This window comes from Azospirillum lipoferum 4B (assembly GCF_000283655.1).
Classification (GTDB): Bacteria; Pseudomonadota; Alphaproteobacteria; order Azospirillales; family Azospirillaceae; genus Azospirillum; species Azospirillum lipoferum_C.
The window spans coordinates 1-114077 of record NC_016623.1 but is presented as its reverse complement, the minus strand read 5'-3'; the positions used below and the strand labels follow the sequence as shown (position 1 = coordinate 114077).

Here is a 114077-nt window from a genome sequence, read left to right as displayed (position 1 = left end):
CATCGCGATGCGCGAGCGAATCCTCATGCGCATCCCACCGCGGTCATCCGCGCGCAGGCTGTCCCGGCAGAGAACCGGGGAAACGAAGAGGTTGACCGGCGGTCCGCCACGAACGCTCCGCACACAGGATCACTGGTGCATTATCAGAGCAACGGGCGGGGGCAAAGGGCTAATGATGAATGGACGGTAGCGGTAACGCGGGCGGGGCGTCATCGCGCCCGCCCGTGGCCCCCCGATCAGCAGGGGTGGTTCTCTCCGCGGCGCACGCAGGTGATCTGCCCCATGATCGAGATGGCGATCTCGGCCGGGGTGACCGCGCCGATGGACAGACCGACGGGGCCGCGGATCCGCTTGACCTCGGCCTCGCTCAGCCCCTCGTCGCGCAGGCGGTCCAGACGCAGCGCGTGGGTGCGCTTGCTGCCCAGCGCGCCGACATAGAAAGCGGGGGAGCGCAGGGCGGTCATCAGCGCCGGGTCGTCCAGCTTGGGGTCGTGGGTCAGGGTCACGACTGCGGTGCGGACATCGGGCTTCAGCTCCGCCAAGGCCTCGTCCGGCCACAGATGGTTCAGCTTGATGCCGGGGAAGCGCGCCTCGGTCGCGAAGGCGCCGCGCGGATCGATCACCGTCACGTCATAGCCGGTCAGCGCCGCCACCGGGGCCAGCGCCTGGGCGATGTGCACGGCGCCGACGATCAGCAGCCGCATGGCCGGGTTGTGGACATGCACGAACAGGCGGAAGCCGTCCTCGTCCTGCGGATCGACCAGCAGGCCGGAACGGTCCTGGCGGATGCGCCGGCGCACCTCGTCCAGCAGGTCGGGCTCCAGCCCGAAGCCGCCATGGATGGTGTCTTCGAAGACAAGGGTTTGCAGACCGCTGTTGAGGTCGGTCACCAGGGCGGCCGGGGTCGCGGCGGCCTTCGCCGCAAGCAACCGGTCGAGAATTTCGCGTTTCATTCCACGGCCTCAATATAGACCTGCACCTGCCCGCCGCAGGCCAGCCCGACTTCCCAGGCCATTTCGTTGGTGATGCCGAAGGACAGCACGCGCGGTTCGCCGTCCTCCATGGTCTTGGCGGCCTCATGTGCCACGGCGCCTTCGATGCAGCCGCCGGACACGGAACCCGCCATCGACCCGCGGTCGTCGACCGCCATCTGGCTGCCGACCGGCCGCGGCGAGGAGCCCCAGGTCGACACGACGGTCGCCAGGGCCACCCTGCGGCCGGCGGCGCGCCAAGCGGCTGCCTGCTCCACGATGTTGTCCGCCATCAGGGTGTCGTTCATCCCGCCGCCTCCTTCAACCAGCGGCGCAAGCCCGGGCTCCGACGCGGACCGTGGGCCGACAGGACACCGGCCAGATCCGCGAGGCTGTTCAGGCTGTGGGCCGCGAGAAAATCGTCCACATGCGGCAGCAGCGCCCGGATGCCCGAGGATTTCGGCGCGAAGCCTTCCCAGCGCAACAAAGGATTCAGCCAGACGAGCCGCCGACAGCTTTTGTGCAGCCGTTCGGCCTCTGCCGCAAGCCCTTCCCCTGCATCCCTGTCCAGCCCGTCGGTAATGAGAAGCACGACGGCGCCCTGGCCCAGCACCCGCCGCGCCCAGGTCCGGTTGAAGGCGTGCAGCGCGGTGCCGATGCGCGTGCCGCCCGACCAATCGGCGACCGCGCCCGACACCGCGTCCAGCGCCACGTCGACATCCTTGTGCCGCAGATGGCGGGTGATGTTGGTCAGCCGCGTGCCGAAGACGAAGCTGTAGACCCGGTCGCGGTCGTTGGTGACGGCATGCATGAAATGCAGCAGCATCCGCGAATAGCGCGTCATCGAGCCGGATATATCGCACAGCACCACCAGCGGCGGCGGCCGGGTGCGGCGGCGCTTGCGGGCCAAATCCGACAGCTCGCCGCCGCTGCGCAGCATCCGCCGCAGGGTGGCCCGCGGATCGACGCGCGGCCCCATTGGATCGGACCGGTAGCGGCGGGTGGTGACCTCCGCCAGCGGCAGGGCGAGACGGGCCAGCAGGCGCTTGGCCTGCGCCATCTCCTCCCCCGTCATCTTCTCGAAATCCTTGTCCTGCAGGCGTTCGGCGGCGGATACGGTGAAGGAGGCGTCGAGTTCGATCTCGGTCTTCTCCGGCTCCTCCTGTTCTGCGCCGCTGCCGTGCAGGGCCTCGGCGAGGCGCTGAGCCATCTCCGGCCGGTCGGGCGGTGCCTCCGTCCGCGCCTTCGGCAGCATCAGCGACATCATCTTCTTCAGGATGTCGGGATTGCGCCAGAAGACATGGAAGGCCTGGTCGAACAGCTCGCTCTGGTCGTGGCGGTTCACGAAGATCGCGTGCAGCGCCCAGTAGAAATCCGTGCGGTTGGACAGGCCGACCGCCTCCACCGCCTCGACGGCCTGCAGCACCTTGCCCGGCCCGACCGGCAGGCCGGCGGCGCGCAGCGCGCGGGCGAAATGCATCAGGTTGAGGGTGAGGCGGCCGGCCGGCGCGTCGTCCGTCATGGCGGCCTCAGCGCGCGGTGGTGGCGGCCAGCTCGGTCTTGACCTGGGTCAGGATGCGCGCCGCCTCGCTGCCCTGGATGCGGGCGATGTCGTCCTGGTATTTCAGCAGCGTGCCCAGCGTGTCGTTGATGACGGAAGGCTCAAGCTCCAGCTGATTCAGTTCCACCAGCGCCTGCGCCCAGTCCAGCGTCTCGGCCACGCCCGGCGCCTTGTAGAGGTCCAGGCCGCGCAGGGTCTGGACGAATCCCACCACCTGGGCGGCCAGCCGCGCATCGGCCTGCGGCGCCTTGACCGCCAGGATCTCCCGCTCCCGCGCGGCACTGGGATAATCGACCCAATGATAGAAGCAGCGCCGCTTCAGCGCGTCGTGGATCTCGCGCGTGCGGTTGGAGGTGAGGATGACGATGGGCGGTTCCGGCGCGTGGATTGTGCCGAATTCCGGGATCGAGACCTGATAGTCGGACAGGATCTCCAGCAGATAGGCCTCGAACGGCTCGTCGGTGCGGTCCAGCTCGTCGATCAGCAGAACCGGCGGCCCGGCAAGGTCCGGCTCCAGCGCCTGCAGCAGCGGCCGCTTGACCAGGAAGCGTTCGGAAAACAGGTCGGAGGCGAGGGATTCGCGGTCCTGCCCGCCCGACGCCTCGGCCAGCCGGATCTCCATCATCTGGCGGGCATAGTTCCACTCATAGACGGCGGACGATGCGTCCAACCCCTCATAGCATTGCAGCCGCAGCAGCTTGCGGCCGAGCGTCGCCGACAGGACCTTGGCGATCTCGGTCTTGCCGACGCCCGCCTCGCCCTCCAGGAACAGCGGACGCTTCAGCTTCAGCGCCAGGAACAGCGCGGTCGCCAAAGAACGATCCGCGACGTAGGAGCCGCGGGTGAGAAGCGCCAGCGTATCGTCGACGGAGGCGGGGAGGGGGGTGGTCATGAAGGGCCCTGATGGATTGAATGAATGCAGGGCGTCAGGCGGCTGCGCGCCGCTGGTCCTGCGCCCGTTGCCACAGCCGGTCGGCAGGGTAGTCGATGTCCGGGTCCTCCGCGTCGCCCCAACCGATGGCCCACCCCCAAGCCACCACCTTCACCTGGGCGAACAGGGTCGGATCGGCAAGCGGGCGCAACATGGTGAAACGGCGGATCGGTTCGGACAGATCGACGACTTCCCGGGTGCCATCGATCCAGGTTACGGCAACCGACAGCGTATCGGAAAGAGCTTCAACGGCGGCGACGCGGGGCTGGTCCATCGAATCACTCCTCGCCATTGATCTCGATCCACCGCAATGCCAGCAACGGCCGGTTCTCTCCCGCCCATTCCAGCACCTTGCGCATGGTATCAGGCGGCACCGTGCCTTTCAGCAAGACCAGATCATTGATTCGGACCAGTGCGTTGAAGTCCGGCCCGACAATATGGAAATGTGGTGGATTATGGTCGTCGGCATAGATGTAAACGCGGGCGTTCCCTATTCGCACGATGATCGGCATGGAGAAAGTCTGACCGTCCTTGTCCCGCAGCGTCAAGCGCTCTCGCCACGATAGAGATGTTCGCGGCGAGAGCGCATCGACCGTCTTACCCCGCCGCTTCGACCGCCCGCTTTGCCATCACGGTGACGAGGTGGGCGCGGTAGTCGGCGCTGGCGTGGATGTCGGCGTTCAGGCCGTCGGCCTCTACCGACAGGCCGTTCAGCGCTTCCGCCCGGAAGTCGGCGGCGAGCGCCGTCTCGAACGCTTCGGCGCGGAAGACCGAGCCGGCGGCACCGGTCACCGCCACCCGAACCTCGGCACCGAACCGGGCGACGAAGACGCCGACGATGGCGTAGCGGCTGGCCGGGTTGCGGAACTTGGCGTAGGCCGCCTTGTCGGGACGGGAGAAGCGCACCGACTTGACGATCTCGCCCGGCTCCAGCGCGGTTTCGAACATGCCGGTGAAGAAGTCGTCGCCGGCGATGCTGCGGCGGTCGGTCGTCACCGTGGCCTTCAGCGCCACCACCGCCGACGGATAGTCGGCCGACGGATCGGCGTTGGCGATGGAGCCGCCCATCGTGCCCATGTTGCGGACCTGCCGGTCGCCGATGCCTTCGGCGAGGCTGGCCAGCGCCGGGATCACCCGCTTGACGAGGTCGGAATGGGCGACCTCCGCATGGCGGGTGAAGGCGCCGATCTCCAGCCCGCCGTCAACTTCACGGATGCCCTTCAGCTCCGGGATGGCGCCGAGGTCGATCAGGTCGGTCGGGCGGGCAAGGCGTTGTTTCAGCGTCGGCAGCAGGGTCTGGCCGCCGCCCAGAAGCTTGGCCTCTTCCGCCTGAATGGCGGCCGCCGCGTCGGCGAGCGTTGTCGGCCGTTGGTACGTGAACGCGTACATTCTCTAGCCTCCTTCTTCTTCGGCCGTCTTATTCCGCCGCCATGGCAGGAGCAGCGTCGCGGATCACCCGCCAGACCTTCTCCGGCGTCGCCGGCATGTCCATGTGGGTGACGCCATAGTCCGACAGCGCATCCACCACCGCATTCATCACCGCGGCGGCGGCGCCGATGGTTCCGGCCTCGCCGCAGCCCTTCACGCCCAGCGGGTTGTGGGTGCAGGGCTGGTCCTCGTGATAGCGCACGGTGAAGGATGGGACATCGTCGGCCCGCGGCATGCAATAGTCCATGTAGGAGCCGGTGACGAGCTGCCCCGATTCCTCGTCATAGACGCAGTTCTCGTACAGTGCCTGCCCGATGCCCTGGACCAGGCCGCCATGCACCTGCCCCTCGACGATCAGCGGGTTGATGACGTTGCCGAAATCATCCACCGCGGCAAAGCTGACGATGGTGGTGACGCCGGTATCGGGATCGATCTCCACCTCGCAGACATGGCAGCCGTTGGGGTAGGTGAAGTTCTTGGGATCGTAGAAGGCCTGCTCGTCCAGCCCCGGCTCCAGCTCGTCCAGCGGGAAGTTGTGCGGGACATAGGCCTGCAGGGCGATCTCGCCGATGCCCAGGCTCTTGTCGGTACCGGTGACGGTGAAACGGCCGTCCTTCACCTCGATGTCGGTCTCGGCGGCCTCCAGCATATGGGCGGCGATTTTCTTCGCCTTGCGCTCCACCTTGTCCATCGCCTTCACCAGGGCGGAGCCGCCGACCGCGAGCGAGCGCGAGCCGTAGGTGCCCATGCCGAAGGGGATCTTGTTGGTGTCGCCGTGGACGATCTCGACATTCTCGATCGGGATGCCGAAGCGGTCCGCCACGATCTGGGCAAAAGTGGTCTCATGGCCCTGGCCGTGGCTGTGAGAACCGGTGAAGACCGTCACCGAACCCGTTGGATGAAAACGGACTTCCGCGCATTCATAAAGTCCTGCGCGAGCACCGAGCGCACCAGCGACATTGCTTGGCGCGATGCCGCAGGCTTCGATGTATGTCGCGAATCCGATGCCGCGCAGCTTGCCACGCGCCTTCGATTCGGCGCGGCGCTGCTGGAAGCCGGGGTAGTCGACCAGCGGCAGGGCGATGTCCAGGTTCTTGGCGAAGTCGCCGGTGTCGTATTGCAGCGCCACCGGCGTCTGGTAGGGCATCGCCTCCTTCGGCACGAAGTTGCGGCGGCGGATCTCGGTCTTGTCCATGCCCATCACGCCGGCGGCGACATCGACCAGCCGTTCGATCAGATAGCAGGCCTCCGGCCGGCCGGCGCCGCGATAGGCGTCGACGGGGGAGGTGTTGGTGAAGACCGCCTTCACCTCGGCATAGATCGCCGGGGTCTTGTACTGGCCGGCCAGCAACGTGGCGTAGAGGTAGGTCGGGATCGACGGCGCGAAGGTCGACAGATAGGCGCCGAGATTGGCGAGCGTGTTGACGCGGAGCGCCAGGAAATTGCCGTCGGCGTCCATCGCCAGCTCGGCATGGCTGACATGGTCGCGGCCATGGGCGTCGGTCAGGAAGCTTTCGGACCGGTCGGCGGTCCATTTCACCGGCCGGCCGACCTTGCGCGCCGCCCAGGTGACGACGGCCTCCTCGCCGTAATGGAAGATCTTCGACCCGAATCCGCCGCCGACATCCGGCGCCACCACCCGCAGCTTGTGCTCCGGAATGCCCAGCACGAAGGCGCCCATCAGCAGGCGGGTGACATGCGGGTTCTGGCTGGTGGTGGTCAGCGTGTATTCGCCGCTGGACTGGTCGTATTCGCCCATCGCCGCCCGCGGTTCCATCGCGTTCGGCACCAGACGCTGGTTGACCAGATCGATCTTGGCGACATGGGCGGCATTGGCGAAGGCGGCATCCACAGCCGCCCGATCACCCAGATGCCAATCGTAGCAGACATTGTCCGGCGCATCGTCATGGACCAGCGGAGCGCCGCCCGCGATGGCGCGGGTAGAGGAGCCCACCGCCGGCAGTTCCTCGTAATCGACCACCACCATCTCGGCGGCGTCGCGCGCCTGCTCGCGGGTTTCGGCGATCACCACCGCCACCGCGTCGCCGACATAGCGCACGCGGTCGCGCGCCAGCGGATAATGCGGCGGCTCCTTCATCGGCGAGCCGTCCTTGGAGTGGATCTGCCAGCCGCAGGGCAGGCTGCCGACCTTGTCGGCCTCCATGTCGGCCCCGGTCAACACGGCAACCACGCCCGGCATCGCCAATGCGTCCGTGAAGTCGATGCCCAGGATGCGGGCATGGGCGTAGGGGGAGCGCACATGGACCGCATGGGTCATGTTCGGGCGCTTGAAATCGTCGGTGTAGTTGCCGCGGCCGGTCAAAAAGCGCTGGTCTTCGCGCCGGCGCACCGAGGCGCCGATGCCATTGGGGTTCGCCATCTCGTGTTTCCTCCCACAGGAACGCGTAAGATGCGGAAATATCTGGTTTTTGGGCTTCTCGCCCTTATTCGGCAGCGACCGGCGCCGGCTGCGCGCCTGCCATCGCCTCGGCCCCCGCCTTCACCGCCTTGACGATGTTGTGGTAGCCGGTGCAGCGGCAGATGTTGCCTTCCAGCCCCTCGCGGATTTCGGCCTCGGTCGGGTTCGGGTTGTCGCGGACCAGATCGACCGCGCTCATCACCATGCCCGGCGTGCAGAAGCCGCATTGCAGCCCGTGATGTTCGCGGAAGGCTGCCTGCATCGGGTGCAGCGTGCCGTCGGCCGCCGCCAGCCCCTCGATCGTCGTGACCTCCGTTCCATTGGCCTGGACGGCCAGCGTGGTGCAGGACTTCACCGACCGTCCGTCCACATGGACGACGCAGGCGCCGCACTGGCTGGTGTCGCAGCCGACATGGGTGCCCGTCAGGCCCAGATGCTCGCGCAGGAAGGCGACGAGCAGCGTACGCTCCTCCACCTCGCGCGAGACCGTCTTGCCATTGACGGTCATCGAAACGGTACAGGACATCGGTTTTCCTCCCGCTGGCTGAAGTCTGGCTTGCAGTCGTTTGGCGTGCAGTTGGGACTTGGTGCTGTCGCGTGACGCGCCTTCGGCCGGAGACATGGTGGCTTGCGCTTCGGCCGGCGGTCTTCCGCCACAAGGATAGGGGGTGTCTGCCCGCCGAGGTCAAGGAGCCTCTGCATGTCTTGGCCGAAAGAATGGCATGCGGACCGTCATTATATCGGATTGTACGTACTGGCGCGCAATTTTATGCCGCGTTACAGTGGGTTGGGGCTGCCCGTGGCATATGGGCATGCAAATGAATCCGCCCGGCAACGATCCGGGTGCAGCAACGATAACGGGGAGAGCCGCTATGAATCGCCCAACCGTGAAGCGTCACCTTCTGGCCCTGTGCACGGCCGCCGGCCTTGGATTCGGCCTTGGCCTCGCCGCCTTGCCGGCCAAGGCGGAGACCTTCATCACCGTTCTGACCGGCGGCACCAGCGGCGTCTATTACCCGCTGGGCGTGGCGCTGTCGAACGTGTACGGCAAGGCGCTGCCGGGGGCCAAGGTGACGGCGCAGGCGACCAAGGCGTCGGTGGAGAACCTGAACCTGCTGCAGGCAGGCCGCGGCGAGATCGGCTTCACCCTGGGCGATTCGCTGAGCGACGCCTGGAAGGGCAACGAGGAGGTCGGCTTCAAGCAGAAGCTGGAGAAGCTGCGCACCATCGCCGCCATCTATCCCAACTACATCCAGGTGGTCGCCAGCAAAGACTCCGGCATCAAGACCCTGGCCGACCTGAAGGGCAAGCGCGTGTCGGTCGGCGCGCCGAAGTCGGGGACGGAGCTGAACGCGCGGGCCATCTTCGGCGCCGCCGGGCTCGCCTACAAGGACTTCGCCAAAACCGAGTATCTGCCCTTCGGCGAATCGGTCGACCTGATCAAGAACCGGCAGCTGGACGCGACGCTGATCTCCGCCGGCCTCGGCGTGGCGGCGATCAAGGATCTGTCGGCCTCGCAGGAAATCACCATCGTCAGCATTCCGGCCGATCTGGTGCAGAAGGTCGGCGACGCCGCCTATATCACCGAGACGATCCCCCCCGGCACCTATCCGGGCCAGAGCGAGCCAGTGCCGACCGCCGCGGTCCGCAACCTGCTGGTCAGCCATTCCGGCGTGTCGGACGACGCCGCCTATGCGATGACCAGGACCCTGTTCGAGAATCTCGACGCGCTGGCCGCCGCCCATGTGGCCGCCAAGCAGATCAAGCTCGACAAGACCGCCACCCAGTCCCCGGTGCCGCTGCATCCCGGCGCCATCAAGTATTTCAAGGAAAAGGGGCTGATGTAACGGAGGGACGGAGGCCGCGGGGAACGCAGACTGATGACTCATGACAACGAGGCGGATGCCCAAACCCGCCAAGCGATAGACCGGGAGAATCCCGCCCATGTCGCCGCCTTCGAAGGTTTCGACGGGCGGGCGGTTTTTGCCATAGCCGTGGCCTTTTCCGCTTTCCAGATTTGGACCGCCGCCTTCAACCCGCTGTCCACGGTCGTGGTGCGGTCGGTTCATGTCGGCTTCCTGGTCCTGATGACCTTCACCCTGTTCGGCGCGAGCAAGGCTGCCGCGCGCCGGCGGGTGCCCTGGTACGACTGGCTGCTGGGCCTCGCCGGCTTCGCCATCGGCCTGTACCATTATTTTTTCGAGGTCGAGCTGATCCAGCGGGCCGGCGACCCGAACGCGACCGACATCGTCGTCGGCGCCATCGCGGTCGCCCTGGTCTTCGAGGCGGCCCGGCGCATCATGGGGCTGGCGCTGCCGATCCTGTGCGGCGTCTTCATCCCCTATGCCCTGTTCGGACGGGAACTGCCCTTCGGGCTGGCCCATCGCGGCTATGGCTTCGATCAGGTGATCGACACGCTGTTCCTGTCGACCGAGGGCATCTACGGCACGCCGACCTTCGTGTCGGCCACCTACATCTTCCTGTTCATCCTGTTCGGCGCCTTCCTGGAACGGGCCGGGATGATCAAGCTGTTCAACGATGTCTCGCTGGGGCTCGTCGGCCATTCCACGGGCGGGCCGGCCAAGGTGGCCGTCTTTTCGTCGGGCTTCATGGGAACGATCAACGGGTCGGGCGTCGCCAACGTGCTGACCACCGGGCAGTTCACCATCCCGCTGATGACCCGCTTCGGCTACCGCCCGGCCTTCGCCGGCGCGGTGGAGGCCACGGCCAGCATGGGCGGCCAGCTGATGCCGCCGGTGATGGGGGCCGCCGCCTTCATCATGGCGGAGACCATCGGCGTGCCCTACAGCGATGTCGCCATCGCCGCCGCCATTCCCGCCATCCTCTATTTCGGCAGCGCCTTCTGGATGGTCCATCTGGAGGCGGGCAAGCGCAATCTGGTCGGCCTGCCGCGGGAGGAGTGCCCCAGCGCGCTGCTGGCCCTGCGGGACGGCTGGTATCTGATCCTGCCGCTGGCGGCCCTGGTCTATCTGCTGTTCTCCGGCTTCACGCCGCTGTTCGCCGGCGTGATCGGCATCGCAGCCACCATTGCCCTGATCCTGGGCATGAGCCTGGTCACCTCCATCGGCCCGACCGTGCTGCGCGCCGGATTCTGGGTGCTGCTGGGTCTGGTCGCCGCCGGTCTGTGGCGGACGGGCCTGCGGACGGAGCATCTGGCCTTCGCCATGGTCGGCCTGCTGGTCGTCCCCTGCCTGATGCTCAAGGGCGGGCGGGAGACGCTGCGGCTGGTGGTCAATGCCACCGCCGACGGAGCGAAGAACGCCATCGGCGTCGGCGTCGCCTGTGCGCTGGTCGGGGTTCTGATCGGCATGATGACGCTGACCGGCCTTGCCTCCAGCTTCGCCACCACCATCGTCAACCTGTCGGGCGGCAGCCTGCTGGCGGCGCTGCTGCTGACGATGGTGACCTGCATCGTGTTGGGAACCGGGCTTCCGACAACGGCCAACTACATCATCACCGCATCGATTGCGGCCCCGGCGCTGCTGACCATGGGAGTGCCGCTGATCGTCAGCCACATGTTCGTCTTCTATTTCGGCATCATGGCCGACCTGACGCCGCCGGTCGCGCTGGCGGCGCTCGCCGCTTCCTCCATCGCGCGGGTCGGACACATGAAGATCGGCTTCATCGCCACCCGCATCGCGATGGCCGGCTATGTGGTGCCCTTCATGGCGGTGTACGATCCGGCGCTGCTCCTGCAGACCGAGAACTGGATCGCCGTGGCCTACATCGTCGTCAAGGCCTGCATCGCCATCGCGTTGTGGGGAGCGGCCACCATCGGCTTCTTCTGGACCACCCTGCCGATGATCGCCCGCATCTATGCCGCGGCGACCGCCTTCCTGTTCGTCGTGGCATTGCCGATCACCGACGAGATCGCCTTCGCCATGGCCGCCCTGTTCCTGCTGTGGCAGTACCGCCGCCGGCGGAGCGTTCCGGCGGCGGCACCAGCCTTGTGACGTGGTGGGTCTCTGCCTGTTCGCCCTCGGCGGCGCGCTTCTCGCGTCGCTGCCGGGGGCGGATTTCACCCTGTCCTGGACCCATTCCATCGAGAAGACCGAATGGCGCGAACGCTGGTCGGTGGACTCCGGCCGGCTGCGGCCGGTGGAGGCCCGCATCCGTGGGACCGGCGCCGGCATGGAACCGGGACCGGACGCCCGGCTGACCGGTGACGGCTGGCTCGCCTGGGTGCCCGGCCTGCCGCCGCAGGAGAGCGTCGCGCTGGCCGCCTCCGGCTTCACCGGCGAGCATAGGCTGTGCGCGGCTGCCGATTGCCGCCCGTTGTCGGGGTGGACCGGGGTTGCGGATCAAGCAGTTGTCATGCGCGCCTGCCGGTGAGGGGCGCCCGCGCCCGCCTACGAAAGTTCGTTCGGTCAACATCCCTTCCGGCTTGGCTTACGCTGCTCCAGTCCGCATACTCCCGTTCCTTTCGTCAGCCTACCATCCGGACCGATGATCAATTTCCCCACACCCCGCCGCAGCCCATCCCTGTTCCCGGCCCTCTTCGCTGCGGCGCTCGCCGTTTGCGGGCTGTTGCTGGGCACGCATGGCGCCCTGGCGGCGGAGGTGGGGGGGGAGGTCGCCCATGGCGGGGTGCCGCATCTGGACGGCCGGCTGCTCAGCGCCGTCTGGGTGGTTCCCTTCGCCGGAATCCTGCTGTCCATCGCGCTGTTCCCGCTGCTGGCGCCGATGGTCTGGCACCATCATTTCGGCAAGATCTCGGCCGTATGGGCGCTCGCCTTCCTGGTGCCCTTCGCCGCGACCTTCGGGCTGGATCTGGCGACCTACGAGCTGCTGCATACGGTCCTGCTGGAGTACATCCCCTTCATCGTGCTGCTGACCGCGCTGTTCACCGTGGCGGGCGGCGTGCGGCTGGCGGGGTCGCTGGTGGGGACGCCGCTGGCCAATACGGTCGGGCTGGCGCTGGGCACCGTCCTGGCCAGCCTGATGGGCACGACCGGCGCCTCGATGCTGCTGATCCGGCCGCTTCTGCGCGCGAACGAGCATCGGCGCCACAAGGTCCACACCGTGGTGTTCTTCATCTTCCTGGTGTCGAATGTCGGCGGATCGCTGACCCCGCTGGGCGACCCGCCGCTGTTCCTGGGCTTCCTGAAGGGCGTCGATTTCTTCTGGCCGACAGTCCACCTATTCGCGCCGATGGCCTTCCTGGCGGCTCTGCTGCTGGCGATCTACTTCGTCCTCGACCTCTATCTCCACACCCGCGACCCCGGCAAGCACCCGCTGATCGAAGGCGTGCACGAGCGGGAGCCGATCCGAATCGAAGGCTCGGTCAACCTGCTTCTGCTGCTTGCCATCGTCGGCGCCGTGCTGCTCAGCGGCGTCTGGCATCCGGGAATCGGCCTCACGCTGTACCATGTGACGGTGCCGCTGGAGACCATCGTGTCGAACCTGCTGCTGCTGGGCATCACCGGCCTGTCGCTGGCCCTGACCAGCAAGCAGAGCCGCCGCCTGAACGGCTTCAGCTGGGGGCCGATCCTGGAGGTGGCGAAGCTGTTCGCCGCGATCTTCCTCACCATCATCCCGGCCATCGCCATCCTGAAGTCCGGCACCGACGGCGCGCTGGGTGCCATCATCTCGGCGGTGAACGAGGGCGGGAAGCCGAACCCGGCCGCCTATTTCTGGGCCACCGGCATCCTGTCCAGCTTCCTCGACAACGCGCCGACCTACCTGATCTTCTTCAACACGGCCGGCGGCGACGCGAAGCTTCTGATGACCGACCTGTCGCTGACGCTGACGGCGATTTCCGCCGGCGCGGTGTTCATGGGCGCCAACAGCTACATCGGCAACGCCCCCAACTTCATGGTCAAGGCCATCGCCGAGGAGCGCGGCGTCGCCATGCCCAGCTTCTTCGGCTATATGGCCTGGTCCTGCGGCATCCTGGTGCCGCTGCTGGGCCTGACGACGCTGGTGTTCTTCCTGTGACGCGGGTGCCGCTCACAGCCCGAAGGGATAGGTGTCGGGCACGTCGGTCCGGGCGTGTTCCGGCCCCAGCGGGGTGACGGCGGTCGTCTCGTCGAACCAGACCCAGGCGTCGAACTGGCCGGGCAGGGTGGCTTCGGAATAGTGGCTCCACAGCTCCGTCTCGGGGCGGTAGATGACGCCGATGAAGCGTTCCAGCCGCGGCGTCAGCAGGGCGCGCCGCACCGCCCCGTTCCGCTCCGCCTGAAGGTCGAGCAGGAAGTGCGGCACTCCCGCGTCGTGGCAGAGCCGTTCATAGCTGTCGCCGCGCGATGGCCGAACCCGCTTCACCTCCATGGCGCCGTCCCAGTCGGTGGCCGCCGCGACCGTACCGCCGTGGGTGCCGAAGCCGATCAGCGCAGCCTCCGCACCGAAGCGTTCGCGGCAAAGCTGGCCGATGTTCAGCTCGTCGCGGGTGATGCCCATGTCGGTCTGGCGGGCATCGCCGATGTGGGAGTTGTGGGCCCAGACCACCGCCTTGGCGTCCGGCCCCTTGGCCTCCAGCAGGTTCGCGAGCGTTTCGAACATATGGGTGTCGCGCAGGTTCCAGCTGTCCGCCCCGCCGTAATACATGATGCGGTAATAGCGCTCGGCCGAAGCGATCAGGCGGGCGTTCTGGGTGGCGTCGAGGAAGCGGTCGCCGTCCTCCCCCGCATAATCCAGCCGCTTTTCCAGCAAGGCCCGGCACTGCTCGATCACCGCCGCCTCGCATTTGCGGAAGCCGCCGGACAGCGCCGCGCGGCCATAGGTGGCGGGATCGCGCTGCCAGGGCGTCAGGCAGCCGTAGCGCTCGCGCGCCGCCGCCGCCGCCTCCGGATCGACGCGATCGAGATAGTCCAGCACCGCGGCGATGGACCCGCCCATGTTGTACATGTCGAGACCGTAGAACCCGGCGCGGCGTTCCGGCGGCTGGCTGCCGTTGCGATCATGCAGCCAATCGAGAAAGGCGGCGACGTCGGTGTTCCGCCACATCCAGCTGGGGAAGCGCTGGAAGGGCGCCTCTTCCGCCCGGCCGCCGGGGCGGTGGCGGACATAGCGGTCGATCACGGCGGCGTCCGGCCAATCGGCCTCCACGGCAACGATGGTGAAGCCGTGCCGCTCGATCAGTCTCTTGGTGATGGCGGCGCGGGCGCGGTAGAACTCCGAGGTTCCGTGGCTCGCCTCGCCCAGCAGCACGACGCGGCGGTCGCCCCAACGGTCGAACAGCCGGCCGAAGTCGGGGCTGTCGAGATCCGGCAGGGGTTCGGCGGCATCGGCGATCATCTCCGGCAGGGTGGTCGGCGGCTCCCCCGGCCGCCGTCCCGGATTGTGGGTGCTGGCCGACCGCGTGCCGTCCTCCGTCCAGCCCTGGGCGCCGATCAGCGGCACGAAGGACACGCGGTCCCGCTCCTCCCGTTCGAACTCCGTCTCACCATGGCGGACGATCTTCACCAGCGTCTGATCGCGGCGGGCGCCGACCGGGATCACCATTCGCCCGCCGATGGCGAGCTGGTCCATCAGGGCCCTCGGCACCTCCGGCCCGCCGGCCGACACCAGGATGACGTCGAAGGGCGCTTCCTCCGGCCACCCCTCCGTCCCGTCGCCGGTGCGCACCGTCACGTCGCCGAACCCCAGATCCTGCAGCCGGCGCCGGGCCGACTGGGCCAGATTGGGGTGCCGTTCGACCGCGAAGACGCGGCCCCCGCCCTGGCGGGCGATGTGGCCCAGCAGCGCCGCGACATAGCCGGAGCCGGCCCCGACCTCCAGCACCCTGTCGTCCGCGCCGACCTCCGCCGCATCGATCATCGCGGCGACGACGCTGGGCTGCGAGATCGTCTGCTCCTCCCCGATGGGCAGGGGCGTGTCCTCATAGGCGAACTCGACCATCTCGGGCGCGACGAAATGGTCGCGCGGGACGGCACGCATGGCGTTGAGGACGGGTTCGGAGCGGATGCCGCGGCGGGCGATCTGGGTGTCGACCATCCGCTGGCGCTGGCGATTGACGTTGGCCACGGTCTTCTCCCCGGGGCAGGAATACGGCGATAGGCTGTTGGCGATCGGCTGCTTGATGGCCCAACAGGTTGCGGGCGGCGGCGTTCCATCCCCGCACCGGTCCGAACCGGAGAAGGTGCAACAAAAAATGCACCCGGAGGCCGATGCCGCCGGGCGCGAAGTCACAGTACGAAAGAGGATCATCACCAGTGATGATGCAATCGGGAGATCGATTGTGCCGGCACCCTCGCATGGGCCACGGGGGTGTCCCTTGACCACGGTCAAGCTTGAGCGAAAGAGTTGGTTATCAATCCCCCAGCGCCGGATTAGGCAGCGCGCCATTCATCCCGTCTTCCTCCACCTCTTCCGCCTCCGGCCGGGGCACGCGGAACCAGGCGGCGTAGAGCGCCGGCAGGAAGAAGATCGTCAGCACGGTGGCGCCGGCCAGACCGCCCATGATGGCGACCGCCATCGGGCCCCAGAAGACGCTGTGCGTCAGCGGGATCATGGCGAGGATCGCGGCGGCGGCGGTGAGCGCGATGGGGCGGGCTCGGCGCACCGTCGCCTCCACGATGCTGTCCCAACGTGACCGGCCGCTGCGGATGTCCTGCTCGATCTGGTCGACCAGGATGACCGAGTTGCGCATGATGATGCCGGCCAGCGCGATGACGCCCAGCATGGCGACGAAGCCGAAGGGCAGGTTGAACAGCAGAAGCGAGGCGGTGACGCCGATCAGCCCCAAGGGCGCCGTCAGCAGGACCATGAACACGCGCGAGAAGCTCTGCAGCTGCAGCATCAGCGTGGTCACCATGATCAGCAGCATCAGCGGCATCATGGCATTGATCGAGTCCTGGCCCTTGGCGCTTTCCTCGATGGCGCCGCCCATGGTGATGGCGTAGCCGTCGGGCAGGGTGGCGCGGAGGGCGTTCAGCTGTCCGTTCAACTGGGTGCTGACCACCGGGGCCTGCAGGCCGCCGGTCACGTCGCCCTTGATGGTCATCGTCGTCTCGCGGCCCCGGCGCCACAGCACCGGCTCCTCCAGCTCGTAGCGGACGCTGGCGACCTGGCTCAGGGGCACGGTGGTGCCGCGGCTGGTGCGGATGTTCAGCTCGCCCAGGCGCGACAGGTCCGCCCGCTCCTCCGGCGTGGTGCGCAGCAGGACGCCGATCAGCTCCGTCCCCTCGCGGTACTGGGTGACCGACATACCGTTCAGCAGCAGCTGCAGGGCGTTGGACAGGTCCTGCTTCGACACGCCCAGCGCGCGGGCCTTGGCGGTGTCCACCTCCAGCCGGACGCGCTTGGACAGCTCGTCCCAGTCCAGATGGACGTTGGCGGTGTTGGGGTGGGCGCGCATGGTGTCGCGCACCTGATAGGCGATCTTGCGGATGGTCGCCGGATCGTCGCCGGTGACGCGGAACTGCACCGGATAGCCGACCGGCGGGCCGTTCTCCAGCCGGCTGATGCGGACGCGGGCGGCGGGGAAGTCGGATTCCAGCGTCGGCTCCAGCCGCTGCATGAAATGCTCGCGCTCCTCCAGCCCCTTGGTCATCACCATGAACTGGGCGAAGTTGGCGGTCTCCAGCTGCTGGTCGAGCGGCAGGTAGAAACGCGGGGAGCCGCCGCCGGTATAGGCGACCCAATAGTCGACGTCCGGGTCCTTGGCCAGCACCGCCTCCATCCGCTTCACCTCCGCGGCGGTCGCCTCGAACGACGAGCCTTCGGCAAGGCGGATGTCGATCAGCAGCTCCGGCCGGCTGGCCGAGGGGAAGAATTGCTGCTGCACATGACCGAAGCCGACCAGCGCGGTGACGAAGGCCGCCACCGTCACGCCGATGGTGACCCAGCGCGCCCGCACGCAGGCCTCGATCATCCGGCGCAGGATGCGGTAAGTCCGGGTGTCGTAGATGTCCAGCTCGTGTCCCTCCGGCACCACATGCTTGGGCTTGGGCAGCAGGAGCCAACCGAGATAGGGGGTGAAGATCACCGCCACCACCCAGGACAGCATCAGCGACAGCGCCACCACCCAGAAGATGGAGTTGGTGTATTCGCCGGCCGCCGACGCCGCGAAGCCGACGGGCACGAAGCCCGCCGCGGTGACGATGGTGCCGCTCAGCATCGGAAAGGCGGTGGAGGTGTAGGCGAAGGCGCCGGCCTTCAGCCGGTCCCATCCCTGTTCCATCTTCACCACCATCATCTCCACCGCGATGATGGCATCGTCCACCAGCAGGCCCAGCGCGATGATGAGGGCGCCCAGCGAGATCCGCTGCAAATCGATGTGCAGGATCTGCATCGCCACCAGCGTCATCGCCAGCACCAGCGGCACGGCCAGCGCCACGACGATGCCGGTGCGCCAGCCCAGGCTGACGAGGCTGACCAGGATGACGATGCCCAGCGCTTCGGCCAGCGACTTCATGAACTCACCGACCGACCGCTCGACCACCGTCGGCTGGTCGGCGATCTGCGCCACCTCCAGCCCGACCGGCAGTTCCGCCTTGATCTTCTCCATCGCGGCGTCGAGCTTCTCGCCCAGCTTCAGCACGTTGCCGCCCTTGGCCATGACGACGCCGAGCCCGATGGCGTCACGCCCCTTGTAGCGCAGGGTGTAGCGGCGCGGTTCTACATAGCCGCGCTTGACCTCCGCCACGTCGCCGACGGTCAGCAGCCGCCCGCCGCTCTCCACCGGAATCGCGCGCACCGCCGCAGCGGTGTCGAGGCCGAGGTCGAGGCGGACATAGACCCGCTGCGATCCGGTATCGACGTCGCCCGACGCGGCGATGGCGTTCTCGCGCTGCAGCGCCTGGATCACCGATTCCACCGGCAGGCCGAAGCTGGCGAGCCGCTGGCTGGAGATCTCGACATAGACGCGCTCCTCCTGCGGGGCGATCAGGTCGATCTTCTCGACGCCCGGCAGCTTCAGCAGACGGGCGCGCGCCTGTTCCGCCACCTTCTTCAGCTGGGCCGGGGTGAAATCCTCGCCCATGAAGCCGTAGATGGCGGAATAGACGTCACCGAACTCGTCGTTGAAGAAGGGACCGACCACGCCGTCGGGCAGCGTATAGGTGATGTCGCCGATCTTCTTGCGGACCTGATACCACAGGTCGGCCACCATCTTAGGCGGCGTGTAGTCCTTCAGCTGGACGAAGACCACCGACTCGCCGGGCTTGGAATAGCTGCGGGAGACGTCGTAATAGGGCACCTCCTCCAGCTTCTTCTCGATGCGGTCGGTGACGAACTGCTCCACCTCGCGCGCAGTGGCGCCCGGCCATTGGGTGCGGACCACCATCACCTTGAAGGTGAAGGACGGATCCTCCGCCCGACCCAGATTCATGTAGGCGAGCGCGCCGGCCAGCACACTGGCGAGCATCATGAACAGCACGAGCGTGCGGTGCGCCAGCGCCCAGGCCGACAGGTTCATGCGGGAGTGGTTCATCGCGCCGGCTCCGTCCAGACGCGGACCTTCTGCCCGGAATCGAGCTTGTGCACGCCGGCGGTGACGACGCGCTCACCGTCCTTCAGCCCCCCGCCGATCAGCGCGAGGTCGCCGGCATAGGCGGCAACGGTGACCGGGCGCAGTTCCAGCCGGTCGTCGGGGGCGGCCAGCACCCAGACCGCCGGCTTCTGCTCGTGCTGGGTCAGCGCGCTGAGCGGCAGGCGGGCAACGGGCGCCCCGTGGTCGGCCGCGGCGGTGACGGTCGCGGTCATGCCGAGCTGGACCGTCGGCGGCGGATCGGTCAGCGCGATCTTCGCCTGGAAGGTGCGGGTGCTGGCATCGGCGCTGGGCGAGACTTCACGCAGACTGCCGGCAATGCTCTGGCCGGGGTGGGACCACAGCTCGACCGACAGCTTCTGGCGGGGCAGGGCGCCCACCTGCTGTTCGGGGATGTTGGCGACCGCCTCCAGCGACCCCAGCCGGGCGACGCGCAGGGCGGTCTGGCCCGATGCCACGACCTGCCCCGGTTCGATCAGCGTCGCGGTGACGATGCCGGCCTCGTCCGCCACCAGCGTCGCATAGTGGGCGGAGTTGGTCAGGACGCGCAGCTGCGCCTCCACCTCCCGCACCTTGGACTCGGCCTTGTCGAGGGTCGTCTTGCGGCGGTCGTATTCCTGCCGCGTCGTCCATTCGCCGTTGCGCAGGCTGGCATAGCGCTGAAAGTCGCTGCGCGCGTTGGCCGCGTCGGCCTCAGCCGAGGCGAGTTGCGCCTGCGCGGCGCGGATCTGCAATTGGAGGTCGGTGGGGTCGAGACGGGCGAGCGGCATGCCGGGTTCGACACGGGTGCCGACCTCCACCAGCCGGGCGGTGACCTTGCCGCCGACGCGGAAGCCGACATCCGCCTCCACCCGCGGGCGGATCACCGCCGGGTAACGCACGCTGTCGACCAGCGGTTCCAGCGCCACCGTGGCGACGCGAACCGGCCTGACGTCCGCTTCCGCCGGGGTGGAGGCGGAGTGCGTCTCGTTGCAGCCGGTCAGCAGCCCTGCCACCGTCAACATGGCGGCGGTCGCCATGAAGGCGGACGCAAACCGTGTTTCGCGGAATTGGGCCATACCACGTCTCCCCACTGGACTGGACTGTATCGTACTGTTACCGTCCTACTCCGGCACCCGATCAACGTCAAGAGTGAACGGTACAGTTCAGTGCAGTCATTGGAGCAAAACGCGTCTCAGCCGCCCGCGTCCCACGATGCGAAGGCGGAACAGATCCTTGCCGCCGCGCGGGAGGTGTTTCTGGAGCTTGGCTATGCCGCGACCTCGATGGATCAGGTGGCCCAGCAGGCGCGCGTATCGAAGACCACGCTCTACACCCGCTTCCCGTCCAAGGAAGAATTGTATACGGCAGTGATCTCCGCCGAATGCGAACGGCGCGGCCTGCGCTTCGCACCGGAGATGTTCGACGGACTGCCGCTGCGCGAGGTCCTGGTCCAGGTCGGCCGCCGCTTCGTCGATCTGATCTGGTCGGAAGCGGCCATCCGCGTCCACCAGTCGGTGGCGGGGGAGGCGACGCGGATGCCGCTGGCGGCGCAGCTCTATTTCCGGGCCGGGCCGGAGCAGGGTATCGCCAACTTCGTCGCATTGTTCACCCGGCTGGCCGAGCGCGGCGTGATCGCGACGGACGACCCGACCTTCGTCGCCCGGCAATTCCTGGCGGCTCTGCAGGGCGGTTCATACTGCCAACTGGTGCTGGGCCTCTGCCCGCAGCCGACAGAGGAGGAGCGCTACGCCTTCGTCGACAAGGCGATCGACCTGTTCCTGCGCGGCGTCGCGCCTTGAGGCCGTCAACGGCGAATGCTCAGGCCAGCTTGAAGTCAGGCCAGCTTGAAGTAGCGCATCACCAGCCCGCGCAGTTCGTCCCGCACACCGTCGTCGCCCAGTTCGGTCAGCCTTTCGTGCAGGCCGGCGGCTATGGCGGTGAAGCGGGCGAGTACTGCCGGATCGAAATGCTTGCCTGACCCGTCGGCGAGGATGTCCATGGCGGTGGCGAAGGACATCGGCTCCTTGTAGGGCCGGCGGGAGGTGAGGGCGTCGAACACGTCGGCGACGGCGAAGATGCGGGCGGCAATCGGGATCGCGTCCCCCTTCAGTCCGCGCGGATAGCCCGATCCGTCGAACTTCTCGTGATGGCCGCCGACCACGTCCGTGGCATCGGCCAGCCAGTCGGACGAGCCGACGATGTCCAGCCCATGGACGACATGGGTCTTCATCACCGCGAACTCCTCGGCATCCAGCTTGCCGGGCTTCAGCAGGATGCTGTCGGGAATGGCGATCTTGCCGACATCGTGCAGGAAGGCGCCCTTCACCAGTTGCCGGATCGCCGCATCCTCCAGCCCCAGCGCCTCGGCCAGCCGGATGGCCAGGACAGTCACCCGGTAATTGTGGGCGTTGGTGTCGCTGTCGCGCTTGGCGATGGCGCTGCCCAACGCCGTCAACATGCCGATGTTGGCATCGAGCAGGCCGCGCGACAGCCGCAGAATGCCCCGGTTGTAGGCGCCGAAGATGGGCAGCAGGACCAGTGCAGTCCCCAGCACCGACAGCGACGACACGGCGGCGACGGTGGCGGTGTCACGCAGGATTTCGTGCAACCTGCGCGCCGAGAGCTGGAAGACGCTTTCGAAATAACCGAGCAGCCGGCCATCGGAATCGAGCAACGGCTCCATCGTCTGGATGAAGATATGGCCGTCCAGCGTGAAGCGGTCGTAGGTCGCATCGCTGTCGGCGGGGAAGCCGTGCCGAGTGGCGGACAGGCGCCGTTCCGCCCATTCCGCGCCGGGTGCGATGTATTCGGCCGTCTTCCGCTGATCCGGGGCATAAAGCTCCGCGACGATGAAGTAACCATCGCCCTGATTCAGGCGCAGCCCGTGGCGGCCGGCCATGAAGATTTGCAGCGACGCATTCAAGTCCGCATCCGCGGCGCCGGCCGCCAGCGACGAACGGGTTTCGGTCAGGAAAGCCGCCGACTCCTGCCGCGCCAGTTCCACCACCCGGTCGTCGGCGATCTTGACCTCGACCAGAAAGGCGATGCCCCCGACCGCCAGCGCCAGGAACAGGGCGGCACCGGTCAGGCGTAACAGGACGGCGCGGGCGGTGGGCAGCCGCATCGCCGCCACATCGGCATGGCGACCGGACAGGGATCTGTAAAGCAGGTTGAGCCGCCGCCGCTCGCCCGTTGCCGTCATCATGCTTCCGATCCGCCTGCTCATCGCCACACCCTGTTTGCGCCGCACCCTGTTCCCAAGGCCGGCCGATCTAGGGTCTGTTGACATTCACCGTGTTGCCAAGACGGTAGCGACGAGGTTGATGGCAGCGGCGTAGCTTGTGTCTGTTTTGTCGTATCGCGTGGCAATACGGCGAAATTCCTTGATTTTGCAGAAGAAGTTCTCGACCAGATGGCGCCATTTGTACATTTCGGCGTCATGGGGAATCGGAGTGGTGCGGCTGGTCTTGGACGGAATGACGGCGACCGCGCCACGCTCGGCGATCAAGGTGCGGATGGCGTTGCTGTCGAAGGCTCTATCAGCCAGCAAGGCGGAGAACTCGATACCGTCCAGCACCGGTTCGACGCCAACGCTGTCATGTCGTTGGCCCGGCAGCAGGATGAAGCGCCCAAGGTTTCCCAACCCATCGACGACGGCCAGGATCTTGGTCGTCAGTCCGCCGCGAGAGCGGCCAATGGCCTGAGCCTGAGTCCCCCCCTTGCGCCGGTGCCGTGCTGATGCACCCGGACAATCGTTCCATCGATGATCGCGTACTCGAAGTCCGCGTCGCTCGATAAGGCGGCGAAGACCTCATCGAAGACACCGGCCTTGGCCCATCGGCGAAAGCGTTGGAACACCGAGTTCCAATTACCGAAGGCTTCGGGCAAGTCCCGCCAGGGTGACCCAACACGGACGATCCACAGGACCGCCTCCAGAAACAGCCGATTGTCCGCCCCCGAGCGGCCGGGATCGCCGACTTTGCCCGGAAGAAGCGCCGCTATCCGCTCCCACTGATCGTCCCGCAGAACCATCCGATCCAAGGATACCTCCTTTTTGGAAGCCTTGAATCAGATTTCAGAGGCCAGCGGAATCCCCTTTCGTTCCTCAAATGTCAACAGGCCCTAGACGATGCCCGCGCCAAGCGTCAATATTGCCGGCTGCCACGCCAGCGGCCGGGTTCCACGGAATTGGACATCGGTCGCCGAATCCGGTTGCCGTCGCAGGATTCCGCGGGAAATGTTGAGACGGCGTTAAGGTTTGGTGGACACGATGCCGCCGGCCATTACACGATGCTTATGGAAGGGATTTTATCGTGATGTCCGCCTGCCCCTGCGGTTCGGGCCTCGTCTTCGACCGTTGCTGTGGACCGATCCTGGCGGGGGAACCCGCCCCCTCGGCAGAAGCGCTGATGCGGTCGCGCTACACCGCCTTCGTCCGCCACGACATCGACCATATCGAGCGCAGCTGCGCCCCGGAAACCCGCGCCGCCTTCAGCCATGACGATGCCGTCCGCGTGGCGGAGGAATGCGAGTGGGGACCGCTGACCGTGATGAAGGCGGAGGAGAACGGCGACGACGGCATGGTCGAGTTCTTCCTCACCTTCCGCCGCGACGGCGAGGAGTGGCCGGTGCATGAACGGTCGCGCTTCCGCCGGGTCGATGGCCGCTGGCTCTATGTCGACAGCGTGCTGAACCCCAAGGACCCGCCGCGCCGCGTGGTGAAGGTGGGCCGCAACGATCCGTGCCCCTGCGGTTCGGGGCGCAAGCACAAGGCCTGCTGCGGGCGGTGAGAGATGTTGAGCCCCTCTCCCCTTGCGGGGCGGGATCGGCCAAACGCCAACGGCGTTTTGCCGACCCGCGGGTTGGGGTGAGGGGTCGCAAATCCAACAGTTCCAATGGCCTGCGGCCGCCGCCCCCCTCATCCCAACCCTTCTCCCGCAAGGGGAGAAGGGCTATCCGCCTCAAGAAGTTGCTGCGTCTTCGTAGATACAGAATGTGTGATTGCGCGTAGCGCCTTCACAGCCCAACCTCAACTCATCCCCAGATACCGCCCCGGCTTGTGGTTGATCGCAAGCGTCAGGTTGACGATGGCCGCCCCCACGACCGACAGCAGCAACCGGTCCGGCGCCAGCACGAAGAAAGCGCCGGCCAGGATCGCCAGATCGACGCCCAGCTGGAAATAGCCGGCGCGGATGCCGTGGCGCTCCTGCAGGTAGATCGCCAGGATGTTGACACCGCCCAGCCCGGTGCGGTGGCGGAACAGCATCAGCAGGCCGGTGCCGCACAGGCCGCTGCCCACCACCGTCGCATAGACCGGGTCCAGATGGGCGAATTCCACCCACTGCTCGGTCAGGCGCGAGAAGATCGTGACCAGACCCACCGCGATGAAGGTGCGCGCGGTGAATTTCCAGCCCAGCCGCTTCCACGCCAGCCAATAGAAGGGCAGGTTGATGACGAAGAAGATGAGGCCGAACTGAACCTTGGTGACATAGCTCAGCAGCAGGGACAGTCCGGCGGTGCTGCCGGTCAGCAGCATCGTCTTGGAATAGATCAGCATGCCCAGCGCGATGAACAGCGTGCCCATCAGCATGGCGAGCGCGTCTTCATACAGCTGGTGGCGCTCCACCGTCGCGGGCGGGGCCTGGAGGGTTGCGGCCATCCTCGTCGTCTCCCGGCTCAGCGAAGGGCGGCGAACTTCGCGACCACATCGTCCACCTCGGCCGTCTTCAGGCCGGCGATGTTGATGCGGCCGGAGGTCGGCATGTAGATGGCGTGGTCGGCGCGCAGGCGCAGCACCTCCGCCTCGGTCAGCGGCAGCAGGGAGAACATGCCTTCCTGCTCCGCCACCGCGGTCAGGGTGGGGAAGGCGCCGGAAAGGCCGGCGGCCAGCTTGCGGCGGATGCCGGCGATGCGGGCGCGCATGCCGTCCAGTTCCGCCGTCCAGTCGGCGGTCAGGGCGGCATCGCTCAGGATGGTGCGGACCACCGCGGCGCCGTGGTCGGGCGGCATGGAATAGCTGGTGCGGGCCAGCGCCATCAGGTTCGACTTGGCGAGATCGGCCGGCGCCTGGGTCGCCGACACGGCGAAGATGGCGCCGGTGCGCTCGCGGTAGAGGCCGAAGGACTTGGACGACGACACGGCGACCAGCGCCTCCGGAATCGCGCCGATCAGGTGGCGCAGCCCCTCCGCATCCTCGTCCAGCCCGCGGCCGAACCCCTGATAGGCGAGGTCGACCAGCGGCAGCACGCCGCGCGTCTCCAGCACCGCCGCCAGCGTCTTCCAGTGGTCGAGAGACAGCGGCGCACCGGTCGGGTTGTGGCAGCTGCCGTGCAGCAGGGCGACATCGCCGGGCTGCGCCGCCTCGAACGCCGCGACCATGCGGTCGAACAGAACGGTCTGGCTTGCGGTGTCGAAGAAGGGATGGCTCACCACCTCCAGGCCGGCGGCGGCGAAGATGCCGACATGGTTCGGCCAGGTCGGCTGGCCGACCAGCACGCGCTTCGACCCGCCGCGCAGGACGAGGTCGGCGGCCAGACGCAGCGCGCCGGAGCCGCCGGGGGTCTGCACGCCGGCTGCGGTGACTTTCGTACCGGCCTCGCCGCCCACCAGCGACCACAGACGCTCCAGATACAGCGCGTCGCCTTCCAGCCCCAGATACGACTTGCTGTCCTGCCCGTCGAGCAGCAGGCGCTCGGCCGCCTTGACCGCGCGGAAGACCGGGGTGCGCCCCTCCTCGTCACGGTAGACCCCGACGCCGAGATCGACCTTGCCCGGCCGCGGATCCTGCTTGTACAGCCCGATCAGGGCGAGCAGGGCGTCGTCGGGCTGGCGGGAAAGCGCGTTGAACATGGCGGTTCGTCCGGTTCTTGCAGATGGAGTAGGGCAGATGGAGTAGGGCAGATGGAAGAGGCGATGACGGCGGGCAGGCACCGATAGCGGAAAGCCGGCCCGGCCGCGACGATCCTCCACTTTTGCGGCCCCGCCGACAATGTCGAAGATCTCACCGGAGCCTTGCCTATCGTGCGACACCACCACGCATGACCGGCAGGCGGCCCCTCACTGCGTAAAGAACATCGCCGCGAACACGGCGGCGGTGGCGGCGATGGCGGTCACCAGCCCGTTGCGCCCCAGCGCCCGCTGGCGATAGAGGGCCACCGCGAACACGATCACGGCAAGGCTGGCCAGCAGCAGGCCCAGCTTGAACTCGGTCATCTTCTATCGTCCTTGAGGTTCGTCAGCGCGGGCCGACCCAGCCAAGCGCCCCGGCGGCGGTGACCAGCAGGATGGCGCCGCAGAGCAGCACCAGCCACGCGGTCATCAACAGCCGCCAGCCCGGACCGGCATGGTCCAGCTCCAGGTAATGCAGAAGGATTTCCCGCCCCTTGGCCACGGCGAGCGCCAGCAGCAGAGCCGCGCCCGCGATGCCGACCCCGCCGCCGGCATCGCCGTGGCGGGCGAACAGCAGGGTCACGGCCGTCAGCCCCATCAGCACCAGCCAGGACAGCGTCAGCCGATCCAATTTCTTGAGCAATCCCATGACCGGCCTCCTCAGCGGATCAGGTAGACGAGCGGGTAGAGGATCACCCAGACCAGATCGACCATGTGCCAGAAGGCGGCCCCGGTCTCCAGATTCTCCACCAGCGTTTCCGGTCCGGAGCGCGCGACCAGCAACAGGATGACGATGCCCAGCACGACATGCAGGGCGTGGAATCCGGTCAGCAGGAAATAGAGGGTGAAGAAGCTGTCGCTGTCGATGGTCAGCCCGGCCCCCAGCGTCGCGGAATACTCCACCGCCTTCACCGCCAGGAATACCGATCCGATCCCAGCGGCGGCCAGAATCTCCCGGCGCGCCTGCGTCGCGGCACCGCTCCGTCCGGCGGCGACGGCATGGGCGGCGAGATAGCCGCTGGTGACCAGCACCATGGTGTTCAGCGCCCCCAGCGTGCCGTTCAGATGGGTCTGCCCGGCGGCGAAGGTGGCGGGATCGAGCACGCGGGCGATTGCGAAGCCTACGAAGGCCACGCCGAACACCGCGAGCTCGCTGAAGATCAGAATCCACATCATCAGGTTGCCGGGCAGGGCATCGAGTCCGCCCGGCCTGTCCGGCGGGCCCGTCATGTCCCGGCCCGTCATGTCCCGGCCCATCATGTCCCGGCCCATCATGTCCCGGCCCATCATGTCCCGGCCCATCATGTCAATGTCGGCCATGTCCTATCCTTGTCATCATCCAAGCGCAGGATAGGCCGACACCGCTCCGGTCGGCTTGACCTCGGTCAAGGAATGCCCTTCCGCCACGGTCAATTATTCGCCCGACCCGTGGCGGTAAGACGCTGCGACGCCCGGCTTCCCGTCCCGGCTTCGCGCACCCAACGCCTTCCGAACCGACCCCACTCGACGAAAATTCGAGATTGCCAGGGATCCCGAGCGATGACCGAACGCTTCACCAAGGCGGCCGCGCGAAACATCTTCTATGGCGGATCGCTGTTCTTCTTCGCGACCTTCGTCGCGTTGACCGCGCTCAGCCACAATTACATCGTCAACACCGGCACGGACGAGAAGACGCTGTCCGATGCCGTCACCCGCGGCAAGCATGTGTGGGAAAAGAACTCCTGCATCAACTGCCACACGCTGCTGGGTGAAGGGGCCTATTTCGCCCCCGAACTGGGCAATGTCTGGCTGCGCTACGGCGGCGACAAGGACCCCGAAAGCGCCGTCCTGGCCCTGAAAGGGTGGATGGCGGCGCAGCCGTCCGGGATCGAAGGGCGGCGCCAGATGCCGCAGTTCAACCTGACCGACGCCGAGGTCGAGGATCTGGCCGCCTTCCTGGAATGGACCAGCCGGATCAACACCCAGAACTGGCCGCCCAAGCTGTCGGGCTGAGGAGAATTCCATCATGAAGTACGAATCGCAAAAAGTCGCCCTCTATTACTTCGCGGCGGCCATGGGGCTGTTCGGTGTGCAGATCCTGGTGGGTCTCCTGGCCGGTACCGTCTATGTCCTGCCCAACACGCTGTCGGAGCTGCTGCCCTTCAGCGTCGTCCGGATGATCCACACCAACGCGCTGATCGTCTGGCTGCTGATCGGCTTCTTCGGCGCCGCCTATTACCTGATCCCGGAAGAGGCGGAAACCGAGCTGCACAGTCCGAAACTGGCACTGATCCAGCTCGGCCTGTTCGTCTTCGGCGCGCTGGCGGCCGTGGTCGGCTATGTCTTCCGCATCCATGAGGGGCGGGAGTTCCTGGAACAGCCGACCTGGATCAAGGGCGCCATCGTCGTCGTCGCCCTGATGTTCCTCTACAACATGACGATGACGGTCATCAAAGGCCGCCGCACGGTCATCACCAACATCCTGCTGGTGGGCATGTGGGGCATCGCCATCTTCTTCCTGTTCTCCTTCTACAACCCGTCGAACCTGTCGCTGGACAAGATGTACTGGTGGTACGTCGTCCATCTGTGGGTCGAGGGCGTGTGGGAACTGGTGATGGCCTCCATCCTCGCCTTCCTGATGATCAAGATGACCGGCGTCGACCGCGAGGTGGTGGAGAAGTGGCTGTACGCCATCGTCGGCCTGGCCCTGTTCAGCGGCATCCTCGGCACCGGCCATCACTATTACTGGATCGGCACGCCCGGCTACTGGCAGTGGATCGGTTCGCTGTTCTCGACGCTGGAAGTCGCCCCCTTCTTCACCATGGTCGTCTTCGCCTTCATGATGGTGTGGAAGAGCGGCCGGCGTCACCCGAACAGGGCGGCGATGCTGTGGTCGCTGGGCTGCGCGGTGTTCGCCTTCTTCGGCGCCGGGCTGTGGGGCTTCCTGCACACGCTGGCCCCGATCAACTACTACACCCACGGCACCCAGGTGACCGCGGCGCACGGGCACCTCGCCTTCTACGGCGCCTATGCGATGATCAACCTCGCCATCATCACCTACGCCATGCCCTACCTGCGCGGCCGGGCGCCCTACAACCAGACCCTCAACATCTGGAGCTTCTGGCTGATGAGCGGCGGCATGGCCTTCATGACCTTCGCGCTCACCGCCGCCGGCATCGTGCAGACCCACCTGCAGCGCGTGATGGGGCTGGGTTACATGGAGGTGCAGGAACAGATCGCCATGTTCTACTGGCTGCGTCTGGGCGGCGGCGTCGCCGTGGTGATCGGCATGCTGGTCTTCCTCTACGCTATCTTCGGCCCGGCCCGCGAAGAGCGCCCGGCGGCCGTCGCCGGCGGCCTGCAGGCGGCCGAGTAAGCGTCCAACCCGGCCCCCGTCGCCATCCGGCGGGGGCCGTCGCTTTTCAGGAGTTTTCCGATGATCCGCAGCGCCGCCACCCTCGCCGCCGTGACCGAGACCGTCGATACCCCCGGCAGCGCCTCGCTGCCCTTCTATCAGCCGACCGGCGATGAGTGCGCGCTGTTCGAGCATGCCTACAATCACCGGCTGCCCCTGCTGCTGAAGGGACCGACCGGCTGCGGCAAGACCCGCTTCGTCGCACATATGGCGGCGAAGCTCGGCCGGCCGCTCTACACCGTGTCGTGCCACGACGACCTGACCGCCGCCGACCTGACCGGGCGCTATCTGCTGAAGGGCGGCGACACCGTATGGGCGGACGGGCCGCTGACCCGCGCCGTGCGCGAAGGCGCCATCTGCTATCTGGACGAGGTGGTGGAGGCGCGCAAGGACGTCACCGTCGTGCTGCACCCGCTGACCGACGACCGCCGCATCCTGCCGTTGGACCGCACCGGCGAGACGCTGGAAGCGCCGCCGGGCTTCATGCTGGTGGTGTCCTACAACCCCGGCTACCAGAATGTCCTGAAGGCGCTGAAGCCTAGCACCCGCCAGCGCTTCCTTGCCGTCGAGTTCGACTTCCCGGCGCCTGAGCGGGAGGTTCCCATCGTGGCGACCGAAAGCGGCCTGGCCGAGAACCGCGTCGTCCCGCTGGTCCGCCTCGCCAACGCCCTGCGCGCGTTGAAGGGGCAGGATTTGGAGGAGGGCGTGTCGACCCGCCTGCTGATCTACTGCGCCACGCTGATCCGCTCCGGCATGAAGCCCGAGCGCGCCATCCGCGCCGCCCTGATCGAACCGCTGACCGACGACCCCGACATCCGCGCCGGCCTGCTGCGCGTGGCCGAGGTCACGCTGGGGTAGGATCGCGGGTTCGAAACCGCTTGCGAAGCCGGATCCCCCCACTGCGGCCGTCATCCCCGCGGAGGCGGGGATCCAGGCGTTTCCGCGGCATGTCTGCCGGGAAAGTGTGGATTCCCGCCTTCGCGGGAATGACGGCCGATACAGATCCGTGCATTGGGCCGATGGGTTGGGAGTGTGCGCATCATGCTTGAGATCTTCGAGCCGGAAGAGACCGTCGGCCGTTTGTGGCACCGCCTGATCGGCGGGCGGTCGAGCTATCCGCACCATCCGGACGCCGCGGTGACGCTGGAAACGATGCGCCCGCGGCTGGCGGTGTTCTTCCGCGCGCTCGGTGGCGACCGCGGGGTGAGGCTGGCCGCCGGAACCGCGGCGGTCTCCGGGCACCGGTTGCCGCTGCTCGACCGCATCGGGCTGGGGGCGGAGCGGGTGGAACGGGCGTCGCTGGACGGCGATGTCCTTCAACTCCCGGCGGCCATCGACCTGTTCCCCGATCCGGCACTGAACGAGCGGCTATACGAATGGCTGGCCGCCTTCTTCGCCCATGCCGAACCGGCGCCGTTGCCCGCCGATCCGCTGCAGGCCGACCTGCAGTGTCTGCGCAGCGCAGCGGCGACCACTTCGGCGGTGCTGACCCGCTGGCCGGGCCTGCGTCGCCTCCATGAGGAGCTTGTCCGCGCCGTCGCCGCGATCCGCCCGGCGCGCCGCCTGCCGCCGGTCGAGGCCGAGGTGGAGCGCGCCGTCCTGGCGCTGCTCGGCGCCGGAGCCGCGACACCGGTCGCTGCGCGGATGCTCGATCCGGCGGTCCCGCTGTCGGATTTTGCCGCTCCCTATGGCTATGCCCGCCTGCTGCCGGTTCCGCTGTGGGGGATGGTGGCGCCATCGAGCGAGCGCTCGCTCGCCGCCGCGGCCGAAAGCCCGGGCGAGGGTGGACAGGCGGCAGACGGCGACCAGCGCCGCCGGGCCGCAACCCGCCGGCAGACCGACCAGATCCAGCGCAACGACCCGCTGATCCTGAACCGCTTCGAGAAGATGCTGAGCCTCGCCGAGGCGCTGAACATCCCGCGCGCCGTCGATGACGACGATGCGGAGAACGCCCGCAAGGCCGCCGACGACCTCGACGAGATCGCCGTCGGCACGCACCAGCGCAAGGCCTCGACCACGCTGAAGCTCGACCTGGACTTGCGAGCGCAGGCCGTCGACGACACGCCGTTGACCGCGACCCTGACCTATCCCGAATGGGACCACCGCCGGCAAGCCCATCTGCCCGACCATTGCCGGGTGGTGGCGGAGCCGGCCCCGGCCGACGGCGAGTCCTGGCAGCCCGATGCCGCGGCGCTCCGCCGCATCCGGCAGGTCCGCCGCCAGTTCGAGGCTCTGCGCCCGAAGCGCATGCTGTTCACCGGGCAGGCCGACGGCGACGAGTTGGACCTGACCGCCCTGGTGCGCAGCCGAGCCGATTTCCATGCCGGGGGATGCGGCAGCGACCGGGTGCATCAGCAGGCGCGCAGCGCCGCCCGCGATCTTGCCGTCGCCGTGCTGGTCGACGGCTCGCTGTCCACCGACGGCTGGATCGACGGCCGCCGCGTGCTGGACGTGGAGAAGGAGGCGCTGCTGGCCCTGACCCATGGTCTGACCGCCTGCGGCGACGACCATGCGCTCTACGCCTTCACCTCGCGCCGGCGCGACTGGGTGCGGGTGCAGACGCTGAAGGGCTTCGACGAGCCGCTGGGCCCCACCGTGACCCGCCGCATCGGCGCCCTGAAGCCCGGCTACTACACCCGCATGGGCGCGGCGATCCGTCACGCCTCCGCCAAGCTGGCCGAGCGGCCGAACCGTCACCGGCTGCTGGTTCTGCTGAGCGACGGCAAGCCCAACGACGTCGACCACTACGAAGGCCGTTACGGCATCGAGGACACCCGCCAAGCCATCCGCGAGGCGAGGCGCGATGGATTGGCCGTTTTCGCCATCACCGTCGATGCGATGGCCCGCGATTACGTGCCCTATCTGTTCGGACGCGGCGGCTATGCCATATTCCCGCAGGTTTCCCACCTGACGAAGGCGCTGCCGCCACTCTACCGGCAGGTCGCCTGCGCCGCCTGACTCCATAAGGACCCTGGATCATGACCGACGCCAATGCCGCGACGCCCACACCGGTGAAAATCGGAATCGTCACCGTCTCCGACCGTGCCAGCCGCGGCGTCTACGAGGACAAGGGCGGCCCGGCGATCCGTGATGAGCTGACGCGCATCGTCGCCTCGCCCTGGATCGCCGAGGCTCGGGTCATCCCGGACGAGCTGGACCTGATCGCCGCCACCCTGGTCGAGCTGTGCGACGTCGCCGGCTGCGATCTGGTGGTCACCACCGGCGGCACCGGCCCCGCCCCGCGCGACGTGACGCCGGAAGCGACGGAGCGGGTGTGCGACAAGATGATGCCGGGATTCGGCGAGCTGATGCGCTCGGTCAGCCTGCGGGTGGTGCCGACCGCCATCCTGTCGCGCCAGACCGCCGGCATCCGCGGCCGCAGCCTGATCGTCAATCTGCCGGGCAAGCCGTCCGCCATCCATGATTGTCTGGAGGCGGTGTTCCCGGCGATCCCCTATTGCCTGGACCTGATCGGTGCCGGCCGCATCGAAACGGACCCGGCCATCTGCGTGGCCTTTCGCCCAAAGTCCTAGCGGGAAAGTCCTTACTGGTTGTAATGAAATAAAAAAGGCCTGCGACAAAGTTACGTCCAGGCCTTTCACTTGACGGCGGTCAAGAAAAGAGAGGGAGAGCGGGAAGAATATTACCTCACAGGAAACAAAACCCGAGACGATACCATGAAGACCTCGCGCTCCCTCGTCACCGTCAGTGCCGCCGCCCTGATGATCCTCTCCGGTATCGGTGCCGCCTCGGCGGCGGACACGCTCTACGCCGACCCCAAGGTCAAGCAGCCCACCCACAGCGTGGTCATGGACCCGGCGGCGGTTCCCGCCCCGGAAAAGGCCGGCAAGCGGGCGCCGAAGACCCACAAGGTCTCGCTGGTGACGACCGAAGTCGAATCCAAGCTGGATGACGGCACCACCTACACCTATTGGACCTTCAACAACACGGTGCCCGGCCCGATGGTTCGGGTGCGGGTTGGCGATACGGTGGACGTCTCCATCGCCAACGCGCCGGAATCGACGATGAACCACTCCGTCGACTTCCATGCCGCGACCGGTTTCCTCGGCGGCGGCCAGATCACCCAGGTGGAGCCGGGCCAGACCAAGGCCTTCACCTTCAAGGCGCTGACCCCCGGCGTCTATGTGTATCACTGCGCCACGCCGATGGTCGCCCACCACATCTCCAAGGGCATGTACGGCCTGATCGTGGTGGAGCCGGAAGCCGGACTTCCGCCGGTGGATCACGAATTCTACGTGATGCAGCAGGAAATCTACGCCACCAAGGCAAAGAACCTGGCGAACGCCGAGGACGACTATGACGGTCTCGTCAACGAGCGTCCGAGCTATCTGGTGTTCAACGGCACGGTCGGCGCGCTGACCAAGGACAAGCCGCTGAAGGCCAAGGTCGGCGAGACGGTGCGCCTGTACTTCGGCGTCGGCGGCCCGAACCTGACCTCCTCCTTCCATGTCATCGGCGAGATCTTCGACCGCGTCTACAACATGGGCGGATTGGAGAACGAGCCGGCCAAGGGGATCCAGACCGTGACCGTCGCTCCCGGCGGCGCCACGATGGTGGAGTTCAAGGTCGACTATCCCGGCAAATACGCCCTGGTCGACCATGCGCTGAGCCGCGCCACCAAGGGCCTGATCGGCATCCTGGAAGTCGAAGGCAAGGCCGACGACAGCATCATCCTCGACAAGACCGGCGACTCCCGCAAGCAGATGGGCGAAATGCAGCACTGAGGGCCGAGTTCGATGAATGGAAAGGCCCTTCTCCCCGCAAGGGGAGAGGGGCTTTTTACTGATCCGATTGCACAATAGCTGCCAGTATGGTTGCCAGCACGTCATCGGTACGGGTCAGGATGTCTGTGTTCCAAAAGCGCAGCACTCGCCACCCATGCTCAGCCAGCCATGCGGCGCGGCGCGTGTCGGCAATGCTGTCGGCATGTTGTCCGCCATCGGCTTCGACGATCAGTCGACATTCCGGACAGGCGAAATCGGCAACGAACGGACCGATCGGGAACTGCCGGCGGAACTTCGCTCCTGCGAGTTGGCGGTTTCGTAAGCGCGACCAGAGCCGACGCTCTGCATCGGTCATAGCAGTCCGCAATCGGCGAGCTGTAGCTATGCCACTCATGCAGCGAAAATGACGCTACTGGTCCGAAAATGCAACAAAAAGCCCCTCTCCCCTTGCGGGAGAGGGGTTGGGGTGAGGGGTGGCAAACATTCGCTGTTTCCACCGGCCTCCGGCCGGCCGCCCCCCTCATCCCAACCCTTCTCCCGCAAGGGGAGAAGGGCTTTCAAGAACCTATCCTCGAAAAACAAAGAAGGGCCGCCGTTGCCGGCAGCCCTTCCATTGTCTATCCGTGTGTTGTCGACACCACGGCACAGTCCTCAGCGGACAGAAATCCCCTTCGCGAAGAAAGAGACCTCGGCCTTGGCGCTCGACGACGAGTGAGACGGACAATGAGACACGAGATCACCTCCTTTCTGTTGTTGGCGTACGACACTCTATATAGGCCAGTCAGCGCGGAGCGCAAGGCGATTTGTTGACCGCCCCGCTGTGACATTTGCCGGCCTGTTCACATCAGTGCGTTGGGCATGAACAGCACCAGTCCCGGCCACAGCAGCATCACCATGACCAGCCCCAGAACCGCCAGCACGAAGGGGATGGATTCGACGATGTATTCCTCGATGGGGCAGTCCAGCAGGCTGCACACGGTGTACATTGCCACACCCACCGGCGGAGTCATCGATCCCAGCGTGACGATGGTCATCATCAGGATACCGAAATGCACGGGATCGACGCCCAGCGGCTGGACGATGGGCAGGAAGATCGGCGTCAGCAGAAGCACCAGCACCGTGCTTTCGATGAACAGGCCGGCGATGAACAGGAACACCAGGATCATGCTCACCACCAGCACCGGTTCCCGCGTCAGGTCGGTCATGGCGGCGGCGATGCTCTGCGGCGCCTGTTCGAAGACGATGGCGTAGCCGACCATGCCGGAGAACAGGATGATCAGCATGATCAGGCCGGTATCCGTCACCGCCTCCACCAGCGCGTCGACCAGCCCCTGCATGGTCAGTTCGCGGTGGGCGAAGAAACCGACCAGGACCGCATAGACGACGGCGAAGGCGCCGACCTCCGACGGGGTGAACAGGCCGCCGCGGATGGCGACCAGCAGGGCCACCGGGAACAGCAGGGCCCATTTCGCGTCGACCACCGCTGTCCAGACCGCCTTGGCTGTCGGCCGCTGGGTGGTGGCGGCGCGATAGCCGCGGCGCCGGGCGATCCACCAGACGGTGACCATCAGCACGGCCATCATCAGGAAGCCGGGAACGATGCCGGCCAGGAACAGCCGGCCGATGGAGACGTTGCCGACGAAGCCGTACAGGATCAGGCCCAGGCTGGGCGGGATGGTCGCGGTGATCAGCGAACCGACCGCGATGACGGCGGAGGTGAAGCCCTTGGAATAGCCGCTGCGGATCAGGTCGGGTCCCAGGATGCGCGCCTCCATCGCCGCGTCGGCGACGGCGGAGCCCGACACGCCGCCCATCAGCGTGGACAGCACGATGCAGACCTGGGCCAAGCCGCCCGACATCCAGGACACCAGCACATTCGAGCAGGCGATCAGCCGGTGGGTGATGCCGGTCCGGTTCATCATGTGGCCAGCCAGCACGAAGAAGGGGACCGCCAGCAGCGGGAAGCTCTGCGACGCGGTGGCGACCTGCTGCACCCCGATCGACATCGGGATGATGCCGTTGGTCAGGAAGAAGGTGAAGCCGGCGATGCCGATGGCGAAGGCGATGGGAACGCCCAGCCCCATCAGGACGAAGAAGGTGACGGCGAGCAGGATCACGGCATCACCTCTTCGGCGAGCGGGGTTTCCGACGGCGTGTTGAAGATCGGGCGCGGGGTCCGGCGCAGCCGGCCGATGGCGGCCACCGTCTGCCCCAGCAGGGTGAAGGACAGCAGCAGGCAACCGACCGGCACCGCCGCCGTGACGAAGGCATAGCTGATGCCGCTGTCGCCGAACTGCCGCTCCAGGTTCAGCATGGTCAGCTGATAGCCCTTGACCGCCATGGTCAGCAGGAAGGCCAGCACGACCAGCGCCAGCAGGATGTCCAGCACCGCGCGCGGCCGTGCCGGCAACCGCTTGACCAGATAGTCGATGCCGATATGCGCATGCTTGCGCAGCGCGAGGTCGGCACCGAGGAAGCTGGCCCAGGCGAACAGCAGCTGGGCGACGTCAACCGACCAGACCAGGGGATAGCCGAACCAGCGGCTGATGCCGGCCAGGAAGACCAGCAGGACGATGACGGCGAGCAGCGTCGTCGCCAACACCGCCTCCGCCTTGGCGTACAGGGATTTCATCGCAAGGGGATGCTCCGGTCCGGCCCGCCGGGGTCGTCACTGCGGACGAAGGCTGCGGGCATCGGTTGCGGGTGGGAGGAGCGGGGGCGGCCCGGGTTCGGCGCCCCCGCTCCGGTCAATGGTGCCGGGATCCGGCGATCACTGCTTCAGCAGAGTCTCGACCTGCTTGTGCAGTTCGCCATAGCCGAGCTTCTCATAGACCGCGGCCGTGGCGGTGCGGAAGGGCGTCACGTCGATCTCGACGACCTGCATGCCCTTGTCCTTCATCTGCTTTTCGAAGTCCGCAAGCGAAGCCTCGGTCGCCTTCGACGCGCTGTCGCCGGCCTTCAGCGATTCCTCGCGCAGCAGCGTCTGCATGTCCTTCGGCAGGCCGTCGAACCAGGCGGCGCTGGTGACGATGCCGGTGATCAGGTTGATGTGGCCGGTCTTGGTCAGGTACTTCGCCACCTCGTACAGGCGGGAGCCGTAGATGGCCGGGTCCTGCGCTTCCGCCCCGTCGATCACCTGCTGCTGCATGGCGGTGTAGACCTCCGACCAAGGCAGCGGCGTCGGCGTGGCGCCCATGGCGCGGATCGTCTCCATCCACACCGGCGCGCCGGGGGTACGGACGCGCACGCCGTTGAGATCGGCCGGCACCTTCACCGGCTTGTTGGTCAGCATGTGGCGTTCGCCCTGCCACCAGTTGAAGGACAGCACCTGATGGCCCGACGCCTTGCGCAGCTTCTGCACCCACTCCTCGAACATCGGAGAGGTCACGACCTTGCGGATGCCGGTATAGCCCTGGGCGACATAGGGCGCGCCCAGAACGCCGAATTCCTTCACGAAGACGGCCAGCCGGCCGCCGTCCACCACCACCGCGACGGGGGCGCCGGCCCGCGCCTGTTCCAGCAGATCCTCGTCCTTGCCCAACTGCGAGGCGGGGAACAGGCGGACGCTCATCTTGCCGGCCGACCGCTTTTCCACATTGGCCTTGAACTCCTCCAGGCCCTTGAAGAGCGGATCCTGCGGCGACAGCGCCGTGTTGACGCTGAGCGTGTAGTCGGCAGCCAACGCGCCGAACGAAACCAGGGACATCACCGAACCGAACAGCGCCGCGCGCACGGCCTTCGCCATGACAGACATCTCATTTCCTCCCAGAAAATTGGACTGTCGGCGGCATGGAAGCCGCCGTTCGACTGGTGCGTGCTCGGCCCGACACCGGGGTGCCGGCAGTGCCCGCGATCACGGGGTCCGGCAGGGAAGGGAATGGCCGATGACCAGATTGTTGAAACACTGGTATGGTAGTATGCATGAGCCGCCTTGGCAATAGCGTTTCGGGCGGACTGTACGTTTTCCCTGCAGGTTGAGCGCCTGATGGTTTGCGCATGGGAAAAGGTCCGGCACCCAGGAAGGATGCCGGCCCCATTTGTCTCCGCGCTCAGCCCGATTAACGCAGCCGCGTCGTCGTCCGGCTCATGGCGAAACCCAGCCCGCCCGCCAGGATCAGCCCGGCGGCGACCGCCAGTCCGCGGGCGGTTCCGCTCGGGGCGGCAAGCCGCAGGCTGTTGTGCGGCAGGCCGAAACGGCCGCGGGCCCGGTGCAGCCCGTCGACGGGGTGATAGAGGTTGTCCGGCCGGCCGGGGATCTCGGTCTCTTCCGACAACTGGCCGTCCACCGCGTTGGCGGCGAGGTAGCGGTCGGCGAAACCGGGAGCCAGGAAATTGCCGAGGATGGCCTGCATCGCCGATCCGCCCAGCCAATATTCGCGGCGGGGGTTCTCGGCTGCGTGCAGGATGGCGCGGGCGATGTCCTCCGGCTGGAAGATCGTCCCCATCGGCCGGGCGCGGCGCGGCATGTGGCTGCGCGCCCAATCGAACTGCGGCGTGTTGACCGCGGGCAGATGCACCGCCGTCAGGGTGATCCGGCTGTCCTCGTGGATCAGCTCCGACCGCAGGCTGTCGACGAAGCCCTGCACCGCATGCTTGGCTGCGCAATAGGCCGACTGCAGCGGGATCGAGCGGTAGGCCAGCGCCGATCCGACCTGCAGGATCGTACCATGCCCCCGCACCCGCATCCGCCGCAGCGCCGTTTGGATGCCGTAGGCGGAGCCGAGATAGGTAACCTCGGTCACCCGCCTCAGTTCTTCTGCCGTCACCGCATGGACCGGGCCGAAGACGGTGACCATCGCCGCATTGATCCAGACGTCGATGGGACCGAAGGCCTCCTCCACCCTGTCGGCGGCGATCTCCAGTGCTTCGGCGTCGGCGACGTCCAACGGCAGCACCAGCGCCCGGCCGCCCAGCCGCTCCACCTCCGCCTTCACCTCCTCCAGCGCTTCCTCGGAGCGGGCGATCAGGCCGATGGAGGCCTGCCGGTAGGCGGCGAAGGCCAGCGCCGTGGCACGTCCTACCCCGGCCGAAGCGCCGGTGATACAGACGACAGGGGCGGAGGGAAGGGGCATGGCGGTGGTCCTGATGATGGTGCCGTCAGGTGGCCGGCGGGACGCGGCCGCTCACCCCAGTCCAACGACCGGCACCGCTCGCGGTTCCCTGCCGGCCGCTCAGCGCCTCCTCCTCCACCTGGATGCGGCGGCGGGTGAGGGGAATGTTCAGCAGCGTGGCAACGACGGCGATCCAGACATTGCCGAACACCAGCGGCAGCACGGCCAGCTCTCCCGCCACCACAAGATAGTTGGGATGCCGGACCCAGCGGAACGGGCCGCGGCGGACCAGCGGAGCCCCGTCCAGCGTGATGATCCGCGTCGTCCAGAAGCGGCCGAGCGTCGCGATCACCCACACCCGCCCGGCCTGCAGCAGCAGGAACAGCGCCAGAAGCCAGCCATTGATCGGGACGTCCGCCGGCACTGCCAGGAACAGCGCCAGCAGCCATCCGGCATGCAGCACGACGAACAGCGGGTAATGGGCGGCCCCGACCTCCCGCGCGCCTTCGGCCAGCAGCCGCGCTGTGTTGCGGCGGGCGACCACCAGCTCAAGCAGCCGCTGCGCCGCGACCGCCAGCAGGATGACCTGCGGCCAACCGAATGCTTCCACGGTCACAGATCCAGCAGGGTGAGGCCGGCAGTGAAGCCGGGGCCGAGCGCCAGCATCAGATGCGGCCCGGTGGCACCGCTGCGCATCCGGCGGTCTAGCACGAACATCACGCTGGCCGCCGACATGTTGCCGCACTCGCCCAGCACGGCCCAGGAATCATCCATTCCGGCGGTGGCGGGCGCCAGCACCTCGGTCAGCGCCTGCAGGACCTTGGCGCCGCCGGTGTGGCAGATCACCCCGGACAGGTCGGCGCGGGTCATGCTGCGGCCGGTCAGGAAGCCATCGACCACCGGGGCCAGCCGCTCGCGGATCAGGCGCGGGATGTCCTGGCTGAAGACGACGCCGAAGCCCTCGTCCTCGATCCGCCAGCCCATGATCCGCCGGGTGCCCGGCCAGGTGTGTTCGGCACTGTCGATGACGCGCGGGCCGGGAGCATCGCCGCCGTCGGTCGGGGCGCGCAGCAGGGCGGCGGCGGCACCGTCGGCGAACAGGGCGCTCGCCACCACATTGGTGGGGGAGGCCTCTTCCGGCCGGTGCGACAGGGTGCAAAGCTCGACCACCAGGAACAGCACAATGCGCCCCGGCATGGCGCGCGCCATCATGCCCGCCCGCGCCAGCCCCAGCGCCCCGCCGGCACAGCCCAGCCCGAAGACCGGCAGCCGCACCGTGTCGGGCCGGAAGCCCATGCGGTCGAGAAGAAGCGCCTCCAGGCTCGGCGTCGCAATGCCGGTGGTGGTGGCGCAGACGATGGCGTCGACATCGGCGGGGCGCAGCCCGGCTGCGTCCAGCGCCTTGCCCGCCGCCTCTTCCAGCAGGTCCAGCGCCACCCGTTCGAAGACGGCGGCGCGCTCGCCCCAGCCGTGGGGCTCCAGATACCAGGACAGCGGGCAGGCGGCATGGCGGCTGCGGATGCCGGTGTTGGCGAAGACGGGGGCCAGCCGGTCGAAGTCGCGCAGGCGATGGGCGAACACCGTCCGGGCGACGGCCAGCGTCTCCTCCTGCTCGAAGCGGTGGGGCGGCAACGCGGTGGCGACCACCAACAGCCGCGGATCGAGTGACATCCTGCCTCCTGCATGCTGCAGCGGACCGGCATGCACATCCGGTCGATGCACAGTCCAACCTTTCCCGCCAACAGGAAGCTGCCCCTGCCGTTGCACCCGCCCACCCTCCTCAAAAGGCGATAGCCATTTGAGGAGGGGGTGCCGTTCAGTGCGCCAGCGCTCGCCCCTCGGCCCCCGGCTTGTCGTGGGTCGCCAGCCGGTCGACGATGGTCTCGCTGGCGGCGTTGAGGCCGATCAGCCGCACTTCGGTCCCGGCACGGCGGAACTTCAGCACGACACTGTCCAGCGCCGCGACGCTGGAGATGTCCCAGATATGGGCGCTGGAAACATCGATGACCGCCACGTCCAATTCCTCGCGCACGTCGAAGGCGGCGGAGAAATCGTCGGCCGAGGCGAAGAACAGCTGCCCTTCGACCAGATAGGTGCGCGTCCGGCCATCCGCCGACAGGGTGGAGGTGACGCGGAACATCCGGGCGACCTTTCCGGCGAAGAAGATGCCGGACAGCAGAACGCCGATCAGCACGCCGATGGCGAGATTGTGGGTGAAGACCACCCCGGCCACCGTCGCCAGCATGACGGCGCTGGAACTGCGCGGATGCGTCACCAGGGTCTTCAGGGATTGCCAGCTGAAGGTGCCGACCGACACCATGATCATCACCGCCACCAGGGCGGCCATCGGGATGCGCTGCACCCAGTCGCCCAGCACGACGATCAGGAACAGCAGGAACAGGCCGGCGCAGAAGGTCGACAGCCGGCCCCGGCCGCCCGACTTCACATTGATCACCGATTGCCCGATCATCGCACAGCCGGCCATGCCGCCGAGGAAGCCCGAGACCATGTTGGCGACGCCCTGGCCGACGCATTCGCGGTTCTTGTCGCTGCCGGTCTCCGTCATGTCGTCGACGATGGCCGCGGTCATCAGCGATTCCAGCAACCCGACCACGGCGATGCCGGCGGAATAGGGCAGGATGATGCGCAGCGTTTCCAGCGTCAGCGGAATGTCGGGAAGCAGGAAGACGGGCAGGGTGCTGGGCAGCTCGCCCATGTCGCCGACCGTGCGCACGTCGATGCCGAAGCCGATGGTGACCGCAGTCAGCACCAGGATGCTGACCAGCGCCGACGGCACCGCCCTGGTCAGGCGCGGCAGCAGGTAGATGATCGCCAGCCCGGCGGCGACCAGCGCATAGGTGACGGTGGGGACCCCAACCAGCTCCGGCACCTGCGCCAGGAAGATCAGGATGGCGAGCGCATTGACGAAGCCGGTCATCACCGATTTCGACACGAAGCGCATCAGCGCCCCCAGCCGCAGGAACCCGGCGCCGATCTGCAGCAGTCCGGCCAGCACGGTGGCGGCCAGCAGATATTGCAGGCCATGCTCCTTGACCAGCGTGACCATCAGCACGGCGGTGGCGGCCGTGGCGGCGGAGATCATGCCGGGCCGGCCGCCGACGATGGCGATGGTCATGGCGATGGCGAAGGAGGCGTAGAGGCCGATCTTGGGATCGACCCCGGCGATGATGGAGAAGGCGATGGCCTCCGGAATCAGGGCAAGGGCGACGACGAGCCCGGACAGCAGGTCGCCGCGCATGTTGCCGAACCACTCCTGGCGGAGCCGTTGCAAATCGATGGTCATGGGTCTCGCAAGCTCAGGACGGGACGGCGGCAGTGCCCGCGCACCGGCGGAAGCCGGGCGGTTTGTCGCCATCGACGATGATCGGGAATGAAAGTCGGAAGCTGGAATCGCTGCGAAGCGGCGGCCGGCCCGGAATTCGGGCGGTCGGGCTTCAGGTCAATGCAGGGAACAGGCCGTCAAGGCGGCGTGACGCGGTGCAGCATGAAAGCAGACGTAACAGAATGTCGCAGGCGCGGCAACCCCGTGCTTGGCTGTCCGCCGCAGACACAAAAAAGGCGGCGCCCCGCAGAGCGCCGCCTTGTCTATCGGACGATCCGTTCCGTCAGGCCTGACGCGGCTTCAGCGGCGCGGTATCGCGGAAGGGCTTGTCCACACCGCCCTTGTCGTTGGTCTGGTTCTCGACATCGCCTTCGAAGGTGCTTTCGCCCTGGGCCAGATCCAGGTCGTCCGGCGTCATGCCGGCGGCGCGGGCGCCCTTGGTCCCGCCGATCTGCGGGTTGTTCTTCAGGTCGGCATCGGTCGGCTTGTCGGTCTTGTCGTGCTTGCTTGCGCTCATGACGGCGTCTCCGTTCCGGTTCCGCGAATGTCCTCCTCTCAACCGGCTGCCGCCGGGATCGTTGCGAAATCCCTTCTCCCCCCCGGGGAGAAGGTTAGGATGAGGGGGTTCGGCGCAGCCGAAGATCATCCATAGGGCTTCCATGTCCCCTGACGACGAACGGCTGAGGATCCGCGTGCGCGGACGGGTGCAGGGGGTGGGATTCCGCCCGCATGTCCATGCGCTCGCCCGGCGCTTCGGCCTGACCGGCTGGGTGCTGAACGACCCGCAGGGCGTGCTGATCGAAGTGCAGGGCGCCGACACCGCCGCCTTCCGTACCGCCCTGATCGAGGAGGCGCCGCCGCTTGCCCGCATCGACGCGGTGGACTGCGAAACCGTCGCCCCGCTCCCCGGCGAGGGTTCCTTCGCCATCCGCCACAGCGAGTCCGCGGGTGCCATCGCCACCGGCATCGGTCCGGACGCCACGGTCTGCCCGGCCTGCCTTGCCGAGCTGTTCGACCCGGCGGACCGCCGCTACCGCTATGCCTTCCTGAACTGCACCCATTGCGGCCCGCGTTACACCATCACGCGGCGGCTCCCCTATGACCGGCCGCAGACGGCAATGGCCGGCTTTGCGCTCTGCCCCGACTGCAGGACGGAGTACGAGGACCCGGCCGACCGCCGCTTCCACGCCCAGCCGACCGCCTGTCCGGCCTGCGGCCCGCGCCTGTCCCACCCGCCGGAAGACATTCTGGCCGCCCTGCGGGATGGCTGGATCGTTGCCATCAAGGGGCTGGGCGGTTTCCATCTCGCCTGCGACGCCACGCGGGCGGATGCGGTGGAACGGCTGCGACGGGTCAAGCAGCGCAACGGCAAACCCTTCGCCCTGATGGTCGCCAACGCGGAATCAGCCGCCCGCCATGTCGCCATGGACGACGACGAGCGCCGGCTGCTGGAGGGCGTGGCGCGTCCCATCGTCCTGCTGCGGCGGCGGGCGGATGGGCCGGAGCTGGCACCCGACATCGCCCCCGGTCTGGCATGGCTGGGCGTCATGCTGCCCTACACCCCGCTGCATTACCTGCTGTTCCACGAGGCGGCGGGGCGGCCGGACGGCACCGGCTGGCTGGGCAAGCCGCAGGACCTGACCCTGGTCATGACCTCCGCCAATCCCGGCGGGGAGCCGCTCGCCATCGACAACGGGGAGGCGCGAGAGAGGCTGGCCGGCATCGCCGACCTGATCGTCGACCATGACCGCGACATCGTCATCCGCGCCGACGACAGCGTGGTGCGCAAGCTGGCCGGCGCGCCCGCCTTCCTGCGCCGTGGCCGCGGCCATGTCCCGGAGCCGATCCGGCTGGCCCGCCCCGTGCCGCCGATCCTGGCGGTCGGCGGCCACCTCAAGGTGACAATCTGCGTCACCCGCGGCGACGAGGCCTTTCTGTCCCAGCACATCGGCGACCTCGACAATGCCGCGACGCTGGGCTTCCTGGAGGAGACGGTCGCCCATCTGCTGCACATCCTGGGCGTGGAGCCGGTGGCGGTCGCCCATGACAAGCACCCCGATTTCCAGTCCACCCGCTTCGCCGAGCTGAGCGGCCTGCCGGCCATCGCGGTCCAGCACCACCACGCCCATGTCGCCGCCGTGATGGCCGAACACCGGATCGACGGTCCGGCGCTGGGCCTTGCCCTCGACGGCTTCGGCCTGGGGGAGGGGGGAGGGTCCTGGGGTGGGGAGATGCTGCTGGTCGACGGCTTGCGGTCGGAGCGGTTGGGAAGTCTCGCCCCACTCGCCCAGCCCGGCGGCGATGTCGCCGCCCGCCAGCCCTGGCGGATGGCAGCCGCCGCCCTGGTCCGCATGGGCCGCGCCGACGAGATCGTTTCCCGCTTCGCCGGCCATGGCCCGGCCGAAGGGGTGCGGCGGATGATCGAGCGCGGCATCAACGCCCCGCTCACCAGTTCCTGCGGACGCTGGTTCGATGCCGCCTGCGGTCTGTTGGGCGTCCGTGCGGTCGCGGGATTCGAGGGCGAGGCGCCGATGGCGCTCGAATCGCTGGTCCGCCGGCCGCGGGTGGCGGCGGAGGCCTGGCGGATCGAGGGGGGTGAACTCGACCTGACGCCCCTGCTGGAGCGACTGCTGTCCGCTGCCGACGAGATGGAGGGGGCGGAGCTGTTCCACGGAACGCTGGCCGCGGCGCTGGTTGACTGGACGCTGCCGGTGCTGCGCGCGCGTGGCCTGAACCGGGTGGTGCTGTCCGGCGGCTGCCTGATGAACGCGGTGCTGGCGGAGGAATTGGTCGCCGGCTTCAGCGCGGCCGGAATGGAGGCTCTGCTGCCACGGCTGGCACCCGCCAACGACGGCGGGCTCAGCCTCGGTCAGGCGTGGGCCGCGTCCTTCGCCCTGTAGGAGAAGAGCGGCATCTGGACCGGCGCCCGGACGGGGCGGCGCCGATCTGGGAGACGCCGCTGTTTCGGAACCTACCGGATAGGGGAGCGCCTGCGGAACCAACCAAGCTTTTCAAGGGGTGCGGCGTCGTTCGCCGCTGCCCCGTTCAGAGCTTGGCAAAGCCCAGACCGGCCGCCCGAACCATCTCCGCCACCGCCGTCGGGTCCCGCCTCGTCGCCCAGCGATTGAGCGAATTCATGCCGGTCGCCGGCAGGAACCGCGCGGTCTCCTCCACGCGCAAGGCCTCGTCATCGATGGAGTGGAACCGGTAGCCGAGGGGACGCAGGATGGCATCGACCCTGTCGGCCGCCTCCCGATCCAGGCATTCGATCAGCAGGTCGGGGCCGCAGCGTTCCAGGATGCCGGCCATGCCGGCGAGCACCTGGGCCTCCGCCCCCTCCACGTCGATCTTCACGAGATCGACCGCCGTCTCGCCGGCGAGCCCCAGCAGATCGCCGCCGGTCAGTCCGGGAACGGTCTCGCTGGCGACACCCTCCACCCCGGCCTGCCGGACGATTGACGCCCCGGAGGTGAGGAAATCGCCCGACGCCGTCCGCGACAACGTCACGTCGCCCGGACGGTCGAGGATCGCGGCATGAACGGCCAGCGCATTGCCGCAGCCGTTCGCCTCCAGGTTCTTCTTCAGCCGCGCCAGATTGGCCGGAACGGGTTCCACCGCGACGATGCGCGCCTCCTGCGCCGCCCGCGCCGCCATCAGCGAGTAGATGCCGGTATAGGCGCCGATGTCGAAGATGACCCGCGATCCGGTGGCAAGCGTCTGCCAGAGCCGCAGCGAGGCCGGTTCATAGCTGCCGCGCCAGCCCAGGCTCATGCAGACCAGATCGTCATTGTCGTCGAACAGGGCGATCGGCTCGCCGATCGTCGGTTCGATCTCCAGAAAGCCGTGGAAGGGGAACTGGCGGCTGATGGAAAAGAGCTCGCCCGGATCGACGGCCCCGAAACCGCGCTGCCAGATCCGGGTGTCCTGCGTGGCGGCGTTGCGGATCGCAATCGCCGCTTCGCCAACGGCGTCGAGGCCGTGCGCCTGCCGCGCCCGCTCCAACAGCTGGGTGGTCGAGACCCGCCAGTCGGCACCGTTGCCCGCTCGCGGCCCGGTGGAGTGCATCCCCCTGCGGTTCAGGAACAGCGGCGCGGTGATCTTCACGCATCGGGCGCTGTTCCAGACCCGCAGGTAGTAGTCGACGTCCTCCCCCACATCCAGCGTCTCGTCGAACGGGGTCGCCAGTGCGACGGCGGTACGGATGAAATGGCCCATCTGCAAGGTGACGTATGGATCGTGCAGCAGCAAGTCGGCCAGCGTCTCGATCCGCGGCAGTTGGGGCAGGCGGATGCGGCCGGTCACCGCATCCGATCCGGGCTGCTGGTCGACGCTTTCCAGGATCAGCCCCCACACGGCGTCGGCGCGGTCGGTGTGCGGCGCCATCTGCTGGAAGGCCTGCGGCATCATCAGATCGTCGGCGTCCAGGAAGAACAGCCAGTCCGCCCCGCGGGACGCCGCCTCGCGCACGCCCTCGTTCCGGGCAGCCGACCGCCCCTTGGCGCCCGCGGTGTCGTCGATCATGACGCAGTCGAAATCGGTGAAGGGACCGGGATCGGTCTGTGCCGCGGCCATCACCGAATTGATCGCCTGCTGGTAATGCGCCTCATGCCCGGGGCCGACCGGGATGATCACCGCGCATTTGGCCTTCTCCCCCGGCTCGGGCGCGCGGCGGAACAGGGTGGAGCCGACGCGGAAGAACCCCGCCTGGGTGAATTCCTGCTGGAGCCGCTGTTCGGTGTACTTGTTGCAATGCATGCCGCGCGTCTCGGGGAGGAGATCGCTGCTCGACGGCATGATGTATTCGAAGTTCTGGGCGATGTAATCCTCGTCGACCGCGTAGAAGGGCGTGTTGACGACCAGATAACCGCCCGGCCGCAGCGCGGCGAAAAGGCGGGGAAGCAGGGCCTGCACCTCCGAGCGGGGGATGTGCTCGATCACGTCCAGCATCAGGATCGCGTCGAAGACGCCCCTGAAATCCCGTGCGGCCAGAAATTGCAGCGCATCGTCGCAATGGACCTCCCAGCGCACCGCCGGGATGGTCTTCAGCGTCTCGCCGGCCAGGCTGTGGGCGGCATCGGAGAAATCGACACCCACATAGCGGTCGGCCTTGCCGGTCGACAGAAGGTAGCGGGCGCTTTCGGCGCGCCCGTACCCGATCTCCAGCACATGGGCATTGGTCAGGGGAAGCTGATCGATCAGCTTGCGGTGGATGGCGGAGATGCCGCCGACCTCCCACTCCTCCATCCCGATTGCGCCATAATGGAGCCGCTTGCCGGCGGCATCGCGGCCGGTGAAGTACTCGCGGGTGTAGAGCTCTTTCGCGAAACCCATGTCCGCTCCCCGGCGGCGTGATCGATCCCCCATCGATACGCGCTGCCGGGGTATCGACGCAAGGGGGTCTCAACCGCTCCGGCCGGAGCGGCCGATACCCTGCCTCACCCCACCGGCGCCGCCTTCTTCGCCGGACGCTCATGCTCCTCGTCGGCCGGGGCTTCGGCGTCCTTGAAGGTGCGCACGCCGCTGATCATGGTGGAGATGATCGACTGGCGGGACATGATGTCCTCGCGCACCGCGGCATAGATGTGGACGATCACGAACAGCAGGATAGCCCACATGCCCATATGGTGCCAGGTGTGGACGTCCATGCTCTGGCCGAACAGCGGGATGACCCAGCCGAACAGCCGGTCCTGCCAGCTGCCCAGCCCGGCGCCTTCGCTGTAGAGCGCGAAGCCGGTGACGATCATGAAGACGCTGCCGACCGCGATGGCCCAGAACATGGCGAACTGCGCCAGCGGGTTGTGGCCGACATACAGCTTCGGCTTGCGCTCCAGGAACAGGTACCAGCGCGCCTCCAGGAACAGCTCCCCCCACCAGTGGCGGTCCCAGAAGGGGAAGCGGAACAGCTGGCGGGCATGGTGGTTGCCGGCGAAGGCCCAATAGAGCCGGCCGATGAAGCCGATGGCGAAGATGTAGGCCGCCGCGAAATGGACGAAGCGGATGTAGCCCATCAGGAAATTGGCGCTCGCCTCGCCCGGCATGCTCGGCAGCGGGTTGGCGATCAGATAGCCGGTGACCGACAGCACCGTGATCGCCAGCGCGTTGACCCAGTGCCAGACCCGCACCGGCACCTCATAGACATAGATCGCCTTCAGGAAGCGGCCGCCCCCCGAAGCGGCCGTTCCCTCCTCGTCCGGTGTCGCGACCGGCTTCGCATCGTCGAGAGGAGCCATGACGTAATCCTCCTCGGTTGCCGGTCAGCGCACGGTGACGCGGGCCAGTTCGGCGCCGTCCGGCGCCATGACGTGGGTGGAGCAGGCAAGGCACGGGTCGAAGCTGTGCAGGGTGCGCAGGATCTCCACCGGCTCGTCCGGGCGGGCCATCGGCGTGTTCAGCAGCGAGGCCTCGAACGCTCCGATGTTGCCCTTGGGATCGCGCGGGCTGCCGTTCCAGGTCGTCGGCACGACGCACTGGTAGTTGTCGATCTTGCCGTCCTTGATCTTGATCCAGTGGCCCAGGCCGCCACGCGGGGCGGCGACGGTGCCGACGCCCTTGGCCTCCTTCGGCCAGGTCTTCGGGTCCCACTTCTCGACATTGGCGGTGGCGGTGTCGCCGGCCTTGATGTTGGCGATCAGGGCGTTCCAGTCGTCCATCATCATGGTGCAGCAATACTGGCATTCCAGCGCGCGGGCCAGCGTGCGGCCGATGGTTGTCGGCAGCGCCTGCTGCGGCGTGAAGTTCGTGCCGGCCAGCGCGTTGAAGGCGCCCAGCGATTCGGTGATCTGGTCCTTCACATAGCCGACGCCCTGGGCATAGGCCAGGATGTAGCGGGGCAGGGGGCCGACCTCCACCGCATGGCCACGCCAGCGCGGGGCCTTGATCCAGGAATACTTGGCGGCCTCGTCCAGCTCCTTGATGTCGGTGCGCGTGCCCTTGGTGTTGGCGCCCAGTTCGAACTTGGCCTGGGTCACGCCGTCCCACGGGTGCAGGCCCTTGCTCTCGTCCTCGTAGTGATACCAGCTGTGGGCGACGAACTCCTGCACCTGCGCCGGGTCGCGCGGGTCGATGGGATGGACCTCGTTCCAGTTGCCGTTCAGGATGACGCCGCCCGGAAGCTGGCAGGTCGAATGGTCGTACGGCACCTTCTCGTAATCGCCGTAATCCATGACGTTGGTCGCCGCCAGCCCGCCGCCATAGAGCCAGTCCTTGTAGAAGCTGGCGATGGCGAGCACGTCCGGCAGATAGACGTTCTCGACGAAGGCCGTGGCCTCCTGGATGCGGGCACGGATGAAGTTCAGCCGCTCCATGTTCAGGGGCGCGCCAGACGATCCGTTGCCGTCCATGTTGATGGCGCAGGGAACGCCGCCGACCATGTAGTTCGGGTGCGGGTTCTTGCCGCCGAGGATGGTGTGGATCTTGACGATGTCCTTCTGGAGATCGAGCGCCTCCAGGTAATGGGTCACCGCCATCAAATCGGCTTCCGGCGACAGCTTGTAGGCCGGGTTGTCCCAATAGCCGTTCTTGAAGATGCCGAGCTGGCCGCTCTCCACGAACTTCTTCAGCCGGGTCTGGACGTCGCGGAAATAGCCGGGGCTGGATTTGGCATGGCGCGGCGACACCGCCTGCTGGAGCGCCGAGGTCGCCTGCGGATCGGCCTTCAGCGCGTTGACCGGGTTGACCCAGTCCAGCGCGTGCAGGTGGTAGAAATGGACGATGTGGTCATGGACCTGCAGCGTCTTCGCCATGATCTCGCGGATCAGGTGGGCGTTCTTCGGGATGCGGATCTGCAGCGCATCCTCCACCGCGCGGACCGAGGTCAGCGCGTGGCAGCCGGTGCAGACACCGCAGATGCGCTCGACGAAGGCCCAGGCGTCGCGCGGGTCGCGGCCCTTCAGGATGACCTCAAGGCCGCGCCACATGGTGCCGGTCGACACCGCGTTGCGGATGACGTTGTTGCTGTCGACATTCACCTCGCAGCGCATGTGGCCTTCGATGCGGGTGACCGGATCGACGACGATGCGCTTGCCGCCATTGTCCAGCGAGAAGCCGTTCGGGGTCTGGACGATGCCCATGGTCAGACGTCTCCCTTGTGCTGTGCGCGCTTCAGGGCGCTGACCGCCGCGTGGGCGGCGATGATGCTGCCGACGCCGATGGCGGCGGTGGTGCCGATCTCGTCGGCGTTGGCCTCGATCCCGAACTGGAGGATGTCGGACTGGCGGGCGTACCAGGAGCCCTTGTCCCAGAAACCGTCCTCCGAGCAGCCGATGCAGCCGTGGCCGGACTGGATGGGGAAGCTGGTGCCCTCGTTCCAGCGCACGGTGGAGCAGGCGTTGTAGGTGGTCGGCCCCTTGCAGCCGACCTTGTAGAGGCAATAGCCCTTGCGCGCGCCCTCGTCGTCGAAGGACTCCACGAACTGGCCGGCGTCGAAATGCGGCCGGCGATAGCATTTGTCGTGGATGCGCTGGCTGTAGAACATCTTCGGCCGGCCCTGGCGGTCCAGCTCCGGGATGCGGTCGAAGGTCAGCATGTAGGTGATGACGCCGGTCATCACCTCGGCGATCGGCGGGCAGCCGGGAACCTTGATGATCGGCTTGTCGGTGATGACCTCATGCACCGGCGTGGCGCGGGTCGGGTTCGGGCGCGCCGCCTGGACGCAGCCGAAGGAGGCGCAGGAGCCCCAGGAGATGATCGCCTTGGCATCCTTGGCGACCTTGCGCAGCTGGTCGGTGAAGGGCTTGCCGCCGACGATGCAGGACATGCCGTCCTGGTTCAGCGGCGGATTGCCTTCCACCGCCAGGATGTAGTTGCCCTTGTACTTCTCCATCACCTCGTCGAGGATCGCCTCGGCCTGATGGCCGGCCGACGCCATCAGCGTGTCGTCGTAATCCAGCGAGATCATCGACAGCACCACGTCCTTGACCAGCGGGTGCGCGGAGCGGATGAAGGATTCCGAACAGCAGGTGCATTCCAGCCCATGCAGCCACAGCACCGGCGTGCGCGGCTTGGTTTCCATGGCATGGACGATCTGCGGCACCAGTTCCGGCCCCAGCCCGAGGGCGGCGGCGGTGAGCGAGCAGTATTTCAGGAACGAACGGCGTGTGATCCCCTGCCGCCGCATCACCTCGTAGAAGGTTTCCAGCGTTGCCATCGGCTTGTTTTCTCCCCTAGGGCGGCACCGGCGTGCGAGGGTCCGGTGCGCTTCTCCGTCGGGCATAGGCAACAACCGTGCCGTAATACGAACATTTGGCAAAGCAACGGTTTCATGCCCGGACTGCCGCTTCCCCCTGGCAAGCTCCCGGCCGAAACGACGGCCGGGGTGGCAGGGGAGTTGCCGGTGGTTGTCAGGCGGACTGGCTGTCCTCAACCGGCCGGCCGACCAGCCGGTGGAGCGCCAGACCCAGCGCGATGCCGGCCGCATGCAATCCCGCGGTGCTGGTCAGGAAGCCGGCGGCATAGCCCAGCGCCGCGGCGTCTGCCGGCATTTCCGCCCCATGGGCGAAGCCGTGGAACAGGCCGAAGGCGGCGGCGAAGGCCGCACCGATCAGCCCGTTGCGCGACATCGGCATGACGCACAGCAGGGCCAGCACGACGGTGGAGGCGTAGATCGTCGGCTCGACCAGCGGCAGTTCGCCGCCGGTCAGCGCGAACAGTCCGCCTGCCAGCATGGCGGCCAGGAAGGCACCCGGCACCGCCAGCACGGCGCGCCCGCCGATGGTGGCGCCATAGACGCCGACCGTGACCATGGCGATCAGGTGGTCGAGCCCGCCCAGCGGATGCGCCGCACCGTCGAGGAATCCGGCGCCGGCGAGATGGCCGGGATGGGCCAGGGCCGGGGTGGCGGCAAGCGCGACGGCAGCCGCGACGGCGGCAAGACGAGAGGTTTTCGACATAGCGAACGGCTCCTCGGAGTTCTTGTGGTTTGGTGATCGGAACATGCCCTCTCCCGCCCCGGGAGAGGGAGGGGCCCCACGGAGTGGGGAGGGTGAGGGGCATTCCGGACATGGATCTTCGATCCCTGTCGAACCCCTCACCCTTCCCACCGCTTCGCGGCGGGCCCCTTCCCTCTCCCGGGGCGGGAGAGGGGGATATTAATGCCTCTGCGCCGACCCGCGCTCGATGCCGTAGCGTTCCAGCTTGGCGCGCAGGCCCATGCGGGACAGACCCAGCTCGTCGGCGGCCTTGCTCTTGTTCCAGCGGCAGCGGACCAGCGTTTCCATCAGGATGCCGGCCTCCACCCGCTCGATGCGCGACTTCAGCGGTCCGCCCTGGCCGATCAGGTCGAGCGGCGGCAGAGGCCCGTCCTCCGGCGAGGCGGGGCGGGCGTTCAACGCGGCACCGCGCAGCACCTGGTCGGACAGCAGCTCCGCCCCCAGCGTGTCGCCCTCGCACAGCACCAGCATGCGCATGATCTCGTTCTGCAGCTCGCGCACATTGCCGGGCCAGCCATAGGCCTCCAGGCAGGCCAGCGTGTCGGGGGCGAAACCGGCAACAGGCTTGCCATGGGCGACTGACAGCCGGTCCAGGATGTGGCGGGCCAAAACCGGGATGTCGTCCGGCCGGTCGCGCAGGGGCGGCATGGTAAGCGTCATGGTGCTGAGCCGGTAATAGAGGTCCTCGCGGAAGCGGCCGGCCTTCACCTCAGCGGTCAGGTCGCGGTGGGTGGCGGCGACGACGCGGACATCGACCCGCCGCGTCTCGTTGGAGCCGACGGGCCGGATCTCGCCCTCCTGCAGGAAGCGCAGAAGCCGGACCTGGAAGGCCGGGCTGATGTCGCCGATCTCGTCGAGGAAGATCGTGCCGCCGTCCGCCTGTTCCAGCAGGCCGAGGCGGTTGCTGTGCGCGCCGGTGAAGGCCCCCTTCTTGTGGCCGAACAGCTCACTTTCCAGCAGTTCGTCCGGGATGGCGCCACAATTCTCGCAGTAGAAGGGCTGGTCGGACCGCGGACTGCCGTAATGGATGGCGCGCGCCAGCAATTCCTTGCCGGTGCCTGTTTCCCCCAGCACCAGCACCGGCACGTTGAAGCCGGCCACCCGCTCCGCCTGCCGGCAGACCTCCTCCACCGGGCTGCCTTCGGCCCTGACCAGCCCGTCGAAGCGGTAGGACTGCCGCACCCGCTCGCGCTTCGAGGCCACGCGGGTTTCGGCGACGGGCGGCAGCAGCTTCAACTCATTGGTCAGCCGGTCATGCTCGCGCTGCAGCTGGTACATCTTCGCCGCGTTGCGGGCGGTCAGCAGCAGATGGTCGGGATGCCAGGGCTTGGTGATGAACTGGTGGATGCCGGCGGTGTTGATGGCGCCGATGATGTCCTCGGGGTCGATGTAGCCGGTGATGACGATGCGCACCACCTCCGGCCAGCGTTCGCGCACCTGGGTCAGGAACTCGACGCCGCTGACCTCCGGCATCCGCTGGTCGGAGAAGACCACCTGGATCCATTCGGTTTCCAGCAGGCGCAGGCCCTCCTCCGCCGACAGGGCGGTGAAGACCTCGAACTCCTCGTCCAGCAGGCGGGCGATGACCTCGACGGAGCGCGGTTCGTCATCCACCACCAGGATGCCGGGGCGGGTGGTGTCGGTCATCGCGCGGGGTCCTTCCTCATCTGGGCGACCTCATTCGACCTCGAGATCCTTGATCGTCATCTCGGTGCCGCCGTTGGGGTGCAGCCGGCTGCCGCCACAGTGTGGACAGGGCGACAGCCGGTCGTCCAGATCCACCGTGTCGCTGCAGTCGAAGCACCAGCCGCGGCCCGGCACATCCAGCACCACCAGCTCCGCCCCGTCGGCCAGAGAGCCGCGCGTGACCACGTCGAAGCCGAAGCGCAGCGCCTCCACCTCCACCCCGGCGAAGCGGCCGATCTCCAGCCGAACCCTGGTGACGCGGCTGAAGCCGTTCGCCCGCCCGGCCTCCTCCATCGCCTGGAGCAGGCTTTCGCAGAGCGCCATCTCATGCATCGGCAGCCTCTGCTGACCCCATGCCGAGCAGCGCGCGGCGGGACGGGCGCACAGGCTCCGCTGGATCCGCAACCGCTTCCGGCGGCGGAGCGAGTTCCTCCTCGCGTCGGCGCCGGATCTCGGCGGTTTGCCGGGTGCCGTCCTCGCGGATGGCGGGATCGAAGAGGGAGACCAGCGCCGCCGACGCCGTTTCCGTCGCCTGCAGCATGGAGGCGAACTCGAACATCGGCGAGAACAGCGAACAGGCCTTGTAGGCGCCCACCCCCTTGCGGTTGGCATGGACGAACTCGTACCGGCCGGACGGGAACTCGATCAGTTCCTTGGCACCGGGCACCAGCCCCGACCAGTCGTCCCCCTCGCCCGGCAGCAGGACGAGGTTCAGGAACCACGGCGTGACCAGTGCGCCCAGCCAGCGGTCTTCATGCCGGCGGAAGCCGACCGCCTTCACCGCCAGCGCGTCGTTGACGATGGGCAGGCCGCGCATCTGCGCGGTGTGGATCTCGCGGAAGACCGCTTCCAGCCGGGCGATGGTCTCCACCGGCTGGGCGGGCGGGGCAGGGATGGCGGGCAGCGGCGCAGCGACCGTCTCCGCCACGGCAGCTTCGCCGTCCAGCGCCATGAACTGGTCGCGGGCGCCGTCGCAGACCGGGCAGCGCCAATGACCGGGCAGGGCGGCGAAGGCGGTGCCGGGCGGCACCTGCCAATGCTCGCAGCCCTCCGCCGGGTCGTAGACATGCCAGCAGATCTTGCATTCCATCCGCGTGGCCGTCCCGATGCGCGTGGCGTCGCCGAGGTAGGAACCTTCGAAGCGCGAGGCGGCGGCGCTCATCGCACCCGCTCCAGATCGGTCGCCAGCGCGTCGAGGATCTCGGCCAGCCGTTCGGCACTGTCGGCGATGTCCTCCGCCGCGGCGCAAACCACCGCCGGCACGTCGACGATCTCCACCGTGTCGAGGATCAGCGTATCGACGGAGTTGTAATAGCGCACCCACCAGACGTTCGGCGTCGCGCTGGCGGTGACGCGGCAGTTGCCGTAGCCGCGCGACAGGATGGTGGTGGCGCCCACGCCCAGCCGCTGTTCGATGAAGGCCAGATCCTCGGGCGTGTGGGGCAGCAAGCTGAAATTCACCGCGTGGGGAGCGTCGCCGCGGCGCCAGGCGGCGCTGCGGTCCAGCAGTTCGGTCAGGATCGGCTGGCCGTTCATCAGCCCGGCCGGCGCCGGCCCGGTCACCACCGGTGCAACGGCGGTGAAGGCGCGGTTCAGCGCCACCCGCGGGAAGCTGCCGACCAGCAGGCTTTCGCGCACCGTCCCGTCACCGAAGCCACGCACGCGCCAGACGCCGGCCAGCGACGCTTCCTGAATCTCCAGCCGGTCGCCGGCGCGGTCGACCTTCACCGCCACCTCGCCTTCGCCCAGCGCCTCGTCCACCAGGGCCAGAACCGGAGCGTCGATATCGTCGACCGGAATGCGGATTTCCTCGCCCGCCGACCAGCCGGCCAGCGCCTGATGAATGCGGACCAGCACCGCCCGCGCCGCGGCGGCGCGGGCAGGGTCGGCGACCTCCGGCAGGTGCGGTTCATAGACGCGCATGCCCGACGGCATCGGCAGGTACTCCAGCCCTTCCTCCGTCGCGTCGGGCTGGCTGCCGGGACCGAAGCCGACCGGCGGGTGGGTCATGCCGAACAGGGAACTCATGCCGCACCGCCTTCCGAAGCGCCTTCCAGAATCTCGCCGATCCGCTGCAGGTAGTCGTCCCAGTCGCGCACGCGCGGAATGCTGCCCAGCAGCCGGTCGCCGCGCAGGAAGACCAGGGCGGGCAGGCTCATCATGCCGGTCAGCGCCAGGATCGCGCGCTCCGCCGCCTCGCCCGCCACCGCCGGGGTCAGGCGCGGGTGCAGCGCGCGGACCAGTTCCGGCAGGATGACGGCCACGTCGGCAGTCTCCGCATTGCCCTTGCCATGGCCGGGCAGGAAGACCACCCAATCCTTGGCCGGATCGTCCAGCCAGGGCCGGTCGTCAGCATGGTCGAGCCGCGGATAGCCATGAACGTCGGTCAGCAGATCGACCAGCGGCGGCAAGGGCAGGCGCGGTTTCGCGAGCGGGGGGGCTAGGTCGGTCATGGCGTCAGGCCTCCGTCAGGCCGGCCGCGCGGGCCGCCTCCAGGTGGGGGGGAAGGGTCGGTTCACGGCCGGTCAGGTCGGCGAAGGCGCTGTCCAGCGCTTCCCCGTCCAGCGCCGCGGCCATCGCCGCCAGCGCATCGAGGATCTGCGCCGCCTCCTCCGGCTCCAGCAACCGGCGGGCAGCGCCCAGAAAGCCGAGCACCCAGTCGCCGGGACCGGCCTCCGGAACCAGCGACAGGTCGACGGCCGATCCGTCCTCTGCCCGGCCGACGATACCGTCGACGGCGGTCAGGCGCAGGGGAATGCCGATGCACATGCTGGCCGCGCTCCCGTCAGGATGCCGTGGCGGACAGCGCCGCCAGAATGCGGGGATCGCCGATGCGGCAGGCATCCTCGGCACTGGGCCGTCCGCCCTCATAGGCGTCGCGGGCGATGGCCGGGGCGGCAATGTCGGCAGCGGCGTTCCGCGGCGCAGCTTCCACGCCGAACTCGGCGCGCAATAGATTCAGAATGACGTCGATGGTGGGGGCGACCTGGGCCGCGACGGTATCGGTCAGGCCGCCGCCGTAATCCTCCAGGCATTCCGGCTGCACGCCGACCAGGATCAGCTTTTCCGGGCAGCGGCCGAGGAACATGGCGCTCGCCAGCACCTCCTGAAACCCCGTCTGGTGCAGACTCATCTTCTTGGCGCCCAGGAAGGCAGGCACATCGTCGCCGTGGAAGACCCGGCGGGTGCCCGGCGGCAGGCCGTAATCGATGGCGTCGACCACGATCAGGGCGTCGGCGCTCTCCAGATGCGGCAGCAGATACAGCCCCTGGGTGCCACCATCCATCAGCGTAACGGTGTCGGGAAACCGCCAATCGGCGGCCAAGCGCTCGATGGTGCGGACGCCGAAGCCTTCGTCGGCCCACAGGATGTTGCCGATGCCCAACACCAGGATTCGCGCCGCTTCGCGACCGCCGCCGCACCCCGTTTCGTCCATTCCCTTGCCCCGGCATAGCCACATGCAGCGGCACCCTGCCGCCGAGGCTTGTTCATACAAGTTTCATGCCAGGATCAACGACAAAGCCAGCCCGTTGATCAGCCTACATATTTCCCCACGCATCGCTCGGCAGGTCAGCGATTGTGGACATCAACATTACAGCACATCTAGAAAGTGGCAACTGACTTGCCAGTCTGGCTGGATGGTTGCCGATCAGTGCCGGCGCGTCAGTTTTGCCGATCGCTGTATCAACTCGCGCTCGGTCACATGCTTCATATGCTCGGGAACGTCGATTTCCCCGCCGATCAACGGACCGGCGACGTAGGAAGCGCCTGCATCCTCGGCCACCCGCAGCATCGCCGCCGTTCGGATGCCGTCGACGAAGAACAGCATGCCGTGCCGGCGCACATGGGTCCCGAGACTGTTGATGCGGTTGGCGGCCCGCGTCTCCGGTTCACCGGGCTGGATGGTCACCCCCAAACCACGGACGCCCGCCTGCGCGAAGGCCGCGAGGTTCGGTGCACCATCGTCGATCAGCACGAGGATCGCGCGGCAATAAGACTTCAGGATGGTCGTGATCTCGGCCACGCGACCGTATGGAACCCCAGGCGGGACCCCGCGCAAGACGAAAACCATGAAAGGACGGAGGTGAACAGGAATTTCATGACAGACTGACAGATATTCCCGCCGGTAGCGACCGACCGAAAGCGTCGAAAAGCCAACGGTCACATTCTGCATATAGCGGAAGCTGTTCTGGTACAGCTCCCCGTATATCTCGACAGACCGGCGCAGAACCTCGACATCCGCTTCGGCCATGCGCTCTTCATAACGCATCTCATCGTTGGACAATGCGCCGAGGAGCCTCTTCGTCGCGCCATCGGGGTGGCAGACATAGGTGGACAGAACCTTGTGCGATACGTCGAAGACCGGACGGAAACAGATGTCGGGCCGGAAAGCCTCCAACTCGGACATCACCGCTGCGCCAGCCGGACGACCCTCGCCCGCATCCGTGACGGATGGTGGCGAGGCGGCGCTCTGCAGCAGCAGACTTGCCATCAGCTGATCGAGCGACTTCACTTCGACGACCATATGTCCATCGATCTCGGTCACGATGCTGCGCACGGCTATCCGGCTGGTATCCGCGCTTCCCAACATGAGCCGATGGAGTTCGGCAACGATCCGGCCGGAGACGAGTTCACCGGCCTGCCGGTCCAATGTGGCGAAAACAACCAGATAGTTCGCTTCATCGGCGCGCAGCCAGACATCGGACGGCGCCAAATGCCGATCGAGCAACCGTTCGGTCTGGTCATGAACGCGCGCCTTCACGCTGTTCCAACGGTCGCCGAGCTCCGTCCGCAGCGCACTCAGGCCGATCAATTGGATGGAGCCGGCGGCATGGCGATTCCCGCCGGCCAGCAGTTGCCGCAGCCGCACTATCGTCTGCGAAGGGATCGCAACGGAGTCTTCAGCGCTGCTTTCCGGTCTGACGAGTGTCTGTTCTGTCATGGCAGCAACCTCCTCTTCCGGAGCCGAAGACTTCGGTCATCGGCTTGGCTCTCTGAAGAAATCCTGATGTGTGTTATCTTAGATAATGTGCTTCGCGATCAAAAAATCCACGGATCTTGAAGGCATTTTCTAAGACGTCTAGAAGACCAGCCGATTGCGAATAGATTCGACGATGCACGCTCATTCTTAGGTTTCAGCGTTCATGGACATTCTCGCGGAGACCCCCTAAAGAATCCCACTGAGATGGCATCAGTGAAAACCTGTATCGCGTCGCATCGATCATTGATCCAATTTGCTTCTGCAAAAGGCCACGAGCAGGCGCAGGCACCGCCCGGACACTGGCGCGTTCCATCGCCATGCCCCGTTGGCGGGCGGCGGCCATTGTTCGCAGGATCGGAACGGTGAAACCGGAAACCCGGCATTTTTCCCGGACCGGCAACGGCTTAAAACCTCCTCCATCAGAACGCATCTTCCAATCCGATGGAGGTCGGCATGGCCCGGCTGGTTTCACTCCTGATGTTTGTCGGCATCATGTCCTATGCGACATTCATCATCTCCTGACGCCATCTCCCAGGGCAGAGTCCAGCCCCCAACAAAGCGAAGGCCGCTCCACCGAGCGGCCTTCTCCTTTCATTCTTATGCCTCGTCGTATCCGGCTTCCCGGGTTTGCCCCTCGCGGTCGCTCGCCTTCTCTGCGCCGGTCCGCTTTCCATCGTTCGCCGTCGATGGCGTCTCCGGCACCTGCTTGTTGGCCTCACCCTGGACGGGCTGGTCTTCGGTTGGCTTGTCGCTCATGACGCTCTCCAAGATCGGTTGTCTGACTCCAACAGGCCCTACCCAAGTTCATCCCCAACCTGTTCGTGTCCGGCTGGCGGCATGCGATTGGCCATGGTCCGCCGAGCGCTGTTGCATGAATTTTGGCAAATTCTGACAATCGCGCAGTAGATCGTTGATTTCACTTATGAATTTTCAATGCACCGTGCAGACCATGCATGGATCGAAGGATCGCACGATGTGCTGCACCGACAGCGGTGTGCGCTCTCCCTCCTGCACGGGCGCGCCGACGAGAGCCTGTTCCAGCGGGCCGGGAACCCCGTCGAGGTCGCGGGGGGAGAAGTTCCAGGTCGTGGGCGCGATGATCTGGTAACCGGCGATGCGCCCGCGCTCCACCCGCAGCCAATGGCCGAGCGCACCGCGCGCCGCCTCGGTCAGGCCCACCGCCTGGGCGCTGTCCGGCATCTCCGCCGTCGCGCACCAGGGGCCGTTGGGCTCGATGGCGCGCAGCCAGCCTTCCATGGCGCGGGTGGTGCGGGCCAGTTCCAGCAGACGGGCGACCACCCGGCTGCGCACCGATCCGCCATCCTGCGCCACCAGCGCCCGGATCAGCGGGTGACCGTCCACCAGCTGCCGCGCAATCGCCCCGGTCTCATAGGGAAGGCCGGCCAGCCGCGGCGCCTTGCACCAGCTGTATCCGTCCTGGTCCGCGCCGTCGGGCACGGTCGAGCCGGCAAAGGGCGGGTGGGGGCGGTCCTGCCCGGCCATGCGGCTGAAGCGGTGATGCTCGGCCACCTGATCGGGGTCGAAGGCGGCGTCCCGGCCGTCGGCGACGATCCCGCGGCGGTAGAGATGCCCGCCGTCGGCCGCCGGATAGGCGCCGTGGCTGAGAAACCGGCCATAGGCGCGGCCGAGATTGGCGAGGCCCAGATCCTCCGCGATCTCCAGGAACAGGCGGAAATCGCCGGCCGGGCCGGACAGGCGCCAGCGTTCCAGATCCTCCGGCGCCGCAAGCTCCAGAACGCGGTCCAGCGGGGCGCCGAACAGGCTGTCCTCGAGAAAGCGGCGGAAGGCGCCGACGGTGGCGAGCAGCCGCACCCGGTCGCGGGCATCCGCCGCGCGGGTCACGCCGCCGGGCTGGAGCGTCAGCGCGTGCGGCCACTTGCCGCCCAGAATGCCCAGCACATGGAACAGTTCCGCCCGCGCCGCGGTGGCGCCACGCACGGCACTGCCCTGCGCCGCCTTGAAGCGCACCTCCGCCCGCTCGAACCATGGGCGGCCTTCATAGGCGGGCCGGGCGAAGTCGGGCATGAAGAACAGGTGGAAATGTGTCAGGTGATCGGCGGCATTCTCCGTCGCCGTCATCAGGTTGGTCGCCAGAACGCCGTTGCGCGGTATCTCCACCCCCGTCGCTCCGGCCAGCGCCAGCGCCGCCGCATGGCTCTGCGAGACGGAGCAGATGCCGCAAATGCGCGGCGCCACCACCAGCGCATCCATCGGGTCGCGCCCCTCCAGAATGCGCTCGAACCCGCGGAACAGGGGGGAGTTCACAAAGGCGGCGGAAACACGCCCGCCGTCGATCTCAAGTTTCACCTCAAGATCGCCCTCCACACGATTGAAAGGACCCACGATCAGGCGTCGTTTCGGCTCTTCGCTCACCGGTTCAGCCTTTCCGGGTGGGGCGGACGGTAGGCGGCACGACGATGCGGTCGGCGGCGGCATTGCGGCGCACCCGTTCCGGCGTCGCCGCCTTGGCGAGGGAGGCGAGCGCCACGAACCACGCCTTCGGCATGTCGGTCGGCAGGCCGATGGGGATGCCGGCGAATTTCGGGGTCTGCTGGAACGGATGCCCCGGCTCCTCGAAGCCCGGCGCCGTGCAGTTGATGCAGGCGGAGCCGCCCCGGGTGCAGGATCCCTCGCCGTTCCACAGGCGGGTGTTGCAGTCGGCATGCGCCTGCGTACCCAGGCAGCCGAGATGCTCCATCAGGCAGCCGAGGTCCGACGGCTTCTCCGCGCTCGCCTTGTATTCGTAATACTCGTTGCGCGGGCAGCCATGATGGACCAGATGGTCGGCGTAGAAGCGCGGGCGCTGGTAGACGTCCAGATCCTCAGGCCGCAAGGCATCCTCGGCCAGCAGCATCAGCGACTCGGTCACCCAGTTGGGATGGGTCGGGCAGCCGGCGACATTCACCACCGGCAGGCCGCCGCGCGCGCGGAACTCCCCACCCAGCGCCCCGCCGCGTTGCGTCCCCTCATATTGCAGGCCGCAGGCATCGGCGATGTTCTCGCCGCCCGCGGTGATGCCGCCATAGGCCGCACAGGTGCCGATGGCCAGCACATTGCCGGCAACGGCGGCCAGATCGCGCGCCCAGTCGATGGTCGGCCGGCCGGTCCCCGCCAGCACATGGAAGCGCCCGGTGCCGTTGGGTCCGCGCAGCAGCGATCCCTCCACGCACAGCACGTCCAGCGGCTCCGCCCCGGACAGGATGCGCTCGAACAGATCCAACGCCTCCGCCCCGGATTCCTCGGACAGGCTGGGATGCCAGAGCAGGCGGATGCCGGCCGTCTCGAACAGCGTCATCAGATCCGGGGATTCGGCACAGAGCAGCGACATGGTGCAGCCGCCGCAGCCGCCCGATTGCAGCCACAGCACCGACAGCGGACGTTCCCTCATCGCCTGTCCGTTCATCTCGCGGCCCCATCTTTGCGCCCGGCCGCCGGCAGGCTCAGGGTGAACAGCGCCCCGCCATCGGGATGGTTGGCCGCGGCCAGCGCGCCGCCATGGTCGCGCACCAGCTGGTAGCTGATCGACAGGCCGAGCCCGGTGCCCTTGCCGACCGGCTTGGTGGTGAAGAAGGGATCGAACACCCGGCCCAGGATCGCCTCTGGAATGCCGTGGCCGGTGTCGCGGATGGTGACGACGACCTGCCCGGCCTCCTCCCGGCCATGCAGTTCCAGCCGCTTGAGCGTAGAACCGGCCATGGCGTCGATGGCGTTCTGGACGAGGTTCATGGCGACCTGATGCAGGTGGCCGGGATGACCGGCGATCTCCAGCGTCTCCGGCAGGTCGAAGACGACGGTCAGGTCCGGCATCTGCGCCTTCGCCACCCAGGTCACGGCGGACCGGAGAAGTGCCGTCAGATCGAAGCGTTCCCAGGCGTGCTTCTGTTCCGACGAGAAGCGGCGAAGCTCCGCCACGATGTCGCGCACCCGCTCCGTCCCCTCCAGCATGCCGTCCAGCGTCGCCGCCGCGTCGGCGCGGGCGCGGTCGATGCGCAGCTCCTTGCGCAGGCCCGCCAGTTCGGCGGCGCCGGCGCCCTCATGCACGCGGTCGAGATAGGCGGTCAGCCGGTCGACATAGCGGCGCATGGCATGGGCGTTGCCATAGACGAAGGAAATCGGGTTGTTCAGTTCATGCGCCACGCCGGCCACAAGCCGGCCGAGCGAAGCCATCTTTTCCGAATGGACGAGCTGCTGCTGGGTCTGCTTCAGCCCTTCATGGGCGGAGGCGAGGTCGCGGTAGGCGCGGCGCAGTTCCCCGATGGGCCGGCCGACCAGCACCAGCCCGATGGCATGACCGCGCTGGTCGTAGCGCACCGTGCTGTTGACCGCGACGGGGAAGGGACCGGTCGGCCCCCGCAGGGACAGCTCCACATCGCTGCCCCCCTCCCGCTGAAGGGCGGCGCTGCACAGCCGGGCGAAGGCGGGGTGGGAGGCGGGGTCGAGGAAATCGCGCAACAGGCGGCCGGTCAGTTCCCGCCCGGTGCAACCGAGCGCCCGCTCGGCCGCCGGGTTGGTCTGCTCGATCCGGCCGTCACGGTCGCAGGCGATCAGCACGTCGGTCATCGAGCCGAGGACGCTGGCGATGAAGGCCTGCGCCTCCTCCAGCTCGGCATTCTTGCGCTCGAGTTCCACCTGCTGCGACACCAGATTGGCGTAAGTCTCGTCCATCTTCCGGATCACCTCGATCCAGGCGCTCTCGGCGTCGGCATCGGGCAGCATGCCGGGGATGGAAAAGGGCTGCGACAGGGGGGCGGTCATGGGGCGCAGCCTAGCATGCTCCGCCCGCCTTGGGTGTGGTGGATTTCGTCAGGCGGTCCAGACCGACCACAGCCCGGCAACGCCGCTCAGCACCAGCACATAGAGCGCGAAGTCGAACAGCGGCGGGTGCCACACCCAGCCATAGGCGCCGACCGCGCGCAACCCCCGGCGCAGCAGCGCCGACACCGCCCAGGCCACGACGGCCAGCACCAGAAGCGGGGGAAGGAACAGGCCGTAGACATCGATCTCGCCGATCATGCGCGTGCCCTTTCAGAAAACTGCATCTCGTCAGTCGGCTGCGGGTCGCCGATTGCGGCGTCGGGGAACAGGCTGCGCCGCAGGGAGGCCAACGCCACCACCGCCCGGTCGCGGTCGGGGCAGCGCGGCGCGGTGGTGACCGCCGACAGCAACGCGTCCATGCTGCCCAGCAGTTCGGCCGGGGCCGGATCGGGACGCTTGGCCGACAGGGCGCGGAAATGGGCGGCGACGCCGCGCAACAGCCGGTCCAGCACCGGCCCGGCCTCAGCGCCCAGCACCGGCCGGACCCGCTGAAGCTCCACCACGTTCAGCCCGACCCGCAGGTCGCGCACCGCGTCGATGGCGTCCACATCCACCGATCCGCCGGCCTGCGCCAGCCGGGCCGACAGCAGGCCGACCCGGTCCAGCATGCGGCTTTCGAAGCCATCGGCCGCAGGCACCGTCCTGCGCCCGGCCAGATCGGCGATCTCGCGCCAGCCGACATGCAGAAGGCGCCGGGCGCTCCAGGCGGCGCCGACCGACCGGCACAGGCGGGTGACCAGCATGGCGGTGACGATGCCGACGATCTGCCCGGCGCTGCTGTTCAGGAAGGAGGCGAAGTCGCCGGTCCCGGTGTCGAGCAGGCTGAGCGAGCCGCCGACGCCGAAGATCAGCGCCATCGCCTTGCCCATCGTCGCCGGCCGGGCGACGAACACGCCCAGCGTCACCAGGGTAGGCGCCAGACAGAGCGCCAGGATCGGAAAGCTGTCGAAGGACGGCAGCACCACCAACAGATAGAAGGCCGACAGCGGCATCGAGGCCAGCGTATAGACCAGGAACAGGCGGATGCCCGGCACCGGATCGTCGAAGGAGGCGAAGAAACAGGTGAAGACCGCCACCATCATCGCCGCCATCGAGCCGGACGACCAGCCGGTCAGAATCCAGAAGGCGCAGATGACGGTGATCCCCAGCAGCGCCGCCGCCGCCGACCACAGCGCCATGCCATGGTCGAGGTGGAAGACTCCGCGCGACCGCTTGCGCGCCAGCGGGTCCAGATGGTCGGGCAGGGCATGGTCGCCGGACGCGATGTGCGCCCGCAGGGCCCGGCAATCGCGATGGATTTCCACCAGCGACCGCAGGCGCCGGATGAAGCTGAAGCGGGTCGCCGCCTCCCAATCGCCGGCCGAACCCGCGGACACCTCCGCCGCCAGCCGGTCGAGCCAGCCGGTCAGCCGGTCGGCCTCCACCGGATCGGCACCGGCCCCGGCGGCGATCCAGTCGCGCACGGCGGTCAGCACGGGGGCCACGTCCGGCGGCAGCGTGCCGTCCGCCCGGCGCAGCGCGATCAGCCGGTCCTGAACCGCGGTCAGCACCGGCAGCAGATACACCATGCGGTCCTGCAAGGCCCGCATCGGCCGGGTCATCCAGCGCAGGTCGGAGGTGTCGTAGGGAAGGTGGGTGGTCATCACCCGCAATTCGGTCAGGTCGGTCGCCATCTTGTGGCGGTCGCGCAGCCGGGCGTCGATTTCCGCCCCGTCCAGCGCGTCGAGCGTCCAGCGCTCCGCATCGCGCAGCGCCGCGTCGAGCTTGCCGAGCAGCACCGGACCCAAGCCCCGTGGAAGCACCACGCTGTGGATGACGGTGGCGCAAACGATGCCCAGGATGATCTCCTCCACCCTGGCAAGTCCGGTGTCGAAGATCGCCTCGGGATTGGCGACGCCGGGGAAGACGATCAGTCCGGCGGTGTAGCCGGCCAGCATGAAGACGTAGCTGCGCGGCGTACGGTCCAGCAGCGAAACGAACAGGCAACCGCCGACCCACAGCCCGACCGCCAGCGACAGCAGTTCCGGCGCGTTGATCAGCTCCACCGTCAGGACGATGGACGCGATGCTGCCGATCACCGTGCCGACGACGCGGTACACAGCCTTGGACCGGACGGTTCCCGACAGCGGGCTCGACACCACATAGGCGGTCAGCATCGCCCAGAAGGGGCGCGGCAACCCCATGCCGAAGGCGATGTAGAGCGCCAGCATGGAGGCCGCGAAGGACTTCAGCGAGAAGACCAGCTCGTTGAAGGTCGGCGCCGGGGACAGGGAGAGGGCAGGGGCGGAGTTGGGGGATTTCGGCATCGCGATGCGCTCACCGCTCCGCCGGCAGCCCGGCGACCTTCGGCGCGCCATCGGGAGCCCCGATGACCGACACCGTCGCGGTGCGTCCGGCCACCAGCTGCAGCGAGTCCGGCACCTCGTCCAGCACGATGCGCACGGGGATCCGCTGGGCCAGCCGCACCCAGTTGAAGGTCGGGTTGACGTTGGCGACCAGCCCGCTGCCCTCCGCCCGGTCACGGTCGACGATGGCGCGGGTGATGCTGTCGATCCGGCCGCGCAGCTCGGCATTCGTCCCCATGATCCGCACGGAAACCGGCGCCCCGGCATGGATGCGCGGCAGCTTGGTCTCCTCGAAATAGCCCATGACGTAGAAGGAGTGCCGGTCGATCAGCGCAACCACCGCCTGCCCGGCGGCAACGTAATTGCCGGTCTTCAGCTGTAGGTTGGTGACGTACCCATCGACCGTCGCCTTCACCTCCGTCCGCTCCAGGTTGAAGCGGGCGAGGTCGAGCGCGGCTTCGGCCTGCTTGGTGGCGGCAGCGGCCTTGGCCATCGCCGCCATCACCTCCTGCCGCTGGGCGGTGGAGACGACATTGTTGCCCAGCTGCTCGTAACGATGGGCCTCGGCACTGCGGTAGGATTGCTCCGCCCTGGCGCTGTCGAGATTGGCCTGGGCCTGCTCCACCGCCAGCCGGTAGCGGCCGGGATCGACGACGAACAGAACGTCGCCCTTATGAACCGTCTGGTTGTCGGACACCCGGACATCGGTGACCAGCCCGGCGACGTCGGGCGACACCTGCACGATGTCGGCACGGACGCGGCCGTCACGGGTCCAGGGCTCGTTCATGTAATAGTCCCACAGCCACAGGCCGCCGCCGACCGCCGCCACGGTGATCGACAGGGTCACGGCGATCCGGGCCACGGTCCGCAAGGAAGGCAGGAAAGTCACGATCTTGGTTCCTCAATCACCGCACCGATCGAACCGGAGGCACAGCAAGCCTGGGCTTGTCCGCGCCGCCGGGATCGCGCCGCGGTCAGGTCTGTTCGCGCTTGGCGTTGGCTTCGATGGTGGCGAGCACGCGATAGCAGGCCTCCACGTCGGCCTCCGTCACGTTCGCCATCAGGCGCTGGCGGACGTCGTTCAATGCCTCGTTCACCTGAACCAACAGCTGACGGCCGGCGTCGGTCATGTGCAGGGTTTTCGCCCGCCGGTCGCAGGCATCCTCCCGCCGTTCCAGCAGCCCCGCGGCCTCCAGCCCGTCGAGCAGCCGGACGAGCGACGGTCCTTCGACCGCCATCTCCTCCGCCAGTTCCCGCTGGCGCAACCCGTCGCCGAGTTCGGCCAGCAGCATCAGCGGCGCGATGGCCGAGGTCGAGAATCCGCTGTCCGCCAACACCCTGTTCGCCGCCCGCCGCCACAGATGGGAGGCGCGGAACAGGTGCAGGCCGAAATTGGGAGGAAGGCGCAGAGGCTTATCATGTAGCATAGCTATTTAATAGGTTAGCTATCTAATTTCGGCAAGTGGCCCCGGCGCTGCGATGCCCCGATCTGGCGCATGGCTGGTTTGAGGAGGTGCGTGAAAATTTTCCATAACCTATCTTATGTGTTTTTTGTCTGTAAGCGCAAAGCTAAACTGTCAGTCCCTCGCAACACCTCACGTTCGAAATCCGAATCTGATAGGAATGGCGCCTCGATATACCGGAATGGCGACAGGACGAGATCGGAGATGACCGCGCACTCAACGCTGGAGGCCGTGCTGATCGGCAAGGCGGTTCCGTTCGGCAAGCCGGGTGCGCTCAGCGCCATCGGCAAGCAACCGGTCGACGGCGCACTCGCCATCGGGCCGGCTGGTCTTGCCGGAGACGAGCAGGCCGATCTCCGCCATCACGGCGGCCCGGACAAGGCCGTCCACCATTATCCGTTCGACCATTACGCGGCATGGCGGGTCGACCTGCCCTCCCCTGCTCCCTTGCTGGAGACGGTCGGGGCCTTCGGCGAGAACCTGTCGACGCTGGGGCTGACCGAGGAGGAGGTCTGCGTCGGCGACGTCTTCCGCATCGGGACGGCGACGCTGCAGGTCAGCCAGGGCCGCCAACCCTGCTGGAAGCTGAACCACCGCTTCGGCGTGACGGACATGGCGCGCCGGGTGCAAGCCACCGGCCGGACCGGCTGGTATTATCGGGTGCTGGAATCGGGCATGGCCGCGGCCGGCGACAGCGTCGTGCTGGTCGAACGTCCCCTGCCAGATTGGCCGCTGGCCCGCATCCTGCGTGCCTTCTATCACGACACCGGCGACGTCCGGACGCTGGCGGGCATTGCGGAGTTGGAGCCGCTCGCCCCCGGCTGGCGCGATCTGGCCCGGCGGCGGGTGGAGAGCGGCAAGGTCGAAGACTGGAAATCGCGTCTGGGAGAGTAGGCGGCCAAACCGCGGAACGTCATACGTCTGTCATGGAGCTGCTGTAGCTTTGCGCGCGGGCGCGGGGTCGTGCCGACGCTGCTTGCCAAGGGAAGCTCCCGTGTACGACATGTCCACACCGAACGCCAATCCGGCCAACGATCAGACCGGTGCCTTCCCCGTCGCGGCGCCGGGATCGGCGCACGTGCGCATCCGCAATTCGGCGGAGACGGATGTGCCGGCCATGCTGGACATCTACAGCTACCACATCCAGCGCGGGCTCGGCCCCTACGACATCGAGCCTCCGCATCCGGAAGAGCTGAAACGCCGCCGCAAGGCGATGCTGAAGCGGCGGCTGCCGCATCTGGTCGCGGATTTGGACGGACTGGTCGTCGGCTATGCCTATGCCGCACCCTTCCGCAAGCGGCCGGCCTACCGCTACACCGTCGAACACTCGATCTACATTCACAAGGACCATCAGGGCCGCGGCATCGGCCGGCTTCTGCTGCCGACGCTGATCGAGGCCTGCACCGCCGCCGGCTGCCGCCAGATGATCGCGGTGGTGGACAGCGCCAATGCCCCGTCGCTTCGGCTGCATGAATCCTGCGGCTTCGTCCGGGCAGGCATCCTGCACAATGTCGGCTTCAAGTTCGGACGTTGGACCGACAGCGTCTTTCTTCAGCGTGCCCTGGGAACCGCCGACCGCGAGCCGCCGCACGACTATCGCGGCAACTGGGCGGCGACCGAATAATCGCCCTTGCCGGCCGGTACAGCCCGGCCCTTTCCTCTCATCATCGCTTCCTACCCTTCCGGAGACCCGTCGCATGGATTTCTTCCGCCGCTTCAACTTCCTGGTCTGCGCCCCCGCCTTCGAGGTGGACGAGTTGGAGGGCATGCGGCTTCAGCAGATCCTGTCGGAAGTGGAGCGGATGGGCTTCGAGGTGGTTCGCGCCCGCCGGGTCGAGGATGCCGAACTGGCCATTCGCACCGACGCCGCCATCGGCTGCATGATCGTCGACTGGGGCAAGCGCGGCGCCGACGGCAAGCAGGCCTCGCTGATCGCCTTCGCCCGCCAGCGCGGGCTTGAGATGCCGATCATCCTGCTGGTCCGTCGCCAGCGGCTGGAGAACATCCCGGTCGACGTGCTGAACCAGGTCGATGGCTACATCTTCCTGGCGGAGGAGACGCCTGAATTCATCGCCAAGAATCTGGTCAGCCGGCTGAAGCAATATGCCGATACGCTGAAGACTCCCTTCTTCGGCGCGCTGGTCGATTACGCGGAGGAGGGCAACCAGCTCTGGACCTGCCCCGGCCACAATGGCGGCATCTTCTACAGCCGCAGCCCGATCGGCCGCATCTTCGTCGAGCATCTGGGCGAGGCGGTCTTCCGCGACGATATCGACAATTCGGTGCTGGAGATGGGCGACCTGCTGGTCCATGAAGGCCCGGCGCTCCAGGCCCAGAAGGAAGCCGCCCGCATCTTCGGGGCGGAGCGCACCTATTTCGTGCTGAACGGCACCTCGGCCTCCAACAAGATCGTGCTGTCGGCGCTGGTGGCGGAGGACGATCTCGTGCTGTTCGACCGCAACAACCACAAGGCGGCCCATCACGGCAGCCTGTTCCTGGGCGGCGGCATTCCGATCTTCATGGAGACGGAGCGCAACGCCCACGGTCTGATCGGTCCCATCGACCCGCAGGCGCTGGACGAGGAGGTGATCCGCGAGCGCATCCGCCGCAACCCGCTGGTCAAGGACCCCGACGCCTGGAAGCGCGAACGCCCCTTCCGCGCCGCGGTGATCCAGCAATGCAGCTATGACGGCACCATCTACAACGCCCAGATGATGCTGGAGCGGATCGGCAAGCTCTGCGACTACATCCTGTTCGACGAGGCCTGGGCTGGATTCCTGAAGTTCCATCCGCTGTTCAAGGGCCATTTCGCCATGGGGCTGGAAGGGCTGCATGACGGCCATCCCGGCATCATCGCCACCCAGTCCACCCACAAGCAGCTGGCCAGCTTCTCCCAGGCCTCGCAGATCCATGTGAAGGACAACCACATCAAGGGGCAGCGCCGCCGGGTGGAGCATCGCCGCTTCAACGAGACCTTCCTGCTGCACGCCTCGACCTCGCCCTTCTACCCGCTGTTCGCCTCGCTGGATGTCGGCGCGCAGATGATGAAGGGTCGGTCGGGCGAGATCCTGTGGGACGACACCATCCGGCTGGGCGTCGAGCTGCGCAAGAAGATCCGCGCCATCCGCCGCGAGTTCGAGGAGCGCGAGAGCGATCCGGCCAAGCGCTGGTTCTTCGATCCCTTCGTGCCCGACCGCGTCACCCGCAACGGTGCCGAGACCGCGTGGGAGGAGGTGCCGACCGACGAGCTGGCGACCGACGTCCGCCATTGGGAATTCGCCCCCGGCGCCCACTGGCACGGCTTCCAGCATGTGGAGCCGGGCTATGCCATGACCGACCCCAACAAGCTGACCCTGCTGACCCCCGGCTTCGACCGCCACAGCGGCGCCTATGGCGACCACGGCATCCCGGCCCCGGTGGTGGCGCAATACCTGCGCGAGAACCGCATCGTCCCGGAGAAGAACGACCTGAACTCGCTGCTGTTCCTGCTGACGCCGGGGGTGGAATCGAGCAAGGCCGGCACGCTGCTGAGCGGTCTGGTCGCCTTCAAGCGGCTGCACGACGACAACGCCCCGCTGGAGGAGGTCATCCCCGAATTCGTCGCCAAGCGGCGCGCCCACTATATCGGCCGGCGCCTGCGCGACCTCTGCGCGGAGATGCACGCCTTCTACCGCGAAAAGAACACCAGCGCCCTGCAGCGCGCCATCTTCCGGCCGGAGCATCTGCCGACCATGGCGATTCCGCCGCGCGAGGCGACGCGCCATCTGGTGCGCAACAACGTGGATTACCTGCCCATCGACGAGATCGACGGCCGCATCGCCACCACGCTGTGGGTGGTCTATCCGCCGGGCATCGCCACCATTGTCCCCGGCGAAAGGCTGGACGCGCGGGCCAAGCCGATGATCGACTATCTGAAGGTCTTCCAGGAAAGCGCCAACCGCTTCCCCGGCTTCGACAACGAGATCCAGGGCCTGTACCGCGAGACCGATGCCAACGGCGTGATCCGCTATTTCACCTATGTGGTGAGGGAGTGAGGGGGGCTTTCCCTCTCCCACCGCCGTCGAGGTGAGGCGGAATTGCGCAACAGTCCGGAATCCTGATCTTCAAGCCGCCGCAACAGCACGCAAGCCATATCCGGATTTCCGAACGCCAAACATCGGCGGCGTTCGGAAATCCGAACGGCGGCGGCTCTGACCAACAATGGAACTTCATAGTTCCAACGGCTTAGCAGGCTGATCGGCAAGGGCCGGCATTGGCACGCCGATTGCTCCTTAAGGGTCGCGTCCCGCGCAGACGGGACGGACTCAAATCAAGGGAGCGAAACGTCCGATGCCTGCCACAACGCGCACCGAACACGACCTGCTGGGCGACCGCGAAGTTCCGGCCGACGCCTATTACGGGGTCCACACCCTGCGCGCTGTCGAGAATTTCCCCATCACCGGCACGCCGATTTCCCATTACCCCGATCTGGTCCGGGCGCTGGCCGAGATCAAGATGGCCGCCGCACGCGCCAACCATGAATTGGGACTGCTGGGCGCAGAACAGGCCGAGGCCATCGTCGCCGCCTGCCGCGAGATCCGCGCCGGAAAGCTGCACGACCAGTTCGTGGTCGACGTGATCCAGGGCGGCGCCGGCACCTCGACCAACATGAATGCCAACGAGGTCATCGCCAACCGCGCGCTGGAGATCCTGGGGCATGGCCGCGGCGATTACGCCCATCTGCACCCCAACGAACACGTCAACATGGGCCAGTCCACCAACGACGTCTATCCGACGGCGCTGAAGCTGGCGACCTACAGCGGGATCTTCCGGCTGGTGGAGGCGATGGGCCATCTGCGCGCCGCCTTCCAGCGCAAGGCCGACGAGTTCCGCGACATCCTGAAGATGGGCCGCACCCAGCTGCAGGACGCCGTGCCGATGACGCTGGGCCAGGAATTCTCCACCTACGCCGTCATGCTGGCGGAGGACGAGGAGCGGCTGAAGGAGGCCGCCCTGCTGATCCGCGAGATCAACCTGGGCGCCACCGCCATCGGCACCGGCATCAACGCCCATCCCCGCTATGCCGCGGTGGCCTGCCGCCATCTGGCCGAGATCAGTGGCGTGCCGGTGGTCACCGCCCCCAATCTGGTGGAGGCGACGCAGGATTGCGGCAGCTTCGTCCAGCTGTCGGGCGTGCTGAAGCGGGTGGCGGTGAAGCTGTCCAAGACCTGCAACGACCTGCGCCTGCTGTCCAGCGGCCCGCGCGCCGGTTTCGGCGAGATCAACCTGCCGGCGCGTCAGGCCGGCTCGTCGATCATGCCGGGCAAGGTCAATCCGGTGATCCCGGAGGTGGTCAACCAGATCGCCTTCGAGGTGATCGGCAACGATATGACCGTCACCTTCGCCGCCGAAGCCGGACAGCTGCAGCTGAACGCCTTCGAACCGATCATCGCGCACAGCCTGTTCAAGAGCATCACCCACCTGCGCCAGGGTTGCCTGGTGCTGGCCGACCGCTGCGTCGACGGCATCTCCGCCAACCGGGAGCATCTGGAGGCCGGTGTGCGCAACTCCATCGGCATCGTCACCGCGCTGAACCCCTACATCGGCTACGCCAACGCCACCGAGGTGGCCGCGGAGGCCCATCGCACCGGCAAGGGCGTGGCCGAGCTGGTGGAGGCGCGCGGCCTGATGACCGCCGCCGCCCTGGCCGAGGTTCTGCGGCCGGAGGTTCTGACCCAGCCGCGGCTGCCGGCCACCGCCGGCTGACCGTTCCGCCACCCGGTCTCCGGCCCCGCGACGGGCCGGCGGACCGGGACCCAATCGACCGTACCCCGGCCGGCGCATGAGGCGGGCGGGACAGGTGAGGTAGTAGGACCATGAACAAACAGACGACGCTGATCATCGTCGCCATGCTGCTGGGCATCGTTACCGGCTATGTCTGCAACAGCATGTTCGACCCGGCCGCCGCCAAGACCATCGCCAGCTATTTCGCGATGGTGACGGACATCTTCCTGCGCCTGATCAAGATGATCATCGCGCCCCTCATCTTCTCCACCCTGGTCGCCGGCATGGCCGGCATGGGCGACGCCCGCACCGTCGGTCGCATCGGCGGCAAGGCGGTCGGCTGGTTCCTGATGGCTTCCTTCGTCTCGCTGTTCATCGGGCTCGTGTTCGCCAACCTGCTGCATCCGGGCGCCAATGTCGGCGTGCCGCTGCCGGATACCGCGGCCAGCGCCGGGCTGAAGACTTCGGCCCTGAACCTGAAGGATTTCCTGACCCACGTCTTCCCGCGCAACTTCTTCGAGGCGATGGCGAACAACGAGATCCTGCAGATCCTGATCTTCTCGATCTTCGTCGGCCTCGCCATCGGCCAGCTGCGCGACACCAAGGCCGGCCTGCTCGCCCGCTCGATCGAAGAGGTCGTGCCGGTGATGCTGAAGGTCACCGGCTATGTCATGCTCTTCGCCCCCATCGGCGTCTTCGCCGCCGTCGCCAACGTGGTGACGACCCAGGGGCTGGGCGTGCTGGCGGTCTACGGCAAGTTCATGGGCAGCTTCTATGTGGCCCTGGCCGTGCTGTGGGCTGTGCTGATCTTCGCCGGCTTCATCGTGCTGAAGGGCGACGTGTTCCGTGTGGTCAAGGCGATGCGCCAGCCGATGCTGCTGGGCTTCTCCACCGCGTCCAGTGAGTCGGCCTATCCGCGGGTGATGGAAGAGCTGAAGACCCTGGGTGTGCGTGAGCGGGTGATCGGCTTCGTCCTGCCGCTCGGCTATTCCTTCAACCTTGACGGGTCGATGATCTACACGGCCTTCGCGTCGCTGTTCATCGCCCAGGCCTATGGCATCCCGCTGTCGCTGGAACAACAGATCGTCATGCTGCTGGTGCTGATGGTGTCGAGCAAGGGCATCGCCGGCGTTCCGCGGTCGTCGCTGGTCGTCGTGGCCGCCGTTCTGCCGATGTTCAACCTGCCGGAGGCCGGCGTGCTGTTGATCATGGGCATCGACCACTTCCTCGACATGGGCCGCACCGCCACCAACGTTCTCGGCAACGGCATCGCCACCACGGTCGTCGCCAAATGGGAAGGCGCCATCGGCGAGGAGGACGAGGAAGAGGCCGACGCGCCCCTGCCCGCCCCGGCCGCGGCGGAGTAAGCGGGACGACCCGATCCACGAAGGCAGGCGGGCAATGGGCAGGGGGCTTCTGCTATGATGCGGCAGTCCCCGCCCCTGCCCGCCTTTTTCATGCCGATTGCACGCCGCCTCCGCACCATCGGTCTTCTCCTGCCGGTCATCGCCGGTTTGGCCCTGCTCGCCGGGCTGGCGGGGTTCCGCGTCAGCGAAGGGATGGGGCTGGCCGCCCTGCAGGAGACCGGACGCCACCGGCTCGACCTCTATGCCGAGAGCCTGGAGCGGGAGATCGACAAATACGCCTACTTTCCGGCCACGTTGGGGCTGGAGCGCGACGTTCTCGACCTCGTGACCGGACGGGCGCCGCTGGCCTGGGGGCTGAACCGCTATCTGGAGCGGCTGAACGAGCGGGCCGGCACCCTGTCGATCTATGTGCTGAACCGCCAGGGCCGGGTGGTGGCCGCCAGCAACTGGAACCGCCCCGACAGCTTCGTCGGCGAGGATCTGTCCTACCGCCCCTATTTCATCGAGGCCGCAGCCGGCCGCCAGGGCCGTCTGTTCGGCGTCGGCACGACGCGGGGGAGGCCGGCTATTACCTGTCCTCTCCGCTGGCGGAGGATGGCGCCATCGTCGGCGTCGCGGTGGTGAAGGTCAGCCTGGAGCAGCTGGAACAATCCTGGTCGACGGTGGAGGCACCGGTCCTGGTCAGCGACGAGAACGGCGTCGTCATCCTGGCCTCGGTCCCCTCCTGGAAATTCACCACCCTGCGGGCGATGGACGAGCCGACCCGCCGGCATTTCGACCGCACCCTGCAATACAACGCCCGCCCGCTGCCGCCGCTTGGCCTTTCACCGCTGAACCGGATCGCCCCCGATGCGGAACTGGTCGGGCTCGCCCGCCCGGCGGATGGGGAGGCGGAGTCGTCCGTCTTCCCGGTCAGCGGCAGTTTCCTGGCCCAGACGGCGCCGCTGCATGGAACGGGGTGGACGATGACCGTGCTGTCGCCGGCCTCGCAGATCACCGGCATGGCCTGGACCCGCGCGGCGCTGGCGGCGGTCGGCAGCGCCTTCCTCGGCATCCTGCTGCTGATGTGGGTGCAGCGCCGCGGCCATCTGCGCGACCTGGAACGCAAGGTGGAGGAGCGCACCCGCAACCTGCGCGCCGCCCAGGACGAGCTTGTGCATGCCGGCAAACTTGCGGTGATCGGCCAGTTGTCCGCCGGGCTCGCGCATGAGCTGAATCAGCCGCTGGCAGCCCTGCGCACCCTGTCCGGCAACACGGTCAAGTTCCTCCAGCGCGGCAACCTGGAGGCGGCCCAAGGCAATCTGGAGCGTATCGCCCAGCTGGTGGACGCCATGGGCACCCTGACCGGCCAGCTGAAATCCTTCGCCCGCAAGTCCTCCGGCGCCCCCCGCCCGGTGGCGGTGCGCCGGCCCGTCGACAATGCCCTGTTCCTGCTGGAGCAGCGGCTGCGGCGCTCCGGCGTCGCCGTGACGGTCGATGTGCCGGAGGGTGTGGCGGCGCTGTGCGATCCCAACCGCCTGGAGCAGGTGCTGGTCAATCTGGTCGCCAACGGCCTCGATGCGCTGGCCGGGCGCACGGGCGGCAAACTGACCCTCACCGCGCGGACGGAGGATGGCCGGACGCGCATTCAGGTGGCGGATAACGGCCCCGGCCTGTCCAAAGAAGTCCTGCCCCGGCTGTTCGAACCCTTCTTCACCACCAAGGAAGCGGTGAAGGATGGCGCGCGGGAGGGCAGCGGCGGGCTCGGCTTGGGGCTTGCCATCTCCGCCGGGATCGTGCGTGACTTCGGCGGCACCCTGACCGGAGCGAACGGTGCGGATGGCGGAGCGGTCTTCACCATCGACCTTCCCGCCGCCGTCCTGCCCGCCGACCCGACCACCATCCTGGCCACCTTCCAGGCCGGAGACCTCGCATGCCCGACACTTCCTCCACCGCCCTGAAGGTTCTGATCGTCGAGGACGACCCGAATGTCAGCCTCGGCTGCCAGCAGGCGCTGGAGCTGGAGGACATCCCGACCCAGGCGGTGGACAGTGCCGAGAAGGCGCGGCGGCTGGTGGCGGACGGCTTTCCCGGCGTGGTCGTCACCGACATCCGCCTGCCGGGCATGGACGGGATGGAACTGCTGGCAGGGCTACTCGCCACCGATCCGGATTTGCCGGTGGTGCTGATGACCGGCCATGGCGACGTGTCGATGGCGGTGCAGGCGATGAAACTGGGCGCCCACGACTTCATCGAGAAGCCCTTCTCTCCCGACTATCTGGTGGAGGTGGTGCGCCGCGCGCTGGAGAAGCGGCGGTTGACGTTGGAGGTGCGCGAATTGCGCGCCCGGCTGCAGAACCGCGACAGCATCGAAGCGCGGCTGATCGGCGGATCGCCGCAGATGGAGCGGGTGCGCCGGCTGATCGGCGAACTCGCCACCTCCGCCGCCGATGTGCTGATCCATGGCGAGACAGGGTCCGGCAAGGAACTGGCGGCGCGCTGCCTGCACGACGCCAGCCCGCGGCGCGCCGGCAACTTCGTCGCCATCAATTGCGGCGGCCTGCCGGAAAGCCTGATCGACAGCGAGATCTTCGGGCATGAGGCCGGGGCCTTCACCGGAGCCGGCAAGCGCCGGATCGGCAAGGTGGAGCATGCCAACGGCGGCACGCTGTTTCTCGACGAGATCGAAAGCATGCCGATGCCGGTGCAGATCAAGTTCCTGCGCGTCCTTCAGGAACGCACGCTGGAGCGGCTGGGCTCCAACACGCCGGTCCATGTCGACTGCCGGGTGATTGCCGCCACCAAGGTGGATTTGCGCGAGCTGGCCGACCGCGGACAGTTCCGCGCCGACCTCTATTACCGGCTGAACGTCGCCAACCTGCCGCTGCCGCCGCTGCGCGAACGGCGCGAGGACATCCCGCTGCTGTTCGAGCAGTTCATCCTGCAGGCCGCAGCCCGCCATGGCCGCCCGGTGCCGCCGCCGGATGCGGAGCGGATGCGCCGGCTGATGGCCTATGACTGGCCCGGCAATGTGCGGGAGCTGCACAATGTCGCCGACCGCTGCGTGCTGGGCATCGAACAGGGCTTTCCGCCTTTCGCCTCCGCCCATCCGGCGACCGCGCGGCCGCTGGCCGAGGCGGTCGAGGCCTTCGAACGCGCGCTGATCGCCGACACGCTGCGCCGCACCGGCCATAGCCTTGCCCGTGCAGCGGAGGAGTTGCAGATCGCAAAGACCACGCTGCACGACAAGATCAGGAAATACGGCCTGTCGTGACGGACCCGTGCCCGATCAGTGCGAGGCGCCGGCCAACGCGGCGGCGTAGCGTTCGGCCAGCAGCGGGCTGGCGGCGGCGCAGGCCTCCGCGACGAGGCGGGAGCCTTCGACATAGGCGTCGGCACGCTCGACGCTCCAGGACAGCGGGCGCTCCACCGCCAGCGCCTTGAGGATCGAGATCTGCTCGGCCAGCTTGATGCGCTTGGCCCCGTCGGGCGCGGCGGCGAGGCGGGCGGCCTGGATCGCCTTGCGCTCGGCAATCGCCCGGCCGACATCTTCCGGCGCATCGCTGACGGCGGCCACGAGGCCGGCGACCTCCGGGCCGAAGCGGTCGGCCAGGTCTGCGATGGTGGTCAGCCCATCCTCGACCGCGTCGTGGAGCCAGGCGGCGGCGATTTCCGCCGGCGTGCCGCCGGCCTGGGCCACCAGCTCGGCGGTTTCCGACAGGTGCACGACGAAGGGCGTGCGCGCCCGGTCGGGGCGGAAGGTGCCGTCATGCAGGGCCGCCGCATGGCGCAGCGCCGCGGTGATCAGTTCATTGTTGTCAGACATCTGGTCTCCTCCGTGCCGCGGGCGGGCGGCGACTTGGCATTGCCCGCCCAGGCGGCGACAGTGCGCCAATGGTCCGCTGCGGGGGCTTCGCTGCGGCTATTCGGCTGCAGGGTTCCGGTCCGGTCAGGCCGCGCGCGCCATCGGCAGGCGGCGGCAACCCATCTCGAACGCATGCAGCCGGGTCCGGAGATGGTCGGCCGTCACGCGGTCGAAGTCCAGAACCTCGGCCGGCGGCAGATCGCCGCGGATCCGCATGTGGATGGCCGCCTTGCCGTCATGGGTCAGATGAAGCTCGACGCTGCCGATCAGCCGGTGCATCCCCTCGCCATGGTCTTCGCCATGATGGGCGCGGTAGAGCAGCTGCGCCCCGCCGTCACGCTCCACCAGCTCGACGCTGCCCACATCGGCCATGCGCCGTGCAAAGGCGTCCACTTCGCTGCGCAGGCGAGCGACCACCCTGGCAAATGCGGCATGGATGTCGGCGCCGAGCGGTTCGTGGTCGAGCGCGCGCTGGGCCGGGGCGACCGACCACCGGTGCGACGAAGTATCGGTGTTCATTGGAAAAAGCACTCCTCGGGGGGAGGCGTGGACGGGCCGATCCCGGCGCGTCTCCCGTCCCGATTCCTTACCATGCTGCATCGCAGCACAGGGCGCGACAAATCGTCAAGTGGTATGACCAGTTGGCAAAGCTGCCCTGTGATCAGGCCGCCATCGCCAGTTCCGGGGCGAGCCGGCGCGCGTCGGCGATCAGCGCCGCGGTCAGCGGCGGCTGCGGATCGCGGCGGGCGACCACGAGGCCGATCAGGGTGGACAGCTCCGGCGCCACGATGGGAATGGCACGGATGGTCGGGGGCAGCAGCAGCGAATCCGCCATGATCCGCGGCATGATCGTCGACCACATGCCGGTGCAGAGATGGTTGGTCAGCACGACGATGGAGTTGGATTCCAGCATCGGTTCGGCATGCACGCCCGCCTCGGCAAAGGCGCGGTCGATGATGCGGCGGTTCTGCATGTTGGCGTTCAGCAGGCAGAGCGGCACGGTCGCCGCCTCCTCCCAGGTGATGCTGTCGCGCGTGCCGAACGGGCCATCCACCGAGGTGATCAGGTGGTAGCGCTCGTGATAGAGCGGCACCTCGTCCACATTGCCGAGCGGTTCGTTGTCGAGATAGGTGATGCCGGCCTCCGCCTCCAGATTCTCCAGCCGCGACAGGATCTCGGTGGAGCTGTGGGAGGCGATGGTGATCTTGATGCCGGGATGCATCGACCAGACTGTGGCCGTCAGCCGCTGGACCATGGGCAGCGCCGTCGGCACCACCACCAGCCGCAGCGTGCCGGTCAGCCCCTGCTTCATGGTCTCGATGTCGGCGCGCATCGCCTTATAGTCGCCAACGATGCGCCGTGCCCATTCCAGCACCCTCTCCCCCTCCGGGGTGAAGCCGATGAAGCGGGCGCCACGGTCGACCAGGGGAACGCCCATGGTCGATTCCAGCTGCTTGATCGCGGCGGAGAGGTTGGGTTGCGACACCCCGCAAACCTGCGCCGCCCGGCCGAAATGCTTTTCGGTGGCCAGCGCGATCAGAAATTCCAGCTTTTCCTGCATGCCGGGGCTCCTTCAACCACGTCAGGCGCAGCGTGGATCGGGAACTTTTCAATCACGACCCGAGCAATATCATTGATGCGAGTCACCTGCTCACGTCTCCGCGCGGGCTGCCGCAGCGGCAATGCGACGCATCATAGGCGCACGAAGAGTCACGCTCACGACACCTCCATCTCGACCAATCGGAACCCCTCCCCCGGCGGCCGCTCGATCCGCAACTCCGCCCCCTCCAGGAAGGTGTCGCGGCTGAGCAGGTCGAAGGCATGGCGCAGGGCGTCGGGCTGCACCCGGCTGGATTGGCCGACCGACAGGCTGACGCGGACCACCCGGTCGAACGGATTGGCCTCCCGCGCCTTCATCGCCTGCTCCAGCAGGGATTGGCAAAGGGCGATCTCATGCATGGGATTGGGTCCTCGGGCACCGGGAAGGATCCCCTCTCCCCCCCGGGGAGAGGGTTAGGGTGAGGGGGGAGCGCGGCGAGGATTCTTGGGATGGCCACGCACTGCGCCCCCCTCACCCCGACCCTCTCCCCGCTTTCGGCGGACCTCTGGTCCGCCTGTCGCGACAGCGCAAACTTCGTGTGCGCGAGAGCGGGGGGAGAGGGAGTAAGGCGCGCCCCCAACATCACGCGTAGGCCGGAGCCTTCTTCGCCGCACGGGTCACCGCGTTGCTGAGGCCGCCCTTCAGCTTCGCGTATTCCTGCTGGACGTAATTCTCGGCCCAGACCTGATCGGCGATCGGCTCGACCCGGACGGCGGCATATTTGTATTCCGGCGTCTTGGCGATGGGATCGACCGCGTGGATGGTCAGCTCGTTGCAGGCGCCGATCCACCACTGGTAGGTCATGTAGACGGCCCCCTTGTTGGTGCGGTCGGTGACGCTGGCGCGGGTGATGACCTTGCCGCGGCGCGACGACACCCAGACCAGCTCCTGGTCACGGATGCCCAGGGCCTTGGCGTCCTTGGGATTGATGGTGACATAGCCGGGCTCGTCGGCCAGCGTCTGCAGGGCGGCGCAGTTGCCGGTCATCGAACGGCAGGAGTAATGGCCGACCTCGCGCACCGTGCAGAGGATCAGCGGGAACTCCTCGGTCAGCTGGTCCTGCGGCGGACGCCATTCGGTGGCGAACAGCAGCCCCTTGCCGCCCGGCCGCTGGAAGACGTTGCCCTCATAGAGATACTTGGAGCCCGGCGAATCGAGGTCGCGGCAGGGCCAAGGCACCGCGCCCAGCCCTTCCATCTTCTCGTAGGTGGCGCCGTAGAAGATCGGGCAGAGCTCGCGCAGCTCGTCCCAGATCTGCCTGGTGTTGTCGTAATGCATGGGATAGCCCATCGCCGTGGCGAGCAGGCTGATGATCTCCCAGTCATGCTTGACGTCGCCCTTGGCATCCACCGCCTTGGTGAAGCGCTGGAAGCTGCGGTCGGCGGCGCTGAACACGCCCTCATGCTCGCCCCAGGAGGTCGCCGGCAGGATCAAATCGGCGAACATCGCCGTCTTCGTCATGAAGATGTCCTGGACGATGACGAACTCCATCGCCTCGAAGCCCTTGCGCACCTGGGTCAGGTCCGGCTCTGTCTGGGCCGGATCCTCGCCCATGACGTACATCGCCTTGAGCTTGCCGGTCTCCGCCAGATGCGGCACATCGGTCAGGCGGCAGCCGATCTCGGCGGGAAGCGAGTCGACCCCCCAGGCCTTGGCGAACTTCGCGCGGATTTCCGGGTCGGTGACCTTCTGGTAGCCGGGGAATTCGGTCGGCAGCACGCCCATGTCGCAGCTGCCCTGCACGTTGTTCTGGCCGCGCACCGGGCCGACGCCGACATTCGGGCGGCCGAGATTGCCGGTCAGCAGCGCCAGCCCCGACAGCCCCTTCACCACATCGACGCCCTGCCCCCACTGGGTGACGCCCATGCCCCACAGGATGGTGGCGGACGGCGCGGCAGCGTAGATGCGCATCGCCTCACGGATGTCGGCGGCCGGCAGGCCGGTGATCGCCTCGACGTATTCGGGCGTGTATTTCTCGACGATCTTCTTGTACTCGTCGAAGCCCTCGGTGTGGTTGGCGACATACTCCTTGTTGTAGAGCCCTTCATTGATCAGGACATTGGCGAAGGCATTGACCAGCGCCATGTTGGAGCCATTGTTCAGCGGCAGCCACAGGTCGGCCAGCCGTGCCGTCTCGATCTTGCGCGGATCGCAGACGATGATCTTGGCGCCGCGCTCCTTGGCCCGGATGATGCGCTTGGCGATCACCGGATGGCTGTCGGCGACGTTGTAGCCGAAGACCAGGACGCATTTGGTGTGCTCGATCTCGGGGATCGAGTTGCTCATCGCGCCGTTGCCCAGCGTCACCTGCAATCCGGCGACCGACGGGCCGTGGCAGACGCGCGCGCAGTTGTCGACATTGTTGGTGCCGAGAACCGCGCGGGTAAATTTCTGCATCACATAGTTGGTCTCGTTGCCGGTGCCGCGCGACGAGCCGGTGGTCATGATCGAATCGGGGCCGTATTTGGCCTTTATCTCGCCCAGCTTGGTCGCGGCGTACCGGATCGCCTCGTCCCAGGACACCGCCTCGAAGGCGGCATCGCGCGAGCGGCGCAGCATCGGGTTGCGCAGGCGCGGCGTCAGGATCTTGGTGTCGTTGATGAAGTCGTAGCCGAAATAGCCCTTGAGGCAGAGCTCTCCTTCATTGGTGACGCCGTTGAGGGGTTCGGCACCGACGACCTTCCCGCCCTCGACCAGCAGATTCAGTTTGCAGCCCGTACCACAGTAGGGGCAGACCGCCATATGCTTTTCCATCTCGACCTCGATGTTCGCTCGATTGCGCCGGCTGTGCTTCAGCCGCAGCGATGGGGGGTCAGGCCGCGACTTCGGCGGCTTCCAGGGCGGCACGCTCGCGCCGGCGGCGCAGGGTCTCGTCCATCGCGTCCCGGTCCATTAGGGTCAGGGCGCTGGTGGGGCAGACCGAAACACAGGCCGGGCCGGCATCGCGGCCGACGCACAGGTCGCATTTGTGCGCCTGTGCCTTGACGCCCAGGCTGAGCGTCATGCCGGCGAATTGCCGGACCGCCGGGATCGTCACCACGTCCATGGCGCCGAAGGGGCAGGCCAGCACGCAGTTCTTGCAGCCCAGGCAGCGCTCCTGCTCCACCTGCACGCTGTGCTGGCGATAGACGATGGCGTTGTTCGGGCAGGCGTTGACGCAGGGCGCGTCCTCGCAATGGTGGCACATCACCGCGGTGCTGACGTTGGCCGTCTTCACCATGCGGATGCGCGGCTTGAAGGTCTCCGGCGCCAGTCCTTCGACGCCGGCACCATCGGAATGGGCAAGCGCGCAGGCGACCTCGCATGTCCGGCAACCGATGCACTTGCTTGGGTTTGCAGTGACGAATCTGTTCATTCCCGTCGTCCTTGTTTGCAGCCGGAGGGGGCCGTCGGACGGTCCCGCCCCGGCATCGCTTCACTGTTCCCTGGCGTTACGCGCCGGTTCGCCGCGATGGGCACCGGTGGCTTCACGTCCGATCGAAATCGCTTATCGCCCGATCTTTAAAAGTAATCGACGTCGATAAGCCGATCCTATCGAGTATCTCTTCTTCCTTATCGGAGTTTCCAGGAAGCCAATCGGCAATCAAATTGAATAATGACTTCCTGTCTTTGTGTCGCGCACCTTATACCCACTTTTTTTATGTGTCTAGTTGACATCGCGTCATTCAGGGGAATAGCGTAGCGAAGTCGATGGCGGCCCCATCCGAGACGGCCATTTGACAAAGATTCGCAACAGCTGGCTCTCCTTCTGCCGCACCGCCTGCAACAACAGGCGGCAACGGGGGCGTGCTCGAGCCAATACTGTCTTCTTATTGGCCGATCAGGATTTTTTATCGGGAGTCTTCCCAATCCCGATCAGGCCGAGTCGACGCACCCGCCCGGGAAGCCGGAGGTCTGGACATGAATCGCTTCGTTATCGCGGAACCGAGAAAATGCATCGGGTGCAACACCTGCATGGCGGCCTGCACCGAGGCACACAGAAAACAGGGGCTGCAGGCGCATCCCCGGCTGACAGTCATGCGGATCGGCGACGACACCGGACCCGTCCTCTGCCACCAGTGCGAGGACGCGCCCTGTGCCCGCGTCTGTCCGGTGAACGCCATCACCCATGCAGCCGACAGCATTCTGCTGGATGAGCAGGCCTGCATCGGCTGCAAGATGTGCGCGCTGGCCTGCCCCTTCGGCGCCATCACCCCCAGCGGCACCGGCATCGCCGGGGTCGCCGGCATCGCCACCGCCACGCCCATCCATTCGGCGGCGCTCGATCCGCTGCTGGCCTGGGACATCGGCGTGCGCAGCGTGGCGGTGAAATGCGACCTCTGCGCCTTTTCCGACGACGGGCCGGCCTGCGTGCGCGTGTGCCCGACCGCCGCCCTTTATGCGGCGGACGCCGATGCCATCCGTCAGGCTGCCGCCGTGAAGCGCCGGCTGGCCGCGACGGCACCGGTCAGTCCTGAAACGCCGCTCGCCTCGCTGGAGGGGCTGGACCCATGATTCCACTCTCCCTGCTCATCATGTCGCTGCTGCTGTCCTGCGGCGGCGCCATTCTCTGCCTCCTCCTGAAGCATCGGGAGGGGGACATCCGTCTTGGCGGCAGCGGCGTCGGCATTGCCGCGGCGCTCGCCGGGCTGGCTTCGGGGTTGGCGGCCATCGGCGCGAGCCAGCCGGCCATTCTCGATGCCGCCGGCCCCTACCCCTTCGCCCATTTCGTCCTGCGTCTCGACCCGCTGGCGGGGCTGATGATCGCGGTCATCTCGCTCTTGTCGCTGGTCGCCTGGATCTACGGCTTCGCCTATGTGCGCGAATATGCCGGGCGTGGCATCGGGGCGATGGGCTTCTTCATGAACGCCTTCATCGCGTCGATGATGCTGGTGGTGACGGCCGACAACGCCTTCTGGTTCCTCATCTTCTTCGAGATGATGTCGCTGGCCTCCTATTTCCTGGTCATCTTCGACCAGGACGACGAGGCGGTGGGGGCAGGCTTCCTCTATTTCCTGGTCGCCCATGGCGGCTCGGTGCTGATCATGGCCGCCTTCTTCCTGATGGCGAACCGGGCTGGCAGCTTCGATTTCGCCGCCTTCCGCGCCCATCCGCTGCCGGCCCCGCTGGACAGCGTCGCCTTCCTGCTGGCCTTCATCGGCTTCGGCGCCAAGGCCGGCATGATCCCGCTGCACATCTGGCTGCCGCGCGCCCATCCGGCGGCGCCGTCGCATGCCTCGGCGCTGATGTCCGGCGTGATGATCAAGATCGGCGTGTTCGGCATCGTCAAGGTCGGCATCGACCTGCTGGGCGCCAGCGCCGGGCCGGCGATGCTGGGCTGGGGCCTGCTGGTGCTGGCCTTCGGTGCCGTGTCCTCGGTGCTGGGCGTCGTCTATGCCCTGGCAGAGCACGACATCAAGAAGCTGCTCGCCTACCACTCGGTCGAGAATATCGGGATCATCCTGCTGGGCGTCGGCACCGGCATGATCGGCATGGCGCTGCACCAGCCGGTGCTGGCGGTGCTGGGCCTGATGGCCGGCCTCTATCACCTGCTGAACCATGCGGTGTTCAAGGGTCTGCTGTTCCTCGGCGCCGGCTCCGCCATCTTCCGCATGCACACCAAGGACATGGAGAAGATGGGCGGGCTGGCCCGGACCATGCCCTGGACCGCCCTGTCCTTCCTGGTCGGCGCTCTGGCCATCTCGGCGATCCCGCCGCTGAACGGCTTCGTGTCGGAATGGTACACTTACCAGGCGCTGTTCGCCGCGGCGCTGGACGGCACCCCGCTGGTGAAGTTCGCCGCCCCCATCGCCGCCGTCATGCTGGCGCTGACCGGCGCGCTGGCAGTGATGTGCTTCGTCAAGGCCTACGGCATCATGTTCGCCGGGGCGCCGCGCAGCCATCATGCCGAGGAGGCGCGCGAGGCGCCGGCCGCGATGGTCGCCGGCATGGCGGTGCTGGCCGTCGCCTGCGTCGCGCTCGGCCTGCTGGCTCCGCTGGTGGCGCCGGTGATGGGCCGCATCGCGGCGGCGACCATCGGCACCGCTCCGGTGACGCTGGCGGTCGGCGCCACCCTGCTGCCGGGCGATGCCCAGCAGGCGACGCTGTCCACCCCGCTGATCGCCATCCTGCTGATCGCCATGGCCTTCCTGCCCATCGCGCTGAAGGCGGCCTTCGCGGCCAAGCGCGGCGGCGACCGCAAGGTGGCGGCGCCCTGGGCGGCCGGTTACCTACCGGACCATCACATGCCCGCCAGCGCCGGCAGCTTCGCCCAGCCGATCCGCATGTTCTTCGCCCCGCTCTACACCATGCGCCGCTCGATCTCCGGACGCTGGACCGGCATCGCCCACGGCTTCGAGCGGGTGGTCACGCTGGCGCGGCGCACCGAACCGCTGGCCGACCGCAGCGTCATCGCCCCGATTGCCGGTGCGGTCGATGCCGGCGGCAAGTGGCTGCAGGGCATCCAGGCCGGCGATTTCCGGATCTACTGCCTCTACATCGTCGCGGCGCTGATCGCGCTGCTGGCGCTGGCCGTCTGACGGGAGGACGCCATGCTGACCTTCTCACACCTGATCCTGGGGCTGTTCCAGGCGCTCCTCCTGCTCGCTGCGGCACCGCTGGTCTCCGGCCTGTCGCGCATGATCCGGGCAAAGCTGCACACCCGCCACGGGCCGGGCCTGCTGCAGGACTATCGCGACTTCGCCAAGCTGCTGTCCCGCCAGGACCTGTCCCCGCCGAACAGCGGCTTCGCCTTCCGCGCCATGCCGGCGGTGATGCTGACAACGGTGCTGGTCATCGCCATGGGCATCCCGATGCTGACCCGCTTCACGCCGGTGGCGCCCATCGGCGACCTGATCACGGTCATCTATCTGTTCGCGCTGGCCCGCTTCTTCTTCTCGCTGTCCGGCATCGACAGCGGCAGCTCCTTCTCCGGCATCGGCGGCAGCCGCGAGCTGACCATGGGCGTGCTGGTGGAGCCGGTGATGCTGCTGTCGCTGTTCGTCGCGGCGCTGCTGGCCGGCTCGACCAACCTCGGCGCCATCGGCACAGCGATTGCCGACGGCCATGTCCGCTCGGCCACCGCGACGGTGATCGCCGCCCTGTCCTTCGCCTACGCCATCTACATCGAACTGGGCAAGCTGCCCTACGACATGGCGGAAGCCGAGCAGGAGCTGCAGGAAGGCCCGCTGACCGAATATTCCGGCCCGTCGCTGGCAATCATCAAATGGTCGATGGCGCTGAAGCAGACGGTCGTCGTCGCCTGGTTCATCGGCGTCTTCCTGCCCTTCGGCAGCGCGCCGGAGATGACGGTCTTCGGGCTGCTGTTCGGGCTGATCGCCTTCGCCATCAAGCTGATCCTGATCTTCGCCGCCGTCGGCGTGGTCGAGAACAGCGTCGCGCGCGTCCGCTTCCGCCTGACCCCCCAGCACAGCTGGGTCGGGGTCGGCGCCGCCTCGCTCGCCTTCGTCTTTTATCTGGTCGGCCTGTGAGCCGGCGAGGGGCAGCATCATGATAACACTCCCCACGGAACCGCTCGGGCTGTTGGCGCTGGCCGCCATCCTCGTCCCCTTCGGCGGAGCGGCGCTGATCGCGGCATCGGAACGGGCATCGGCCAAATGGCTGTGCCAGGGCTTCGCCGCCGCCACCGTCGCGGTGATCGCCATCCTCGCCCTGTCGCTGCTCGGCGACGGCAAGGTCGGCGGCACCTTCGAGCTGATCTCCTTCGGATCGGTCTCGATCCTCGGGCTGGTGGTGGACAGCGTCAGCGTGCTGATCGCGCTGGCAGTGATCGCCGTCGGCCTGCTGGTGGCGGTCTATTCCGCCGCCTACCTGAACGCCGGCAACCGCGAGCATCCCGACATCGGCCGGCGGCGCTTCTACGCCTTCCTGCTGGTGTTCATCGGCGCGATGACCGGGCTGGTCTTCAGCTCCACCGTGGTCGGCCAGCTCGCCTTCTTCGAGCTGACGGGCGCCTGCTCCTGGGCATTGATCGGCTACTACGAATCGCCCAAGGCGCTGCGCTCGGCGGCCAAGGCGCTGCTGGTCACCCATGTCGCCTCGCTCGGACTCTATGTCGCGGCGGCGCTGCTGTTCCTGTCGACCGGCACCTTCGCGCTGACCGCCATCGCCGATCTGGCGCCGGGGATGAAGGCGGTCGTGCTGCTGGCGATCCTGGTCGCCGCCTGGGGCAAGTCGGCCCAGCTGCCCTTCCACATGTGGCTGCCCGACGCCATGGAGGCGCCGACCCCGGTCAGCGCCTACCTGCATGCGGCTTCGATGGTGAAGGTCGGCGTCTACATCTTCGCCCGCGGGCTGATGTCGGCCGGCGGCGCGCCGGAGATCGTCGGCTGGGTCGGCTCGATCATGGCTGTTCTGACGCTGGTCTACGGCTTCTTCATGTATCTGCCGCAGGTCGATCTCAAGCGCCTGCTCGCCTATTCGACCATCACCCAGCTGGCCTACATCCTGCTGGCGCTGTCGCTGTCGGTCTTCGGCTCCGACCTCGCCTTCAAGGGCGCCATCGCCCACATCTTCAACCACGCCTTCGCCAAGACGCTGTTCTTCCTGGTCGCCGGTGCGCTCAGCTACACCGCCGGCACCCGGCTGCTGCCGTCGCTGCGCGGCATCGTCACCAAATCGCCGCTGCTGGGCGTCGCCTTCGTCTGCGCCGCCCTGGCGATCACCGGCGTGCCGCCCTTCAACGGCTTCTTCAGCAAGTTCGCCATCTTCGCCGGCGGGTTCGAGGTCGGGGCCCATCACTGGGCGCTGATGCTGCTGGTCGTCATCGCGCTGGCGGAATCGGTCGGCTCCTTCGCCTGGTTCCTGAAATGGCTGGGCCATTCGGTGCCCGGCAAGCCGTCCACCACCATGGCCGCGGCGGCGCCGCTGCCGGCCGGCATGAAGTTCGTGCTGGTGGCCCTGATGGCGATGACGGTGGTCTCAAGCTCCATCGCCGCCTCGTGGCTCGGTTGAGGGAGGGAACGGTCATGAACGGATTTCTCATCGTCAACGGCCTGTCGGGCCTGCTGATCGTCAGCTCCCTTCTGGTCACGCTCGCCGGCAATCCGGCCAACTCCGCCCGCTTCTATGCGCTGCAGAGCTTCATCCTGGTGATGCTGTTCGTGGCACTGGCGGGGGCCACCGGGTCGGGCGAGCTGTATCTCTGGTCCTTCACCGCGCTGCTGACCAAGGTGATCCTGGTCCCGGCCATCATGTACCGCGCCTTCCGCCGGCTGAGCGATCCCGCCATCGGCACCGGTGCGGTGATGCCGACGGCGCTGTCCATCGTCGGTGCGGCGGTCGCCCTCATCCTCTGCTTCGTCGTGGCGTCCAAGGTGACGCTGCCGGCGGCCGACGCCATCAAGCCGGCGCTGGCGGTGTCGCTCGCCCTGTTCTTCATCGGCCTCGCCTGCATCGTGGCGCAGCGGAACATCCTGAAGCAGGTGTTCGGCTATTGCCTGATGGAGAACGGGTCGCACCTGACCCTGGCCCTGCTGGCCCCCAACGCGCCGGAACTGGTGGAGATCGGCATCGCCACCGACGCCATCTTCGCGGTGGTGGTGATGGCGGCGCTGGGATCGCGGATCTTCGACACGCTGCACACGCTCGACGCGCGCCAGCTCACGAGCCTGAAGGGATGACCGCCATGGTACCCTCGATCCTTCCCCCACTTCTGCTGATCGGTCCGCTGGCGGTGGCGCTGTTCCTGCTGACCCTGCCCTGGTTCCGGGAGTCGCTGCCCGAAGCCTTCGCGACCGACACGGGCAGCGTGACGCTGCTGGAGCGCATCCATCTGGGCTCCATCGGCTATGTCTTCCTGCTGAGCATCGCGGCGCTGATCCAGGTGCTGTCGAACGGCGCCATCTCCGCCTTCGGCGACTGGCTGTTCGTCGACGCGCTCGGCGCTGTCTTCATGATGCTGATCGGCGTGGTCGGCCTGATGACCGGCCTCTATTCCATCGCCTATATCCGCCACGACCTGGAGTCCGGCGCCATCGACGCCGGCAAGGTCCGGATCTACTACGGCTTCTTCAGCCTGTTCCTGTTCACCATGCTGCTGGCGGTCACCGCCAACAACATCATCATGATGTGGGCGGCCATCGAGGCGACGACGCTGGGATCCGCCTTCCTGGTCGGGCTGTACGGGCAGAAATCCTCGCTGGAGGCCGCCTGGAAATACGTCATCATCTGCACGGTCGGCGTCGCCTTCGGCCTCTACGGCACGGTGCTGGTCTTCTCCAACGCCGCCGACGTGCTGGCCGACCCGCATCAGGCGGTGCTGTGGACGGCCCTGGTCGGCCATGCCGCCGAGTTGGACCCGATGCTGGTCAAGCTGGCCTTCGTCTTCGCCCTGATCGGCTTCGGCACCAAGGCCGGCATCTTCCCGATGCATGCCTGGCTGCCCGACGCCCATTCCGAGGCGCCGAGCCCGGTGTCGGGCCTGCTGTCGGGCGTGCTGCTGAAATGCGCGCTGCTGATCGTCATCCGCTTCTACGTCATCACCGTCGGCACGGTCGGCACCGGCTTCCCGCAGATGCTGCTGCTGACGCTGGGCCTGCTGTCGGTCGGCGTTTCGTCGCTGCTGTTCTTCGTGCAGCAGGATCTGAAGCGCAAGCTGGCCTATTCCAGCATCGAGAATGTCGGGCTGATCATCGTGGCGCTCGGCGTCGGCGGGCCGCTCGGCATCGCCGCGGCGCTGCTGCATGCCATCAACCACAGCGTCACCAAGGCCCTGTTCTTCTGCAGCGCCGGCAATGTCCTGATGAAGTACGGCACCCGCGACCTGCGGGCGGTGAAGGGCGTGCTGCGGGTGGCGCCCGCCACCGGCCTCTTGATGATGGGCTGCGCCCTGGCGCTGGCCGGCTTCCCGCCCTTCAACATCTTCGTCAGCGAATTCATGGTCTTCATGGCCGGGCTGAACGAAGGCTATGGCTGGATCATGGCGCTGTGCGCGCTGTTCCTGTGCATCACCATCGCCGGTCTGGTGAAGATCGTCGCCGACAGCGTGCTGGGCAAGAGCCCGGAGACGATGCCGAAGGGTGACGTCGGCTGGAAGGCGCTGGCCCCGCTCGGTGTGCTGGCGGTGCTGGTGCTGACGCTGGGCTTCGCCGTGCCGCAGCCGCTGTCCACTCTGGTGCAGCAGGCGACCGCGGTGGTGATGAACGGCGACAGCCGCCCGGTGGTGGCCGCGCCCTGGCAATCAAACGACGGGCAAACATACGACACGGCCCGCGCCGGCGGACAGCTGGTGACCGGCAGCCTCTCGCAGACGGAGATTTCAAAATGAACCTCATCACTCCGGACCGGGTCGGGAGCGGCTACATCGCCTCCCTGCGCGAGAGCCTGCCCCATGCGATCCTCGACGAGTCCTGGCAGACCGAGTCCCAGGTCACCATCACGGTCAAGCCCGTCTCGCTGCCCGACGTCGTCGCCAGCCTCTATTACGACCAGAATGGCTGGCTGTCGGTGGTCGTCGGCAACGACGAACGGCCGCTGAACGGCGGCTACGCCGTCTACTATGTCCTGTCGATGGAGGGCGGCGACAAGTGCCATGTGGTGGTGCGCTGCGAGGTGCCGGCCGACACGCTGGAATACCCGTCCGTCACCCCGCGGGTGCCCGCCTGCGTCTGGGGCGAGCGCGAGGTGCGCGACATGTTCGGCCTGCGCCCGGTCGGGCTGCCGGACGAACGCCGCCTCGTCCTGCCCGACGATTGGCCGGACGAGCTGTATCCGCTGCGCAAGGATTCGATGGACTACCGGCTGCGCCCGGCGCCGACCAGCGACGACGAAACCTACCAGTTCATCAACGAGGCCAAGCAGGAGACGCGCGTCGTCCCGCTGGGGCCGCTGCACATCACCTCCGACGAGCCCGGCCATTTCCGCCTGTTCGTCGATGGCGAGGACATCATCGACGCCGATTACCGCATGTTCTACGTCCACCGCGGCATGGAGAAGGTGGCCGAGACGCGGATGGGCTACAATGACGTCACCTTCCTGGCCGACCGCGTCTGCGGCATCTGCGGCTACGCCCACAGCGTCGCCTATGCCAGCTCTGTGGAAAACGCGCTGGGCATCAAGGTGCCGCCGCGGGCCCAGGCCATCCGCTCCATCCTGCTGGAGACGGAGCGGATGCACAGCCATCTGCTGAATCTCGGCCTCGTCTGCCATTTCATCGGCTTCGACACCGGCTTCATGCAGTTCTTCCGCGTGCGCGAGAAGGCGATGACGCTGGCCGAACTGCTGACCGGCGCGCGCAAGACCTATGCGCTGAACCTGATCGGCGGCGTGCGCCGCGACATCCTGGGCGACCAGCAGGCGAAGACCCGCGAACTGGTCGCCGAGCTGCGCGACGACGTGACCCGGCTGGTCGATGTGCTGCTGTCCACCGCCAATGTCAGCGGCCGCGTCAAGGGCGTCGGCCGGCTCGATCCGCAGATCGCCCGCGACTACAGCCCGGTCGGGCCGGTGGTGCGCGGCAGCGGCCACCGCCGCGACACCCGCGCCGACCATGCCTTCGCCGGCTACAAGCTGCTCGACATGCCGGTCCATGTCGAACAGGGCTGCGACGTGCTGTCCCGCACGCTGGTGCGGGTGGCGGAATTCTTCGACAGCCTGTGGATCATCGAGAAGCTGCTGGACAACGCCCCGGCCGGCCCGGTGTTGACCGAGGATTTCACCTATGTCCCGCACAAGTTCGCGCTGGGCTTCACCGAGGCGCCGCGCGGCGAGGACATCCACTGGTCGATGACCGGCGACAACCAGAAGCTCTACCGCTGGCGCTGCCGCGCCTCGACCTACAACAACTGGCCGGTGCTGCGCTACATGCTGCGCGGCAATACGGTGTCGGACGCCCCGCTGATCGTGGGCAGCATCGACCCCTGCTATTCCTGCACCGACCGCGTGACCGTCGTCGACGTTCGCAAGAAGCGCTCCAAGACCATCGCCTACAAGGAGATGGAGCGCTACTGCCGCGAACGCACGGATTCACCGCTGAAGTGACGGGGGCGGGACATGCTCAAGCTACTCATGGAAATCTTCCGCACGGGCGAGGCGACGGTCCAGTACCCCTTCGCTCCCATGCCGGTCTGCAAGGACTTCCGCGGCAAGCCGGAACACAGGGCAGAGGGCTGCATCGCCTGCGCGGCCTGCACCGTCGCCTGTCCGGCCAACGCCATCGGGATGGAGACCGACACCGCCGCCGGCAACCGCATCTGGTCGATCGATTACGGGCGCTGCGTCTTCTGCGGCCGCTGCGAGGAATCCTGTCCGACCGGCGCCATCCGCCTGTCCGACGATTTCGAGCTGGCGGTCGGCAGCAAGGCCGACCTGACGCGCAAGGCGGTCTTCACGCTGGCCGACTGCGCCTGCTGCGGCAAGCCCTTCGCCCCGGCCAAGGAGGTCGATTACGTCGCCCGCCTGCTGAGCCAGTCGGCCCGCAGTGCCGAGGAGGCCGACCGGCTGCGCCTGACCGTCTCGACCTGCCCGGCCTGCAAGCGCGCCCAGGATGTCCACCACATCGCCGGCATGGGAATCGGCCGGCAGATGACCAAGGAACCGGAGACCACGCCATGAACATCCCGGTAGACCCCAAGACCCTGGTGGCGGAGATGTCACCGGTCTCCACCAGCGAACAGATTGCCACGATGAAGAAGGCGCTGCTGAAGAACATCCAGCGCTCCGCCTACGTCTATCGCGTCGATTGCGGCGGCTGCAACGGCTGCGAGATCGAGATCTTCTCGTCCATCACGCCGGTGTTCGACGCGGAGCGCTTCGGCATCAAGGTGGTGGCCTCGCCCCGCCATGCCGACATCCTGCTGTTCACCGGGGCGGTGACCCGCGCCATGCGGATGCCGGCGCTGCGCGCCTACGAGGCGGCGCCCGACCCGAAGATCGTCGTGTCCTACGGCGCCTGCGGCTGTACCGGGGGCATCTTCCACGACCTGTATTGCGTCTGGGGCGGCACCGACAACATCGTGCCGGTGGACGTCTACATCCCCGGCTGCCCGCCGACGCCGGCGGCGACCATCCATGGCTTCGCCGTGGCGCTGGGCCTGCTGGAGCAGAAGCTGAAGGCCGAGATCCATGTCGAGGCCGCCGGCGAAACCGCCGCCCTGCCCCATCCCGACATCCCCTATGCGCTGCGGGTCCGGCTGGAACGTGAGGCACGGCGGATGGCCGGCTACCGCCAGGGCCGCGACATCGCGGAAGAGTTCATGGCCCTGCTGGAAGGGCATGCGCGCACACCCGGCTCCTTCAGCCTGTCCGAACGGATGATGGAGGCCATCGGTGAGGAACGCGACCCGCGCCGTGCCGAGATCATCGGCCGGCTGGTCGATGTCGTGCAGCAGGCCATCCGGGGAGAAGCGGCATGAACACCCCAGCACAAGCCGATCCCGGCTCCATTCCCGGCTTGCGCGCCGGCCGCGGCGTGGCGCCGGAGGTGGTGTTCTACCAGCTGAACGCCAAGGTGCTGGAGCGGAAGGAGGACATCCCGGAGGATGCCAGGCAGGTGGTCTACTATTCGCTGGCCATCGGGCATCACATCGGCGTGTTCGACTGCTTCAAGCCGGCCTTCCGCTGCACCACCGCGGTGTTCGACCGCGTGCTGGAGACGCTGAAGGACAACGAGGAGGCACACCGCAAGCTGTCCGGCCTGCTGCGCTTCGGCGAGATCACGGTGGACAGCACCCACACCCGGCCGCTGATGGCCGCCATCGAGGCGGTGCTGCCGACCGCCCCGCCCGACGTGGCGGCATGGCTGGACCGGCTGCGCACGGCGCTGGACGCCATCCGGCGCGAACCCGCGATCTATCTGATGGGGAGACGGCTGTCATGACCGATGTCGTATTCACGGTAGGAAACGTCCTGCGCGGCGACGACGGGGCCGGCCCGCTGCTGGCCCAGCTGCTCGACGAGCAGCCGGCCCCCGGCTGGACCGTGGTGGACGGGGAGGATGTCCCGGAAAACCACACCCACCATATCCGCTCGCTGGCGCCGCAGCGGGTGCTGATCGTCGATGCCGCCGACATGGAACTGCCGCCGGGCGAGGTCCGGCTGATCGGGCAGGACAGCGTCGCCGAGCAGTTCATGGTCACCACCCACGCCATTCCGCTGAACTTCCTGATCGACAGCCTGCGGGAGACCGTGCCGGAGATTCTGTTCCTGGGTATACAGCCGCAGGACACCAGCTTCTTCGCGCCGGTCACCAGCACCGTCCGCTGCTCCGTGGAGGCCGTGCACGACCGGCTCGTCCGCGGCGAGGGTTTCGAGGTCTACGAAACGGTGGGCTGATCCGGATATCGAGGCAACTCAAGACAAGTGGAGGACATTCGCCATGGCGGATCCTGGATCGAAAGACACGCCGGTTCTCGGCATGGACGCCTATTCGCCCGCCGAGATCCAGGACAAGGTCGAAAAGCTGGGGGTGAAGAAGGCGACGATGCCTTTCCTGCCCAGCTTCATGCTGGCGGTGGTCGCCGGCGGCGGCATCGGGCTGGGCGGCATGTTCTTCGTCATCGTGCTGGCCGATCCGGTCCTCAGCTTCGCGGTTCAGCGGGTGCTGGGCGGGCTGGTCTTCTCGCTCGGCCTGTCGCTGGTCATGGTCGGCGGGGCGGAGCTGTTCACCGGCAACTGCCTGATCGTGATGGCGCGGGCCAACGGTCAGATCAGCACGGCGCAGGTCCTGCGCAACTGGGCGACGATCTGGATCGGCAACGCGGTCGGCGCGCTCGGCCTCGTCTTCCTGATCTATATGTCGCATCACACCGAGATGAACAACGGTGCGGTCGGCGGCGCCGTCCTGAAGCTCGCCATCGGCAAGATCGCGCCGGACGCGGTGACGATCTTCTTCAAGGGCATCCTGTGCAACCTGCTGGTCTGCCTGGCGGTCTGGCTCGCCTATGCCGGCCGCACGGTTACAGACAAGATCGTGGCGCTGACCCTGCCGGTCGCCGCCTTCGTCGCCGCCGGGTTCGAGCACTGCATCGCCAACCTGTATTTCCTGCCGCTGGCCTATGTCCTGAAGATCACGGGCCATGTGCCGGCCGGGCTGGACGTGTCGATGATCACGGCGGGCGGCATCCTGCATAATCTGCTGTTCGCCACGCTGGGCAACATCGTCGGCGGATCGGCGTTCGTCGGCGGCGTCTATTGGCTGATCTACCGCAAGGGGCTGGGCGGCCTGACCCCGCTGCCGTCGCCGCTACCGTCGTCCAAGCCGATGCCGGTTGTGGAGCGGCCTGCCGCGACGCACTGATCGGGAGACTCCCGCGGGCCGGCGATGAACCGGCCCGCGGGATTTGACGCTCATGCCAGCGTGGCGACGCGGGAGGGCACGGCGTAAACGGTTAAACGACCGTCGCGCACATAGGCGACCACCCCCACCCCCACCGTCGTGGCAAAGCCGACGCAGAGCGAGGTCGGGGCGGAGATCGCGGCGATCAGCGGGATGCCGGCGGCGGCGGTCTTGTGGACCATCTCGAAGGAGCAGCGGCTCGACACCACGACGAAGCCGCCGGTCGGGTCGATTTCGGCGCGGGCCAGCGCGCCGATCAGCTTGTCGAGCGCATTGTGCCGCCCGACATCCTCGCGAACGGCGACCAGTTGCCCGTCGGGACGGGCGAAGCCGGCGGCATGGACCGCGCCGGTCTGCCGGTTCAGGGTCTGCCCCGACGGCAGGGCCGCCACGGCGCGGCGGATGGCGTCGGGCGCAATGCGGGCGGTGGAACGGACGGGATCGAGGGGCCGCAGCGTTTCCGCAAAACTGTCGGTGCCGCAACGGCCGCAGCCGGACCCGCCCATCAGGTTGCGCTTGCGCCGCAGCAACGCCGCGAGCCTCTCCACCGGCAGGTCCATGCGGAGGCGCACGCCGTCCGTGAGCTCGTCGATGGCGGTGATCGCCAGTTCGTCGGCACTGCCGACGATCCCCTCGCTGAGCGAGAAGCCGGTGGCGAAATCCTCCAGGTCGGTCGGGGTCGCCAGCATGACGGCGAACAGGGCGCCGGCATAGACCAGCCCGACCGGCACCTCGTCGATGATCGTCTCTTCGCGGTCGTCGGTGCCCGATCCGGTGCAGACGGTCGCCGGCACCAGCCGGACGCCCTGCCGCGAAAGCGGCTGCGCCAGGGAAAGCGGCGCGGAGGTCGGCGCTGCGCAGGCGGTTGCATGATCCATGACGTGGCAGAGCCCCTGGCTGCGATGAAAGGCGGGGTGAGGACGAGCGCCGGCCGAGCGGTCCGCCACAGCGTACCGCTATGACGCCGGAGTTGGAGCATTGGTCCCGGTGCCATGGTCAGACCGGCGCTCGCCCCACGATCTTGCGCCGGCACGCGGCGGAACGACATGCGACATTACGGCTCATGCTAAAATATTTATTGAAGATATTCTAAATAATTATCACCTATCAGCCGATCAATTTCTCTTATCGAGACGCGAATTTAGAAGGAATTCATTTGCAATACTCTATTTGTGATTTGCCAAACTTCACCGATAGTGATAGATTCGCAATGTGGAGACGGACGATGCATGAGCTTTCATTGTGCGAACGGCTGCTGGATTTGCTGCAGGAGGAATCCCGTCGGCACGCCTTCCGGCGCGTGACCCGCATCCGGCTGGCGGTGGGGCAATTCGCCTGCGTCGATCCGGACGCCCTGCGCTTCGCCTTCGACGTGGTCCGTCGTGACACGCTGGCCGATGGGGCGGCGGTCGATATCGTCCAGCCACCGGGCCTCGTCTGGTGCGACGACTGCGCTTGCGAACGGGAGGTGCCGTCACGGCTCGCCTGCTGCCCGACCTGCGGCGGCCAGCGCCTCAGCCCACGCGGCGGTGACGACCTGACCCTAGTCGAACTGGAAGTCGTCTGACCGCCTGGATGAAGGAGCCCCGCTATGTGCCTTGGAGTTCCGGCCCGGATCCTCGCCGTTGCCGATGCAGCACAGATGACCGTCATCGCCGAAATGCTGGGCGAGCAGCGGGAGGTGAACCTCTCCTGCCTCGCCGGCCCGGATGACCCGCTCTCCGCCTGGGTCGGCAACTGGGTGCTGGTCCATCTCGGCTTCGCCCTGTCGCGGATCGGGGAGGCCGATGCTCTGGCATTCATCGACATGCTTCGGCAGTTGGACGAGGCGGAAGACGGACGGGGCCATATGAAGGCCGCCTTGATCGGCTGATCCCGGCAAAGAGCACAGCCGGCTTTTTGACGTTCAGGCAGCATCCTCAGGCAGCACCCTCATCGCCACGGCGCAAGAGGACACAACAGCTGCCGCCAGGGCTTTGTTCACGGCATGCCTGTCGGTACAGCACACCCAAGCTATGCCTTGCCTTTAGGCAACCATTCGCTTCACCGGCGATAACCGTAAAGTCAGTGTCCCGTCGGGATAGAAACGAATTTTCCGTTGCCGGGAAGCCGCAATGCAATGTTAGCGTCCACATCGACGAATGACGGCAGCCCGAAACACATCGCCGATCATATGCCGCAAATACCAAGATATCTTCGCAAGTTTCATTAGCACGTTCGATTGGGTGCCCGATCGTTTACGGAATTAGCCTCTTTTCCACATGGCGCGCCCAACCACCCGACCCGGATCGCTTTCAGGCACAGGAGCAGGCATGCAGTATGCTGGCAAGGACGAGATGTTCGCCCTGCGGGACGACCCGTCCGGCATCGAAACGGGCATCCAGCCGGTCACCCGCGTGAACCCGGCCGCGGATGAACAGGACAACGACGCCGGAACCCCGGCGGCCGACTTCCTCTGCTTCTCCCACCTGCGCTGGGGCTTCGTCCACCAGCGGCCTCAGCATCTGATGGAGCGCTTTTCCCGCCACCATCGCCTCTTCTATGTCGAGGAGCCGGTGGCGGCCGACATCGCCGAACCCGGTCTGGCGGTCTACGACACCACATGCAGCATCAAGCTGCTGGTTCCGCAGCTGCCGCGCGGTATGCACGGCGCCGAGGCCGAGGCGGCACAGACCGCCGTGCTCGACAAGGCCTTCCGCGACCTTGGCATCACGCGCCCGATCCTGTGGTACTACACGCCGATGAGCCCGCAGTTCGCCGACCGGCTCGATGCGTCGGTCGTCGTCTACGACTGCATGGACGAGTTGTCGGCCTTCCGCGGCGCCCCGCCCGAACTGGTGGACCGTGAACGCGCGCTGATGGAGCGGGCCGATCTGGTCTTCACCGGCGGCTACAGCCTGTGGGAGGTCAAGCGCGAGCGTCACGCCAACGCCCATCCCTTTCCCAGCAGCGTCGACATCCCCCATTTCGCCCAGGCCCGCAGCATCCCGGAAGCGGCCGACCAGTCGGCGATCCCCGGCCCCCGGCTGGGCTTCTACGGCGTCATCGACGAGCGTTTCGACATCGGCCTGCTCGACGCCGTCGCCGCCCTGCGGCCGGACTGGCAATTCGTCATGCTGGGCCCGGTGGTGAAGATCGATCCCGATCACCTGCCCAGGCGCCCGAACATCCACTACCCCGGCATGCGTGGATATGCCGAGCTGCCCGCCTGGCTCGCCGGCTGGGACGTGGCGCTGATGCCCTTCGCGCTGAACGACTCCACCCGCTTCATCAGCCCGACCAAGACCCCGGAATACCTCGCCGCCGGCTGCCCGGTGGTCTCCACCCCCATCGCCGACGTGATCCGCCATTACGGCGACAGCGGAGTGGTGCGCATCGCCGACACGCCCGACGCCTTCGTCGAGGCCTGCGAATGGGCGCTGTCGGTCGACAGGTCCTCGCCGGACTGGCTGGCCGCCATCGACCGCACGCTGGCCGACATGTCGTGGGACCAGACCTGGAGCCGGATGAAGGGACTGATCGAATGCGTTCGGTGAATGACGAGACCGGAAGCGGCCCCGCCGTCGCCTCTCCGAACCATGGCGGGCGCGCCCCGGCCTATCTCGGCCGCGCCCGCTTCGACTGGCTGATCGTCGGCGCCGGCTTCGCCGGTGCGGTGCTGGCCGAACGGCTCGCCCGCGACCTGGGCAAGCGGGTGCTGCTGATCGACCGCCGGCCGCACATCGGCGGCAACGCCTACGACCATCTGAACGACGATGGGCTGCTGATCCATCGCTATGGCCCGCACATCTTCCACACCAACTCGGCCCCGGTGGCGGATTACCTGTCGCGCTTCACCGATTGGCGCCCCTACGAGCATCGCGTGCTGGCCCAGGTCGACGGGCTGCTGGTGCCGATCCCGATCAACCGCAACACGGTGAACCGGCTCTATGGCCTGAACCTCGACGAGGCGGGGGTGGAGGCCTTCCTGAAGTCGAAGGCGGAGCCGGTGGAAACCGTCCGCAGCTCGGAAGACGTGGTGGTCGGCGCGGTCGGGCGCGAGCTGTACGAGAAGTTCTTCCGCGGCTACACCCGCAAGCAATGGGGCCTGGACCCATCGGAGCTGGACAAGAGCGTCACCGCGCGGGTGCCGACGCGGACCAACGACGACGACCGCTATTTCGCCGACCGCTTCCAAATGATGCCGCTGCACGGCTACACGCGGATGTTCGAGAACATGCTCGACCATCCCAACATCACCATCGCGCTGAACACCGACTATCGGACGGTGGCGCGGGAGGTTCGGCACGACCGGCTGATCTTCACCGGCCCGGTGGACGAGTATTTCGACTTCCGCTTCGGCAAGCTGCCCTACCGTTCGCTGCGCTTCCGCCATGAGACGGTGAAGCAGGAGTGGTTCCAGCCGGTCGGCGTGGTCAACTACCCGGCGGAGGACGTGGCCCACACCCGCATCACCGAATACAAGCACCTGACCGGCCAGAGCCACGCCCGCACCGCCCTGACCTATGAATACCCGTCGGCCGAGGGCGACCCCTACTATCCGGTGCCGAAGCCGGAGAATGCGGCACTGTACCGGCAATATCAGGCGCTGGCGGATTCCACGCCGAACGTGCATTTCGTCGGCCGGCTGGCGACCTACCGCTATTACAACATGGATCAGGTGGTCGGGCAGGCGCTGTCGCTCTACAGCCGCCTGGCGGAAGCCGAGGGCGGAACCCGCGCCGCGGCCGAAGGCTTCGCCGCCATGGCCGGGCAGCGGACGGCGGAACGGCTGTTGCGTTGAGAGCACTGCCGCAACAAGCGACGAACATCGGCCGTCATCCCCGCGGAGGCGGGGATCCGGGCCTTCCGATGCAAGTGCTTGCAACGGGTGGATTCCCGCCCTCGCGGGAATGACGGCCGAGAGAAGCAGACCCGATCGCCAACCGTCCACTTGCCGAAGGTTCCGGATGCACGCTCCCAGCCTGTTCGACAGCTTCTTCATGGGCGGATTCGAGTGTTCCAGCCATCGTCGCCGCGATGGCCGGCGCCTCGACCTGCTGCACGCCACCGGGCACGATACCCATGTCGCCGCGGACTATCGGACGCTGCGCGGCTTCGGACTGCGCAGCGTGCGCGACGGGCTGCGCTGGCACCGGATCGAGACATCGCCCGGCCGATACGACTGGTCCAGCGTCCTGCCCATGCTGCACGCCGCCCGCGAGGAGGGCGTGCAGCCGATCTGGGATCTCTGCCATTACGGCTGGCCCGACGGCATCGACATCTGGCGGCCGGAGTTCGTCGACCGCTTCGCCCGCTTCGCAGCATCCGCCGCGGCGCTGGTGCGGGACGAAAGCGAAGCCGTGCCCTTCTATTGCCCGGTCAACGAGATCGCCTATTGGTCCTGGGCCGGCGGCGACAAGGCCCTGTTCAATCCCTGCGAACGCGGCCGCGGCTTCGAACTGAAGCACCAGCTGGTCCGCGCCGCCATTGCCGGGATGGAGGCGGTGCGGTCGGTCGATCCGCGCGCCCGCTTCGTGCTGGTCGATCCGATCATCCACACCGCCGCCCGTCCGGACCGGCCCCGCGACCGCCGCGAGGCGGAGGCCTTCCGCATGGCGCAGTTCCAGTCCTGGGACATGATCAGCGGCGACCTGTGGCCGGGGCTGGGAGGGCGGCCCGACTTGCTGGACATCGTCGGCGTCAACTTCTACCCCGACAATCAATGGTATATCGGCGGCGGAACCATTCCGCGCGGCCACCCCCAGTTCCGGCCCTTCCGCGAGATGCTGGCCGAAATCCACCAGCGTTACGACCGTCCGCTCCTGATCGCCGAGACGGGTGCCGAGGGCGAGGAACGCGCGCCCTGGCTGGCCTATGTCGGCGAAGAGACGCGGGCGGCGATGGCGACAGGCGTAGCGGTGGAGGGGCTTTGTCTGTACCCGGTGGTCGACTATCCCGGCTGGGACAACGGCCGTCACTGTCCGGTCGGGCTTCTGGGCTTCCCCGATGCCCAGGGCAGCCGCCCGGTCGACGGGCCGCTGGCTGCGGAACTCCGGCGGCAGCAGCTTATTTTCGACGGCATGAGCATCCCCGATCCGGCGACCGTCGGCGAGGCCGCTGAATGAGCGGCGGTCCTGCCGACGCCACCCCGTGGTCCTCCGACCCTCTCCCCGGCAGCCCGACCGCCTTCCTGTGGGGGTATGTCCGGCGCTGGGCCGGGCATTTCGGCGGATTGCTGGCCCTGGTCGTCGGGGCCGCGGCCTGCGCCGTGGCGGTGCAGTACGGCATGAAGCTGCTGGTCGACGCCATGGCGACGCCGGGCACCGACCGCGAGGCGGTCTGGTCGCCGCTGCTGCTGTTCATCGCACTGATCGCGGCGGAGAATGCGCTGTGGCGCTCGGCCGGCTGGCTGGGCTGCCTGACGGTCGTCGGGGTCGGGGTGGATATCCGCCTCGACCTGTTCCGGCACCTCAGCGGGCACCCGGTCCATTACTTCGCGGAGCATTTCTCCGGCGCGCTGGGGAACCGCGTCACCCAGACCGCGGGTGCCGTGGGCGCACTGACCAACACCATCACCTGGAACATCCTGCCGCCCTGCGTCGACTTCATCGGCGCCATCGTCGTGCTGTCCACCATCCAGTGGCAGATGGCGGCGGTGCTGGCCCTGTTCGTCTTCATGGTGGCGGGGATCGTCGGCGTGGTCGGCGTGCGCGGCCGGCCGCGGCACCGTGCCTTTTCCGATCAGGCGGCGCTGGCCGGCGGCGAACTCGTCGACGTGGTCTCCAACATGTGGGCGGTGAAGGCCTTTTCCGCCCGCCGCATCGAGGCGGACCGGCTGGCCCGCAAGTTCGACCGCGAGGCGGTGGCCCAGCGCCGCAGTTGGCTGTATCTGGAAAAGACCCGGATGCTGCACGACGTCTTCCTGTGGGTAATGGCCGGCGGCATGCTGACCTGGGCGGTCTGGCTGTGGACGCAGAGCCGCATCACTCCCGGCGACGTGGTGGTGGTCACCACCCTGACCTTCCGCATCCTGCACGGGTCGCGCGACCTCGCCTTCGCGCTGGTCGGCACCACCCAGCAATTCGGCATGATCGCCGAGACGCTGCGGGTCATCGGCCCGCGCCATGCCGTCGCCGACGCGCCGGCCGCCCGGGAACTGGCGCCGATGGGCGGCTCCATCGATTTCGAAAACGTCTCCTTCGCCTATGCCGACGGGCGGACGGTGTTCCGCAACTTCACCCTGCACGTCCCCGCCGGTCAGCGCATCGGCGTGGTCGGCCCGTCGGGCGCCGGCAAATCGACGCTGGTCGGGCTGCTGCAGCGGCTGGACGATCCGCAGGCGGGCCGGGTGCTGTTCGACGGGCAGCCGTTGACCGCCGTCACCCAGGACAGCCTGCGCGCCGCCATCGCCGTCGTGCCGCAGGAGATCGCGCTTTTCCACCGCTCCGTGCTGGAGAACATCCGCTACGGCCGCCCCGATGCGACCGACGAACAGGTGAGGGAGGCCGCCCACGCCGCCCGCTGCGACGACTTCATCCAGGCGCTGCCGGAGGGCTACGACACGCTGGTGGGCGAACGCGGGATCAAGCTGTCGGGCGGACAACGCCAGCGCATCGGCATCGCCCGCGCCATCCTGAAGGACGCCCCGATCATCGTGCTGGACGAGGCGACCTCCGCCCTGGACAGCCATTCGGAGGAGGAGGTGCAGCGAGCGCTGGAGCGGCTGATCCATGGCCGCACGGTGCTGGCGGTGGCCCACCGGCTGTCGACGCTGAGCGGTTTCGACCGGATCGTCGTGCTGAAGGACGGCCGCATCATCGAGGACGGCCCGCCATCCGACCTGCACGCCCGCGGCGGTGCCTTCCACGCCCTGTGGCGGATGCAGGCCCGCGGACTGGCCGAAGACACGATCACGCGCCGGGCGGGGTGAGAGGGTTCAGAGTTCCAAGGCCGCAGCCTGCCAGACCGGCTGCTTCTCCCGCCGGTCCGGCACCAGCCGCCCGCCATTCTCCCGCAGCCCCTCGGCGAGTTCCACCGCATAGGCGGCGCCGTCCAGCAGCATGGTGGCGGCGATGACGGCAAGATGGGCAGGGGGAATGTCGCGGCGGAAGCAGAGCGCCGGTTCCGGCTCAATCCCCTCGCGGCGTCGCGCGAGGTAGCTGGCGGCGGCCATGGCGAGGGGCACGGCGGGGACCATGTTCTGGATGCCGTGCATCTTCTGCTCGACCGGCGGGACCGGCCGCCGCGCGATGGCATAACGCAGGTCCGCCATCATGGTCGCCTCGTGCGACAGCAGGCCGGCGGCCATCAGCGCCAGGCTGTGCGGGTTGGTCTCCAGCAGAAGCAACGCCAGGCCGGGCATCGCCGCCTGTCCGGACATCACGATGTGCATCACCGATTCCTTGGCCCCGGCGGTGTGCTGGATGTCCATCTTGCGGTGGACCAGCCAGTCCGCCAGCCCGGCAATCGCCCCCACCGGCAGCAGGCCGTAGGCGACGACATCCCGCATCGCCCGGTCCAGCGCCTCGGCCGGGGGAGCGGGCGCCGGCGGATATGCCCGGCCGGCCGGACGCTGCCGCCGCTTGCCCAGGACGCCGGCGCCGACCGCCACGGCCGATACCGCGACGGCGGACAGGGCCAAGGCGGACAGGGTGGTGGTGAATTGCCCTTTCATCCGGCTTCCCTTCCCTGGATCGATAGGTTCGCGGCCCCCGGCCGCACCGTTACGGGCCGACATCGCCGTCGGCATCGTTGCCGACCACGTCATCCTCGGTCATGTCGAAGGCGGCCCCCGGATTGCGGTCGATTTCGGAGGCGATGTCGTCGTCCTCGGTGATGTCCTCCTCCGCGTCGCTCATGGAATCCTCATCGGCAAGCGAATTGTCGGTGGTGTGCATCCAGGTGTTCTCGTCCGCCATCAGGTCGACGATCTCCTCTTCCGGTTCGTCGGCCTCAACCGACTTCTGGTGGCCGCGGATCAGGGTGTCGCGCAGATGGGGCAGCGACAGCTTCTCCTCCGCGATCTCGCGCAGGGCGACCACCGGGTTCTTGTCGTTGTCGCGGTCGATCGCCAGCGGCGCCCCGCTGGCGATCTGACGGGCGCGCTGCGCCGCCACCATGACCAAATCGAAGCGGTTGGGGACCAGAAGGACGCAATCCTCGACGGTGACACGGGCCATTCGACGAACACTCCAGTACAGGGAAGGGCTTGGAAGATCGGTGACGATGGGGCCGAACCGCACCCCGATGGACGCCGGCCCCCTTTCCTCAACAGTCCCTTTCGCCGATTGCGCATCCATTCACTGGTCGTATCGCCAAGGGAGAGGATCGGTCCCTGGGCATCGGGGCATCGGCCGGCGTCCAGAGCCGGGAGCCGGGAGCGGGAGCGGTACCCATCACGCCGTTGCGGACGAAAGCCTTCGGCGGCTGTTCTTGTCTGCGTACCCTTCCCCGGCCGTCACGGTTCATGCCCTCCGCTCCGATCTCCCTCACCGAAACCACCCCGCATCACACATCCGAAGCCGTCCGGCTCGCCGAAGAGCTGGCCCGCAGGGAAAGGCAGCACGATCTGCTGGCCCGCTTCGGCATGGCCGCCCTGAAGAGCACGGACATAGCCACGCTGCTGCAGGAGGCCACGCGCCTGTGCGCCGAAGGGCTGGGAACCGAGCTGTGCAAGGCCCTGGAATGGGTGCCGGACACGGATGGCGGCGCGACGAACGGGGACCGCCTGCTGGTCCGTGCAGGCGTCGGCTGGCAACCCGGTGTCGTCGGACGCCGGACGGTGGGTGCCGACCTCGCCTCTCCCGCCGGCTACGCGCTGAAGACCGGCGAGCCCGTCATCTCCAACGATCTCGGCACCGAACCCCGCTTCCGCTGCCCGGCTCTCCTGGCCGAACATGGGGTGAGGAGCGCCATCGACGTGATCATCCGCGGCGAGGGCGACCCCTTCGGCGTGCTGGAGGTCGACAGCCGGCAGGAGCGGCGCTTCGACGCCGCCGACGCAGCCTTCCTCCAGGGTTTCGCCAACCTGCTGGGCGGGTCCATCGACCGCGCCCGCGACGCGGCGGAGCGCCAGCGGACGGAAGCTCTGCTGCGCGAGAACGAGGAACAGTTCCGCAGCCTCGCCGACCTGATCCCGCAGCTGACCTGGATGGCCGATGCCGGCGGCGCGATCTATTGGTACAACCGGCGCTGGTACGACTTCACCGGCACCAAGCCGGGCGAGACGGAGGGCTGGAACTGGCGCATCGTCCACCACCCGGACCATGTCGACCGCGCCTCCGACGGCTTCTTCCGCGCCATCCGGGCGGAGGAACCATGGGAGGACACCTTCCCGCTGCGCCGGCACGACGGCGAATACCGCTGGTTCCTGTCCCGCGCCGTGCCGGTGCGCGGTCCCGATGGGCGCATTCTGCGCTGGCTCGGCACCAACACCGACGTGACCGAGCAGCGCCGGGCCGAAGCCCGCATGATGGAGGCGGAACGGCGGCTGCAGCTGGCGCTCAACGCCGCGCGGATCGGTGCATGGTCGTGGAACCTGGACGAGGACCGCATCGAGGCCGACGCCCGCCTGCGCGAGATCTTCGACTTCACCGCGGAGGTCCCGCCCGACCGCCCGCTCTGCGGATCGGACGTGACCGGCCGCGTGCACCCCGACGACCAGCCCCACATCCGGCAGATCATCGAGACCGCCCGGCGGGAACGCGGCGAATACGATGCCGAGTTCCGCATCCTCCTGCCGTCGGGCGAGGTCCGCTGGGCGGTGGCGCGCGGCGTCGTGACCGACAGCACGCCCGAACGCAGCCTGAGCCTGATCGGCGTCACCTGGGACACCACCGACCGCAAGCGGGCTGAGGACCGTCTGCGCGTCAGCGAGGAGCGGTTCCGCTCGCTGGTGGAGGCCACCGCCGCCATCGTCTGGAGCACGTCGGAGACCGGCCGCTTCACCGCTCCGCAGCCGAGCTGGAGCACCTTCACCGGCCAGAGTTTCGACCAGTTGAAGGGCACCGGCTGGACCGACGCGATCCACCCCGACGACCGCCCCCAGACTGCGGAGGCCTGGCGTGCGGCGCGGGCGGGACGGACGGTCTACAAGGCCGAACACCGGCTGCGCCGTCACGACGGCGTCTACCGCGACATGCTGGTCCGCGCCGTCCCGCTGCTGGGGAGCAACGGCACCGTACAGGAATGGGTCGGCGTCCACACCGACATCACCACCCGCCGCCGCGCCGAGGAGGCGTTGCGCGAGACGGAGGAGCGTTACCGGCTGGCGGCGCGGGCGACCAACGACGCCATCTGGGACTGGAACCTGTCGTCGGACCGCATCCACTGGAACGAAGCGGTGCGCACCCTCTTCGGCTATGGCGAGGACGCGGCGGAGACCGCCGCCGCCTGGTGGATGGACCACATCCACCCCGACGACCAGGACCATGTGGTGACCGGCATCCATGCGGTGATCGACGGCGGCGGCACCCGCTGGAACGACGAATACCGCTTCCGCCGCGCCGACGGCAGCTATGCCAGCATCCTCGACCGCGGCTTCGTCCTGCGCAACGCCATCGGACAGCCGCTGCGCATGATCGGCGCGATGCAGGACATCAGCACCCGCAAGCGGGCGGAAGAGGAGTTGGAGGCCGCCCGCCTCGCCGCGGAGGAGGCCAACCGGGCCAAGAGCCTGTTCATCGCCAACATGAGCCACGAGCTGCGCACGCCCTTGAGCGCCGTCATCGGCTACACCGAGATGCTGGAGGAGGAGCTGGCCGACATCGGCGTCGACAGCATGCTGCCCGACCTTGAGAAGATCGAGGCCAATGCGCGCCACCTGCTGAACCTGATCAACGGCGTCCTCGACATCTCGAAGATCGAGGCCGGCAAGATGGAGGTGCATGGCGAGGACGCCGGGATCGCCGATCTGACCCGCGAGGTCGCCGCGACGGTCGAGGCCCTGGTGTCGAAGAAGGGCAACCGGCTGGCGGTTCAGGTGGCAGACGGGCTGGGCCGCATGCACACCGACGTGGTGAAGGTTCGGCAATGCCTGTTCAACTTGCTGAGCAATGCCGCCAAATTCACCGAGAACGGCACCGTCACCCTGTCGGTCGAGCGCGCCGCGGCGGACACCGGCGCGGCAGCCGGGGGTGTGGCAGCGGGGGAAATGGTGATCTTCCGTGTCACCGATACCGGCATCGGCATGTCACCGGAACAGGTCCGCCGCCTGTTCGAGCGCTTCATGCAGGCCGACAACTCCACCACGCGCCGCTTCGGCGGGACCGGGCTGGGGCTGGCGATCACCAAGGCTTTCGCAGAGATGCTGGGCGGAGAGATCGCGGTCGAAACCGCATCCGGCACGGGCACCAGCTTCATCCTGCGGCTGCCCGCCGACCTGCGGCACGGCCAGGCGCACCGCCATTCCGATCATTCACCGGTAACGGCCGGCCAGACCGCACCCGCGCCATCCGCCCGCGAGACGATCCTGATCATCGACGACGAACAGGCGATGCGCGAACTGCTCGCCCGCTTCCTGCACCGCGAGGGCTTCGGCGTGGCGCTGGCGGCGGACGGCCAGACCGGCCTGTCGATTGCCCGGCAAATCCACCCGCGCGCCATCCTGCTGGACGTGATGATGCCGCAGACCGACGGCTGGTCGGTGCTGTCGCTGCTGAAGGCGGAAGCCGATCTTGCCGACATCCCCGTCATCATCATCTCCTCCCGCCGGGAAAAGGGGCTGGCCCTGTCGCTGGGCGCCGCCGACTATTTCACCAAGCCGGTGGACTGGCAGCGCCTGCACCGCGTGCTGAGCGGTCTCAGCGGACAGGCTCCCGGCACGGCGCTTGTGCTGATGGAGGCCGACGAGACCCGCACCCTCCTGGGGGCGGAGCTTGGCCGCGACGGCTGGGACGTGCGGGACGCCGAGACGGAGGAGGAGGCGTTCCGCCAGCTTGCCGCCGTCCGGCCGACCGTGATCCTGCTGGACCCCTTCATGGACGGCCTGGACGGGCTTGCCTTCCTCAAGACGCTGAGCCGCAATCCGGACTGGAGCGGCATCCCCGTCATCGTCATGGCCCCCCAGGCGATCGGCCGTGCCGAGGCCGAGGAACTGCGCGGCCGCGTCCGCGACATCATCCCGATGACGGAGGATGGATCGGAAGAAATGATCGAAGAGCTGAAGGACGCGATCGCGCGCCTGCGGCCGGCCTCCGGCAAGGCCGACGATGCCACAGGCGCGACGACGGGAACGGGAGGAACCGATGGCTAAGCTGCTTCTGGTCGAAGACCATGAGGAAATCTGGGACTTCCTGTCACGCCGGCTGAAGCGGCGGGGGTTCGACGTGGTGCTCGCCTTCGACGGGCGCCAGGGGGTGGAGATGGCGCGCAGCGAACGGCCGGACGTGATCCTGCTCGACATGAACCTGCCGGTCATCGATGGCTGGACCGCCGCCCGCGAACTGAAGGCCGGCGACGAGACGGCCGCCATCCCGATCATCGCCCTGACCGCGCACGCCATGTCCGGCGACCGCGAGAAGACTCTGCAGGCGGGCTGCGACGATTACCACCCCAAGCCCGTCGACTTCTCCCGCCTGCTGACGCAGATCGACACGGCGATGCAACGGCCGGCCGGGACCGGTGGGGGAACCCCCTGATGTCGGATCTTCAGAAGCCCGGCCTGCTGAAGCGCCTGTTCGGCCGCTCGCCGGATTCACCGCCCCCCATTCCGACCGCCATTCCCACCGCCATTCCCACTGGCGAGCCCGAAGCGGAGGGCAGCCCGCTGGGTTTGCGCCTCGGGCACAGGCCGGTTCTGCACGAGATGCTGGCCCGCCAGATCCTGGACGCCCATCTGCGCAACCGCCACCAGCTGCTCGACCGCGCCCCTTCGGATCTGCAAACCGTCAGACCGGAGGAAGCCCGCCTGCTGGTCCGCGCCATGGCCGCCGCCGCCCATGCGAACGGCAAGTTGGACGGCATTGAGCTCGGCCGAATCAGGGGCAAGCTGCGCAGCAGTACCCTCGACGAAGAGGACCAGCGTGCGCTTGAGAGTTCGTTGGAAGAACCGCAATGTCTGGAGGAACTGGTCCGGCAGGTCGACAACCCGCGCCTGGCCGCCCGCTTCTACGCCGTTTCCCTGGCGGCGGTCGACAAGAACGCGCCGATCAATCGCTCCTACCTGCGCTACCTCGCCCAGCGCCTCGGCCTGCCCGCCGATCTGGTGGTGCGGCTGAACCGGCAGATGGGTCTGCGGCTATGACCGCGCCCCTCAGACGTCCTGCCCGCTGGCGCTGAGTTCGCCCAGCGCGTTGCGGATCGTGTCGGTGTCCAGCAGCAGCCGGCGCGACACGTCGCTCAGCGTCAGCCAGCCGACGACATGCTTCGCCTCGTCCAGCACCGGCAGGCGCCGGACATGGTAGGCGCCCATGATGTCCATCGCCGTGGCCAGCGTGTCGGTGTCGCGGCAGCTGAAAACGGAACTGGACATCACCTCGCGCACCCGCACCCGCGTGGTGTCGCCGCCCTCCGCCACCACCCGGAACAGGATGTCGCGATCGGTCAGGATGCCCAGCAGGTCCTCGTCCGACCCGACCGGCAGCGCGCCGACATCCAGTTCGCCCATCAGCGTTGCAGCCTCCTGCACGGTGGCGTCGGGGGCGATGAACTCCAGCGCTTTCGCCATGATCTCGGAAACCAGCACGATCTTGTTCCTCGTTGGGGGCCTGTCGGCAGGCGATAGGCGGGCGGCGAAGGGCAACATCCGGCCAGGGGCCGATGTTCCTCCCTCACCCCGCAAGCGGCCAGACCATCACGATCAGCCAGGTGCCCAGCGTCAGGATGAGCAGCGACAACGGCAAACCCAGCCGGGGATAGTCGCTGAAGCGGTAACCGCCGGGGCCCATCACCAGCGTGTTGCATTGATGGCCGATGGGGGTCAGGAAATCGCTGCCGGCACCGACGGCGACCGCCATCAGGAACGGATCGGGGCTGAGGCCCAGCTGCTGGGCCACCCCGGCGCCGATGGGCGCCATGACCAGCACGGTCGCCGCATTGTTGAGGAAGGGCGTGACCGCCATCGCCGCCGCCATGACCAGCGTGACGCAGGCCACCGCCGGCAGGCCGCGCGCGGCATCGGCCAGCAGCGTGGAAATCACCCCGGTCGCCCCCGTGCTCTCCAGCGTGCCGCTGACCGGGATCAGCGCAGCCAGCAGGATGATGATCGGCCACTCCACCGCGTGATAGGCATCCTCGATGCTGAGCACGCCGGTGACGATCATCGCCGTCGCCGCCGCCAGGAAGGTGACCGCCAGGGGTGCCAGATGAAGGCCGACGACGATCATGGTGATGATGACGATCCCGACCGGCACCCACATCGGCCGGCGCCGGCCCAGCTGCAGGCGGCGCTCCGCCAGCGGGATCAGGTTGGCGTCGGCGAGCGCGTCGGGATAGCGCTCCGCCGGCACCTGGAGCAGCAGCAGGTCACCCTCCCGGAACACCGCATGGTGCAGGCGCTGGGCAATCCGCTCGCCGGCGCGGCTCACCGCCAGCAGGCTGAGGCCGAAACGCCGCCGCAGGTCGAGATGCCGGTCGGAATGGCCGACGAGCGGCGAGTCCGGCGTCACCACCGCCTCGACCGCCAGCAGTTCGCCATCCACCCCCTCCAGCACGCCCAACGGCTCCAGCGAGGCGGCCTGGACGAGGCGCTGCAGGGCCGGCGCATCGCCCTCCAGCACCAGGATGTCGTCGGCCAGCAGGACCCAATGCTTGTCGGGAACATAGCGGCGGAACCGTTCGCGGATCAGGCCGATCACCTGGGCCTCGCCCTCCGCCAGGGCCTCGACGTCGCGGACGGTGCGGCCGACGAAGGCCGATGCCGCAGGCAGCCTCATCTCGCTGGCGTAATTCTCGACGGCGAATGTCTCCTCCGCCGACCGGGCGCCGCTGCGGTCCTGGGGCAGCAGGCGCCAGCCGAACATCAGGAAAGCCAGACCGACCACCGTGATCCCCAATCCGACCGGCAGGTAATCGAACATGGCGAAGGGCTTGCCGAGGATCTCCTCCCGCACGCGGGACACGATGATGTTGGGCGAGGTACCGACCAGCGTCATCAGCCCACCCATCAGCGAGGCGAACGCCATCGGCATCAGCACACGATGCGCACCGGTGCGGTGCCGCCGCGCCAACTGCATGGTGATTGGCAGGAAAATGGCGAGCGCGCCGATGTTCTTCATAAGGGCCGACATGAAGGCCACCGATCCGGATAAGAAGGCGATCTGCCGCGTCGGCGTGTTCAACTTTCCTGCCACCGGACGCACCAGCGCGTCGATCACACCTGATCGGGCGATCCCGGCGCTGACGATGAGGGCGGAGGCGATGATGATGACGATGTCGTCGGCAAAGCCGGAAAATGCGTCCTTCGCCGGAATCAGCCCCAGGAATACGCCGGCCAGCAGGGCCAGCACCGCCACCACGTCGAAACGCAGCTTGTTCCAGACCAGCATCGCCACCACGATGCCCACCAACGCAAAGGCCATGAACTGCTGCAAGGTCATCGAACGTCCGTATGTTGGTGTCGCCCGGAGGTAACCCCGCGACACCCGGCAGCGTTCCCGAAGCGCTGGCGGTACGGCAGTTGCGCCAACGCCGGTAAGCCAACAACAAAAAGGGCCAACAGCAAAACGCCCCGGCTCGTGAGAACCGGGGCGTTTCGGATATGTGCGAAGATGCCAGCGTATATGCTTCGTGTTTGGCGTCTCTTGAGCCTGAGTGACCTGGCGGCGACCTACTCTCCCACGTCTTAAGACGCAGTACCATTGGCGCGGAGGCTTTTCACGGCCGAGTTCGGGATGGGATCGGGTGTTTGACACCTCGCCATGACCACCAGGTCACCAAGGCTCAAGACCGACGCTAATCCGAAGCGCATTCGCTGTCGTGCAAGTGATGTGAGGATGTATCGAACTGCGGTTCTTGCGTCAAGCAGGGCCTTAGCAGGCTTGCTGCTGCGCATGGCGCGGTAATGTGGTGTCGAGATCAAGCCGATCGAGCGATTAGTAAGGCTTAGCTTCAGGCGTTGCCGCCCTTCCACATGCCTCCTATCGACGTGATGGTCTGTCACGGCTCTCAAGGGAGCTCTGGTTTAGAGGTGGGTTTCCCGCTTAGATGCTTTCAGCGGTTATCCCGTCCATACTTAGCTACCCGGCCATGCCACTGGCGTGACAACCGGTGCACCAGAGGTATGTCCATCCCGGTCCTCTCGTACTAGGGACAGATCCTCGCAAAACTCCGACACCCACGGCAGATAGGGACCGAACTGTCTCACGACGTTCTAAACCCAGCTCACGTACCACTTTAATCGGCGAACAGCCGAACCCTTGGGACCTGCTCCAGCCCCAGGATGTGATGAGCCGACATCGAGGTGCCAAACGACTCCGTCGATATGGACTCTTGGGAGTCATCAGCCTGTTATCCCCGGCGTACCTTTTATCCGTTGAGCGATGGCCCGTCCACGTGGAGCCACCGGATCACTATGGCCGACTTTCGTCTCTGCTCGACTTGTCAGTCTTGCAGTCAGGCGGGCTTATGCCATTGCACTCGACGAGCGATTTCCGACCGCTCTGAGCCCACCATCGCGCGCCTCCGTTACACTTTGGGAGGCGACCGCCCCAGTCAAACTACCCGCCATGCAGGGTCCCGGACCCGGGTAACGGGCCACGGTTAGATGCCAGAGACTTCAAGGGTGGTATTTCAAGGTTGGCTCCACCCGGGCTGGCGCCCAGGCTTCCAAGCCTCCCACCTATCCTACACATGAAGTCCCTAGCACCACTGCAAAGCTGTAGTAAAGGTGCACGGGGTCTTTCCGTCTG

The 114077-nt window shown here is 67.4% G+C and carries 100 protein-coding genes, 1 rRNA gene, 2 pseudogenes and 1 other annotated feature (1 of these 104 running past the window's edge); of the genes and pseudogenes, 41 read left to right on the top strand and 62 right to left on the bottom strand.

Annotated elements, in window-relative coordinates; translation table 11 throughout:
- The 10 genes from AZOLI_RS22125 to AZOLI_RS22080 form a co-directional block, all read right to left on the bottom strand.
- Window positions 1-27, bottom strand: partial view of a sensor histidine kinase gene (locus AZOLI_RS22125; RefSeq protein ID WP_244442635.1) — the 5' end (the start) only. Its footprint begins 2649 nt before the window's first position; only the first 27 of its 2676 coding nucleotides appear in the window; its start codon is at window positions 25-27; its stop codon lies off the left edge, out of view.
- A 209-nt stretch (window positions 28-236) separates the two neighbouring features.
- On the bottom strand, window positions 237-953 hold the full coding sequence (locus AZOLI_RS22120; RefSeq protein ID WP_014249407.1) for an XdhC family protein: 717 nt from the start codon (window positions 951-953) through the stop codon (window positions 237-239).
- The gene (locus AZOLI_RS22115; RefSeq protein ID WP_014249406.1) at window positions 950-1279 is read right to left on the bottom strand and encodes an XdhC family protein; all 330 of its coding nucleotides are present in this window, start codon (window positions 1277-1279) and stop codon (window positions 950-952) included. The genes AZOLI_RS22120 and AZOLI_RS22115 overlap by 4 nt, the downstream gene beginning before the upstream one ends.
- Window positions 1276-2493 (bottom strand): vWA domain-containing protein, encoded by a 1218-nt coding sequence (locus AZOLI_RS22110; protein WP_014249405.1) that lies wholly within the window; start codon window positions 2491-2493, stop codon window positions 1276-1278. Before AZOLI_RS22110 ends, AZOLI_RS22115 begins: the two co-directional genes overlap by 4 nt.
- A 7-nt stretch (window positions 2494-2500) precedes the next feature.
- On the bottom strand, window positions 2501-3424 hold the full coding sequence (locus AZOLI_RS22105; protein WP_014249404.1) for an AAA family ATPase: 924 nt from the start codon (window positions 3422-3424) through the stop codon (window positions 2501-2503).
- 34 nt (window positions 3425-3458) lie between these two features.
- Window positions 3459-3737 (bottom strand): DUF2442 domain-containing protein, encoded by a 279-nt coding sequence (locus AZOLI_RS22100; RefSeq protein WP_014249403.1) that lies wholly within the window; start codon window positions 3735-3737, stop codon window positions 3459-3461.
- Window positions 3738-3741: 4 nt separating this feature from the next.
- The gene (locus AZOLI_RS22095) at window positions 3742-3975 is read right to left on the bottom strand and encodes a DUF4160 domain-containing protein (protein WP_044552982.1); all 234 of its coding nucleotides are present in this window, start codon (window positions 3973-3975) and stop codon (window positions 3742-3744) included.
- An 85-nt stretch (window positions 3976-4060) separates the two neighbouring features.
- Entirely contained in the window at window positions 4061-4852 is a 792-nt protein-coding gene (locus tag AZOLI_RS22090) for an FAD binding domain-containing protein (RefSeq protein ID WP_014249401.1), read from the bottom strand.
- Between the two features lie 28 nt (window positions 4853-4880).
- The gene (locus AZOLI_RS22085; RefSeq protein ID WP_014249400.1) at window positions 4881-7271 is read right to left on the bottom strand and encodes a xanthine dehydrogenase family protein molybdopterin-binding subunit; all 2391 of its coding nucleotides are present in this window, start codon (window positions 7269-7271) and stop codon (window positions 4881-4883) included.
- A 64-nt stretch (window positions 7272-7335) separates the two neighbouring features.
- Entirely contained in the window at window positions 7336-7836 is a 501-nt protein-coding gene (locus tag AZOLI_RS22080) for a (2Fe-2S)-binding protein (protein WP_014249399.1), read from the bottom strand.
- 346 nt (window positions 7837-8182) lie between these two features.
- Between AZOLI_RS22080 and AZOLI_RS22075 the strand changes: the two genes are divergently transcribed.
- The 4 genes from AZOLI_RS22075 to AZOLI_RS22060 all read left to right on the top strand — a co-directional run bounded on the left by AZOLI_RS22075 (window position 8183) and on the right by AZOLI_RS22060 (window position 13268).
- Window positions 8183-9157 carry a TAXI family TRAP transporter solute-binding subunit gene (locus tag AZOLI_RS22075; RefSeq protein WP_014249398.1) on the top strand — a complete coding sequence of 325 codons (975 nt, stop codon included), beginning with the start codon at window positions 8183-8185 and terminating at the stop codon, window positions 9155-9157.
- A gap of 33 nt (window positions 9158-9190) precedes the next feature.
- Complete coding sequence (locus tag AZOLI_RS22070; protein ID WP_014249397.1) at window positions 9191-11284, top strand: TRAP transporter permease; 2094 nt, start codon at window positions 9191-9193, stop codon at window positions 11282-11284.
- A 4-nt stretch (window positions 11285-11288) separates the two neighbouring features.
- Window positions 11289-11663, top strand: coding sequence for a DUF1850 domain-containing protein (locus AZOLI_RS22065; protein WP_044552972.1), 375 nt, complete (start codon window positions 11289-11291; stop codon window positions 11661-11663).
- A gap of 114 nt (window positions 11664-11777) precedes the next feature.
- Window positions 11778-13268 (top strand): sodium:proton antiporter, encoded by a 1491-nt coding sequence (locus AZOLI_RS22060; protein ID WP_014249395.1) that lies wholly within the window; start codon window positions 11778-11780, stop codon window positions 13266-13268.
- 12 nt (window positions 13269-13280) lie between these two features.
- Here AZOLI_RS22060 and AZOLI_RS22055 read toward each other — a convergent pair whose 3' ends face one another.
- The 3 genes from AZOLI_RS22055 to AZOLI_RS22045 all read right to left on the bottom strand — a co-directional run bounded on the left by AZOLI_RS22055 (window position 13281) and on the right by AZOLI_RS22045 (window position 19820).
- Window positions 13281-15296, bottom strand: a complete 2016-nt coding sequence (locus AZOLI_RS22055; RefSeq protein ID WP_014249394.1) for a protein-L-isoaspartate(D-aspartate) O-methyltransferase — start codon at window positions 15294-15296, stop codon at window positions 13281-13283.
- Window positions 15297-15582: 286 nt separating this feature from the next.
- Window positions 15583-18705: an efflux RND transporter permease subunit gene (locus AZOLI_RS22050; protein WP_014249393.1), complete on the bottom strand. Its 3123-nt coding sequence runs from the start codon at window positions 18703-18705 to the stop codon at window positions 15583-15585.
- Window positions 18702-19820, bottom strand: a complete 1119-nt coding sequence (locus AZOLI_RS22045) for an efflux RND transporter periplasmic adaptor subunit (protein WP_014249392.1) — start codon at window positions 19818-19820, stop codon at window positions 18702-18704. Before AZOLI_RS22045 ends, AZOLI_RS22050 begins: the two co-directional genes overlap by 4 nt.
- Window positions 19821-19910: 90 nt before the next feature.
- On the opposite strand from AZOLI_RS22045, the gene AZOLI_RS22040 reads away from it, so the two are divergent.
- Entirely contained in the window at window positions 19911-20543 is a 633-nt protein-coding gene (locus AZOLI_RS22040; protein ID WP_014249391.1) for a TetR/AcrR family transcriptional regulator, read from the top strand.
- 35 nt (window positions 20544-20578) lie between these two features.
- Here the strand turns inward: AZOLI_RS22040 and AZOLI_RS22035 are convergent, their stop codons facing one another.
- Window positions 20579-21949, bottom strand: coding sequence for an HD-GYP domain-containing protein (locus AZOLI_RS22035; protein WP_014249390.1), 1371 nt, complete (start codon window positions 21947-21949; stop codon window positions 20579-20581).
- A gap of 84 nt (window positions 21950-22033) precedes the next feature.
- A pseudogene (locus AZOLI_RS31520) lies at window positions 22034-22776 on the bottom strand (IS5 family transposase).
- A 284-nt stretch (window positions 22777-23060) separates the two neighbouring features.
- Between AZOLI_RS31520 and AZOLI_RS22020 the strand changes: the two are divergent.
- Complete coding sequence (locus tag AZOLI_RS22020; RefSeq protein WP_044552773.1) at window positions 23061-23534, top strand: YchJ family protein; 474 nt, start codon at window positions 23061-23063, stop codon at window positions 23532-23534.
- A gap of 239 nt (window positions 23535-23773) precedes the next feature.
- Here the strand turns inward: AZOLI_RS22020 and AZOLI_RS22015 are convergent, their stop codons facing one another.
- The 5 genes from AZOLI_RS22015 to AZOLI_RS22000 all read right to left on the bottom strand — a co-directional run bounded on the left by AZOLI_RS22015 (window position 23774) and on the right by AZOLI_RS22000 (window position 26952).
- Complete coding sequence (locus tag AZOLI_RS22015; RefSeq protein WP_014249388.1) at window positions 23774-24403, bottom strand: YitT family protein; 630 nt, start codon at window positions 24401-24403, stop codon at window positions 23774-23776.
- 17 nt (window positions 24404-24420) lie between these two features.
- Window positions 24421-25593: an amino acid aminotransferase gene (locus AZOLI_RS22010; RefSeq protein ID WP_014249387.1), complete on the bottom strand. Its 1173-nt coding sequence runs from the start codon at window positions 25591-25593 to the stop codon at window positions 24421-24423.
- Between the two features lie 207 nt (window positions 25594-25800).
- Complete coding sequence (locus AZOLI_RS32675; RefSeq protein ID WP_014249386.1) at window positions 25801-25956, bottom strand: hypothetical protein; 156 nt, start codon at window positions 25954-25956, stop codon at window positions 25801-25803.
- 22 nt (window positions 25957-25978) lie between these two features.
- On the bottom strand, window positions 25979-26281 hold the full coding sequence (locus AZOLI_RS22005) for a cytochrome C oxidase subunit IV family protein (RefSeq protein ID WP_048816561.1): 303 nt from the start codon (window positions 26279-26281) through the stop codon (window positions 25979-25981).
- A gap of 11 nt (window positions 26282-26292) precedes the next feature.
- On the bottom strand, window positions 26293-26952 hold the full coding sequence (locus AZOLI_RS22000) for a cytochrome c oxidase subunit 3 family protein (protein ID WP_014249384.1): 660 nt from the start codon (window positions 26950-26952) through the stop codon (window positions 26293-26295).
- A 219-nt stretch (window positions 26953-27171) separates the two neighbouring features.
- Between AZOLI_RS22000 and AZOLI_RS21995 the strand changes: the two genes are divergently transcribed.
- From AZOLI_RS21995 to nirK, 6 genes are all read left to right on the top strand, one after another.
- On the top strand, window positions 27172-27624 hold the full coding sequence (locus AZOLI_RS21995) for a c-type cytochrome (protein WP_014249383.1): 453 nt from the start codon (window positions 27172-27174) through the stop codon (window positions 27622-27624).
- A 13-nt stretch (window positions 27625-27637) separates the two neighbouring features.
- Window positions 27638-28987, top strand: coding sequence for a cbb3-type cytochrome c oxidase subunit I (locus AZOLI_RS21990; protein ID WP_014249382.1), 1350 nt, complete (start codon window positions 27638-27640; stop codon window positions 28985-28987).
- A 60-nt stretch (window positions 28988-29047) separates the two neighbouring features.
- Entirely contained in the window at window positions 29048-29884 is an 837-nt protein-coding gene (locus AZOLI_RS21985) for a CbbQ/NirQ/NorQ/GpvN family protein (protein WP_014249381.1), read from the top strand.
- Between the two features lie 183 nt (window positions 29885-30067).
- A complete protein-coding gene (locus tag AZOLI_RS21980; protein ID WP_014249380.1) occupies window positions 30068-31984 on the top strand; it encodes a nitric oxide reductase activation protein NorD in 1917 nt (638 codons plus the stop codon).
- A 20-nt stretch (window positions 31985-32004) separates the two neighbouring features.
- Entirely contained in the window at window positions 32005-32559 is a 555-nt protein-coding gene (mog, locus tag AZOLI_RS21975) for a molybdopterin adenylyltransferase (RefSeq protein ID WP_014249379.1), read from the top strand.
- A 144-nt stretch (window positions 32560-32703) separates the two neighbouring features.
- A complete protein-coding gene (gene nirK, locus AZOLI_RS21970) occupies window positions 32704-33771 on the top strand; it encodes a copper-containing nitrite reductase (RefSeq protein ID WP_014249378.1) in 1068 nt (355 codons plus the stop codon).
- 55 nt (window positions 33772-33826) lie between these two features.
- Here nirK and AZOLI_RS31515 read toward each other — a convergent pair whose 3' ends face one another.
- From AZOLI_RS31515 to AZOLI_RS21930, 9 genes are all read right to left on the bottom strand, one after another.
- On the bottom strand, window positions 33827-34165 hold the full coding sequence (locus tag AZOLI_RS31515; RefSeq protein ID WP_014249377.1) for an endonuclease domain-containing protein: 339 nt from the start codon (window positions 34163-34165) through the stop codon (window positions 33827-33829).
- A gap of 445 nt (window positions 34166-34610) precedes the next feature.
- Entirely contained in the window at window positions 34611-35888 is a 1278-nt protein-coding gene (locus AZOLI_RS21965) for a TRAP transporter large permease (protein ID WP_014249376.1), read from the bottom strand.
- On the bottom strand, window positions 35885-36403 hold the full coding sequence (locus AZOLI_RS21960; RefSeq protein ID WP_014249375.1) for a TRAP transporter small permease: 519 nt from the start codon (window positions 36401-36403) through the stop codon (window positions 35885-35887). The genes AZOLI_RS21965 and AZOLI_RS21960 overlap by 4 nt, the downstream gene beginning before the upstream one ends.
- A 138-nt stretch (window positions 36404-36541) precedes the next feature.
- A complete protein-coding gene (locus tag AZOLI_RS21955) occupies window positions 36542-37516 on the bottom strand; it encodes a C4-dicarboxylate TRAP transporter substrate-binding protein (RefSeq protein ID WP_244442632.1) in 975 nt (324 codons plus the stop codon).
- Window positions 37517-37829: 313 nt separating this feature from the next.
- Window positions 37830-38843, bottom strand: coding sequence for an SDR family oxidoreductase (locus tag AZOLI_RS21950; RefSeq protein ID WP_014249373.1), 1014 nt, complete (start codon window positions 38841-38843; stop codon window positions 37830-37832).
- 25 nt (window positions 38844-38868) lie between these two features.
- Entirely contained in the window at window positions 38869-39432 is a 564-nt protein-coding gene (locus tag AZOLI_RS21945) for an isoprenylcysteine carboxyl methyltransferase family protein (protein WP_014249372.1), read from the bottom strand.
- Window positions 39433-39434: 2 nt separating this feature from the next.
- On the bottom strand, window positions 39435-40493 hold the full coding sequence (locus AZOLI_RS21940) for a type III polyketide synthase (RefSeq protein WP_014249371.1): 1059 nt from the start codon (window positions 40491-40493) through the stop codon (window positions 39435-39437).
- Window positions 40494-40638: 145 nt separating this feature from the next.
- Window positions 40639-42126, bottom strand: coding sequence for a SulP family inorganic anion transporter (locus tag AZOLI_RS21935; protein ID WP_014249370.1), 1488 nt, complete (start codon window positions 42124-42126; stop codon window positions 40639-40641).
- 322 nt (window positions 42127-42448) lie between these two features.
- Entirely contained in the window at window positions 42449-42682 is a 234-nt protein-coding gene (locus AZOLI_RS21930) for a hypothetical protein (protein ID WP_014249369.1), read from the bottom strand.
- A gap of 142 nt (window positions 42683-42824) precedes the next feature.
- Between AZOLI_RS21930 and hypF the strand changes: the two genes are divergently transcribed.
- Window positions 42825-45065: a carbamoyltransferase HypF gene (hypF, locus tag AZOLI_RS21925; RefSeq protein WP_044552768.1), complete on the top strand. Its 2241-nt coding sequence runs from the start codon at window positions 42825-42827 to the stop codon at window positions 45063-45065.
- Window positions 45066-45210: 145 nt separating this feature from the next.
- Here the strand turns inward: hypF and AZOLI_RS21920 are convergent, their stop codons facing one another.
- From AZOLI_RS21920 to AZOLI_RS21825, 21 genes are all read right to left on the bottom strand, one after another.
- Window positions 45211-47496: an FkbM family methyltransferase gene (locus tag AZOLI_RS21920; protein WP_014249367.1), complete on the bottom strand. Its 2286-nt coding sequence runs from the start codon at window positions 47494-47496 to the stop codon at window positions 45211-45213.
- A 104-nt stretch (window positions 47497-47600) separates the two neighbouring features.
- Window positions 47601-48395 carry a Ni/Fe-hydrogenase, b-type cytochrome subunit gene (cybH, locus tag AZOLI_RS21915; protein WP_014249366.1) on the bottom strand — a complete coding sequence of 265 codons (795 nt, stop codon included), beginning with the start codon at window positions 48393-48395 and terminating at the stop codon, window positions 47601-47603.
- A gap of 24 nt (window positions 48396-48419) precedes the next feature.
- A complete protein-coding gene (locus AZOLI_RS21910; protein WP_014249365.1) occupies window positions 48420-50234 on the bottom strand; it encodes a nickel-dependent hydrogenase large subunit in 1815 nt (604 codons plus the stop codon).
- A gap of 2 nt (window positions 50235-50236) precedes the next feature.
- Window positions 50237-51310: a hydrogenase small subunit gene (locus AZOLI_RS21905; protein WP_014249364.1), complete on the bottom strand. Its 1074-nt coding sequence runs from the start codon at window positions 51308-51310 to the stop codon at window positions 50237-50239.
- 193 nt (window positions 51311-51503) lie between these two features.
- The gene (locus tag AZOLI_RS21900; RefSeq protein ID WP_014249363.1) at window positions 51504-52052 is read right to left on the bottom strand and encodes a HupE/UreJ family protein; all 549 of its coding nucleotides are present in this window, start codon (window positions 52050-52052) and stop codon (window positions 51504-51506) included.
- 198 nt (window positions 52053-52250) lie between these two features.
- Window positions 52251-53738, bottom strand: a complete 1488-nt coding sequence (locus AZOLI_RS21895; protein WP_014249362.1) for a sigma-54-dependent transcriptional regulator — start codon at window positions 53736-53738, stop codon at window positions 52251-52253.
- Window positions 53739-53768: 30 nt separating this feature from the next.
- The gene (hypA, locus tag AZOLI_RS21890) at window positions 53769-54110 is read right to left on the bottom strand and encodes a hydrogenase maturation nickel metallochaperone HypA (protein WP_014249361.1); all 342 of its coding nucleotides are present in this window, start codon (window positions 54108-54110) and stop codon (window positions 53769-53771) included.
- A complete protein-coding gene (locus tag AZOLI_RS21885) occupies window positions 54103-54939 on the bottom strand; it encodes a [NiFe]-hydrogenase assembly chaperone HybE (RefSeq protein ID WP_014249360.1) in 837 nt (278 codons plus the stop codon). The genes hypA (AZOLI_RS21890) and AZOLI_RS21885 overlap by 8 nt, the downstream gene beginning before the upstream one ends.
- The gene (locus AZOLI_RS21880) at window positions 54936-55805 is read right to left on the bottom strand and encodes a hydrogenase expression/formation protein (protein WP_014249359.1); all 870 of its coding nucleotides are present in this window, start codon (window positions 55803-55805) and stop codon (window positions 54936-54938) included. Before AZOLI_RS21880 ends, AZOLI_RS21885 begins: the two co-directional genes overlap by 4 nt.
- Window positions 55802-56230 (bottom strand): hydrogenase, encoded by a 429-nt coding sequence (locus tag AZOLI_RS21875; RefSeq protein ID WP_014249358.1) that lies wholly within the window; start codon window positions 56228-56230, stop codon window positions 55802-55804. The genes AZOLI_RS21880 and AZOLI_RS21875 overlap by 4 nt, the downstream gene beginning before the upstream one ends.
- 4 nt (window positions 56231-56234) lie before the next feature.
- Entirely contained in the window at window positions 56235-56546 is a 312-nt protein-coding gene (locus AZOLI_RS21870) for a HypC/HybG/HupF family hydrogenase formation chaperone (protein ID WP_014249357.1), read from the bottom strand.
- A 16-nt stretch (window positions 56547-56562) separates the two neighbouring features.
- Window positions 56563-57213 (bottom strand): HyaD/HybD family hydrogenase maturation endopeptidase, encoded by a 651-nt coding sequence (locus tag AZOLI_RS21865; protein ID WP_014249356.1) that lies wholly within the window; start codon window positions 57211-57213, stop codon window positions 56563-56565.
- Window positions 57214-57426: 213 nt separating this feature from the next.
- A complete protein-coding gene (locus AZOLI_RS21860; protein WP_162488370.1) occupies window positions 57427-58719 on the bottom strand; it encodes a hypothetical protein in 1293 nt (430 codons plus the stop codon).
- Window positions 58720-59355: 636 nt separating this feature from the next.
- Window positions 59356-59514, bottom strand: a complete 159-nt coding sequence (locus tag AZOLI_RS32670; RefSeq protein ID WP_162488369.1) for a hypothetical protein — start codon at window positions 59512-59514, stop codon at window positions 59356-59358.
- Window positions 59515-59688: 174 nt separating this feature from the next.
- Entirely contained in the window at window positions 59689-61152 is a 1464-nt protein-coding gene (locus tag AZOLI_RS21855; protein ID WP_044552763.1) for a nickel-dependent hydrogenase large subunit, read from the bottom strand.
- Between the two features lie 4 nt (window positions 61153-61156).
- A complete protein-coding gene (locus tag AZOLI_RS21850) occupies window positions 61157-62167 on the bottom strand; it encodes a HupU protein (protein ID WP_162488368.1) in 1011 nt (336 codons plus the stop codon).
- A gap of 11 nt (window positions 62168-62178) precedes the next feature.
- Window positions 62179-63534 (bottom strand): sensor histidine kinase, encoded by a 1356-nt coding sequence (locus AZOLI_RS21845; RefSeq protein WP_014249351.1) that lies wholly within the window; start codon window positions 63532-63534, stop codon window positions 62179-62181.
- 48 nt (window positions 63535-63582) lie between these two features.
- Window positions 63583-63792, bottom strand: a complete 210-nt coding sequence (locus tag AZOLI_RS21840) for a DUF1656 domain-containing protein (protein WP_014249350.1) — start codon at window positions 63790-63792, stop codon at window positions 63583-63585.
- Window positions 63789-65900 carry an FUSC family protein gene (locus tag AZOLI_RS21835; RefSeq protein WP_014249349.1) on the bottom strand — a complete coding sequence of 704 codons (2112 nt, stop codon included), beginning with the start codon at window positions 65898-65900 and terminating at the stop codon, window positions 63789-63791. The genes AZOLI_RS21840 and AZOLI_RS21835 overlap by 4 nt, the downstream gene beginning before the upstream one ends.
- Before the next feature lie 10 nt (window positions 65901-65910).
- Window positions 65911-66828 carry an efflux RND transporter periplasmic adaptor subunit gene (locus AZOLI_RS21830; RefSeq protein WP_162488367.1) on the bottom strand — a complete coding sequence of 306 codons (918 nt, stop codon included), beginning with the start codon at window positions 66826-66828 and terminating at the stop codon, window positions 65911-65913.
- 85 nt (window positions 66829-66913) lie between these two features.
- Window positions 66914-67366: a MarR family winged helix-turn-helix transcriptional regulator gene (locus tag AZOLI_RS21825; protein ID WP_014249347.1), complete on the bottom strand. Its 453-nt coding sequence runs from the start codon at window positions 67364-67366 to the stop codon at window positions 66914-66916.
- A gap of 240 nt (window positions 67367-67606) precedes the next feature.
- Here AZOLI_RS21825 and AZOLI_RS21820 point away from each other — a divergent pair, with 240 nt between their 5' ends.
- The 7 genes and pseudogenes from AZOLI_RS21820 (at window position 67607) to AZOLI_RS21790 (ending at window position 77785) form a co-directional block, all read left to right on the top strand.
- On the top strand, window positions 67607-68296 hold the full coding sequence (locus AZOLI_RS21820; protein ID WP_014249346.1) for an MOSC domain-containing protein: 690 nt from the start codon (window positions 67607-67609) through the stop codon (window positions 68294-68296).
- Between the two features lie 109 nt (window positions 68297-68405).
- Window positions 68406-69026 (top strand): GNAT family N-acetyltransferase, encoded by a 621-nt coding sequence (locus AZOLI_RS21815; RefSeq protein ID WP_014249345.1) that lies wholly within the window; start codon window positions 68406-68408, stop codon window positions 69024-69026.
- Window positions 69027-69099: 73 nt separating this feature from the next.
- On the top strand, window positions 69100-71436 hold the full coding sequence (locus tag AZOLI_RS21810) for an Orn/Lys/Arg decarboxylase N-terminal domain-containing protein (RefSeq protein WP_014249344.1): 2337 nt from the start codon (window positions 69100-69102) through the stop codon (window positions 71434-71436).
- Between the two features lie 295 nt (window positions 71437-71731).
- The gene (gene aspA / locus AZOLI_RS21805) at window positions 71732-73147 is read left to right on the top strand and encodes an aspartate ammonia-lyase (RefSeq protein WP_014249343.1); all 1416 of its coding nucleotides are present in this window, start codon (window positions 71732-71734) and stop codon (window positions 73145-73147) included.
- Between the two features lie 110 nt (window positions 73148-73257).
- Window positions 73258-74532 carry a dicarboxylate/amino acid:cation symporter gene (locus tag AZOLI_RS21800; RefSeq protein ID WP_014249342.1) on the top strand — a complete coding sequence of 425 codons (1275 nt, stop codon included), beginning with the start codon at window positions 73258-73260 and terminating at the stop codon, window positions 74530-74532.
- A gap of 90 nt (window positions 74533-74622) precedes the next feature.
- A pseudogene (locus tag AZOLI_RS21795) lies at window positions 74623-76472 on the top strand (sensor histidine kinase).
- Entirely contained in the window at window positions 76445-77785 is a 1341-nt protein-coding gene (locus AZOLI_RS21790; protein ID WP_014249341.1) for a sigma-54-dependent transcriptional regulator, read from the top strand. Before AZOLI_RS21795 ends, AZOLI_RS21790 begins: the two are co-directional and overlap by 28 nt.
- A gap of 15 nt (window positions 77786-77800) precedes the next feature.
- On the opposite strand, the gene AZOLI_RS21785 is transcribed toward AZOLI_RS21790, so the two are convergent.
- The 6 genes from AZOLI_RS21785 to AZOLI_RS21760 form a co-directional block, all read right to left on the bottom strand.
- On the bottom strand, window positions 77801-78337 hold the full coding sequence (locus AZOLI_RS21785; protein ID WP_014249340.1) for an HD domain-containing protein: 537 nt from the start codon (window positions 78335-78337) through the stop codon (window positions 77801-77803).
- A 123-nt stretch (window positions 78338-78460) separates the two neighbouring features.
- Window positions 78461-78895 (bottom strand): hypothetical protein, encoded by a 435-nt coding sequence (locus AZOLI_RS21780; protein ID WP_014249339.1) that lies wholly within the window; start codon window positions 78893-78895, stop codon window positions 78461-78463.
- Between the two features lie 142 nt (window positions 78896-79037).
- Window positions 79038-79937, bottom strand: coding sequence for a LysR family transcriptional regulator (locus AZOLI_RS21775; RefSeq protein ID WP_014249338.1), 900 nt, complete (start codon window positions 79935-79937; stop codon window positions 79038-79040).
- A 155-nt stretch (window positions 79938-80092) separates the two neighbouring features.
- Window positions 80093-80335, bottom strand: coding sequence for a hydrogenase maturation nickel metallochaperone HypA/HybF (locus AZOLI_RS21770; RefSeq protein WP_044552756.1), 243 nt, complete (start codon window positions 80333-80335; stop codon window positions 80093-80095).
- 223 nt (window positions 80336-80558) lie between these two features.
- Window positions 80559-82730, bottom strand: coding sequence for a formate dehydrogenase subunit alpha (gene fdhF / locus AZOLI_RS21765; protein ID WP_044552950.1), 2172 nt, complete (start codon window positions 82728-82730; stop codon window positions 80559-80561).
- Between the two features lie 58 nt (window positions 82731-82788).
- A complete protein-coding gene (locus AZOLI_RS21760; RefSeq protein ID WP_014249336.1) occupies window positions 82789-83331 on the bottom strand; it encodes a 4Fe-4S dicluster domain-containing protein in 543 nt (180 codons plus the stop codon).
- Between the two features lie 545 nt (window positions 83332-83876).
- On the opposite strand from AZOLI_RS21760, the gene AZOLI_RS21755 reads away from it, so the two are divergent.
- From AZOLI_RS21755 to AZOLI_RS21700, 12 genes are read left to right on the top strand one after another with little or no spacing between them, the layout of a single operon-like run.
- The gene (locus AZOLI_RS21755) at window positions 83877-84470 is read left to right on the top strand and encodes a 4Fe-4S dicluster domain-containing protein (protein WP_014249334.1); all 594 of its coding nucleotides are present in this window, start codon (window positions 83877-83879) and stop codon (window positions 84468-84470) included.
- Window positions 84467-86494: a hydrogenase 4 subunit B gene (gene hyfB, locus AZOLI_RS21750; protein WP_014249333.1), complete on the top strand. Its 2028-nt coding sequence runs from the start codon at window positions 84467-84469 to the stop codon at window positions 86492-86494. Before AZOLI_RS21755 ends, hyfB begins: the two co-directional genes overlap by 4 nt.
- Before the next feature lie 12 nt (window positions 86495-86506).
- Window positions 86507-87445: a respiratory chain complex I subunit 1 family protein gene (locus AZOLI_RS21745; RefSeq protein WP_014249332.1), complete on the top strand. Its 939-nt coding sequence runs from the start codon at window positions 86507-86509 to the stop codon at window positions 87443-87445.
- A 19-nt stretch (window positions 87446-87464) separates the two neighbouring features.
- Window positions 87465-88928 carry a hydrogenase 4 subunit D gene (locus AZOLI_RS21740; protein WP_014249331.1) on the top strand — a complete coding sequence of 488 codons (1464 nt, stop codon included), beginning with the start codon at window positions 87465-87467 and terminating at the stop codon, window positions 88926-88928.
- A gap of 14 nt (window positions 88929-88942) precedes the next feature.
- A complete protein-coding gene (gene hyfE, locus AZOLI_RS21735; protein ID WP_042694840.1) occupies window positions 88943-89596 on the top strand; it encodes a hydrogenase 4 membrane subunit in 654 nt (217 codons plus the stop codon).
- Window positions 89593-91242 (top strand): hydrogenase 4 subunit F, encoded by a 1650-nt coding sequence (locus AZOLI_RS21730; RefSeq protein ID WP_014249329.1) that lies wholly within the window; start codon window positions 89593-89595, stop codon window positions 91240-91242. The genes hyfE and AZOLI_RS21730 overlap by 4 nt, the downstream gene beginning before the upstream one ends.
- Window positions 91239-92954 (top strand): hydrogenase large subunit, encoded by a 1716-nt coding sequence (locus AZOLI_RS21725; protein WP_014249328.1) that lies wholly within the window; start codon window positions 91239-91241, stop codon window positions 92952-92954. The genes AZOLI_RS21730 and AZOLI_RS21725 overlap by 4 nt, the downstream gene beginning before the upstream one ends.
- Window positions 92955-92966: 12 nt before the next feature.
- Window positions 92967-93527: a formate hydrogenlyase complex iron-sulfur subunit gene (locus AZOLI_RS21720; protein WP_044552745.1), complete on the top strand. Its 561-nt coding sequence runs from the start codon at window positions 92967-92969 to the stop codon at window positions 93525-93527.
- Window positions 93524-94327, top strand: coding sequence for an NADH-quinone oxidoreductase subunit B family protein (locus AZOLI_RS21715; RefSeq protein ID WP_014249326.1), 804 nt, complete (start codon window positions 93524-93526; stop codon window positions 94325-94327). Before AZOLI_RS21720 ends, AZOLI_RS21715 begins: the two co-directional genes overlap by 4 nt.
- On the top strand, window positions 94324-94791 hold the full coding sequence (locus tag AZOLI_RS21710) for a formate hydrogenlyase maturation HycH family protein (RefSeq protein ID WP_014249325.1): 468 nt from the start codon (window positions 94324-94326) through the stop codon (window positions 94789-94791). The genes AZOLI_RS21715 and AZOLI_RS21710 overlap by 4 nt, the downstream gene beginning before the upstream one ends.
- Window positions 94788-95246: a hydrogenase maturation peptidase HycI gene (gene hycI, locus AZOLI_RS21705; RefSeq protein WP_014249324.1), complete on the top strand. Its 459-nt coding sequence runs from the start codon at window positions 94788-94790 to the stop codon at window positions 95244-95246. The genes AZOLI_RS21710 and hycI overlap by 4 nt, the downstream gene beginning before the upstream one ends.
- A gap of 43 nt (window positions 95247-95289) precedes the next feature.
- Window positions 95290-96210: a formate/nitrite transporter family protein gene (locus AZOLI_RS21700; protein ID WP_044552742.1), complete on the top strand. Its 921-nt coding sequence runs from the start codon at window positions 95290-95292 to the stop codon at window positions 96208-96210.
- Between the two features lie 50 nt (window positions 96211-96260).
- Here AZOLI_RS21700 and fdhD read toward each other — a convergent pair whose 3' ends face one another.
- Window positions 96261-97127, bottom strand: a complete 867-nt coding sequence (fdhD, locus tag AZOLI_RS21695; RefSeq protein ID WP_014249322.1) for a formate dehydrogenase accessory sulfurtransferase FdhD — start codon at window positions 97125-97127, stop codon at window positions 96261-96263.
- Window positions 97128-97474: 347 nt separating this feature from the next.
- On the opposite strand from fdhD, the gene hypA (AZOLI_RS21690) reads away from it, so the two are divergent.
- From hypA (AZOLI_RS21690) to AZOLI_RS21665, 6 genes are all read left to right on the top strand, one after another.
- A complete protein-coding gene (hypA, locus tag AZOLI_RS21690) occupies window positions 97475-97816 on the top strand; it encodes a hydrogenase maturation nickel metallochaperone HypA (protein WP_014249321.1) in 342 nt (113 codons plus the stop codon).
- 24 nt (window positions 97817-97840) lie between these two features.
- A complete protein-coding gene (locus tag AZOLI_RS21685; RefSeq protein ID WP_014249320.1) occupies window positions 97841-98122 on the top strand; it encodes a HypC/HybG/HupF family hydrogenase formation chaperone in 282 nt (93 codons plus the stop codon).
- Window positions 98123-98561: 439 nt separating this feature from the next.
- Window positions 98562-99785: a glycosyltransferase family 1 protein gene (locus AZOLI_RS21680; RefSeq protein WP_244442629.1), complete on the top strand. Its 1224-nt coding sequence runs from the start codon at window positions 98562-98564 to the stop codon at window positions 99783-99785.
- Entirely contained in the window at window positions 99773-101032 is a 1260-nt protein-coding gene (gene glf / locus AZOLI_RS21675; protein WP_014249318.1) for a UDP-galactopyranose mutase, read from the top strand. The genes AZOLI_RS21680 and glf overlap by 13 nt, the downstream gene beginning before the upstream one ends.
- A gap of 166 nt (window positions 101033-101198) precedes the next feature.
- Complete coding sequence (locus AZOLI_RS21670) at window positions 101199-102356, top strand: hypothetical protein (protein ID WP_014249317.1); 1158 nt, start codon at window positions 101199-101201, stop codon at window positions 102354-102356.
- Complete coding sequence (locus tag AZOLI_RS21665) at window positions 102353-104161, top strand: ABC transporter ATP-binding protein (RefSeq protein WP_014249316.1); 1809 nt, start codon at window positions 102353-102355, stop codon at window positions 104159-104161. Before AZOLI_RS21670 ends, AZOLI_RS21665 begins: the two co-directional genes overlap by 4 nt.
- 6 nt (window positions 104162-104167) lie before the next feature.
- Here the strand turns inward: AZOLI_RS21665 and AZOLI_RS21660 are convergent, their stop codons facing one another.
- Complete coding sequence (locus AZOLI_RS21660) at window positions 104168-104905, bottom strand: hypothetical protein (RefSeq protein WP_014249315.1); 738 nt, start codon at window positions 104903-104905, stop codon at window positions 104168-104170.
- 49 nt (window positions 104906-104954) lie between these two features.
- The gene (rpoZ, locus tag AZOLI_RS21655; RefSeq protein WP_014249314.1) at window positions 104955-105410 is read right to left on the bottom strand and encodes a DNA-directed RNA polymerase subunit omega; all 456 of its coding nucleotides are present in this window, start codon (window positions 105408-105410) and stop codon (window positions 104955-104957) included.
- A gap of 287 nt (window positions 105411-105697) precedes the next feature.
- On the opposite strand from rpoZ, the gene AZOLI_RS30510 reads away from it, so the two are divergent.
- Genes AZOLI_RS30510 through AZOLI_RS30505 form a run of 3 tightly spaced genes read left to right on the top strand, consistent with a single transcriptional unit; the run spans window position 105698 to window position 110473 of the window.
- Entirely contained in the window at window positions 105698-109483 is a 3786-nt protein-coding gene (locus AZOLI_RS30510; protein ID WP_014249313.1) for a PAS domain-containing protein, read from the top strand.
- Window positions 109476-109868: a response regulator gene (locus tag AZOLI_RS21645; RefSeq protein WP_044552738.1), complete on the top strand. Its 393-nt coding sequence runs from the start codon at window positions 109476-109478 to the stop codon at window positions 109866-109868. The genes AZOLI_RS30510 and AZOLI_RS21645 overlap by 8 nt, the downstream gene beginning before the upstream one ends.
- Window positions 109868-110473: a DUF533 domain-containing protein gene (locus AZOLI_RS30505; protein WP_014249311.1), complete on the top strand. Its 606-nt coding sequence runs from the start codon at window positions 109868-109870 to the stop codon at window positions 110471-110473. Before AZOLI_RS21645 ends, AZOLI_RS30505 begins: the two co-directional genes overlap by 1 nt.
- Before the next feature lie 9 nt (window positions 110474-110482).
- Here the strand turns inward: AZOLI_RS30505 and AZOLI_RS21635 are convergent, their stop codons facing one another.
- The 3 genes from AZOLI_RS21635 to rrf all read right to left on the bottom strand — a co-directional run bounded on the left by AZOLI_RS21635 (window position 110483) and on the right by rrf (window position 113099).
- Entirely contained in the window at window positions 110483-110914 is a 432-nt protein-coding gene (locus tag AZOLI_RS21635; RefSeq protein WP_244442628.1) for a CBS domain-containing protein, read from the bottom strand.
- 85 nt (window positions 110915-110999) lie between these two features.
- Window positions 111000-112766 (bottom strand): SLC13 family permease, encoded by a 1767-nt coding sequence (locus tag AZOLI_RS21630; protein WP_014249309.1) that lies wholly within the window; start codon window positions 112764-112766, stop codon window positions 111000-111002.
- 217 nt (window positions 112767-112983) lie between these two features.
- Window positions 112984-113099 (bottom strand): 5S ribosomal RNA (rrf, locus tag AZOLI_RS21625).
- Window positions 113100-113240: 141 nt separating this feature from the next.
- Window positions 113241-114077 (bottom strand) — a sequence feature (23S ribosomal RNA rRNA prediction is too short).

What these genes read in the sequence shown, in the direction of transcription:
- aspA (WP_014249343.1), top strand. Translation starts at nt 71,732, where the DNA reads ATGCCTGCCACAACGCGCACCGAACACGACCTGCTGGGCGACCGCGAA.
- AZOLI_RS21760 (WP_014249336.1), bottom strand. Translation starts at nt 83,331, where the DNA reads ATGAACAGATTCGTCACTGCAAACCCAAGCAAGTGCATCGGTTGCCGG.
- AZOLI_RS21845 (WP_014249351.1), bottom strand. Translation starts at nt 63,534, where the DNA reads ATGACCGCCCCCCTGTCGCAGCCCTTTTCCATCCCCGGCATGCTGCCC.
- AZOLI_RS21920 (WP_014249367.1), bottom strand. Translation starts at nt 47,496, where the DNA reads ATGGGTTTCGCGAAAGAGCTCTACACCCGCGAGTACTTCACCGGCCGC.
- AZOLI_RS21810 (WP_014249344.1), top strand. Translation starts at nt 69,100, where the DNA reads ATGGATTTCTTCCGCCGCTTCAACTTCCTGGTCTGCGCCCCCGCCTTC.
- AZOLI_RS22105 (WP_014249404.1), bottom strand. Translation starts at nt 3,424, where the DNA reads ATGACCACCCCCCTCCCCGCCTCCGTCGACGATACGCTGGCGCTTCTC.
- AZOLI_RS22020 (WP_044552773.1), top strand. Translation starts at nt 23,061, where the DNA reads ATGTCCGCCTGCCCCTGCGGTTCGGGCCTCGTCTTCGACCGTTGCTGT.
- AZOLI_RS21835 (WP_014249349.1), bottom strand. Translation starts at nt 65,900, where the DNA reads ATGCCGAAATCCCCCAACTCCGCCCCTGCCCTCTCCCTGTCCCCGGCG.
- AZOLI_RS21685 (WP_014249320.1), top strand. Translation starts at nt 97,841, where the DNA reads ATGTGCCTTGGAGTTCCGGCCCGGATCCTCGCCGTTGCCGATGCAGCA.
- mog (WP_014249379.1), top strand. Translation starts at nt 32,005, where the DNA reads ATGACCGACGCCAATGCCGCGACGCCCACACCGGTGAAAATCGGAATC.
- AZOLI_RS22045 (WP_014249392.1), bottom strand. Translation starts at nt 19,820, where the DNA reads ATGGCCCAATTCCGCGAAACACGGTTTGCGTCCGCCTTCATGGCGACC.
- AZOLI_RS21940 (WP_014249371.1), bottom strand. Translation starts at nt 40,493, where the DNA reads ATGTCACTCGATCCGCGGCTGTTGGTGGTCGCCACCGCGTTGCCGCCC.
- AZOLI_RS21950 (WP_014249373.1), bottom strand. Translation starts at nt 38,843, where the DNA reads ATGCCCCTTCCCTCCGCCCCTGTCGTCTGTATCACCGGCGCTTCGGCC.
- AZOLI_RS21875 (WP_014249358.1), bottom strand. Translation starts at nt 56,230, where the DNA reads ATGACCGACCTAGCCCCCCCGCTCGCGAAACCGCGCCTGCCCTTGCCG.
- fdhF (WP_044552950.1), bottom strand. Translation starts at nt 82,730, where the DNA reads ATGGAAAAGCATATGGCGGTCTGCCCCTACTGTGGTACGGGCTGCAAA.
- AZOLI_RS21725 (WP_014249328.1), top strand. Translation starts at nt 91,239, where the DNA reads ATGAACCTCATCACTCCGGACCGGGTCGGGAGCGGCTACATCGCCTCC.
- fdhD (WP_014249322.1), bottom strand. Translation starts at nt 97,127, where the DNA reads ATGGATCATGCAACCGCCTGCGCAGCGCCGACCTCCGCGCCGCTTTCC.
- AZOLI_RS30505 (WP_014249311.1), top strand. Translation starts at nt 109,868, where the DNA reads ATGTCGGATCTTCAGAAGCCCGGCCTGCTGAAGCGCCTGTTCGGCCGC.
- AZOLI_RS21800 (WP_014249342.1), top strand. Translation starts at nt 73,258, where the DNA reads ATGAACAAACAGACGACGCTGATCATCGTCGCCATGCTGCTGGGCATC.
- AZOLI_RS21825 (WP_014249347.1), bottom strand. Translation starts at nt 67,366, where the DNA reads ATGCTACATGATAAGCCTCTGCGCCTTCCTCCCAATTTCGGCCTGCAC.
- AZOLI_RS21790 (WP_014249341.1), top strand. Translation starts at nt 76,445, where the DNA reads ATGCCCGACACTTCCTCCACCGCCCTGAAGGTTCTGATCGTCGAGGAC.
- AZOLI_RS21985 (WP_014249381.1), top strand. Translation starts at nt 29,048, where the DNA reads ATGATCCGCAGCGCCGCCACCCTCGCCGCCGTGACCGAGACCGTCGAT.
- AZOLI_RS21885 (WP_014249360.1), bottom strand. Translation starts at nt 54,939, where the DNA reads ATGAGCGCCGCCGCCTCGCGCTTCGAAGGTTCCTACCTCGGCGACGCC.
- AZOLI_RS21785 (WP_014249340.1), bottom strand. Translation starts at nt 78,337, where the DNA reads ATGTCTGACAACAATGAACTGATCACCGCGGCGCTGCGCCATGCGGCG.
- hypA (WP_014249361.1), bottom strand. Translation starts at nt 54,110, where the DNA reads ATGCATGAGATGGCGCTCTGCGAAAGCCTGCTCCAGGCGATGGAGGAG.
- AZOLI_RS21630 (WP_014249309.1), bottom strand. Translation starts at nt 112,766, where the DNA reads ATGACCTTGCAGCAGTTCATGGCCTTTGCGTTGGTGGGCATCGTGGTG.
- hypA (WP_014249321.1), top strand. Translation starts at nt 97,475, where the DNA reads ATGCATGAGCTTTCATTGTGCGAACGGCTGCTGGATTTGCTGCAGGAG.
- AZOLI_RS21955 (WP_244442632.1), bottom strand. Translation starts at nt 37,516, where the DNA reads ATGGCGAAGGCCGTGCGCGCGGCGCTGTTCGGTTCGGTGATGTCCCTG.
- AZOLI_RS21730 (WP_014249329.1), top strand. Translation starts at nt 89,593, where the DNA reads ATGACCGCCATGGTACCCTCGATCCTTCCCCCACTTCTGCTGATCGGT.
- AZOLI_RS22050 (WP_014249393.1), bottom strand. Translation starts at nt 18,705, where the DNA reads ATGAACCACTCCCGCATGAACCTGTCGGCCTGGGCGCTGGCGCACCGC.
- nirK (WP_014249378.1), top strand. Translation starts at nt 32,704, where the DNA reads ATGAAGACCTCGCGCTCCCTCGTCACCGTCAGTGCCGCCGCCCTGATG.
- AZOLI_RS30510 (WP_014249313.1), top strand. Translation starts at nt 105,698, where the DNA reads ATGCCCTCCGCTCCGATCTCCCTCACCGAAACCACCCCGCATCACACA.
- AZOLI_RS22100 (WP_014249403.1), bottom strand. Translation starts at nt 3,737, where the DNA reads ATGGACCAGCCCCGCGTCGCCGCCGTTGAAGCTCTTTCCGATACGCTG.
- AZOLI_RS21755 (WP_014249334.1), top strand. Translation starts at nt 83,877, where the DNA reads ATGAATCGCTTCGTTATCGCGGAACCGAGAAAATGCATCGGGTGCAAC.
- AZOLI_RS21980 (WP_014249380.1), top strand. Translation starts at nt 30,068, where the DNA reads ATGCTTGAGATCTTCGAGCCGGAAGAGACCGTCGGCCGTTTGTGGCAC.
- AZOLI_RS21670 (WP_014249317.1), top strand. Translation starts at nt 101,199, where the DNA reads ATGCACGCTCCCAGCCTGTTCGACAGCTTCTTCATGGGCGGATTCGAG.
- AZOLI_RS22075 (WP_014249398.1), top strand. Translation starts at nt 8,183, where the DNA reads ATGAATCGCCCAACCGTGAAGCGTCACCTTCTGGCCCTGTGCACGGCC.
- AZOLI_RS21770 (WP_044552756.1), bottom strand. Translation starts at nt 80,335, where the DNA reads ATGCATGAGATCGCCCTTTGCCAATCCCTGCTGGAGCAGGCGATGAAG.
- AZOLI_RS21865 (WP_014249356.1), bottom strand. Translation starts at nt 57,213, where the DNA reads ATGGACGAAACGGGGTGCGGCGGCGGTCGCGAAGCGGCGCGAATCCTG.
- AZOLI_RS22115 (WP_014249406.1), bottom strand. Translation starts at nt 1,279, where the DNA reads ATGAACGACACCCTGATGGCGGACAACATCGTGGAGCAGGCAGCCGCT.
- AZOLI_RS21720 (WP_044552745.1), top strand. Translation starts at nt 92,967, where the DNA reads ATGCTCAAGCTACTCATGGAAATCTTCCGCACGGGCGAGGCGACGGTC.
- AZOLI_RS21820 (WP_014249346.1), top strand. Translation starts at nt 67,607, where the DNA reads ATGACCGCGCACTCAACGCTGGAGGCCGTGCTGATCGGCAAGGCGGTT.
- hycI (WP_014249324.1), top strand. Translation starts at nt 94,788, where the DNA reads ATGACCGATGTCGTATTCACGGTAGGAAACGTCCTGCGCGGCGACGAC.
- AZOLI_RS21895 (WP_014249362.1), bottom strand. Translation starts at nt 53,738, where the DNA reads ATGACCGACACCACCCGCCCCGGCATCCTGGTGGTGGATGACGAACCG.
- AZOLI_RS21990 (WP_014249382.1), top strand. Translation starts at nt 27,638, where the DNA reads ATGAAGTACGAATCGCAAAAAGTCGCCCTCTATTACTTCGCGGCGGCC.
- AZOLI_RS21840 (WP_014249350.1), bottom strand. Translation starts at nt 63,792, where the DNA reads ATGATCGGCGAGATCGATGTCTACGGCCTGTTCCTTCCCCCGCTTCTG.
- AZOLI_RS22080 (WP_014249399.1), bottom strand. Translation starts at nt 7,836, where the DNA reads ATGTCCTGTACCGTTTCGATGACCGTCAATGGCAAGACGGTCTCGCGC.
- AZOLI_RS22005 (WP_048816561.1), bottom strand. Translation starts at nt 26,281, where the DNA reads ATGGGATTGCTCAAGAAATTGGATCGGCTGACGCTGTCCTGGCTGGTG.
- AZOLI_RS22010 (WP_014249387.1), bottom strand. Translation starts at nt 25,593, where the DNA reads ATGTTCAACGCGCTTTCCCGCCAGCCCGACGACGCCCTGCTCGCCCTG.
- AZOLI_RS22070 (WP_014249397.1), top strand. Translation starts at nt 9,191, where the DNA reads ATGACTCATGACAACGAGGCGGATGCCCAAACCCGCCAAGCGATAGAC.
- AZOLI_RS22000 (WP_014249384.1), bottom strand. Translation starts at nt 26,952, where the DNA reads ATGGCCGACATTGACATGATGGGCCGGGACATGATGGGCCGGGACATG.
- AZOLI_RS22095 (WP_044552982.1), bottom strand. Translation starts at nt 3,975, where the DNA reads ATGCCGATCATCGTGCGAATAGGGAACGCCCGCGTTTACATCTATGCC.
- AZOLI_RS21745 (WP_014249332.1), top strand. Translation starts at nt 86,507, where the DNA reads ATGCTGACCTTCTCACACCTGATCCTGGGGCTGTTCCAGGCGCTCCTC.
- cybH (WP_014249366.1), bottom strand. Translation starts at nt 48,395, where the DNA reads ATGGCTCCTCTCGACGATGCGAAGCCGGTCGCGACACCGGACGAGGAG.
- AZOLI_RS21860 (WP_162488370.1), bottom strand. Translation starts at nt 58,719, where the DNA reads ATGACAGAACAGACACTCGTCAGACCGGAAAGCAGCGCTGAAGACTCC.
- AZOLI_RS21880 (WP_014249359.1), bottom strand. Translation starts at nt 55,805, where the DNA reads ATGAGTTCCCTGTTCGGCATGACCCACCCGCCGGTCGGCTTCGGTCCC.
- AZOLI_RS22120 (WP_014249407.1), bottom strand. Translation starts at nt 953, where the DNA reads ATGAAACGCGAAATTCTCGACCGGTTGCTTGCGGCGAAGGCCGCCGCG.
- AZOLI_RS21775 (WP_014249338.1), bottom strand. Translation starts at nt 79,937, where the DNA reads ATGCAGGAAAAGCTGGAATTTCTGATCGCGCTGGCCACCGAAAAGCAT.
- AZOLI_RS21960 (WP_014249375.1), bottom strand. Translation starts at nt 36,403, where the DNA reads ATGAAATCCCTGTACGCCAAGGCGGAGGCGGTGTTGGCGACGACGCTG.
- AZOLI_RS21700 (WP_044552742.1), top strand. Translation starts at nt 95,290, where the DNA reads ATGGCGGATCCTGGATCGAAAGACACGCCGGTTCTCGGCATGGACGCC.
- AZOLI_RS21935 (WP_014249370.1), bottom strand. Translation starts at nt 42,126, where the DNA reads ATGACCATCGATTTGCAACGGCTCCGCCAGGAGTGGTTCGGCAACATG.
- AZOLI_RS31515 (WP_014249377.1), bottom strand. Translation starts at nt 34,165, where the DNA reads ATGAGTGGCATAGCTACAGCTCGCCGATTGCGGACTGCTATGACCGAT.
- AZOLI_RS21715 (WP_014249326.1), top strand. Translation starts at nt 93,524, where the DNA reads ATGAACATCCCGGTAGACCCCAAGACCCTGGTGGCGGAGATGTCACCG.
- AZOLI_RS32670 (WP_162488369.1), bottom strand. Translation starts at nt 59,514, where the DNA reads ATGAGCGACAAGCCAACCGAAGACCAGCCCGTCCAGGGTGAGGCCAAC.
- hypF (WP_044552768.1), top strand. Translation starts at nt 42,825, where the DNA reads ATGTCCCCTGACGACGAACGGCTGAGGATCCGCGTGCGCGGACGGGTG.
- AZOLI_RS21905 (WP_014249364.1), bottom strand. Translation starts at nt 51,310, where the DNA reads ATGGCAACGCTGGAAACCTTCTACGAGGTGATGCGGCGGCAGGGGATC.
- AZOLI_RS22090 (WP_014249401.1), bottom strand. Translation starts at nt 4,852, where the DNA reads ATGTACGCGTTCACGTACCAACGGCCGACAACGCTCGCCGACGCGGCG.
- AZOLI_RS21930 (WP_014249369.1), bottom strand. Translation starts at nt 42,682, where the DNA reads ATGAGCGCAAGCAAGCACGACAAGACCGACAAGCCGACCGATGCCGAC.
- AZOLI_RS22035 (WP_014249390.1), bottom strand. Translation starts at nt 21,949, where the DNA reads ATGATGACGGCAACGGGCGAGCGGCGGCGGCTCAACCTGCTTTACAGA.
- AZOLI_RS21780 (WP_014249339.1), bottom strand. Translation starts at nt 78,895, where the DNA reads ATGAACACCGATACTTCGTCGCACCGGTGGTCGGTCGCCCCGGCCCAG.
- AZOLI_RS21665 (WP_014249316.1), top strand. Translation starts at nt 102,353, where the DNA reads ATGAGCGGCGGTCCTGCCGACGCCACCCCGTGGTCCTCCGACCCTCTC.
- AZOLI_RS21710 (WP_014249325.1), top strand. Translation starts at nt 94,324, where the DNA reads ATGAACACCCCAGCACAAGCCGATCCCGGCTCCATTCCCGGCTTGCGC.
- AZOLI_RS21995 (WP_014249383.1), top strand. Translation starts at nt 27,172, where the DNA reads ATGACCGAACGCTTCACCAAGGCGGCCGCGCGAAACATCTTCTATGGC.
- hyfB (WP_014249333.1), top strand. Translation starts at nt 84,467, where the DNA reads ATGATTCCACTCTCCCTGCTCATCATGTCGCTGCTGCTGTCCTGCGGC.
- AZOLI_RS22015 (WP_014249388.1), bottom strand. Translation starts at nt 24,403, where the DNA reads ATGGCCGCAACCCTCCAGGCCCCGCCCGCGACGGTGGAGCGCCACCAG.
- AZOLI_RS21680 (WP_244442629.1), top strand. Translation starts at nt 98,562, where the DNA reads ATGCAGTATGCTGGCAAGGACGAGATGTTCGCCCTGCGGGACGACCCG.
- glf (WP_014249318.1), top strand. Translation starts at nt 99,773, where the DNA reads ATGCGTTCGGTGAATGACGAGACCGGAAGCGGCCCCGCCGTCGCCTCT.
- AZOLI_RS21815 (WP_014249345.1), top strand. Translation starts at nt 68,406, where the DNA reads ATGTCCACACCGAACGCCAATCCGGCCAACGATCAGACCGGTGCCTTC.
- AZOLI_RS21740 (WP_014249331.1), top strand. Translation starts at nt 87,465, where the DNA reads ATGATAACACTCCCCACGGAACCGCTCGGGCTGTTGGCGCTGGCCGCC.
- AZOLI_RS21660 (WP_014249315.1), bottom strand. Translation starts at nt 104,905, where the DNA reads ATGAAAGGGCAATTCACCACCACCCTGTCCGCCTTGGCCCTGTCCGCC.
- AZOLI_RS21910 (WP_014249365.1), bottom strand. Translation starts at nt 50,234, where the DNA reads ATGGGCATCGTCCAGACCCCGAACGGCTTCTCGCTGGACAATGGCGGC.
- hyfE (WP_042694840.1), top strand. Translation starts at nt 88,943, where the DNA reads ATGAACGGATTTCTCATCGTCAACGGCCTGTCGGGCCTGCTGATCGTC.
- AZOLI_RS22060 (WP_014249395.1), top strand. Translation starts at nt 11,778, where the DNA reads ATGATCAATTTCCCCACACCCCGCCGCAGCCCATCCCTGTTCCCGGCC.
- AZOLI_RS21900 (WP_014249363.1), bottom strand. Translation starts at nt 52,052, where the DNA reads ATGTCGAAAACCTCTCGTCTTGCCGCCGTCGCGGCTGCCGTCGCGCTT.
- rpoZ (WP_014249314.1), bottom strand. Translation starts at nt 105,410, where the DNA reads ATGGCCCGTGTCACCGTCGAGGATTGCGTCCTTCTGGTCCCCAACCGC.
- AZOLI_RS21870 (WP_014249357.1), bottom strand. Translation starts at nt 56,546, where the DNA reads ATGTGCATCGGCATTCCCCTGCGCCTGACCGCCGTCGACGGTATCGTC.
- AZOLI_RS22110 (WP_014249405.1), bottom strand. Translation starts at nt 2,493, where the DNA reads ATGACGGACGACGCGCCGGCCGGCCGCCTCACCCTCAACCTGATGCAT.
- AZOLI_RS32675 (WP_014249386.1), bottom strand. Translation starts at nt 25,956, where the DNA reads ATGACCGAGTTCAAGCTGGGCCTGCTGCTGGCCAGCCTTGCCGTGATC.
- AZOLI_RS21850 (WP_162488368.1), bottom strand. Translation starts at nt 62,167, where the DNA reads ATGAGGGAACGTCCGCTGTCGGTGCTGTGGCTGCAATCGGGCGGCTGC.
- AZOLI_RS21645 (WP_044552738.1), top strand. Translation starts at nt 109,476, where the DNA reads ATGGCTAAGCTGCTTCTGGTCGAAGACCATGAGGAAATCTGGGACTTC.
- AZOLI_RS22085 (WP_014249400.1), bottom strand. Translation starts at nt 7,271, where the DNA reads ATGGCGAACCCCAATGGCATCGGCGCCTCGGTGCGCCGGCGCGAAGAC.